This window comes from Kocuria varians, from assembly GCF_006539885.1.
In the GTDB taxonomy this organism is placed as follows: Bacteria; Actinomycetota; Actinomycetes; order Actinomycetales; family Micrococcaceae; genus Kocuria; species Kocuria varians.
This window is the reverse complement of sequence record NZ_BJNW01000002.1, coordinates 55813-169124: the sequence shown is the minus strand read 5'-3', so window position 1 is coordinate 169124 and position 113312 is coordinate 55813. Positions and strand designations below refer to the sequence as shown.

Sequence of the window (113312 nt, the reverse complement as noted above, 5' to 3'; positions counted from 1 at the left end):
CTGCAGCCCCGCCGGGTCGTGGGGGTAGGACGGGAACACGTTCGCCTCGGGGATGGTGCCGTTCGAGGAGTAGCCCGTGGTGGTCGGGGAGACCACCGTCACGCCCCTCCCGCTGCTGAGGTAGAGGTTGCCGTACCGGTCCACGGGGGTCTTGCCCGCGATGTCCCAGGTCTGGTCTCCGATCACCGGGGCGGGCCCGAAGGAGACCAGGGTCGTCGCGTCCGGGTTGGTCTCGTAGTTCGCAGGCTTCCCGTTCCAGTACGCCGCGAAGCTCGGCTGCTTGCCCTGCGGAGCGGTGTCCGCGTGCACGACCCGCTCGTAGGACACGATCTCCATGGCCCCGTAGACGGGGTGCTGCACCTGGAACCGCCCGGTCACGGTGCACACCCCGGCGCAGGGATCATCGACTGCGGGCAGGGACGGGGCCGCGGCGCCCGAGTTCGGGGGTGAGGCCGGAGTACTCCCCGCCGGAGCGGAGGTGGTTGCCGCCGCAGTGGGTGCGGTCGACTGCTCCGCAGGAGCCGCGGACGCCGTCCGGCTGTCCGTCGTGGTGCTCGGCGTCGCGCTCGCCTCGCTGCTCGCGCCGGCGCTCTGGCTCGCGGCGGGCGACGACGCCGCGTCGGCGGTCTGCGGGGACTGCGCTGCCTGCCCGCAGCCCACCAGCAGCGGGAGTGCCAGGGCGGCGGTGGTCAGGGTTTTGGTCTTCGTGGAGTGCATCTCGGTCACCTCGTCGGTTGGGGAGATCTCTGTGATCGCCAATACATCCACCCTCCGCCGGCACGTTTACGATCGCAACCAGCTGAAGTCGAATCGTGACCGCTTTTCCGGCCGCCCCCGCGGCATCCGATCTCGGCCGGCTGCCGGGCTCACGCCTTCTGCGCCACGAACTTCGAACCGTCCCACGTCCAGTTCACGGTCTTGCCCGTGAACCTGTGGTCCTTGCCGACGACGACGCCGTGCCCTCCGCCGTCGTGCTCGTCGCCTGGGTGGTGGCCTGGGAGGGGGAGGCGTCCGTGGCGGCGGCGGGCTCTGCGCCCTGGCCGCAGCCGACGAGCAGGGGCAGCGCGATGGCTGCGGCGGCGAATGTCGTGATCCTGGTGGTCTGCATCGTCATCACCTCTCCAGGACGCGAGTCCTGCGGCTGGTGGTGCCCGGCGGTGCGCCGGGCCCCCGAGCTTCCACCCTGCGCCAGTGTGTTTGCCATCGCAATACCATGTGATCGAATCGTGACCGGTTCTCGGAGGAGTTCACCCGGGCACGCGGAAGGCGCGACCCCGCACGTGCGGGATCGCGCCTCCTGCGCCGGGCGCCGTCGTCCTGCGAGGCACCCGGACCGTCCCCGGCACGCGCTCCTACGGCGTGCCGGGGACGGGTGTCACTTGTCCTGGACGAACTGGTTGCCGTCCCAGCTCCAGGTCACGGTCTTGCCGGTCTCCGTGCCGTCCTTGTCCACGACCTTCTGGATGACGGTGGGGGTGCCCGCACCGTCGATCTTCAGGCCCGCACGGGAGAACGGGTACTGGGAGTCCTTGACGCCGGGCATGGTGCCGTGGGAGTCGAAGCCCTGGTCCGTGGGGGTCAGCACGGTGACGCCGGAGTCGTAGGAGAGGTAGACGTTGCCGAACCGGTCCACGGGCTGGTCCTTGGCGACCTCCCAGGTCTGTCCCGCCAGCGCCTTGCCGCTGGAGAAGTTGACCTCCTTGGTGCCCTCGGGCGAGGACACGAAGCCCACGGGGCGGCCGTTCTGGTAGACGGCGTAGCTCGGCAGGCCCTCGGAGGGTGCGGCTCCGCCCGAGGTGATCGTCAGGTACGAGACGATCTCGAGCTTGCCGAACTTCGGGTGGTCCACCGAGATGCGCGAGGTCTCCGCATCCGTGCCGGCGTTCGGGTCCTTCACCTCGGGGAGGGTCTGGGGTGCGCTGCTCTCAGCGGGCTTGGGTGTGGCGTTCGCCGTGGAGGTCGCCGCGGGGTCCGCGGTGGTGCCGGCGGCGGTGTCGACCGACGTGGTCTGCGTTCCCTGTGCCGGGGCGGCGCTGGAGGTCGAGCTCTGGGACGCCGACGACGCGGTCTCGGAGGCCTGGGAGGGCTGAGCGTTCTGTCCGCACCCCACGAGCAGCGGGACGGCAACGGCCGTAGCGGCAAGGGTCAGGGTTTTCTTGGACTGCATCTCGATCACCTCTCGTCGGGAGACTTCTTCGATCTCGAACACGGACCACACTTCCGGCCCTAATTTGCGAATGCAATACCTGTGACCGAATCGTGACCCACGGCGGCCCGCCGCCCGGGGTGCCGGGTGACGGGCCGCCGTCGTCAACCCCGCTCCGATCTGCGGAGACGGGGTCTCAGGGCTCAGGAGTAGTCGTAGAAACCCTTTCCGGACTTCTTGCCCAGCTCGCCCCGGGCCACCATGTCACGCATGAGCTGCGGGGGAGCGAAGCGCGGTCCCAGCTCGGACTCCAGGTACTCCGCGATCCCGAGCCGCACGTCCAGGCCCACGATGTCCGTGAGGGCCAGCGGGCCCACCGGGTGCTTGTAGCCGAGCACCATGGCGTTGTCGATGTCCTCCGCAGAGGCCACACCCTCCTCGGCCATGCGGATGGCCTCCAGCCCCAGGGCCACGCCCAGGCGCGAGGACGCGAAGCCGGGGGCGTCGTTGACCGTGACCGGGGTCTTGCCGATCCCGGCGACCCACTGCAGCGTGAGCTCCCGCAACTCGTCACCGGTGCGCTCGCCGATCACGATCTCCACGAGCTTCGAGGCCGGCACCGGGTTGAAGAAGTGCATGCCGCAGAAGCGCTCGGGGCGTTGCAGCTCGGCGGCGAGACCGTCGATGGACAGCGAGGACGTGTTCGAGGCGAGCCACGCGCCCTCGGAGAGGTTGGCCTCGACCTCTTGCAGCGAGGAGACCTTGAGGTCCCACAGCTCGGGGACGGCCTCGACCACCAGCTCGCAGTCCGCGAAGTCCGCGTAGTCCACGCTGACCGCGAAGTTCTCGGTCCACACGTCCAGGTTGCCGTCGATCTTCCCGCGCTCCAGGGACTTCGCGAGGTCCGACTCCACGCGCTCCTTGGCGGCCTCCGCAGCCTGCGCGTCCACCTCCACCACGGTCACGTGCGCGCCGGAGATCAGGAACGCGTGGGCGATCCCCGCGCCCATGCGCCCGCCTCCCAGCACGCCCACGGTCGCGGGAACGGTGCTCTTGGTGCTCTCGGTCATTTCTTCGACTCCTTCTTGCGGTCCAGGAACGCTTGCATGCGGTCGAACTTCGCCTGCGACTCGAACAGGACGGCCTGTGCCAGCTCGTCGACGTGGGGGTGTGCCTCGCGGGGCATCGCGAAGACCCGCTTGGAGATCCGCACGGCCAGCGGATCCTGCGCGGCGATCCGGTCCGCGAGGGCGTCCGCCGCGGCGAGCAGCTGCTCCGGCTCGTGGATCTCGGTGATCAGCCGCGCGTCCAGGGCCTCCTGCGCGGAGAGGATGCGCCCCGCCATGAGGATGTCCTTGGCCAGGGCCTCGCCCGCGAGCTCCTTGAGCCGCCACAGCGCACCCGCCGCGGCGATGATGCCCAGCCCGGTCTCCGGCTGCCCCACCTTCACGCGGGGCGTGCCGATCCGGAAGTCCGCGGCCCACGCGAGCTCCGCGCCGCCGCCCAGGGCGTAGCCGTCGAGCGCCGCGATCACGGGCATGGGCAGCTTGGCGATCCGGTCGAAGAGCTGCGAGTTCACGCCGCGCAGGGCGTCCTCGCGGCGCCGCTCGCGCAGCTGGGCGATGTCCGCGCCGGAGGCGAAGATCCCCTTGCCCTTCACCTCGGTGCCGCTGAGCACCAGGATCTTCGGCTCGCGCTCCAGGTGACCGCACACGGTGTGCAGATCGTCCACCATGACCTCGTCGATGGCGTTGCGCACCTCCGGGCGGTCCAGGGCCACGTGCATCCTGTCCGGGGTCTCGGCCACGCGCAGGGCCTGGAAGTCCTCGGCCCACGGAGGGGTGTTCTCGTTCGTCACGGCCGGATCACACCCGCTCCACGAGCAGGGCGGCGCCCTGGCCCACGCCGATGCACATGGTGGCCAGGCCCTTGCCGGTGCGCTCGCGCTCCATGCGACCCATCAGGGTGATCACGATCCGCGACCCGGAGGATCCGAGGGGGTGGCCCAGGGCGATCGCGCCGCCGTCCCGGTTGACGATCTCCGGGTCCAGGCCCAGGCGGCGGATGGAGCCGAGGGACTGGGTGGCGAAGGCCTCGTTGATCTCCACGGAGCCGAGGTCCTCGACGGCCCAGCCCGCGCGCTCGAGCACCTTCTGGGACGCCGGGACCGGGCCCAGGCCCATGATCTCGGGCGCGAGACCGGCGGAGCCGCCGGCCACCACGCGGGCGCGGGCGTTGAGGCCGTACTTGGTCACGGCCCGTTCGCTCGCCACGATCACGGCGGAGGCGCCGTCGTTGAGCGAGGAGGAGTTGCCGGCGGTGACCACGGAGCCGCCCGCGACCACCGGGCGCAGCGTGGCGAGGACCTCCACGGTGGAGCCCTCGCGCGGGCCCTCATCCGTGTCCACCACGGTCACGGCGCCCTTGCGGCCCTTCACCTCGACCGGCACGATCTCCCGCTCGAAGTGCCCGGCGCGGATGGCCGCCAGGGCCTTCTCGTGGGACTGGGCGGCGAAGGCGTCGGCGTCCTCGCGGGTGATGCCGTCCACGCGGGCGACCTCCTCCGCGGTCTCCGGCATGGAGTACGTCATCTTGCCGTCGCGGGACAGAGGCCCGTCCAGGAACGCGGGGTTGGTGAAGCGCCAGCCGATGGAGGTGTCGAAGGCCTCGCCGGGCTTGGCGAACGCCGTGGTGGGCTTGGCCATGACCCACGGCGCCCGGGACATGGACTCCACACCGCCGGCGACCACGACGTCCGCGGCACCGGAGTTGACCATCTGCGAGGCCAGGGTGATGGCGGACATCCCGGACGCGCACAGGCGGTTCACGGTGATGCCGGGGACGGTGTCCGGGTAGCCGTTGAGCAGCCACGCCATGCGGGCCACGTTGCGGTTCTCCTCCCCGGCGCCGTTGGCGTTGCCCAGGATCACCTCGTCCACCAGCGCCGGGTCGATCCCGGCGTCCTCGACCACCGAGCGGAGGCACAGGGCCGCGAGGTCGTCCGGGCGGACGGAGGACAGGGCGCCGCCGTAGCGGCCGACGGGTGTACGGGCGCCTCCGACGAGGAAGGCTTGGGGCATGGAGGACATGGCTACTCCTGGCTGGGGCGGATTACTGACCGATCGTTCACTGCTCAGGTTCCCCGATCGTGTGACCTGCGTCAATCGGTGACGCGGCGCCGGGGGCGGGTGAGGAGAAGGCCCGGCATCCATCGGGATGCCGGGCCGGTTCCCGGGTGGTCGTGCCGCCCCGTGGCCGTAGTTCCGGCTGCGGGGCGATGTGCCCGCGGCGCCTGCCCCTCACGGGGCCGGGTGCCGCGGGCGCGGCGTCAGTGCCGGGGGTCGCTTGCGACGGCGGGGCCCTCCTCGGGCTCACCGGCGACGGCGGGCACGTGCTCCCCGGGGTGCGTGCGGAGGTACTCCTCGTGCACCTCCGCGACGTGCAGGTCCTTGCCCTGGTCCGACTTCCTCACGAAGCACACCGCGATGAAGGACACCAGGGAGATCAGCGCGATGTACACGCCGATGCTCCAGGCGTGGCCGGTGCGGGCCAGCAGCAGCTCCGCGATCATGGGGGCGAACGCGCCGCCGATGATCGAGCCCAGGGCGTAGCCGATGGACACGCCGGAGTAGCGCACGCGGGCCGGGAACATCTCCGCGTACATGGCGGACTGCGGGCCGTAGGAGGGGCCCAGGCCGATGGTCAGCACGAAGATGGCCAGCGCGAACAGCGGCAGGGACGCCGTGTTGAGCAGCCACCACATGGGCACGGCCCACAGGATGATGATGGCGTAGCCGATCTGGAACGTGAGCCTGCGCCCGATCTTGTCCGACATCCACCCGCCGAGCATGGTGAAGATGAGCCAGCCGACGCCGCCCACGAGGGAGGCGACGAGCGTCTCGGGGCGGGACATGTGCAGCACCTTGGTCCCGTAGGACGCGAAGAATGCGATGACCAGGTAGCCCGCGGCGTTGTTGCCGGCGAAGATCAGCGCGGCCAGCACGACCTCGCGCCAGTTGCTGCGGAAGAGTTGCCCGAGCGGCGCGGAGGACTCCTTGGCGCGCTGCTGCATGGCCAGGAACACCGGGGACTCGTCCACGGAGCGGCGGATCAGCCAGCCCACGAAGATCAGCACGATGGAGAAGAGGAACGGGATGCGCCAGCCCCAGGACTCGAACTGCTGCGGAGTCAGGGCGGTGCTCAGGCCGAACATGAACAGGGTGGCCATGAGCATGCCGATGGGCACACCGATCTGCGGGTACGCACCGTAGAGGCCGCGCTTGTTCACGGGCGCGTGCTCCACGGACATCAGCGCCGCGCCGCCCCACTCGCCGCCGGCGGAGAAGCCCTGCAGGATGCGCAGCAGCACCAGCAGGATGGGTGCGGTGATGCCGATCTGCTCGTACGTGGGCAGCACGCCGATCAGCGTGGTGGCCGCGCCCATGCCGAACAGGGTCAGCACGAGCGTGACCTTGCGGCCGAAGCGGTCACCGATGTGCCCCGCCACGATCGCGCCCAGCGGGCGGAACAGGAAGCTGATGCCCAGGGACGCCCACGAGACGACCTGGGCGAGCTGCGCGTTCTCCGCACCCAGCGGGTTGAAGAAGTGCGCGGCCAGGATAAAGGCTGCGGCCTGCGCATAGATGAAGAAGTCGTACCACTCGATGGTGGTGCCCACGAGCGTGCCCGCGAGGACCTTGCGTTCCTCGCGGGTCATGGTGTGCGCCGGCGTGGCGGGCGCGGTGGTGGATGCCATGGTGGATCTCCAGAATCTTCGGGCCGAGGGGTCCGTGGTGCCAGAGGCGGGGGCCTGAATGCAATAACCGACCGATTGGTCTTGAAAGCAGAGTGTACGCACGGGTGTGAGCCGCGTCACCGTGTCGTGTATTAAATCGTATATGTTACGACGCCGCCGGGTTGCGTGTGGTGTGCGCCGACGTCGACGCCGTGCGGCGGCCGGGTTGCCTGCCGCGCCGCACGCGGCGGACACGCCACGGTCCCGGCCCCTCCGCGGAGGTGCCGGGACCGTGGGCGGGGCGGTGCGGCGTCGTCGTCGTCGCCGGCGCCCGCCGTTGAGGAGCCGCTCAGAAGAGGCGCTGCGAGGCGATCCGCGCGCCCTCCACCAGCGAGCCGAGCTTGGCGAGCGCGATCTGCGGGTGCAGGCGCCCGCCCAGGCCGCAGTCCGTGGAGGCGATGACGTTCTCGCGGCCCACCACGGAGGCGTACTGCTCGATGCGCTGCGCCACGAGCTCCGGGTGCTCCACGCCGTTGGTCGAGTGGGAGACCATGCCCGGGTAGACCACCTTGCCCTCGGGCAGCGGGTGGTCCTCCCAGACCTTCCACTCGTGGCCGTGGCGGGGGCTCGACGCCTCGAAGCTGTAGCCCTGCGCGTTGATGGTGAGCATGAGGTCCACGAGGTACTTCAGCTCGAGGTCCGTGGTGTGCGGGCCGTGCCACGAGCCCCAGCACAGGTGGAAGCGGACCTGCTCCTGCGGCAGCCCGCGCAGGGCGTAGTTCAGGGCCTCCACGCGCAGGCGGGTGAAGTCCAGGTAGTCCTCGACCGTGGGCTCGGGGTTGATCTGGTCCCAGGACTCGGCGATCGAGGGGTCGTCGATCTGCACGGTCAGCCCGGCGTCCACGATGGCCCGGTACTCCTCGCGCATCGCGTCCGCGCACGCGTAGACCAGCTCTTCGTCGGTCGTGTAGTACTCGTTCTTCACACGGGCGCACGAGCCGGGGGACAGCGCCGCCACGAAGCCCTGCGTGGCGCCGTTCGCGGCCATGGCGTCCTTGACGCGGCGGATGTCACCGGCCACCGCCTCCTGGCCCGTGTAGGTCAGCGGGCCGGTGATCTTGGGCTGGGAGACCGCGTTGCGGTGCGCGAGCACACCGGCCGTGGGGTCCTCGTAAGCGTCCCGGAAGCGCTCGCGGTCCCGGCGGTCCTGGAAGGTCGTGAGCACGATGTGCCCGGGACTCGAGCGGTGCTTCGCCGTGTCCTGCCAGCGGTCCTCGTCCGTGGGCGTCAGCCCGCCCAGGCGGTGGAACGAGTAGTTCCACCAGGCCCCGTAGTCCACGGCGCCGGACGTGGTGTGGCCGTACTCGCCGTCGTTGACGATGTCGATGCCGATCTCACGCTGGGTGCGCACGATCTCCGTGACGCCCTCGTCCAGGGCCTGGCCGAGCTGCGCGAGGTCGATCTCGCCCTGCTGGAACCGCGTGTTCGCCGCGAGCAGCTCGGGCGTGCGGGGCAGGGAACCCACGTGGGTCGTCTGGATCCGGTCGGTGTTGTGGGGCATGGGGTGCCGCGTCCTTTCCATCGGTTCTGGCATTAGCACCGGGTGTGATCCGGTTGCTGCGGCTTGGACGAGCCAGATCTCTGGGCCGCTCTGGATGGGTGCCCCTCCATCCAACAGCACGCGGCGGGGGTGGGACGAATCACAGCGTGCCTATCCTGGGAGCAAGACCCCCTGTGTCAGGTGTCAGGGGGAGCGACCCCTGGCGAAGGAGCCCGCAGATGTCCACAGCACCCCTTGACGGCACGAAGGCACTCGTGACGGGCGGTGCCAGCGGGATCGGCGCCGCCGCCGTGCGCGCGCTGGCCCGCGACGGCGCCCACGTGGTGGTCGCTGACATCGACCCCGACGCCGCGGCGACCGTCGCGGAGGAGGTGGGCGGCGAGGCGTGGGCCGTGGACCTCACGGACACCGCCGCGCTCGCGGAGCTCACCCTGGACGTGGACGTGCTCGTGAACAACGCGGGGATCCAGAAGGTGGCCCCCGTCCAGGACTTCGACCCGGGGGACTTCCACCGGATCCTCACGCTCATGCTCGAGTCCCCGTTCCTGCTGATCCGCGCCGCGCTGCCGCACATGTACGAGCGTGGCTGGGGCCGGGTGGTCAACGTGTCCTCGATCCACGGGCTGCGCGCGTCCGCTTTCAAGTCCGCCTACGTCGCGGCGAAGCACGGGCTGGAGGGGCTGTCCAAGACCGTGGCGCTGGAGGGCGCACCGCACGGTGTCACGAGCAGCTGCGTGAATCCCAGCTACGTGCGCACCCCGCTGGTGGACCGCCAGATCAAGGACCAGGCCGCCCTCCACGGGATCCCGGAGAACGAGGTGGTCGAGAAGATCATGCTCACCGAGGCCGCCGTGAAGCGCCTCGTGGAGCCCGAGGAGGTGGGGGAGCTGATCGCGTTCCTCGCCGGGCCGTCCGCGGGGATGATGACGGGCTCGTCCTACACGATGGACGGCGGCTGGACCGCGTCCTGACGGGCTCACCGGCCGACCGACGGGCCGGGCGACGTCGCCTGGCCCGTCCGCAGCGCCGTGCTCAGCCGGTGCGCCTGGTCCAGCAGTGCGGCCCCGAGCTGCCGCTGCCGCGCCGGGCGGAAGCGTGACTCGATGCCCGTGAGCGAGAGCGCGTAGCGGGGCTGGCCCGAGGCGTCGAACACCGCGGCCGCCATGCCCCAGGAGCCCTCCACGATCCGGCCCGGGTTCAGCGACCAGCCGTGCTCGCGGACGTGCCCCACGAGGCGGCGGACGTGGGCGTCGTCGTGCTGGGTGCCGAGCTCGGCGCGGCGCTGGCGGGTCGCGGCCAGTGCGGCCTCGATCTGGTCCTCGGGGAGGTGTCCGAGGATCGCCAGCCCCGCGGAGGCGACGCCCAGGGGCAGCCGCAGCCCCTCGTGCAGCACGTGGGAGCGCACCGGGAACGAGCCCTCTGCGCGTTCCAGGCAGATCACCTCGTCCCCGCGGCGGGCGGAGAAGAAGGCGGACTCCCCGGTGGCTTCCGCGAGCATGTGCAGGTGCGGGGTGGCGAGGTCCTGCGCGGGGTAGCGCTGCGCGGCGACCGCACCCAGGATGGTCAGCTCGAAGCCGAGCACCCATTCGCCGGCGGGGGTGCGGTCGAGCATTCCCTCGTGGACGAGCGCGGAGAGCAGCCGGTGCGCGGTGGGGCGGGTGAGTCCGGTGCGGCGGGCGATCCCCGCGGTGCTGCCGCCGTGCTCCGTGGTGGCCACGGCCTGCAGAACCGCGGCGACGCGGCCCACCACCTGGGCACCCGGCGTCGTCGTCGGCTCGCTTTCCGGCGCTCGCCGCGGGTGGGCCCGTTCCTCGGAACCTGTCACAGCGCCCTCCCGTGGTGTCCACCATGTGGTCAATCTGTCGTCAGTTTTCCAGAATGTGGCGTGTTCCGCGAGATGTCGGGCTGACCTTTGACCAGGATGTGAACCGTTCCTACCCTGAGAGGCAGATCACACAGGTGCACAAGGCGAAGGGGTGGCATGTCCAAGGTCAGGGAGGGCGTGGCGGAGCTGCTGGCGCAGACGCTACGGGACGGTATGACGCTCGCGGTGGGAGGCTTCGGGCTCTCGGGGATCCCCCGGGACCTCATCGAGGCGGTGCGGGACAGTGGCGTGAAGGACCTCACCGTGGTGTCCAACAACATGGGCGTGGACGGCAAGGGGCTGGGGCTGCTGCTTGAGAACCGGCATGTCTCCAGGGTGCTCGCCTCCTACGTGGGGGAGAACAAGGAGTTCGCGCGGCAGTACCTCGAGGGTGAGCTCGAGGTGGAGTTCACCCCGCAGGGCACTCTCGCCGAACGGCTGCGCGCGGGCGGTGCGGGGATTCCCGCGTTCTACACCGCCACCGGCGTGGGCACCCCCGTGGCGGAGGGCAAACCGACTGCGGAGTTCGACGGCCGCACCTACCTGCAGGAGCGCGGGATCGTGGCGGACGTCGCCCTGGTGCACGCGTGGTGCGGGGACACGGACGGCAACCTGGTCTACCGCCGCACCTCGCGCAACTTCAACCCTGTGTGCGCGGCCTCAGGGAGGATCACCTTCGCGGAGGTCGAGGAGATCGTGGCACCCGGTGATCTGGACCCGGACCACATCGTGACCCCGGGGGTGTACGTGCAGCACGTGGTGCAGTACTCCGGGGCGCCCAAGGAGATCGAGCAGCGCACCGTCCGGCCACGGCCCGAGGGCGCGGCCGAGAACGAAGGAGCGACGGCATGAGCTGGACGCGGGACGAAATGGCGGCCATCGCGGCGTCGGAACTGGCGGACGGGGACTACGTGAACCTGGGGATCGGCATCCCCACGCTCGTGGCCAACACCCTTCCGCCGGGGGTGAGCGTGGTGCTGCAGTCCGAGAACGGTGTGCTGGGCATGGGCCCGTTCCCGTACGAGGGGGACGAGGACCCGGACCTCATCAACGCCGGCAAGCAGACCATCACCCTGCAGCCGGGGGCCGCGATCTTCGACTCCGCCACGTCCTTCGGGATGATCCGCGGCGGACACGTGAAGATGGCGATCCTGGGTGCCATGCAGGTCTCCGAGAGGGGAGACCTGGCCAACTGGATGATTCCGGGCAAGATGGTCAAGGGCATGGGCGGCGCCATGGACCTCGTGGCCGGCACGCCCCGGGTGGTGGTGCTCACCGAGCACGTGGCCAAGGACGGCTCCGCCAAGCTCAAGCACGAGTGCGAGCTGCCCCTCACCGGGGTGGGCGTGGTGGACCGGATCATCACGGACCTGTGCGTGTTCGACGTCGAGGACGCCGGGCTCGTGCTGCGCACCCTGGCCCCGGGCGTGAGCGAAGCAGAAGTGGCCCAGAAGACCGAAGCGACCTACCGGGTGGACCTGGTGGACGTGACCCCCGAATCCGTACCCGTTCAGGAGGAACAGTGACCGAGAACGCCAGTGACATCGTGATCGTCAACGGGGCGCGCACCCCGCAGGGCAAGCTGCTGGGGGCGCTCGCGTCCCTGAGCGCCGTCGACCTGGGGGCGCACGCCATCCGCCACGCGCTGGAGCGTGCCGGCGTGGCCCCCGAGGACGTGGACCACGTCTACATGGGCAACGTGGTGCAGGCCGGCAACGGTCAGAACCCCGCCAAGCAGGCGGCCGTGGCGGCCGGACTGCCCATGAACGTGCCCGCCATGACGCTCAACAAGGTGTGCCTCTCCGGGCTCGTGGCCGTGACCGAGGCGGCGCGGATGATCCGCGCGGGGGAGGCGGACGTCGTCGTCGCCGGCGGCATGGAGTCCATGACCAACGCACCCCACCTGGCCCTGAGTGCACGCAAGGGCAAGGCCTACGGAAACATGACCCTCGCGGACTCGCTGGCCCACGACGGTCTGGTGGACTCCGCGCTGGGTGTGGCCATGGGCGAGCTGACCGAGACCGGCAACACGGAGCGCTCCATCGGGCGCGCGGAGCAGGACGAGGTGGCCGCGCGCAGCCACCAGCTCGCCGGGAAGGCGCAGAGCGACGGCCTGTTCGCGGACGAGATCGCACCGATCGAGATCCCGCAGCGCAAGGGCGACCCCGTGACCGTCTCCGAGGACCAGGGCGTGCGCCCGGACTCCACCGCGGAGAGCCTCGGCGGGCTGCGCCCCGCGTTCGCGAAGGACGGCACCATCACCGCGGGCAACTCCTCGCCCATCTCCGACGGCGCCGCCGCCGTGGTGCTGACCACGCGCGGGTATGCGCAGGAGCACGGGCTGGACTGGCTCGCCGTGGTGGGCAAGCCGGGGCAGGTCGCCGGCCCGGACACGTCCCTGCACTCGCAGCCCTCGCGCGCGATCGAGCACGCGCTCTCCCGGTCGGGGTGGACGGCCGACGAGCTGGACTTCATCGAGATCAACGAGGCCTTCGCGGCGGTGTCCGTGCAGTCCGTGAAGGACCTCGGGGTGGACATGGACGTGGTCAACAGCCACGGCGGCGCGATCGCCCTGGGGCACCCCATCGGGGCCTCCGGTGCTCGGCTCGCGCTGCACGCCGCGATGGAGCTGGCCCGCCGGGGCTCCGGCAAGGCCGCCGTGTCTCTGTGCGGTGGCGGCGGTCAGGGCGAGGCGCTGCTGCTGAGCCGCTGAGGCCGCGCTTCTTTCGCTGACGGCCGGCTGGTGGCCCGTCCCGTGCTGCGGGGCGGGCCACCAGCTCCATCGGCACCTCCCCGCGCTCGGCTCCGCTGCACCAACGGAGCAAGAACCGTTTTTCGACACCGTGTCGAGATCGACCCCCTCTGCATTAACGGAGCAAAGGCCGATTTTCGGCCTCCATCCTGCCTTTGCTCCACCCCACAGCGCGCCAGCCGGGGGCGACGACGCCGCGCTCGCGCCGCTGCCGGGTCCGTCGCCTTTCACCCGTCATCCCTCGTCAACGAAGAAGAGGATCCGTCATGAGTGCTCCCCGTCGGGTTACCAGTCCCGCAGCGTCGTCCGAGCCCGTCCTGGCCCGGGCGATGAGGCCCGTGAACTACGTGGTGGAGCGGTTCATCCCCTCTGCGCTGATCTTCGCCATCGTCCTCACACTGGTGGTCGGTGTCATGGCGCTGGTGCTCACGGACTCCGGGCCCGTGACCGTTGTCGAGGGGTGGGGCAAGGGGCTCTCGGGGCTCCTGGAGTTCATGACCCAGATGGCGCTCGTGCTGCTGCTGGGCCACGCCCTGGCCAGCACCCGCCCGGTGCGGGCGCTGCTCGCCCGGCTGGCCGCCATCCCGCGGTCACCGCTCGCGGCCTATGTGTTCGTCTTCGTGGTTGCCGCGGTGGCCTCGCTGATCACGTGGGGTTTCGGTCTCGTGGTCGGTGGGCTGCTGGCCCGTGAGGTGGCGGCCGAGTTCGCGCGCCGCGGCACCCCGGTGAGCTTCCCGATGCTGGTCGCCTCCGGCTTCTCCGGCTTCGTGGTGTGGCACATGGGCTACTCCGGCTCCGGGCCGCTGACCGCCGCCACGCCCGGTTCCTTCATCGAGAAGCAGGTGGGGCACATCATCCCGGTCTCCGAGACCACGTTCTCCTGGTGGAACATGACCGCGACGGTGGCCACCGTGGTTCTCGTGGCGCTCGCGCTGTGGCTGATCGCACCCCGGGCGGTTTCGCCGACCCACCGCGTCACGGCGGAGGCTTTCGCGCAGTCCGAGCAGCGGGTTGCCGCACCGGTCGTGGAGGCGCCGGCGGACCGGTTGGACGCCTCGCGTATCCCCACCCTGCTGGTGGGGCTCGCGCTCGTGGCGTACCTGGTGATCCACTTCGCCAAGGGCGGGACGGTGACCCTGAACATCGTGAACTGGATGTTCCTCGGGCTGATCTTCCTGCTCTCCCGCAACGCCTTCGAGGTCATGGCCCTCGTGAAGAACGCGGCTTCCAACGTGGGGGACATCCTGCTGCAGTTCCCCCTGTACGCCGGGATCATGGGGATCATGACCGCCACGGGGCTCATCAAGGTGCTCTCGGACTCGATCGTGGCGGTGGCCTCGCCCCAGACTCTGGGCTTCCTGTCCTTCCTCTCGGCCGGACTGGTCAACTTCTTCGTGCCCTCCGGCGGTGGACAGGTGGCCATCCAGGCGCCCATCCTCCTCGACGCCGCGGCACGCCTCGGCGTGGACCCCGCCGTGATCATCATGGCGGTTTCCTACGGGGACCAGTGGACCAACATGATCCAGCCGTTCTGGGCCCTGCCGCTGCTGGCCATCGCGGGTCTGCGAATCCGGGACATCCTGGGCTACACCACCGTGGTGCTCCTGGTGTCCGGGGTGGTCTTCGGTGCGACCATGCTGATCGTGGGCGCGGGGGCCTGACGACGCCGCGGCGAACGGGCCCGCGCGACACGATGGTTGCGCGGGCCCGTTCGTCATGTCCGGTGGGGTCTGTGGGAGTCAGTCCTTCTCGGGGTCCCACCCGGGGATCGTGCCATCCGGGGCGGCGTACTTGGCGATGAGGCTGCAGTCCTTGTCCGCGAGCCCGTCGGCCACGAGCTGCTGGAACCGCTGGGCCACGAGCTCCGCCGCGGGTAGGTTCACGCCCGTCTGCTCTCCGGCGGCGAGCGCCAGGCCGATGTCCTTGGTGGCCAACGCGGCCGAGAACGTGGCGTCGAAGTTGTTGTTCGCCGCGGCGGACTCCGTCATGCCCGGCACCGGGTACCAGGTCTGCAGGGCCCAGGAGTTGCTCGAGGAGACCGAGGCGATCTCCCAGAACACCTTCGGGTCCAGTCCCAGCCGGTCCGCGAGCACGGATCCCTCTGAGCAGGCCTCCAGGCAGATGAACAGCATCATGTTGTTCACGATCTTCGCGGCCTGACCGGTTCCGGCGGCGCCGGTGTGCACCACACGACCGGCCATGGGAGCGGCGACCTCCGCGGCACGCCGGGCCGGTTCCTCCTCCCCTCCGATCATGAACGTGAGGGTTCCGGCCGCCGCGCCGCTGATGCCACCGGAGACCGGGGCGTCCACGAAGGCAAAATCTGCATCGTGCGCGGCGCGGTGCAGATCCTCGGCGGTGGCCACGTCGATGGTCGAACTGTCGATCAGCAGCGCGTCCTTCGGGGCCAGGGCCAGGACTCCGTCCTTCCCGGGGTAGACCGCGCGGGAGTGCTCGCCCTTGGGGAGCATGGTGATCACCACTTCGGCTCCCTCCAGAGCCTCGTGCACGGTGTCGAAGGTCTGCACGCCGCCCTCCCGGGCGGTGGCCATTGCGGCCTCACTGAGGTCGAAGCCGCGGACCTCGTGGCCTGCGGAGACGAGGTTGGCGGACATCGGTGCGCCCATGTGGCCCAGGCCGATCCAGGTGATGGTGGTCATGACGGTTGTCCTTTCGTGGGGCTGGTCAGGAAGTGGCGCGCGCGCCGCGCTCCGCGTCCAGGCGGCGTCGGTCCTCGGCGTCGACCGCGTGCAGCGAGATGCCCTTGGTCTCACGCAGGGTGGCCACCGCGAACAGGGTGATGAGGCACGCAACGGTGATGTAGATCGAGATGGGGACCCACGAGTCGAACCGGCGCAGCAGCGTCGTCGCAATGATGGGAGCAAGTGAGCCCGCCACGATGGAGGTGACCTGGTACCCCAGCGAGACGCCGGAGTAGCGCATCCGGGTGGGGAACATCTCCGCCATGATCGCGGGCTGGCCGGCGTACATGAACGCGTGGATCACGAGCCCCAGGACCACGGCCGCCAGGATGACCCACTCGTTGCGGGTGTTGAACATGGGGAACGCGATGAACGCCCAGCCGATGGCGAGCACCGCACCCGTGGCGTACACCGGGCGGCGTCCGATCCTGTCCGTGAACCGGCCCATGACGGGCACGATGACCACGTGCACGGCGTGCGCCACGAGCAGCAGCAGGAGGATGTTGGAGGTGTTCATCTTCAGCTGGGTGGACAGGTACGTGATCGAGAACGTGACCACGATGTAGTAGAGGATGTTCTCCGCGAACCGGATGCCCATGGCACCGAAGACGCCGCGGGGGTAGCGGCGGAAGACCTCGGCCACGCCGTACGCGGCGCCCTTCTCCTCGATCAGCTCCTCCTGGGTCTCCGTGAAGATGGCGGCGTCGGTCACGCGGGTGCGGATGTAGTAGCCCACCGCCACGATCACCACGGACAGCCAGAAGCCCACGCGCCAGCCCCACGCGAGGAACTGGTCATCGCTCAGGGTGCGCGAGAGGATCAGCAGCACGATCGTGGCGAGCAGGTTGCCGAGAGGAACCGCGGCCTGGGGCCAGCTGGCCCAGAAGCCGCGCTCCTTGTTGGGGGAGTGCTCCGCCACCAGGAGGACCGCGCCGCCCCACTCGCCGCCCACGGCGAAGCCCTGCGCGAAGCGCAGCACCACAAGCAGGGCCGGCGCCCAGTAGCCCACCTGGTGGAAGGTGGGGAGGCAGCCCATGAGGAACGTGGTGGCACCCACCAGGACGATGGCCAGCTGCAGCAGGTGCTTGCGGCCTAACTTGTCCCCGAAGTGGCCGAACACGACGCCGCCGAGCGGGCGGGCGATGAACCCCACCGCATAGATCAGGAACGCCTTGATGATCCCGTCCAGGGGATTTCCGGTGTCCACGAAGAACAGCGGTCCGAACACCAGGGTGGACGCCGTGGCGAAGAGGAAGAACTCGTACCACTCCACCACCGTCCCGGCCATCGACGCCGCGACCACCCGCTTGAGCCCGCTGCGGGTCTCTGCGTTGTCGTTCGGGTCGAGGTCGCTCGGCGGGGTGGCCGCGTGGGCTGTGCTCATCGGGGGATCTCCTCGTCCTTCGCCTGCTGTGACGGGGGTCACGTCTCAGTGGGACCAACCTACGGGCGGAAGGCGCCTGCCTCAATGACCAGAACCATGCCCCGGCCGTGCAAAAATGCACAGGAATGCCACGTGGCGAAGGGCTCGATGACGTGGAAGGGGTCCGCCGTGCGGGACGTGGAGAATCTGCTGCTGCTCCTGGCGGTGGTGCGTCACGGGTCCTACTCGGGTGCGGCCGCCGCTCAGGGGCTGAGCCACACCACGGTTTCCCGGCGCATGGCGAGTCTCGAGGCGAACTCGGGGGCCCGTCTGCTGGTGCGGTCGGACCGGGGCTGGGAACCCACCGAGCTGGGGCGGGAGTATCTGGCCGCCGCGGAGGACATCGAAGTGGCGCCGGGCTCGCTCTCCCCGAGTGCCACGGGCGTGGGCGGCGCCGTGCGGGGTGTGGTGAGGGTTCTCGCCCCGGAAGCCTTCGGGGGCGTTGCCCTCGGGGAGGCGATGCGCAGGCTCTCCCGGACCCATCCCGGCGTCCGGCTGGAGATGATCAATGCCGCGCGGCGTGCCCGGACGAACCTGGTGGGCATCGACTTCGAGGTGGTCGTGGGCCGCCCGGAGGTCTCCCGCAACGAGGCCTTCCACCTGGCCGACTACTCGCTCGGGATGTACGCCTCCCGCTCCTACCTCCGCTCGCACCCGGCCATGCGCGAGCCGGACGACCTGCAGGACCACCCGCTGCTGTACTTCGTGGAGTCCATGCAGGACGTCCCCGAGCTCACGGATCCGCTGCGGCACGTCCCCCGGATGAACCAGCTCGTGGGGGCCACCTCGTCCATGGTGCACGTGGAGCTCACGAGGGCCGACGCAGGTGTGGGCCTGCTGCCGTGCTACGTGGCCGAGCGAGGGGGCGACCTGGTGCGGCTGTTCCCCGAACGCTTCACCTTCCCGGTCTCCTACTGGGTGGTCTCCCGCTCCGACCTGCTGCGCCGCCCGGCTGTGCGCGCCGTCATGGAGGCCATTCGTGCCTCGGTGGGGGATATGGAGGGGGAGCTCGCCGGGTGACCCTGCCGCTTCCGCGTGCCTGCAACAGCGGAGCAGGGGCTGCTTCTTGGCGCGCTGAGCTGCATTTGCTCCACCCCGCAGCATCTTGGCCAAGGGGCGACGACGCCGCGGCGCCCGGCCTGCGCGCGTCTCCCGGGCCTCGGGCTGCTTCAGCGCACCATGCGGATCGACCGCAGATCCCCCACATCCGGGTCGACGAAAACTGTCCCGTCAGCGCGGAAGCCGTTGCGCTCGTAGAAGCAGATGGCGCGCGGGTTGGCCTCCGCCACCCACACCTGGGCGGGACCAGGGGGAAGCGCGGCGTCGAGCAGTGCCTGCCCTGCGCCCGTGCCGTGGTACTCACGGAGAAGGTAGAGCACCCGCAGCTCCCGCTCGCGGGTGGGGTCCGGTTCCACGGGGTGGCCTTCTTCCGCGAAGCCCACGATCGCCCCGGCCACCTCGGCCACCTGGATTCGGTCGCGTCCTTCCGGGTCCGCGAGAAGTTGGGCCCACAGCTTCTGCCGTCCTCGCAGCGCGGCGTCGTCGAAGAACCGCTCCGGGACGAGCCCGGTATACGTCTCCCGCCACGACCGGGTGTGCACCGCCGCGATCTCGGCGGCGTCGGCCGGGAGTGGGCGCCGCAGGGTGAAGGGGGCGTCGGAAGTCATGCGGTCATTCTGGCGGTCATGCGCGCCGTCCGACAGCCTGGCACGGAAGACCTCCCCCGCGAGAGAGCACCGTTGCCCCGCCCGCCCCGCCGCAATAACGGAGCAGATGCTGATTTTCGGCCTCGATGTTGCATTTACTCCACCCCACAGCATGTCTACGCGGAGCGACGCCGCCTCGACGCCCCGCGCCGCCACCCATGCCCGGCGACGCCGCTGAGGGGGCCTCGCCGCAACACGACGCCGCGAGCCCGATGCGGGGCTTTCCGCGGCCGCTGCACTAACGGAGCAGATGCTGATTTTCGGCCGCCATGCTGCATTTGCTCCACTTCACAGCACCCTGCCCGCGCGCTCCGGCCGCCTGCGTCGCCTCCCAGGCAGCGCCCCCGGCGCCGCCTCGTGGGGTGGTCGACGACGCCGCTACGCCAGGATCGCGCGCACGCCCGCCTCGAACTCGGCCGCCATCGTGGCGGTGGGGAGGTCCATGGACTCGCGGGTCTGCTGGGCGGTGACCGCGCCGAGGGCGAAGCGGACCAGGGTGAGCGCCGTCGTCGCCGCGTCCTGCGGGTCGCGGCCGGAGCGGACCAGCGCCGAGGTGAGCAGGGGAGCCGGCTGCATCCCCTCCGGGTCCAGCGCGTGGGCCACGCTCACGACGTCCGCGCCGTCGCGGACCGCGAGCACCATCTCGCGGAAGGCCCCGATGATCTGCGCGGGGCTCCCGCCGGAGCCCGTGAGCGGCGCGACCATCCGCTGCGCGAGCACGGAGAGCAGCTCCTGCTTGTTGGCCACGTGCCAGTAGAGCGCCCCGGGCTGCACGCCCAGCTCCCGGGCGAGGCGCCGCATGGAGAGGTCGCCGAGGCCGTAGCTGCGCAGGATGTGCCACGCGGCGTCCACCACCTGGTCGCGGTCCAGTGCCACGGTGCTCCTCCCTGCTCGCGTGCCCGGTGAGGGTCACGCGGAAACTCTACCGAGCGCTGCGCCGGGTGGGGGCTGGCGTGCCTGTCGGCCCCGACGAGCAGCGGTGGGCTCGGTGGGGCAGGAATGTCGGGCGGTCGGGCTGTCAGGGGTGAGGTGGTGGGTGGATTGCCGCCCACCTGGCGGAGCGGCGTCGGCGATGTCACGCGCAGAGCGCACAGGGAATTGACTTTCCTGAACACCGTTCAATAATTGAACAATGTTCAAGAACCCCGCCGAGCTGGCCGAGCGCGTTCTCGCCGGCGACCCCGTGACCCCCGAGGAAGCCCTCGAGCTGCTGCACACCGACGACCCCGGCATGCTGGATCTCGTGGCGGCCGCGGGCCGTCTGCGCCGCGAGCACTTCGGGATGACCGTGAAGGTGAACTACCTGGTCAACCTGAAGTCCGGTCTGTGCGCGGAGGACTGCGGCTACTGCTCCCAGCGCCTGAACGGCGGCACGGACATCCTCAAGTACTCGTGGCTGAGCCCGGAGCAGGCCGTGGAGCAGGCGGAGTTCGGGATCCGCGGCGGTGCGAGCCGCGTGTGCCTCGTGGCGAGTGGCCGCGGCCCGTCCAACAGGGAGGTCGGCAACGTCTCCCGCACGGTCGAGGCCCTGAAAGAGCAGCACCCGGACGTGGAGGTCTGCGCGTGCCTGGGCCTGCTCAAGGACGGCCAGGCGGAGACGCTCAGCGGCGCCGGGGTGGATGCCTACAACCACAATCTCAACACCGCCGAGTCCCACTACGAGTCCATCTGCTCCACCCACACCTACCAGGATCGCGTGGACACCGTGGAGCGCGCGAAGGACGCCGGGCTCTCCCCGTGCTCCGGGCTGGTCGTGGGCATGCGGGAGACGGACGAGCAGCTCGTTGAGGCGCTCTTCGCGCTGCGGGACCTGGGCTCGGACTCCGTGCCGGTGAACTTCCTCATGCCCTTCGACGGCACGCCCCTGGCAGGCACGTGGCAGCTGAGCCCGCAGAAGTGCCTGAAGATCCTTTCCGTGGTGCGCTTCGTGTGCCCGGACAAGGAGATCCGCATGGCCGGTGGCCGCGAGATGCACTTGCGTTCGCTGCAGCCGCTCGCGCTGCACGTGGTCAACTCCCTCTTCCTGGGCGACTACCTCACGTCCGAGGGGCAGGCCGCGAAGGCGGACCTGGACATGATCGCCGACGCCGGGTTCACCGTCCTCGGCGCCCGTCCGGATGCCGGGCGGGCCCCTGATGCCGCGCCCGCAGGTTCCGCCCGCGGGGCCGGTTCGGGGCAGGATGCGGCACAGCGGACGACGACGCCGTGCGGGTCCGCGTGCGGCTCGGCCGCCGGTTCCGGGGCGGTGGCGGGGGTTGTGGGCGCTTCCGACGACGGGTCCGACGACGGAACCGTCACGACGGCCGACGGCTCCACCAACGGTGGTTCCCGGGACGCAGGTGGTTTGCCCCCGGAACGTGCCGCAGCGTCGTCCTCGGTGCCCACGGCTCCGAAGGTCTCCCCGGCGCTCGCCGCCCTGCTGAGCTCCGGCGACGGCCCCGAGCGCGACGAGGACGAGACCCGGGTGCGGCTCGAGCTGAGCCCGACCGTGCGGCGTCGTGGTGCCGGGACCTCGGTGGCGCCGAATGCCTGAGGCCGCGCACGAGAGCCTTGCCGGGCGCGACCGCGGCCTGCTCTGGCACCCGTACGAGGCGCTGGACGGGCCCGTGCCGCACACCGTGGTCGGGGCGCAGGGCGTGACGCTCACGCTGGTCACCCCGGAGGGCGAGCGGGTCGAGGCGCTCGACGGCATGGCCTCCTGGTGGTGCGCGGTCCACGGCTACCGTCACCCCGCGCTGGACCTCGCCGCGACCGAGCAGGTCGACAAGTTCTCGCACGTGATGTTCGGCGGTCTCACGCACCGCCCGGCGGTGGAGCTCGCGGAACTGCTCGTGGCGGTGACCCCGCCCGAGCTGCAGCACGTGTTCCTCGCGGACTCCGGCTCGGTGAGCGTGGAGGTCGCCCTGAAGCTCGCGGTGCAGTACCAGGCGGCCCGGGGGAAGCCGCGGCGGCGTCGCATCCTGACCGTGCGCGGCGGCTATCACGGGGACACCACCGGCGCCATGAGCGTGTGCGACCCGGAGGGCGGCATGCACGCCGAGTTCTCGGGCCTCGTGGCGGAGCAGCTGTTCGTGGCACCGCCGCCGGCGGCGCGGCTGGAACGCCCGGCCGACGGTGTGTGGGCAGGTTCGCGGGAAGCCGGAGCCGCCGCGCGCGGTTGCCGGGCGGACGGATCGCAGGCCGTGCCGTCCGTCGCGGAGGGCTTCCCAAGTACCAGGGAAGCGGGTATCGCGACGGTGCCCGCCGGAACGAACGGGACGACGTCGCCCGGCGAGGTGCGTGGGGACGGTGACGCGACGTCGTCGTCGGCCGACGAGGTATGGGTCTCCTCGGACGCGGGCGTCCGGCGGTGGATCGCGGACGTGCGCGCGACCGCCCGGGAGCACCGGGACGAGCTGGCGGGAATCATCGTGGAACCGGTGCTGCAGGGCGCCGGTGGCATGCGCACCTACGACCCCCGGTGCCTGCGCGCGCTGCGGGAAATCGCCGACGAGCTGGACCTGGTGTTCGTCGTGGACGAGATCGCCACCGGGTTCGGGCGCACCGGCCGGTGGTTCGCGAGCGAGTGGGCCGGCGTGGTCCCGGACGTGATGTGCGTGGGCAAGGCGCTGACCGGCGGGTACATGACTCTCGCGGCGGTGCTCGTCTCCGAGACCGTGGGCGCGGTGATCACGGCCTCCGAGCAGCGGGCGCTGATGCACGGCCCCACGTTCATGGGCAACCCGCTCGCGTGCGCGGTGGCCCTGGAGTCCGTGCGGATGCTCCGCGAGAGCTGGCGCGAGGACGTGGGTCGCGTGGAGCGGGTGCTGCGAGAGATCCTTCCCGCCGCCGCGGAGCTGGACGGGGTCAAGGACGTGCGGGTGGTCGGGGCCGTGGGGGTCGTGGAGTTCCACGACGCGCCCGACGCCGCCCTGCTCGCGCGCTCGGCCCTGGAGGAAGGTGTGTGGCTGCGCCCGTTCGGCCGGGTGCTCTACGCGATGCCCCCGTACGTGTGCACGGAGGAGGAGGCCCGCCGGATCGCCAGGGCGCTCGTCCGTGCGGCCCGGGATGCGGAGGCCGAGCGGACCGGCGTGGCTGCCCGGGCTGGTGCCGTTGCCGAGGGCAAGGAACTGAGCGGGGGAGGGCAGAGATGAGCGAGACCGGTACGGCCCCGGGTGCATGCTCCGAGCAGGCCGGGCCCCTCGATGCCTGGCTCCGCGACCGACGGGAGCGGCGCGAGGAGGCGGGGCTGCGGCGTCGGCTGCGGACGCTTCCCGGGCGCTGCGTGGACCTGGCCTCCAACGACTACCTGGGGCTCTCCCGGGACCCTGGGGTGGTCGCCGCGGCGGCCGGAGCGCTCGCCGAGCACGGGACCGGTGCCCGGGCATCGCGCCTGGTCACGGGCACCCTGGGGCTCCATGAACACCTCGAACGGGAGCTGTGCGAGCTCACCGGGCAGCCCGCGGCGCTCGCGTTCTCGAGCGGGTACGCCGCCAACACGGGGGTGCTCACGGCGCTCGGGGACGCGGACACGCTGATCGTCTCGGACGCCCACGTGCACGCCTCCCTCGTGGACGGGGCGCGGCTGTCCCGATCGCCGGTGAAGATCGCGCGGCACTCGGACGTTGCCCACGTTGCCCAGCTTCTGGAGGAGCGCTCGGAGGCGCGGGCCGTCGTCATCGTGGAATCCGTGTACTCCGTGTGGGGCGACCACGCGCCGCTCGCCGAGCTGGCCGAGGTGTGCCGCGCGCAGGACGCACTGCTGCTCGTGGACGAGGCGCACGGCATCGGCGTCGCCGGTCGCGGGCGGGGCCTGGTGCACGGGCTCGGGCTGGCGGGATCACCGCACGTGGCGATGACCGTGACGCTGTCCAAGGCGCTCGGGGCGCAGGGCGGCGCGGTGCTCGGGAGCCCGGCGTTGCGCGAGCACCTGGTCAACACGGCGCGGCCCTTCATCTTCGACACCGCCCTCGCACCCACGAGTGCGGCGGCCGCGGCAGAGGCGGCGCGGATCGTGCGGACCAGCCCGGAACTGACGGAGGCGCTGCACCAGCGGGCTCGTCTCGTGGCCTCGACCCTGGGCATCCCGCGGGCCGACGCCGCCGTGCAGTCCGTGCCCGTGGCGACTCCCGAACTCGCGGTGCGGGCCGCCGAGCTGCTGCGCTCACGCGGCGTGGCGGTGGGGTGCTTCCGACCGCCCTCGGTGCCGGACGGCATCAGCAGGCTCCGGATCACGGCGCCCGCAAACATGGAATTACATGAATTGTCCGCGGTGCTCGAGGTCGTGCGGGAGGTCCTCGGGGACGTGGCGCAGGCCGGATGACGGGTCCGCGAGGGGGCTCCGGTGTGCAGCCCGGTTCCGGCGGCAGGACGCCCCGCGCCCGGGAGCGCGCGAGCTGGCCCACACCTGACGACCACCCCCTTCACGGCGGGACAGGTCGTGCGTCGGGGAGCGCACGACCTGGCCCGCACCCGACGACCGCCCTTGACCGCAGGGCGTCCTGTTCCGGGAGAGCGCAGTGAACTCCGCCTGCCCCACTCGCACCCGTCCGGCCACCCCTGGCTGCAGGGGTGGCCCACCCACACGGCCGCGCTGCCGGGCACCTCACACCCTGCCGCGCGGCCCTCGGGCACCCACCCACGAGCACCAAGGAGATCCCATGAACAATCCTCTGAGCGCAAGCGCCGCCTTGCTGGGCCGTACCGTCCTGGTCACCGGCGCGGACACGGACGTGGGCAAGACGTACGCGACCGCGGCCCTTGCAGTGGCGGGCTGGTACGCCGGGCGACGCCGCATCGCCGTGTACAAGCCCCAGCAGACGGGTATGCGCGGCGAGGACCCCGGGGACGTGCACGACGTCGCGCGGCTGGCGCTCGCGGCGGGCGTCCCCTCCGCGGCGCTCACCGTGGCGGAGGGGCAGCGGCTCACCGAACCGATGGCCCCGCCGCCGGCTGCGGCCATCGACGGGGTGGAGCTGCTGCCCTTGACCGCGCACGTGCGGAAAATTGTGGAATTACAAGAAACCCACGACCTCGTGCTCGTGGAGGGCAGCGGCGGGGTGCTCGTGGAGCTGGACGGGCAGCGGCACACCATCGCGGACCTGGCGGTGGCGGTGCAGGAACTGGCGCCGCAGGAGACGGCAGACCAGGGCGCAACGCAGCAAAGGGAAGCTGCTGCGAGGAGGGCTGATGTGGGAAAGGGACGAGCGGGGGTCACAGCCACCCCGGGCCCGGCGCCGGTGGCCACCCCGGCCACCCCTGGCCCGGCGTCCGTGAGTACGGTGCTGGTGGCGCGCCCCGACCTGGGGACGCTGAACCACACGCTGCTGAGCCTGGAGGCGCTGCTGCACCGAGGGGTGCACGTGGCGGGAGTGGTGCTGGGCAGCTGGCCCGGTGATCCCGACCGGCTGCAGGAGTCCAACCGTGACTACCTGGCGGACCTCCCGGAGATCCGGGGCGAGCGCATCCCGTTGCTGGGCGCCGTCCCGCGGGGGTGGGGCGCGAGCGGGGAGTGAACCGGGGAGGTGGGAGCGCGAACGGGGCCTGGCGCGGAGAGGTGGGTTGAGGCGCGGAGGCGGGGAGCGGCGTCGTCGTCGCCCGAACGGGCTCCCCAGTTTTAAGTGCAGCTAACGCCAGAAAGGGCGCCCCGCGGAGCAAAACCTGCACTTAATCCGGGGACGGGCCGGGCGGGGGTGGAATCGGGGCGTCAGCACCCGCCGTCCGAACTGCGCGCCGCCCAGCCCTCCTACCGTGCAGATCGCCGCTGCAAAAACTGAGTTGTTGCCGTTTTCCGGCCCCAGATCTGCATGTGCTCCACTGGAAAGCACGAGCCGGCGGCTGGGCCGAGGGATGCCGGCGTGCACAGCTCCCGGCTCAACGGTCTTGCCGCACATTCCTGCCCCCCGGCGGCCACCCCAAAGCAGTGACCTCCTCCCAGATATTCCGTGGCCGGTTCGAGGGATGAACGCCTCTGCCGTCGCGTATGCTCAACGCATTCAGCGGCGTGCGGGGGCGTGATCCCAAGCAGAATCACCTCAGGCATTCTTGAAAGGTGATCCAGGATGATCAGATTCGCCGTCAGGATTGCTGCTCTGCTGACGTTGGCCGTGCTGATGTGCGTGACGGACGCCTACATCAGGCAGCAGGAGAATGTTCTGCTCCAGGGTGCCCAGGGCGCTGTTCTGCTGGATCTCAGTGATGCGACGATCACGAAGCAGCGGGCGGTCGAGGACTTGGACGCCCTGTCCGATCAGAACGGTCTTCACCTGGCGAAGGTCGTGGCGGACAAGCAGGACTTTCTCCACGGCAAGAACCTCTACGCGTTCGGGAAGAACACCGGTACCACCCCGGTTCAGCTCGGGTGGTACGAGAGGTCCACGCACGGTGTGCTGGAGAGCTCCTCGCGTCTGGGGGATGCGGATCTGAACGGGATGTACGTGTTCCGCGGGGACGGGCCGGCGGCGATCAGCCGGTGGGCGCAGCACAACAACGTGAGCGTGACCGTGCTGGACACCCGGGCTCAGAGCATTGCGGAGTTCACGCTCCTGAGCTCCGGGTACGGGGTGGCGCTGATCTGCGCCCTCATTCTCCCGCTGGTGTCCTCGATGGGCTGGTCGGTGCTCTCGGCCCACAGCAAGGCACTGCGCGTGGTGGCGGGTCAGTCCCGGACGGCCATCATCGCCGCGGACATCCGGTCGTACCTCACGGTGGCCGCACCGGTGCTGGTGGGCGGGTACGTGGTGGGTGTGATCGCGGCGGCGCTGCTGCGGGCAGACCACGCGGTCACGAGATTCCTGTGGACCTCGGTGCCTTTTCTGCTGGCCTTTCTCGTGCTGCTGGTCGTGACGTTCGCGGCGATGACGCTGATCGCGGCTCCCACCGCCGAGGTCATTGCCCAGCGCCGGTCGGGGATCCTGGCCTACCGCTCTCTCAGCGAGGCTTTGAAGCTGGTGGCGATTGCTCTCACGGCGGTGTCGTTGCCGATCTTCGCCTCCGCGGCCATGACGAGTCTGGGTAGTTCCACGAACGCCTCGTACTGGAAGGTCTTCGGCGACGACGTCTCCCTGCGGATCCTCACGACCTCGGAGGACAGCTACCAGGCGGCCGAACTCCGACTGGCGCAGCTGGTGGAGAGGGCCGAGTCCTCCCATGAGGCGCTGCTGAATTACCGGCTCACCCCGGAGTCCGTGCCCGCCTCGGACTTCGATGGGCTGGTGCTCACGAACACCGCCTCCCTGGACCAGATTCGCGCGGCGCTGGGTACGGACCTTGAACCCGTTGTCGGGGATTCGGGCGCCGACGCCGCCGTGGCGGGGTTGTCGGAGAACCTCTCGATGTGGTGCGCGCAGGCCTGCTCCCCCGATGACTGCGAGTTGTTCACCACCGCACCGGACACGGCGTTCCCCGCCCTGGATAGTGCGGGGGGAGCTGAGTTGACGCTGCTGCACCATCCCCTGGTGCTCAACACGGACCGCATGACCGGTTTCTACCGGCCGGATTTCATAGGCCCGCTGCTGACGAGTGGGAACATCGTGTTCTCCTCGGGGGCCGGTGTGTCCCGGTCGGTGGAGGAGCTGGGGCTGGGAAACGTGGTGCTGAGCATCGACCGGGTCGCTGACACAGGTCTTCAGCAGGGCCAGAGCGACTATGAACGCGCCGGGGCCCAGATCGTGGGGATCGTCCTGCTGCTCATGGCCCTGGTGCTTTCCAGCGCCATCGCCGCCCAGGTCTACATCGCCACGATCGCCCGCAGGGTGTTCGTGTGCCGGTGCGCGGGGATGGCCTGGCCGCGCGTGCTTGAACGGCGACTGCTCTTCGAGGCGGCGGCGGTGTGCGTGTGCGCCGCACTGGCTTTCATCTGGTGCACGGTGCAGGGGATCGAGTACTCCTGGACGGTGTTCGTGGCCCCGGTGCTCTACCTGCTGATCTCCTACCCGGCCCACGTGGTGGCCGGGCAGACCATGTTCGATCGAAGCGTGCTGCGGAAGGTGTGACCCATGATCGAAGCGGAGAACCTGGAGGTCGACAAGGGCGGGACCCCGGTGCTGTCGGTTGCCTCATTCACGGCGAAGGCCGGGGCGGTGACCGGGCTGATCGGACCCAGCGGGTGCGGGAAGTCGACCATGCTGAACTGTCTCGGGCTGCTGGAGCCCGCGGCCCGGGGAACGCTGCGCATCGGCGGGGTGGACCTCACCCGACCCTCCACCGCGCAGCCGAGAAAGTTCTGAAAGGACCGCGCTGCGTTCGTGTTCCAGGACTACGGGATCATCGAGGACTGGAGCGCGCAGGAGAACATCCTGCTGCGCAGAACGAGCCGGTTCACGCGCACCCGTGAAACGGACTCGGTGCGCGAGGCCCTGGACTTCGTGGGGCTCACCGGACGGGAGCAGGAGACCGCCTCCTACCTCAGCGGCGGGGAGAAGCAACGGCTGAGCATCGCCCGCACGCTCCACAAGAAGGCGAGCTACATCTTCGCCGATGAACCCACCGCCAGCCTGGACGCGGAGAACCGGCGGCGGGTGATCGAGCTGCTCGCTACCTGCGCGGCCGGTGGGGCCACCGTCATCGTGGCCACGCACGACGACGACATGATCCGCGCGTGCAACACCACCTACGACCTGGGGAAGGACGAATTGCCGACGGTCGCCCCCGAAAGTGACTGAACCGCGGAGTGGCGCGAGCGGCGTCGTCGTCATCCCGCCCAGACCCCGCTGCAAAAACGGAGTTATTGCCGTTTTCCGGCCCCAGATCTGCATTTGCTCCACTAGAAAGCACGAGCAGACCGTGGCGATGGCGGTTGCCGCCCCGGACCGCCGCCCCTCACCCCGGCAAGCCCTCAGCGGCCCGCCACCAGCGCGTCGTAGAGGTGCTCGAAGCGGTCGTGGACGCCCCGGTAGTAGTCCTGCGCCGCCTCGCGCGGGGCGTAGGTGCCGGCGGGCTCCGGGTGGGAGCGCTCCACGTCCGGGGCGAGGGACTCCAGCATGAGCAGCGCGTTGCCGCGGCACGTGGAGCGCTTGATGGTCTGGTGGATGACCGGCTTGCCCAGGTAGTCGCCCAGGATCTGCAGCCACGACGGCAGCTCCTGGGTCACCCGACCCGCCGCCACGATCCGCTCCACTCCGTGCGCGGCGACCTCCAGCTCGTCGGACACACGGCGGTAGGACCCGGCGATGCCCTCGAGCATCCCGCGCGCCATGGCGGGTGCGTCCGTGGACGCGGACACGTCCGCGAAGACCGCTCGTGCGCTGCCGGCCCAGCCCGTGGAGCGCTCGCCGGTGAGGAAGGGGAGCACGCCGGGGGTGTCGGCGGAGACCGGGGCGGCCGCGACGTCGTTGAGCACGGCGTCGTCCAGGGCCAGGGTGTCCTGCAGCCAGGAGACGGCCCGCCCCACGTCGTTGAGCGCGCCCCCGAGCAGGCAGCGGGAGGAGTCGATCCGGTAGCACCACAGCCCCGCCGGGATGTGCTGGGGCTGGTGGTGCAGCAGCACGCGCATCGCCCCGGAGGTGGCGGCGGAGACCACGATGGTGTCCTCGCCCGTGCCGCCCACGCCCAGGTTGGCGCACAGCCCGTCCGCGACCGGCGCGAACCACTGCGCCTCGCTCAGCCCCTGCCAGCGCTCCACCCGGGCGGGATCCACGTCCGGGATGGGCTCGTGCGGGTCGAGCACGGGGGACAGGACGTCTTCACTCACTCCGGCCGCCGTGAGCATCCGCTTGTCCCAGTGCCCCGAGCGGCGGTTGAGCAGCCCGGTCCACGCGGCGGTTGCGGTGCCCGCGGCGGTGGTCCCCAGCAGCCGCAGCCACACGTACTCGCCGATGCTCAGCCAACGCGCGGCCGCCCCGAACTGTTCGGGCCGGGTCTCGCGCAGCCAGCGGAAGCGCGGCGCGAGGTAGCTCGTGTGCAGCCGTGCGCCCATCTTCTGCTGGACCTCCAGCTCGTCCAGCTCCTCGCGCAGCTGCGCGAGCTGGGGCGCGCACCGCGAGTCCGCGTACGTGAAGCACTCGGTCACGGCGTCGCCCTGGGCGTCCACGCCCACGAGCGAGGACGCGAACGAGTCGATCCCGACGCCGCGCACCCGCCCCGCGAGCTCGGGCCGGTCGCACACGCGGTCCAGGATCTCGGCGATCTCGTCCGTCACCCGGTCCGGGTCGATCACGGAGGTGCCGTCCGCCGCGGTGGCGAACGCGTGGGGGATCTTGTGCCGGTAGCCGCGCACGGGCGTCCCGGCGGCGTCGTGCAGGGAGCCGCGGGTGGCGGTGGAACCGATGTCCAGCGTCATGACCAGCGGGTCCAGGGCGTCCTCGAGCGGCGCCGAGAAGTCGGTGGTGTCGTCCGGGTGCGGTGTGCTCTTGTGCTTGCTCATGTCTCTCCTGCTCGTGCTCCGGACGGTTCCTGCGGGCGGCTCTGCGGTTCGGCCGGCACTGGGCGGCACGCGGGTTTGCGACGCCGCCCGGGCGGTGCCGGGGCCGACGCCGCCGGGTCCGGGCGGCGCCGCGGGCGACGTCGTCGTCCTCCGATCCCGGCGGGCCCACCGGTCCCGGGACGGCCAGTCTAGGAGAGGCGCGCGGCGGCGTCGTCGTCCGGGGCAACAGCGGGCCGTCCGCCATGTGAGACGCCTGTCCGGCGGGTGAGAAGAGGTCTGGGCCCGCGCGTATTGTGGGGTGAATGCGTTCAGCCGGGGCGCGGCACCCATGACCCGCCCGTCCCGGCCCAGATCCAAGGGAAGGCAAGACCGTGCCGCAGCTGCGTTCAGCGACGTCCACCACCGGCCGCAACATGGCGGGAGCACGCGCCCTGTGGCGTGCCACCGGCATGGGCAGCGAGGACTTCGGCAAGCCCATCGTCGCCATCGCGAACTCCTTCACCCAGTTCGTCCCCGGCCACGTGCACCTGAAGAACATGGGGGACCTCGTGGCCTCTGCGGTGCGCGAGGCGGGCGGTGTGGCCAAGGAGTTCAACACGATTGCCGTGGACGACGGCATCGCCATGGGCCACGACGGCATGCTCTACTCGTTGCCCTCGCGCGACATCATCGCGGACTCCGTGGAGTACATGGTCAACGCGCACTGCGCGGACGCGCTGGTGTGCATCTCCAACTGCGACAAGATCACCCCGGGCATGCTGATGGCCGCGCTGCGCCTGAACATCCCGGTGGTGTTCGTCTCCGGCGGGCCCATGGAGTCCGGTGAGGGCGTGGAGGGCGTGGTCGAGCACCGCGTGGACCTGGTGGACGCCATGGCGCTGGCCGTGGACGAGTCCATCACGGATGCCCAGCTCGCCCAGATCGAGGAGAACGCGTGCCCCACGTGCGGCTCGTGCTCCGGGATGTTCACCGCGAACTCCATGAACTGCCTGACCGAGGCGCTGGGGCTGTCCCTGCCCGGCAACGGCACCACGCTGGCCACGCACCTCAACCGCAAGCGGCTGTTCCTGGAGGCCGGGCGCCGCGCGGTGGAGTCCGCGAAGAAGTACTACGAGCAGGACGACGAGTCCGTGCTGCCCCGCAACATCGCCACGAAGGCCGCGTTCGAGAACGCCATGGCCCTGGACATCGCCATGGGCGGTTCCACGAACACGGTGCTGCACATCCTGGCCGCCGCGCAGGAGGCGGAGGTGGACTTCAACCTCTCGGACATCGACGCCCTCTCCCGCGAGGTCCCGTGCCTCGCGAAGGTGGCGCCGAACTCCACGAAGTTCCACATCGAGCACGTCCACCGCGCGGGCGGCATCCCCGCGATCCTGGGGGAGCTGCGCCGCGGGGGCCTGCTCAACGAGGACGTCCACACCGTGCACTCCCAGACCATGGGCGAGTGGCTGGACGAGTGGGACATCCGCTCCGGCAAGGCCTCGGAGGAGGCCAAGGAGTTCTTCCTGGCCGCTCCCGGCGGCGTGCGCACCACCCAGGCGTTCTCGCAGGCCAACGAGTACGAGGACCACGACCTCGACTCCGCGCAGGGCTGCATCCGTTCGGTGGAGAACGCCTACACGAAGGAGGGCGGGCTGTGCGTGCTCTTCGGCAACATCGCCGAGGACGGCGCGGTCATCAAGACCGCGGGCATCGACCCGGACCTCTTCCACTTCGTGGGCCGCGCATTCGTCGTGGAGTCCCAGGATGAGGCCGTGCACGAGATCCTCTCCAAGAACGTGAAGGAGGGGGACATCGTCGTGATCGCCTACGAAGGCCCCAAGGGCGGGCCGGGCATGCAGGAGATGCTCTACCCCACGAGCTACCTCAAGGGCCTGGGGCTCGGCAAAAAGTGCGCGCTGATCACGGACGGCCGCTTCTCGGGCGGCACTTCCGGCATCTCGATCGGTCACATCTCCCCGGAGGCCGCAGCCGGTGGCGCCGTGGGGCTGATCGAGCACGGTGACGAGATCGAGATCGACGTGGAGAACCGCGTGCTGCGGGTCAACGTGGACGACGCCGAGCTCGCCCGCCGCCGCCAGGAGAAGGGCGAGGCCCCCTGGAAGCCCACCAAGCCGCGCGAGCGCAAGGTCTCCAAGGCCCTGCGCGCGTACGCCTCCATGGTGACCTCCGCGGACAAGGGCGCGGTGCGCGTCGTCGAGGACTGAGACGGCGACGTCGCCGCCTCACCGTGACAGGGGCGCCCGCCCGGGCAGCGTGCCCGGCCGGGCGCCCCGTTGCGTGCCGTGACGTCGTGAGCGGCGTGGCACCGGCGGCCCGGGGGCGGACGCCGTAGGCTCGCCAGCAACGAAGCAGCACGTCCGCCCGGGGGGATCCGCCGGGGGACCAGAAGGGATCAGCGTGAAGGCCACACACGGGCCGGGCCCGGAGCAGCCCATGCAGCGGCAGTTCCAGGAGGAGGCCTCCGGGTTCCGCAAGGGACTGGGACAGCGGCAGCTGCAGATGATCGCGATCGGCAGCGCGATCGGCACGGGTCTCTTCCTGGGCGCGGGCGGGAGGCTGCACGACGCCGGCCCGTCCCTGTTCGTGCTCTACGCGATCTGCGGGTTCTTCGGCTACCTGATCCTGCGCGCGCTGGGGGAGCTCGTGGTGCACCGGCCGTCCTCCGGCTCCTTCGTCTCCTACTGCCGGGAGTTCTTCGGGGAGAAGGCCGCGTTCGTCACCGGATGGCTGTACTGGCTGAACTGGGCCATGACGGCGGTCGCGGACGCCACGGCCATCGCCATCTACATCGCGTGGTTCGGGCAGTACAGCGAGTTCATCGCCGCCATCCCGCAGTGGGTGATGGCCCTGGTGGTCGTGGTCCTGGTGCTCGCGCTGAACCTGGTGTCCGTGAAGATCTTCGGGGAGCTCGAGTTCTGGTTCGCGGCGGTCAAGGTGCTGGCGCTGGTGGTCTTCCTGGCGATCGGCGTGCTGTTCGTGGTCTTCGGGACCCCCACGGGCTCGGAGGTGGGCCTCTCGCTGATCACCGAGCACGGCGGGCTGCTGCCCAACGGGGTGCTCCCGGCGCTGATCGTGGTGCAGGGCGTGGTCTTCGCCTACGCGGGCATCGAGCTGGTAGGCACGACCTCCGGGGAGACCCGTGACGCCGAGCGCGTCATCCCGCGCGCCATCAACCTGGTGATCCTGCGGATCGCGGTGTTCTATGTGGGCTCCGTGCTGCTGCTGTGCCTGCTGCTGCCCTACACCGCCTACAGCGCCACGGAGAGCCCGTTCGTCACGTTCTTCGAGTCCATCAACGTGGCCGCCGCGGCTCCGCTGATGCAGCTCGTGGTCATCACGGCGGCGCTGTCCTCGCTCAACGCCGGGCTCTACTCGACCGGGCGGATCGTGCACTCCATGGCCATGGCCGGTTCCGCGCCCCGCTTCGCCGGGAAGCTCACCGCCTCCGGGGTGCCGTTCGGCGGGATCCTGCTCACCGCCGTCGTCGCGCTGCTGGGCGTGGGGCTGAACCTGGTGGTGCCGGAGGAGGCGTTCGAGATCGTGCTGAACCTGGCCGCGCTCGGCACCATGGCCGGCTGGGCGGCGGTCACGCTGTCCCACATGAAGTTCGTGTCCCTGTCCAAACGGGGGCTGTACCACCGGCCGCCGTACCGTGCGCCGCTGGCCCCGTTCACGGACTGGCTCACCCTCGCGTTCCTCGCCGGCGTGCTCGTGCTCATGGCCGTGGACTACCCGGTGGGCACGTGGACCCTGATCTCGTCGCTGGCCCTGGTCCCGCTGCTGGTGATCGGGTGGTTCATGGTGCGCGGGCGGGTCCACGAGATCGCCCGACGGCGCCAGGGCTTCACGGGGGCGTTCCCCGTGGTGGCGACCCCCGGGCCGCTGACGGCGCGCCGCGACGACGACGCCTGAGCCCCCTTCCCGGGTCCGGCGGGCGTCACGCGGTGCCCGCCGGTGATGAACTACTGTGTCCTCAACCGGTGCCGCAGCGTGCCACCCCTTTCCCGTCCGACCCCTCCGTCCCAGTGGCGGCGGGTCAGGAACCTTCCCAGCCGCACAACACGGAGTTTCCATGGAATCACTGACAGAGCTCGTCGGAACGGTGGGTGGCTACGTCTGGTACGTGGTCTTCGCCATCCTCATCGGCGTGGGCTTGTACCTGACCATCCGCACGAAGGCCATCCAGTTCCGCGGCATCCCGGAGATGTTCCGGGTGCTCACGGACCCCGCCGGTGAGGAGGACGGCCGCAAGGGCATCTCCTCGTTCCGCGCGTTCACGGTCTCCGCCGCGGCGCGCGTGGGCACGGGCAACATCGCCGGTGTGGCCATCGCGATCACCCTGGGTGGGCCCGGCGCCGTGTTCTGGATGTGGGTCATCGCCGCGATCGGCGCCGCCAGCGCGTTCGTGGAGTCCCTGCTGGGCCAGCTGTACAAGGTCAAGACGGCGGACGGCTACGTGGGCGGTCCCGCGTACTACATGGAGCGCGGGCTCAACAAGCGCTGGATGGGTCTGCTGTTCGCGGTCATCATCACCGTGACCTACGGCTTCGTGTTCAACTCGGTGCAGTCCAACTCGATCGTGGACGCCGTGAGCGGCTCCTTCGGCGTGGACATCACCAACGGGCAGGGCACGTGGCTGCGCGTGGTCCTGGGTCTGGCGCTCGTGGTGCTCACCGCGGCCGTGATCTTCGGCGGCATCCGCTCCATCTCCTCCGTGACCCAGGTGCTCGTGCCGGTCATGGCGGTGCTGTACATGATCCTCGGCCTGCTCGTGGTGGTCCTGAACATCACCGAGGTCCCCGCGATGTTCGGGATGATCATCCAGGGCGCCTTCGGCATGCGGGAGTTCGTCACCGGCGGTCTGCTCGGCGTGATCATCCAGGGCATGAAGCGCGGTCTGTTCTCCAACGAGGCCGGCATGGGCTCCGCCCCGAACGCCGGTGCCACCGCGTCCATCTCGCACCCCGCCAAGCAGGGCTTCGTGCAGTCGCTCGGCGTCTTCTTCGACACCATGCTCGTGTGCTCGATCACCGCGTTCATCGTGCTGCTGTCCAACCCGTCCTTCGGGGACCAGCGCCAGGGCGCGGGCCTCACGCAGTCCGCGCTGGGGCTGCAGCTGGGCGACTGGGCCGTGCACTTCCTGACCGTGGCGATCTTCCTGTTCGCGTGGTCCTCGGTGATCGGCAACTACTACTACGGCGAGTCCAACATCCGCTTCATAACCAAGTCCCGCACGGCCATGGGCGTCTACCGCTTCGCCGTGCTCGTGTGCGTGTTCATGGGCGCCGTGCTGGCGCTGGACCTCGTGTGGTCGCTCGCAGACCTGTTCATGGCGTTCATGGCCACCCTGAACCTGATCGCCCTGGTCATGCTCGCCGGCGTGGCCGCCAAGGTGCTGCAGAACTACATGGAGCAGCGCAAGGCCGGTGTGGAGCCCGTGTTCAAGACCGGGGACGTCCCCGGCCTGCACGGCCTCGACGCCTGGGACGGCACGGACACCGTGACCCTGCCGATCTTCTGGGAGCAGCGCGGCCGCGACAAGAACGGCGCGCGCCGCTGACACCGCGGCCACGCGGCGTCGTCGGCCGGTCCTCCGACGACGCCGCCCACCCGGCTCCATGACGAAACCCCCGGCGCGAGCCGGGGGTTTCGTCATGTCAGGAAAGCGTGGGACTCAGGAGGTCTTGCCGTCCTCGAGGCCCTGCTTGACCTGCGTTTCGATGGCGCCGGTGAGGGCCTCGTTCGCCACGGGGGAGTCCTCGGTGGCGTCGCGCAGCTGGTTCTCGTTGTACTCGGAGAACTCCTTGCTGTCGTCCCCGCGCTTGGTCAGCAGGGCGCGGATGCGGGTGCGGCGCCCGGTCTCCTCGCTGATCTTGGAGCGGTTGCGGAACCACCACACGAACATGACGACCACCAGGACCATGCCCACGTAGCCGATCACCGGGTACACCACGCTCATCAGGGTGCCGAAGCCCACCAGGCTGATCACGTAGCCCAGCGCGCAGATGCCCAGGAACACGGGGACGTAGCGGTTGCGGTGGTTGACCGTCACGCGGCGGCCCAGGGCGTAGAACATGCTGATGGTCGTGTTGTAGATCATCACGAACGTCACGAACACCATGGCGATGGACGCCAGTGGGTGCATGGAGTCGAAGAGCTTGAGCATGGGGACGTCCGCGTCCCCCACGGCGTCGAAGTTCACGAGCAGCGCGAACGCGTTCATGCACAGCAGGATCGTGTAGACGATGCCGCCCAGCAGCCCGCCGCGGGCGGCGTCCCGGGGATCCAGGGTGTTGCCGCCGATCATCAGGGACATGGACACGCCCAGCATCAGCGCCATGCACGTGTAGTTGATGGCGGAGAGCCACCACGGGCTCACGGGGGAGTCCGCCTGCGCGGCGAGGTCGCTCATGGCCCCTAGGTCCACGGGCAGCTGCATGAGGGTGTAGACGAACGCCACGATCACGGCCACGAAGATCACCGGGGTGACCGCGGAGATGATGTTCGTGACCTTGTTGACGTCCAGCAGGCCGGTGAGCATCACCAGCACCACCATGATCAGCGAGCCCAGCCACGCGGGCAGGCCGAACTGCTGCTCCAGGGTGGAGCCCGCGCCGGCGAGCATCACGATGCCCATGGCCAGCAGGGTCAGGGACACGGTGATGTCCAGGAAACGGGAGACCACCGGGGCGGAGACCGAGCGGAACACCCCCAGGTGCTCGTCCGCCAGGAAGTAGCTGCCGATGTTGATGATCACCGCACCGGCCGTGATCATGAGGATGCCCGCCACGAGTGCACCGGCGAGCCCCCAGATGCCGAAGGACACGAAGTACTGGATGACTTCCTGGCCGGTGGCGAAGCCTGCGCCCACCATGAGGCCGATGAAGGCCAGGGCGACCTGAAGGGTTTTCTTGACTGACACGAACGCGACTCCTCGTGAGCGGTGGGGTCTGTCGGATGTGTTCCTCGCGGAAACTCTTACCGGCCAAGCATAGAAAATCGGCGCGCCGGGCCGGGAGACGGTGTGAGGCCGACGACGCCGCGGGGCGCCGTCGTCGCTCCCGGTCCGGTCCCCGCGGGGCCGGGTGCCGAGGCCCGGCCGGGCGCGCGGTGGCATACTCGGTGCGAGTCGTCGTGGGGTGCTCGGCACCCCACGTTCTGGACAGCGCGCGAGGAGGACCCGGAGATGGCACGGCAGTGGGAGACGGACCTGGCGGAGTGGTCCGCCGGGTGGGACGAGATCCTCGAGGACGCCGCGCAGCACAGCGTGCAGGCCTGGGACGGCACCGTTCCCGCCGGGGACGGCGTGGTGCTCGTGTGCGCGCCGGAGCAGCTGGACGAGGTCCGTGAGGCCCTTGCCGCCGCCGGCCGGACCGTGACGGCCACGGACGCCCTGCTCTCGGGCGGGGTGGAGGAGCTGGACCGCGGGCTAAGCTTCCCCGGGGACGCCGGGATGTTCGACGCACCCATGGGCGGGTACTCGCGCTTCGAGGTGGACGAGTGGGGCCGCCCGGTCGCGCACTCCACCCTGTCCGTGCAGGGGGACGTGGCGTTCATGGGGCCGCTCGTCGCGGACCAGGACCAGGAACGGGACCCCGCGGAGGTGCTGGACCCCCTGGTGTCGTCCATGGCGAACGAGGCGTTCCTGGCGGACGCCCAGCGCCTCTACACCGTGGTCCCGGAGGCCGAGGTCCCCGGGCGCGCGTCCCAGGGCTGGGAGCGCGTGGCTGCGGTGCTGCGGCTGGGTTGAACCCCGGAACCCGGCCCGCGCGCGCGGCGAGCCGGGCGGCGTGGGCCGCGGTGAGGACGCGCCCCGCTCGGCCGTGCCTCACGGCCCCGCCCAGGGGAATGGCCCCGGAACACGACGCCGCGGGGCGCGGCAGAACCGGGCCCCGCGGCGTCGTCGTCCGCGGACGGTGCAGCTACGCCAGGACCTGGCGCCTCGAGGAGACCACCCCGGTGTTGAAGCCGGCCAGGTGCAGGCCGCCGTGGAAGCGCGCGTGCTCGATCTTCACGCAGCGGTCCATGACCACGTCGAGCCCGGCGTTCTCGGCGATCGCGGCGGCGTCCTCGTTCCAGGAGCCGAGCTGCAGCCACAGGGTCTTCGCGCCCACGTCCACGGCCTCCTGGGCCACGCCGGGCAGGTCCGCGTCCTTGCGGAACACGTCCACGAGGTCCGGGACCTCCGGCAGCGCCGCCAGGGACGGGTAGACCTTCTCGCCCAGCACCTCGTCCAGCACCGGGTTCACGAAGTACACGCGGTACGGGCTCGAGGAGCGCAGGTAGGTGGCCACGAAGTAGCTCGCGCGCGAGGGCTTGTTGGACATGCCCACGATCGCCACGGAGCGGGTGCCGCGCAGGATGCCGAGCCGTTCGGGGGCGCTGGGGCCCACCCAGGTGCGTGCGGTGCTCATGCCCGTCCTCCTTCGTCCGTGCCCACGGCGCAGGCCGCGGCGCTGTTCTCCTGGTCCAGGCTCTGCCCGGCGGCGTCCTCGCGGACCGCCTGCGGGGTGGCGACGACGCCGCCGTCCCGGTCCCCGCCGCTGGCCGCGGTCAGTGCCTGGTCCAGGTCCCAGATGATGTCCGCCGGGTCCTCGAGACCCACCGAGATGCGGATCAGGTCCTCCTTCACGCCACCGGCGGCGAGCTGCTCCGAACTCAGCTGCTGGTGGGTGGTGGAGGCCGGGTGCAGCACGAGGGTGCGGGCGTCGCCGATGTTGGCCAGGTGGGAGGCCAGCTGCAGGGCGCTGATGAACCGTGCGCCCACCTCACGCCCGCTCAGCTCGTCCGTGCCGGCCACGCCGAACGCGAAGACCGAGCCCACCCCGTGGGGCAGGTACTTCTGCGCGCGGTCGTGGTGGGGGTGGTCCTGGAGCCCGGCGTAGGTCACGTAGGAGATGCGCGGGTCGGTGCTCAGCCACCGCACCACCTCGCGCGCGTTGCCCACGTGGGCGTCCATGCGCTGGGGCAGCGTCTCCACGCCCTGCAGTAGGTTCCACGCGGCCTGCGGGGTCAGCGCGGGGCCGATGTCCCGCAGCTGCTCGGAGCGCAGCTTGGTGAGGAAGCCGTACTCGCCGAAGTTCCCCCACCACGAGACGTTGTTGTAGGAGGGGACCGGCTCGGTCATGGCCGGGAACTTGCCGTTGCCCCAGTCGAAGCGCCCGGACTCCACGACCACGCCGCCCAGGGTGTTGCCGTGCCCGCCCAGGAACTTGGTGACCGAGTGGATGACGATGTCCGCGCCGTGCTCGAACGGGCGGCACAGGTACGGGGTGTTCAGGGTGGCGTCCACGATCAGCGGCACACCTGCCTCGTGCGCGACCTCCGCTAGGCCCTCCAGGTCCGCGATCTCGCCCGAGGGGTTCGCCACGAGCTCCGTGTACACGGCCTTGGTGCTCTCCGTCATGGCGGCCCGGTAGTCCGCGGGGTCCGTGCCGGGCACGAAGGTGGTCTCGACGCCGAAGCGCCGCAGGGTCACGTCCAGCTGGGTGACCGTGCCGCCGTAGAGCTGCGAGGAGGCCACCACGTGGTCGCCCTGCCCGCACAGCGCGGCGAACGTGATGAACTCCGCCGCCATGCCGGACGCGGTGGCCACGGCGCCGATCCCGCCCTCGAGGGACGCGATGCGCTCCTCCAATGCCGCCACGGTGGGGTTGCCGATCCGCGAGTAGATGTTGCCGTACTTCTGCAGCGCGAAGAGGTTGGCGGCGTCGTCCGCGTCCTTGAAGACGAACGAGCTGGTCTGGTAGATCGGCACGGAACGGGCGCCGTGCTCGGCGTCCGGGGTGCCTCCGGCGTGCAGGGCCCGGGTGCGGAAACCGAACTGGTGCTCGGCCATGGAACCTCCTGATCGGCCTGCGCAGTGACTCCCGCGGTGAAACTGTTGCAGCGAGTGCGAACGCTCCATCGGTCCTGGCGGTAGCACCGTGCAGCCGGCCGGGCGCTGCGGGTTGCTGCGGCGTCGTCGATCCAGGTCTCTCGGCCGCTCGGGATGGTGTCCCCATTGTGGGGTGCTCCCAGGGGCGGCCACAAACCAGTGTGACGCCGCGCGGCTGCGTCTGCGGGCCGCTCCTGCGGGCCTGTCCCTGCACGGTGGCTCCTGCGCGACTACTACTGCTCGGGGCCCTCGGGTGCTGGGTAGCGGTCCGGGAAGCGGCGGTGCAGGTTCTCCCGGGTCACCGAGTTGAGGTTCTGCAGCGGCAGCCCCGCGGGGCACACCTCCGTGCAGTCGCCCAGCAGCGAGCACGGCCCGAACTCCTGTTCGGAGGCGTCCAGGACCTTGGCGGCGCGCTCGTCCCGCTCCTCCGCGGTCTTGGCCAGCGGCGGCAGGTGCTTGAGCATGGTGCCCACGAACAGCTGCCCGGAGCCGTTGGGGCACGCGGCGATGCACGCACCGCAGCTGATGCACCCGGCGGTGTTCAGCGCCTTCATGGCCACCGGGAACTTGGCCTCCTTGGCGACCCGGCGCAGGGACTTCTTGTCCACGGCCAGGTCCTTCTTCACCGGCAGCGCGCCCGCGCGCATGGGCTCGATGAAGATCTCGTCACCGTCCCGGTACGCGTTCAGGGACTGCATACACGAGGCCCTGTTGCGGTCCGGCCCGTGCGGCACGCCGTCCACGGTCACGCCGCACTTGCCGCAGATGCCCTCGCGGCAGCCGTCGTCGAAGCTCACGGGGTCGTCGCCCTGGCGCTGCAGGGTCTCGTTCACGGCGTCCAGCAGCTCGAGGATGCTCATGTCCTCGCGCGCCTCCACCGGATGGACGGTCTCGAAGCCGCCCGGGGCCTCGGCGTCCGGCTGGCGCCAGACGTGGACGGAGAGCAGCATCAGCGCACCACCTTGATCTGTACGGCCACGGGAATACTCACGTTGCCGAGGGCGACGACGGCGCCCACGGCCTTCGCGGCCGCGTCCACCCGGTGCACGCGCTGCGCGGTCCCGGTGAGTCCGGTGTCCAGGGCCGCGGTGCGCAGGCCGTGGACCATGTGCCCGGCCAGCGCGGCCATCGACGCCGCGTAGAACGCCGCGGTCACGGGCCGGGAGAGGCTCGCGACGAGGTTCCCGTAGGCGTCCCCGTGCTCGAACGAACGGGTCGCGGCCGGGCGGGTGCCCGTGGTGAGGTCCAGCACGTGGTAGGTCACGAACAGGCCGAGCACCGCGCCGGTGGAGCGCATGGAGCGGGCGACGACCTGGGGGAGTGTGCGGCGTCGGCCCCGGGGACGACGCCGCGGCCCACGGGCGTCGAGGGTGCCGGGCAGGAAGGCGCCGTCGAACGGGGCCTTCCAGTACTCCGCGGAGCGCCCCTGCGCTGCTCCGCCGGGCCCGCGGAGCGAGGGCGCCCTCTCCGCGAGGGCGGCGAGCCCGCGCGTGACCTGGCGCAGCGTCCCGGAAATCGTGCGGCCCTCGGCGCGCATGCTGCGCACCGTCAGCTCGGTCCCCGCGACCACGTGCACCCCGGCGCTCGCGAGCAGTCCCACGCGCGCCACCCACAGCACGGTGTTGCGCGGCAGGACCGGCGCACCGGCGGTGCGCAGCATGCGGGCGTAGCCGTTGAACCGCTCCCGGCCCAGGTAGACCTGTATGTTCCCGGCCATGTGCCCCACGGTGAAGAGGCTCAGCGCGGCCCCGGAGGCGGCCATCGCGAGCTTCAGGTCCGGGTTCGACGCCGCCCCCACGGTGCGCTGCCACACGGTACGGGAGTCGGCGGCGTCGTCCTCCGCGGGTTCCGCGGCGGACGGCGTGGGGCGCTCTCGTGAGGAGGGGGTGGCGGGATTCATCGGTTCCATCCTAGAAGCTCCTGCGCAGTGGCTCAGTTCCGGGGGTCACACGCTGTCATTGCCTCGCGGCTACCTGCGTGCGGCCAGGACGGCCGCGATCGCGTCGAGCGCCTCCTCGTTCTGCAGCGACGAGCGGTCGCCCAGCGGCGCGCCCTCGTAGAGCTGGCCCAGCAGGCGCCGGGTGATCTTCCCGGAGCGGGTCTTGGGCAGGTCCGGCACCGCGATGACTTCCCGGGGCTTGGCGATCGGACCGATCTCCCGGGCCACGTGCGCCCGCAGCTCGTCGCGGACCTCCTCCGGGGACAGGTCCAGCGCGGCGCGAGTCAGCACCACGTACGCGAGCACCGCGTGACCGGTGACCGCGTCCGTCACCGGGGTGGCGCCGGCTTCCACCACGTGAGGGTGGGTCACCAGTGCGGACTCGATCTCGATGGTCGACAGCCGGTGCCCGGACACGTTGATGACGTCGTCCACGCGCCCCAGGATGTAGAGGTCCCCCTCCTCGTCCGCGCGGGCGCCGTCCCCGGCGAGGAACCAGCCGCGCTCGCCGTACGCCGCCCAGTAGGAGCTGAGGAAGCGCTGCGGGTCCTTCCACACCGTTCGCGCCATGGACGGGCCGATCTTGTCCACCACCGCGAAGCCCTGCAGCCCCGGGGCGACCTCCGTGCCATCCTCGTCCACCACGCGCAGCGAGACCCCCGGGACCGCGCGCGTGACGCAACCGGGCTTCGGGGAGGTGCGCGGGGCGGCGTCGTCGAACGTGCCGGGAGGCGCGAACTGCGGGTCGTGCGGTCGCGGCGAGGCCACGCACGAACCCGTCTCGGACTGCCACCACGTGTCCACGAAGGGCACCTCGTCCCGGCCCACCTGCGCGCGCAGCCAGCGCCACGCCTCGGGGTTGATGGACTCGCCCACGGAGCCGAGCAGGCGGATGGACGAGAGGTTGTAGACCGGCGGCAGGCCCCTGGGGAACGCGCCCATGAGCGCGCGGATCAGGGTGGGCGCAGTGTAGTAGTTGGTCACGCCGTAGCGCTCGATGACCTCGAAGTGCCGGCCGTAGTCCGGCGTGTTGGGGGTGCCCTCGTAGATCACCTCGGACACGCCGTTGACCAGGGGCCCGTAGATCTCGTACGTGTGCGCGGTGACCCACGCGAGGTCCGCGGTGCACCAGTGGACGGTCGAGTCCACCTTGGCGGAGTCGTTCACGGCGGAGAGCTCGTCCGGGCGCAGCACGCCGTCCGCGTCCGGGACGTCCGGGAGGAGGTCGAACATGAGCGCGTGGGTATATGCGGTCTGGACCAGATATCCGCCCATGGTGTGGACCAGGCCCTTGGGCTTCCCTGTGGTCCCGGACGTGTAGATGATGAACAGCGGGGTCTCGGCGTCGAACGCGAGCGGCTCGTGGACGTCCGAGGCGCGGGCGGTCAGCTCGTGCCACCACACGTCCCGCACGGGCGTCCACGGCACGAGCTCCTGGTCCTTGGAGCGCAGGCCGCGGGTGCCGCGCGGCAGGTCCGTGCGGCCGGGGCGGGAGGTGCGGCGCACCACGACCACGTGCTCGATCGCGTTCTCGCCGCTGCACGCTTCGTCCGCGGCGGCCTTCACGGGGACGACGACACCGCGCCGGTTCTGCCCGTCCGTGGTCACCAGGACCTTGGCTCCCGTGTCCTCCACGCGGAACTTCAGCGCCTCCGCGGAGAAGCCGCCGAACACCAGCGAGTGCACGGCGCCGATCCGCGCGCACGCCAGGGTGATGATCACGGTCTCGGGGATCACCGGCAGGTAGATGACCACGCGGTCCCCCTGCCCCACGCCCAGATCGAGCAGCGCGTTGGCGGCTCGGCTGACCTCGCGCTGCAGGTCCGCGTACGTGTAGACCGCGCGGTCCCCGGGCTCGCCCTCGAAGTACAGGGCAACGTGGTTGCCCCGGCCCGCCGCCACGTGACGGTCCACGCAGTTGTAGGAGACGTTGAGCTTCCCGCCCTCGAACCACGCGATCTCCGGGACCGTGTAGGTGGGATTGCCGTCCTCGTCCTCCCCGGTGCGCCGCGGCTTCTCGAAGCGGTGGGTCGTGTGCCACGGCTCGGCCCAGTCCAGCCGGCCGGCCTGCTCCGCCCAGAACTCGATCCGCGCCTCGTCCGAGATGAGCGCGGGGTTCGGGGTGGGGGCGTGGGGGTCCGTGTATGCGAACGCGGTCATCGTGGTGTCTCCTGGTTCATGGTCCGTCGGAGGTCAGGGGGGCGGCGGCCGTGGGGCTCGCGCCTCGGGTGGGTGGCGTGCTCAGGGGTGCGGGCGTCGTCGTCGGGTGCCGACGCCGCCCGGACAAGAAACCGGGCTCAGGTGGCGGGGGCCGAGCCCCACCGGTGCTGCGTCCAGCGCTCGAAGACCCCGATCAGCGCATCTGTCAGCTTGCCCAGCACGGCGAGCAGCACGATCGCGAGCAGGAGCCGGTCCGTGCGACCGTTGTTCTGCGAGTCGGTGAGCAGAAATCCGAGCCCCATGGAGGAGCCGAGCAGCTCGGCGGCCACGAGGAACAGCCACGCCTGGGCCAGCGCGAGACGCAGCCCGGAGATCACGGCGGGCAGCACGGCGGGCAGCTGCACGGTGGTGAACAGGCGGACGCCCCGGATGCCGAACGAGCGGGCCGCCTCGACGATCTGCCCGTCCACGTGCTGCAGCGCCGCGGAGACCGTGGTGTACACGGGGAAGAACGCGCCGATGGCCACCAGGGTCACCTTGGAGTTCTCCCCAATCCCGATCCACAGCAGCAGCAGCGGAACCCAGGCCAGGGACGGTACCGCGCGCAGGGCTCCGACGGTGGGCCCGGCGAGGATCCGCGCCCACGGGGAGAGTCCCACCAGGGCGCCGACGGCGAGGCCCAGGGCGCTGCCGAGCATGAATCCTACGACCACGCGCTGGGTGGAGATCCCCACGTGCACCCACAGGTCACCGCTGCGCAGCAGCTCCCACCCGGCGCCGAGGACGGCCGAGGGCTGCGGGAGCTGCACAGGGGAGTAGAAGCCGTTCGTGGACAGGAGGTGCCACACGAGCAGCAGCAGGACGGGCAGCACCAGTCCGAGCAGGGCGACCGTGAGCCGGGTGCGCGGCACGGAACCTGCCCGTCGACGTCGTGGGGGCAGCGGACCGGAGCCTTTGTGCTCGGCGGCGGGCACCGTGCTCGCGTTCGCGCCGCCGAGGGGTTCGCCGGTCACCTCGTCCAGGGTCGTGTTTCCGGAGGTGGAGTGCGTGCTCATGGGGCGTTCCCTTCGATGGCCCGGGCCGCGGCGTCGGCGTCCGCGCTCTGTGCGTAGTGCTGCTCGACAATCCCCGCGAGGGCGTCGTCCACATCCTGCTGCGAGGGCACGTCCCCCGAGTCGACGAGGATCGGGCCCACCTCCCGCAGCACGGCGAGCTGCTTCTCGCCGGGGACGGGGTCGATGTCCAGGTGGGTGCGGTGCCACACACGGGTGGCGGTGTCGAGGTCGATCTTCGCCGCTTCCGCGAGGACCTCGATCCCCTCGTCACGGTGCCGCGCCGCCCAGGAGCGGGCGTAGGCGTAGGTGTTCACCACGTCCTGGGCGCCGGTGGGGTTCAGCCGCAGGAAGACCTCGCGGACGTTGAGGAAGCCGTAGGTGTTGTACTCGAGTTTGCGGTGGAACAGCACGTCGCCGTTCTGCTCGGACGCCGCCATGATCGGGTCCAGCCCGGACCAGGCGTCCACCCGGCCGGAGTCCAGGGCCGTGCGCCCGTCCGCGTGCTGGAGGTTCGTCACGGTGACGTCCTCCGCGCTCATCCCCGCAGCCTTCAGGGACTGCAGCAGGAAGAAGTAGGGGTCCGTCCCCTTGGTGACGGCCACGCTCTTGCCTGCGAGGTCAGCGACGGCGCGCACGGGCGAGGCCGCCGTGCGCACCAGGGCAGACCACTCGGGCTGGGAGAAGAGGCTGATGGTCTTGATCGGGGAGCCGTTGGCCCGTGCCAGCAGCGCGGCCGAGCCGGCGGTGGAGCCGACATCGACCACGCCCGCGCGCAGGGACTCGTTCGCCTTGTTCGACCCGGCCGAGTAGACCCAGGTGACGCTCTGGCCGTGCTCGGCGGCAACCTTCTCGAGCCACCCCTTGGACTTGATGATCAGTGACAGCGGGTTGTACGTGGCGTAGTCCAGGTAGATCTCGTCCGCGGAGCCGCCGGCCACGCCGCGTCCGGGGCCCTCCCCGGCCATGACGCAGCCGCTCAACGGCAGCGCCAGGGAGGAGAGGGCGGCGGCACGCAGCACGCCCCGGCGTGAGACGACGGGCACCCCTCAGCGCTCCACACCGAGCAGGCGCAGCAGGTGGGTGCGCATGGCGGTGAGGCGGGTGTCGTCCCGGGAGCGCGGGCGGGCCAGATCCGGGGCGAGCACCTCCGCCACCGTGGCCGGGCTCGTGGGGGTCTCTCGGGTCAGGACGACCACGCGGTCGGAGAGGACGAGCGCCTCCTCGACGTCGTGCGTGACCATCAGGACCGTTGTAGGATCCGCCCGGTGCACCTGCAGCAGGAGGTCCTGCATGCGGATCCGGGTGAGGGCGTCCAGCGCGCCGAAAGGTTCGTCCAGCAGCAGCACCCGGGGGTTGCGGGCCAGCGCACGGGCCAGCGACGCGCGCTGCGCCATGCCGCCCGAGACCTCTCCGGGGCGGTGGCCCGCGTGGTGGGTCAGCTCCACGAGATCCAGCAGCTCGGCCACCCGGCGTCGGCCAGTGCCGCTCGGGGTTCTCGCGGGCAGGCCGAGTTCCACGTTCTTCGTGATCGTGCGCCAGGGCAGCAGCCGCGGCTCCTGAAAGCCGACGGCGCAGCGCGGGTCGATCCCGGAGACGACGTCGTCGTCGATCCGTACCGCGCCGGACGTGGGGGCGCTGAGGCCGCCCACCGCGCGCAGCAGCGTCGACTTCCCGCAGCCCGAGGGGCCCAGGACGGTGACGATCTCTCCTGGCTCGACCCGGAAGGAGACGTCCGTCAGGACGGGCTGCTCGTACCGACCGTCGCGGGAGGGGAAGGACTTGCCCAGGTTCTCGAACGAGACCGCCGCGGCGTCGAGGGCGGTGTCCGGGCGTGTGAGGACATGACGCAACTCATCAACTCCATCGTTCCTGGCATTAGCACCTTGCCCGCGTGGGGCCGGTTGCTGCGACGTCGACGAGCCAGGTCTCTCAGCCGCTCCGGATGGGAACGCCCTCATTCAACGGTTGCCCGGAGCGGTGATGCAAGTCGGTGTGAGACAGCCCACGGGGATCGGTGGTGCGCGGGGTCACGCGGCGTCACGTGGAGCTTCGCCTGCTGGGGGAGCGTGGTTAGACTCTGGATCGAGACGATCACGAGTTCCGACGTTCAGCCCTGGCTTGTCGGACGGCAACCCTCTCCCGTAGCGGGGTGCCCCAGGTGAGGATCGGGCCGCATGGCACACCGCATGCGGCAAGTACGGCGCCGCACACGCGCGCGCTGGACCCGCAGATGGCCGCCGCGGGCGGTGCACGGGGTGCGGGGTTGCGTCAACTTCAAGGAACCGGCACATGAGCAAGCGGATCTCCGTCAACGCATTTGACATGACCTGTGTGGACCACCAGAGCTTTGGCCTGTGGCGGCACCCGCGGTCCCGGGCCACCGAGTACAACACGCTCGAGTACTGGACGAATCTGGCCCGGCTGCTGGAGAAGGGGAAGTTCGACGCACTCTTCCTGGCGGACGTCGTCGGGATCTACGACATCTACCGCAACTCCGCGGCACCGGCCGTGCGGGACGGCGCGCAGGTCCCGGTCAACGACCCGTTCATGCAGGTCTCGGCCATGGCCGCCGTGACGGAGCACCTGGGCTTCGGCGTCACGAGCGCGGTGACCTACGAGCAGCCCTACACTCTCGCCCGGAAGTTCGCCACGCTGGACCACCTCACGCGCGGGCGCGTGGGCTTCAACGTGGTCACCTCCTACCTGCCCTCCGCCGCTGAGAACCAGGGGCTGCCGCGCCAGATCGAGCACGACCAGCGCTACGAGATCGCGGAGGAGTTCCTGGACGTGTGCTACAAGCTCTGGGAGGGCTCGTGGGAGGACGACGCCGTGGTGAAGGACCGCGAATCCGGGGTCTACGCGGACCCCACCAAGGTGCACCCCATCCGTCACGCCGGCGAACACTTCACGGTTCCCGGGGCCGGGCTGACCGAGCCGTCCCCGCAGCGCACGCCGCTGATCTTCCAGGCGGGTGCGTCCTCGCGCGGGCAGGCGTTCGCCGGGCGGCACGCGGAGGCGGTGTTCATCGGCGGCACCCGCCCGGACCTCACCCGGTACATGACGGACAAGATCCGCGAGCAGGCGCAGGCCCAGGGCCGGGACCCGGAGGACGTGAAGATCTACGCGATGCTCTCCGTGGTGGTCGCGGACACGGATGAGGAGGCCGGGGAGAAGTACCGTGACTACCTGCAGTACGTGGACCTGGAGGCGTCCCAGGCGATCATCGGCGGCTGGTCCGGCGTGGACCTCTCCCAGTTCCCGGAGGACGAGGCCCTGAACTACATCAAGACCGACTCCATCCAGTCCTTCCTCACCCCGTTCACCCTCCAGGCGAAGGACAAGCGGTGGACGCGCGAGGAGATCGCCAAGCACTGCGCCCTGGGCGGGATGGGCGCCGTAATCGTGGGCTCTCCGTCCACCGTGGCGGACGAGCTGGAGCGCTGGGTGGACGAGGGCGGCCTGGACGGCATCAACCTGGCCTACCACGTGAGCCCCGGCTCGTTCGAGGACTTCGTGGAGTACGTGGTTCCCGAGCTGCAGGCCCGCGGCCGCTACCGCACCGAGTACGAGGGCTCCACCCTGCGCGAGTCCCTCTACGGCGCCGGCCAGGACCGGGTCAAGGAGACCCACCCGGCGGCCGCCTACCGCGGGGCGTTCGCCGGGGCGAGCTCCGTGGCCACGGCCAGCTCGCGCTGACCGCACCGCGCGGGAGTGGCGACGACGACGCCGCAGCGCGACTCCTCGCGGGCCCGCACCCGGGCGCCGCGGCGTCGTCGCCCCCGTCCTGTCCCGGGATGTTGAGTCGGGGCGGGGCGTGTGTGAGCGTTGAGGCATGCAACCCGGATACGACAGCGTGGCCGCGGACTACGAGCGTGCTTTCCCCGAGCCCTTCCAGACCCCGTTGGAGCGTCATGCGGTGGGGGCGTTCGTCGACTCCGTGAAGGAGCCCGGGGTGACCGGGCAGGTCGTGGACGTGGGGTGCGGCACCGGGCACGTGACCGCCGTGCTGCGCGGGGCGGGGCTGCCCGTCGCGGGCGTGGACCCCTCGGAGGCCATGGTGGGAATCGCGCGGGCGAGCCACCCGGACGTGCCCTTCCAGGTCACCGGCCCGGACGCCGGTCAGTGGACCGCGCTCGCCGAGGGTCACGTCCTCGCCGGTGTGCTCGCGCGCTTCAGCCTGATCCACGTACCGCCCGAACGGGTCCCCGGGGTGCTCGAGTCCTGGGCGGAGCGGATGCCCGAGGGCGGCGTGGTCATGGTCTCGTTCCAGGCGATGGACGGCGGCCGGGCGGTCGTGTCCTTCGACCACGCGGTGGCCCCCGCCTGGCGCTGGCACCCGGAGGTGATGTCCGACCACCTCATGCGCGCAGGGTTCGCGGAGGTCTGGCGCAGCATCAGCCGTCCGGACGCGGACCACCGCTTTCCGGAGTGCCACCTCCTGGCCGTGCGCAGCCACGCGGAGATCCCTCAGGACCCGGCGAGCTGCGGGTGCCGGGTGGAGTGAGGGGCGGGGAGGCTCACCCGCTCAGTCGCCCGTCATCCCATCGGTCGCCTCGCGCAGCAGGTCCGCGTGGCCGCAGTGGCGGGCGTACTCCTCCACCATGTGGGTGATGATCCACCGGGCGTTCATGTCCCCGCGGACCGGGCGCTCCACCGGGGCGTCCAGGGGACTGGTGTGCTCCGCAGCGAAGAGGTCCCACTGCCGACGGGAGGTGTCCACGGCGGTGCTCCACAGGGCCCGGAGGTCTGCGGCGTCGTCCTCGGTCGCCGTGTTCCAGTCCCAGTCGGGGTCCTTCTGCCACTCCACGGAGTCCCACGGGGAGCACCGCTCACGGCCGGTGAGCACGTGGCAGAACCAGTGGTCCTCCACGTAGGCCAGGTGCTTGAGCATTCCGCCCAGGGTCATGGTGGTGGACAGCGGAGTGCTGTGCAGCTGCTCGGTGCTCAGCCCGTTTGTCTTCCACCGGATCGTCGCGCGCAGGTGGTCCAGGAATCCGAAGAGGGTGGCGATCTCGTCTGCGACCTGGGGCGGTTCCGGCCGGTCGTGCTCGTCCACGGTGGGTGATGTCATGCGGCTCACACTATGCCCTGTCATCCGCTGGCAACTGCCACACCGAGGCCTACAGTGGTGTCGTGGCTCACATCTCGGGTCGCGCTGTGCAACTGCTACGAAGGAGTGGCCATGAAGATTTTTGCCCATGTGGAGCCCGGAGCCCCGGCGGTGGAGATGGAGGTGGAGCACCCCGAGCTGGCCGGCGCAGAGGTCCTGGTCCGGGTGACCAACTCGGGGGTGTGCCACTCGGACGTGCACTGCCAGGACGGGTACTTCGACCTCGGGGACGCCGGCCACTACGAGCTGACCGCCGCCGGTGCGCAGTACCCCGTGGTGCTGGGCCACGAGATCGTGGGTGAGGTGGTCGCGGCCGGCCCGGACGCCACCGTCCAGCCCGGGGACACCAAGTTCATCGTCTTCCCGTGGATCGGCTGCGGCGAGTGCCAGGCCTGCCGGGAGGACCGCGAGAACTACTGCAGCGGGGCGAAGCGCAACCTCTCCGTGCAGCGCCGCGGCGGCTACGCGGAGGAGGTGCACGTGCCGGACGAGCGCTACCTGGTGCCGCTCGGTGACATCGACCCGTCCTTCGGCGCGACCCTCGCGTGCTCCGGCCTGACCTCCTACTCCGCGGTGCAGAAGATCACGCCGCTGCCCGCGGACCAGCCCGTGGCCGTGATCGGCGCCGGCGGCGTGGGTCTGATGACCGTCGCGGTGCTCAAGGCCCTGGGCCACGAGAACATCGTGGCCGTGGACATGAGTGAGGCCGCGCTCGAGAACGCCGCCGGCGTGGGTGCCTCCGCCACGGTGCAGGTGGGCGGCGAGAACCTCGTGCAGGACATCGTCGAGGCGGGCGGCGGGAAGTTCGCGGCCGCCATCGACCTGGTCAACAACGGGGACACCTCCACCGCGGCTCTGTTCGCCATGGCCAACGGCGGCACGCTCGTGAGTGTGGGCCTGTTCGGCGGCCAGTACCGCTTCCCCACAGCCCTCACGGCGTTCAACCTGCTGAACATCCGCGGCAACTTCGTGGGCAGCCTGCCCGAGCTCAAGGAACTCGTGCAGCTCGCGCAGGACGTGGACCTGCCCCGGCCGCCCATCCGGGAGGTCCCTCTCACGGCGGACGAGGTCAACACCGCCCTGGACGGTCTGCGAAACCGCAACCTCAACGGCCGCGCGGTGCTCGTCTCCTCCTGAGTTCCCGGGGACCACGGCACGACGACGCCGCGTCAGGGGCGGGGGAGGCGGTAGACGTCCTCGACGCCCTCGGAGGGGGACGGGGTGAACCCTGCGCCCAGCAGGACCCGGCGCGCGGGCTCGGGGCCCGCGGCGTCGTCGTCGGCCGGTACCGGGGGCACAGAGGCGTGCACGGCGAGCACCCGCGGGTCCTCGAAGGCCCGGGCGACGACGGCGCGCAGCCCCTCCGCGGCGAGCCCCCGGCCCCGGCGGCTCGCCGCCACGGAGCCCTCGATCTCCAGCTCGCCGTTCATGGGCGGGGCCGAGAAGCCGCCCGTGCCCACGACCTCCCCGGAGGCGAGCTCCACGGCCGCGTAGCGCGAGTACGGCGACTCGGTGAAGAAGTGGCCCCCGGCCTCGATCGCGCCGCGCGCCCAGTCCCGGTCCGCGGGGGAGGGGAACCCCTCGGCGAAGTGGGGCAGTGCCCGGCCGGCCGCCACGGCCTCGAGCTCGTCACGGGTCAGCGGCCGCAGCTCCAGGCGCCCGGTGCGCAGCGGCCGGGGCATCTCCTGTTCCGGCAGTCCGTCCATCATGCCCACACCATAAAGGTTGCGTCCCACACGGTGTGGGACCCGGGGCCCGAGCCGAGGACCCGGTTCCAGGACTCGGCCCCTGGAAACCGAGGCCCGGCCCCCGTCCTCGGGGCCGGGCCTCGACTCGCCGGTGCCGCCTCAGCCGAAGTGGCGGGGCAGCGTGGACTCGTGGGCCTCCCGCAGCTCGTCCAGCGACACGGCGAACTCGCCCTGGAAGTCCAGGGTGCCGCTCACGGCGTCCACCACGCCGATCCGGGCGAACGGGTAGTGGCGCACGGTGCACATGTCGCTGAAGCGCACCTCCTCGGTGCGCGGCACGGCCACGACCACGCGGCCCTGGGACTCGGAGAACAGCTGCGTGAACAGATCCACCCCGTCGCGCTCGGCCACCTCTCCCAGCCCGATCCGTGCGCCCACGCCGAAGCGCAGCGCCATCTCCGCGAGCGTGGCGGCGAGCCCACCCTCGGCGACGTCGTGGGCGGCGTCGATCATGCCGTCCCGGGACATGTTGATGAGCATGTCGCCGAGCACGCGCTCCTTCTGCAGGTCCACCCGCGGGGGCGTGCCGCCCAGGTGGCCGCGCACCCGCGCCCACTCGGAGCCGTCCAGCTCGTCCGCGGTGGAGCCCAGCAGGTAGATGGCCTGCCCGTCCTCGCGCCACCCGGAGGGGGTGCGGCGGGTGACGTCGTCCAGCACGCCCATCATCGCGACCACCGGGGTGGGGTTGATGGCCACGCCCCCGGTCTGGTTGTAGAGCGAGACGTTGCCGCCGGTCACGGGCACGCCCATCTCCTGGCAGCCGTCCGAGAGACCGCGCACGGCCTCCGCGAACTGCCACATCACGTCCGGGTCCTCCGGGGAGCCGAAGTTCAGGCAGTCCGAGACGGCCACGGGGCGTGCCCCGGCGGTCGCCACGTTGCGGTACGCCTGCGCGAGGGCCAGCCGGGCGCCGTTGTACGGGTCCAGACGGGTGTAGCGGCCGTTCGCGTCCGTGGACAGCGCCACGCCCAGGTTGGTGGTCTCGTCCACGCGCACCACGCCGGCGTCGTCCGGCATGGCCATGGCGGTGTTGCCCTGCACGTAGCGGTCGTACTGGCTCGTGACCCAGTTCTTGGAGCACAGGTTCGGGGAGGCCATGAGCTCCAGCAGGGCCGGGCCGAGCTCGGCGCCGGAGGGGCGCGCGGCGTCCTTGGGTGAACCCGTGAAGTGCGCCTGCTGCAGCGCGTCCTGCGTCTGCGGACGCGCGAAGGGGCGCTCGTAGACCGGGCCGTCGTGGGCCACGGTGCGCGGATCCACGTCCACGATCACCTCGCCCTGGTAGTCGATGACCAGCCGGCCGGTGTCCGTGACCTCGCCGATCCACGAGTACTCCACGTCCCACTTGGACATGACCGCTTCGAAGGCCTCGACCTTCTCCGGGGTCACCACGGCCATCATGCGCTCCTGGGACTCGGACATCAGGATCTCGCCCGGCGTGAGGGAGGGGTCCCGCAGCAGCACCTTGGTGAGGTCCACGCGCATGCCGCCGTCCCCGTTGGAGGCCAGCTCGGACGTGGCGCACGAGATGCCCGCCGCGCCCAGGTCCTGGATGCCCTCCACGAGCGAGCCCTTGAACAGCTCCAGGCAGCACTCGATGAGCACCTTCTCCGCGAACGGGTCCCCCACCTGCACGGCCGGGCGCTTGGAGGGCTTGGAGTCGTCGAAGGACTCGGACGCGAGCACCGAGGCGCCGCCGATGCCGTCACCGCCGGTGCGCGCCCCGAAGAGCACGACCTTGTTGCCCGTGCCGGAGGCGTTGGCCAGGCGGATGTCCTCGTGGCGCATCACGCCCACGGCCAGGGCGTTGACCAGCGGGTTGCCCTGGTAGCAGGGGTCGAACTCGACCTCGCCGCCGATGTTCGGCAGCCCCAGCGAGTTGCCGTAGCCGCCCACGCCGGCCACGATGCCGTGCACCACGCGCTGGGTGTCCGGGTGGTCGATCGCGCCGAAGCGCAGCGGGTCCATCACGGCCACGGGACGCGCTCCCATGGAGATGATGTCGCGCACGATCCCGCCCACGCCCGTGGCGGCGCCCTGGTAGGGCTCCACGTAGGACGGGTGGTTGTGGGACTCGATCTTGAAGGTCACGGCCCAGCCGTCACCGATGTCCGTGACGCCGGCGTTCTCTCCGATGCCCACCATCAGGTTCTTGCGCATCTCGTCCGTGACCTTCTCGCCGAACTGGCTCAGGTGCACCTTGGAGGACTTGTAGGAGCAGTGCTCGGACCACATCACCGAGTACATGGCCAGCTCCGCGGCGGTGGGGCGGCGGCCCAGGATGTCCTTGATGCGCTCGAACTCGGTCTCCGAGAGGCCCAGTTCCGCCCACGGGAGGTCGGTGTCCGGGGTCGAGGCGGCGTGCTCGACGGTGTCCAGGTTGAAGTGCGTTTCGCTCATGACGTGTGCGGGTCCCTTGTGTGAACGATGGTGCGTGCGGCGCCGTGCGGGCCCTCACGCGGGGCGGGGTGGTTGCTGGGGCGGGGCACGCGGGCCGCGGTGCCGCTCGGGGATTCCCGACGACGACGCCGCGTGGCCTCGTGCCGCGCGCGGGCTCATGCGGTCAGGCGCTCCAGGACGGAGACGAACACGTCCAGGCCGTCCGTGCCCTCGCGCATGCCCACGGTGCCGGCGCCGGAGAGGTCCGCGCCGAAGCCCGGTTCCACGGCGTGCTCCGGGTGCGGCATGAGCCCCACCACGTTGCCCTGGGCGTTGGTGATCCCGGCGATGTCGTTGCGCGAGCCGTTCGGGTTGCCGCCCACGTAGCGGAACACCACGCGGTGCTCGGCCTCGAGCTCGTCCAGGGTGCGCTGGTCAGCAACGTACTGGCCGTCCTGGTTCTTCAGCGGCACCACGATCTCCTGGCCGGCGGTGAAGCGCGAGGTCCAGGCGGTCTCGGCGTTCTCCACGCGCAGCGTCTGGTCGCGGCAGATGAACTTCAGCTGCTCGTTCTTGATCATGGACCCGGGCAGCAGGTGCGCCTCCGTGAGGACCTGGAAGCCGTTGCAGATGCCGAGCACGGGCAGCCCGTCCGTGGCGTTGGCGGCGTCGACGATCTTGGCCATCAGCGGAGCGAAGCGGGCGATCGCGCCGGCGCGCAGGTAGTCCCCGTAGGAGAAGCCACCCGGCAGGATCACGGCGTCCACGTCCTGCAGGTTCTCGTCCGCGTACCACAGTGGCACGGAGGTGCCGCCGGCGAGGTCCACGGCGCGAGCGGCGTCGCGGTCGTCCAGCGTGCCCGGGAAGGTCACCACGCCCACGCGGACGCCGACGAGCCGCGGGTCCGGGGCGGAGCCCTCGAGGTCCGCGATCAGCGGGGTCTGCTCGGCGGTGAGGTGCTGCGCCACGCTCAGTTCTCCTCGGCCAGCTCGGAGACGTTGACCACGTCCTCGATCACCGGGTTGGACAGCAGCTTCTCCGCGGCCTCGCGGGCCTGGGCCAGGACCTCGTCCGTGACCTCACCGGCCACGGTGAGCTCGAAGCGGCGGCCCTGGCGGACCTCCGTGAAGCCGGTCAGGCCGATGCGGGGAAGTTCGTTCGCGATCGCCTTGCCCTGCGGGTCGAGGATCTCGGGCTTGGGCATGACGTCAACAATGATGCGGGGCATCGGCGCTCCTGTACGCGGTGCGAAGGGTGGGCGCGGAGAGTGCCGGTTCGGGTGCCGTCTCACGGGTTCCGCACCGAGGTGTGGGACCCGCTCCGCGAGCTTGCCCGGCCAGTCTACCGGGCGCCGCGGTGCGAAACGCCCCGCGGGCCCGGAGATCCGGGCGCGCGGGGCGTCGGTGCGCAGTGGGTCGTGAGGACCCGGGGTGCGACTACTTCTTCAGCTGCGACTCGATCTTGTCGAGCACGTTGTTGGAGGAGTAGTAGTCCAGGCGGAACGAGTCCTGGCCCAGGGCGTACACGGCCTTGTTCTTCACGGCCTCGGTGTTGGCCACCAGGCTGTCCTTCAGGTACGTGTCCACGCCCTTGTCGTCGGAGGCGAAGAGGAAGACCGTCTTGCCGGTCGCGGCCTTGGACAGGTTCTCGCCGGTGATGGGCTTGATGTCGCTGCGCTTGCCCATCTGGGAGTTCGTGTCCACGGCGTCCCCGGGGACGTCTGCCAGCTTGAAGCCGAGCTGCTCGAGGAGCTTGCCCTGGGCGGAGTCGGAGGTCCAGATGTTGGCGCCGGAGTCGTCCTTGAAGGAGCCGGCGTTGTAGACCATGCCGGTCACGGGCTGCTCGGGCTGCTTGATGTTGTCCTTGACCTCGTTGACACGCTCGTCGAACGTCTTGACGACGTCGTCGGCCTTCTGCTTGTTGCCGGTGATGTCACCCAGCGTCTGGGCGACCTCCTGCCAGTCCTTGTCGCTGTAGTCCATGACGTAGACGGGGACGTCCGTGTCCTTGAGCTGGTCGTAGACGTCCATGGCGGAGTCCGCACCGCTCTTGGAGACGATGATCAGATCCGGCTTCTCGGCGAGGATCTTCTCCGCGCTGGGGTCACCGGTGTAGAGGGACTTGACGTTCTTCTCCTTGGCCTGGTCGCTCCACTGGGTGAAGAAGCCCTTGTCGTCGGAGATCGAGGTGTTGGCCGAGGTGCCGCCGGAGGCGATCACCGGGGCGTCGATGGCGAGCAGCGAACCCGTGAGCGTCACGGAGGTGGACACGATCTTCTCGGGCTTGGCCTCCAGCTTCACCTCCTTGTCGTTGTCGTCCTTGACGGTCTTGGGCCAGGTCTCGTCCGAGCTGGACGCGGAGGCCGAGGCGCTGGAGTCCGAGGACGAGTCCTTGGAACCGCCGCCGCACGCGGTGAGGGCGAAGACGGCCACGAGGCCGACGACGAGGGCCGCGAAGAGGCGGCGCAGGGTGGATGTCTGTGAGGTCACGAGCTTCCTCCGTGAGATGGGGACTGGGTCCTGCAAATCGAATCGGCGGGCCTAATCGACAAGCCTGATGCTCAGCTTAGGCTAACCTAATCTTCTGCTGACAGGGGACACGCGGAACGTGACACTGCATTTCACGGCGGGGCGGTCTCGGGCGGCCTCGGGCGGCGCAGCGGCGTGCCGCCCCGGGCCCCGCGCCCGGTCCGGCACAGCGGTGCGGTCCGGCACAGCGGTGCGGTCCGGCACAGCGGTGCGGTCCGGCACCGCGCCGGAACTGCGGTGGCTCTGCGGGGCGCGTCAGCGCGGGACGATCAGTGGGCCGTCGGTGACGGGGTCCGGCACGACCATGGCGTCCAGGCCGAAGACGTCGTCCAGCAGCTCTGAGGAGACGACCTCCGCAGGGGAGCCCTGAGCCGCCACGGCGCCGTCGCCCAGCACCACCAGGTGGTCCGCGAAGCGGATGGCCAGGTTGAGGTCGTGCAGCACCATGACCACGGTCTTGCCGCGCTCGGTCTGCAGCCGGCGCACCAGCCCCAGCACCTCGATGCTGTAGGCCAGGTCCAGGTACGTGGTGGGCTCGTCCAGCAGCAGCGTGGGCGTGTCCTGAGCGAGCGCCATGGCGATCCACACGCGCTGGCGCTGCCCGCCGGACAGGGCCGCGATGGGCCGGGTGCCCAGGTGCGAGAGCCCCGTGGCCTGCAGCGCGCGGCGGACCTCCTGCTCGTCCTGGGCGGACCACCGGCTCATCCACGACTGGTAGGGGTGGCGGCCGCGCGCCACGAGTCCCGCAACGGTCAGCCCTTCCGGGGCCACCGGCGCCTGCGGCAGCATGGTCAGGCGCCGGGCGCGGTCGGTCCTGCGGATGCCGCCGAGGTTCTTGCCCTCGAGCTCCACCGTGCCCTCGTAGGGCAGCAGGCCGCACAGGGACTTCAGCAGGGTGGACTTGCCGCAGCCGTTGGGGCCGATCAGAGCCGTCACCGCACCGGACGGGACGTCCAGGTCCAGGTCGGAGAGCACGGGTTCCTGGCCGTAGCCCACGGTCAGCGAGCGGGCGGTGAGACGGGCGGGGCTCATGCGCTGGCCTTTCGGTTGGTCTGCACGACCAGGTAGATCAGAACGGGAGCGCCGCAGAACGCGGTGACGATGCCCACGGGCAGCTCCCAGGGCAGGATGGTGCGGGCGAGCAGGTCCGCCGCGGAGACGAGCAGGGCACCACTGAGCGCGGAGCACAGCAGCGGCGGGGTCGCGGAGCCGGCCAGGCGCTGGGCGATCTGCGGTGCCACGAAGGCCACGAACGGCACGGGCCCGGCGGCGGAGACCGCCACGGCCACGAGCACCACGCCCGTGAGCAGCTGCACGGCCTGTGCGGCGCGGATCCCGTGGCCCAGGACCTGGGCGACCTCCGGGCCGAGCGCCAGGGCGTCCAGGCGGAAGGAGAGCCACCCGGCGAACGCGACCGCCACGAGCAGGCACGCCATCACGGGCCACGCCTGCTCCCAGCCGCGGCCGTTGAGGGAGCCGGTGAGCCACAGCTTGGCGGTGGCCGCCTGGTCCACGCTCGTGGTGGCCATCAACCACGTGGAGATCGCGCCCAGGAACATGGAGACGCCCACACCGATCAGCACCAGGCGGATCATGGAGTCGCGGTCCTTGCCCGCGATGAACCACACCGCCACGGCGGTGAGGGTCGAGCCGATCACGGAGACCAGGGGGACGCCCAGGGTGTCCTGGCCGAAGCCGGCGACCGCGGCCACGATCCCGGTCCCGCCGGAGGCGGTGATCACGAAGACGGCGGCGGTCGAGGCGCCGTTGGTGATGCCGAGGACGTCCGGGCTCGCGAGCGGGTTGCGGGCCACGGACTGTGTCAGGGCGCCGGCGAAGGCCAGAGCCCCGCCCACGAGCAGGCCGATCACGGCCCGGCTCATGCGCCATGTGAAGACCACTGTCTCCTCGATGCGGCTGCCGCCGCCGAAGAGCGTGCGCAGCACGTCCGGGACGCTCAGCTGGTAGTCACCCATGCCGATGCCCAGCGTGAACGCCAGTCCGCACAGCAGCACGAGCGAGAGCGCCACGAAGAACCGGCGCAGGCTGAACACCACGGAGAAGGGGCCGAGGCGGAGGGCGGACAGACCGAGGTCCGTGGCGGTCGTGTGCACCCGGGTGCGGGGTGCGGTCTCTGTGCGCGTCACAGGGAGGTCACCTTCCCCCGCCGGATGAGCAGCACGAAGAACGGCACGCCCACGAGCGCCATCACGATGCCCATCTGCAGCTCGCCCGGGCGGCCGATGATCCGGCCGAGGACGTCCGCGCCGAGGGCCAGTGCGGCACCGAGCAGCGCGGAGAAGGGGATCAGCAGGCGGTAGTCGGGGCCCAGCAGGCCGCGCACCATGTGCGGGGCGGCGAGGCCGATGAAGGCGACGGGTCCGGCTGCGGCCGTGGCGGCGCCGCCCAGAAGGGCCACGGCCAGCAGGCCCAGCACGCGCTGACGGGTCACGCCCAGGCCGAGCGACTCGGCCACGGACTCACCGAGGGCCAGCAGGTTCAGCCCCGGGCCCTGGGCCAGGGCCAGCACGGTCCCCACCAGGACGAACGGGGCGGTGGCGGCGGCGACCTCTAGGTTCACGCCGGAGACCGAGCCGGTGGCCCACTGACGCATGCGGTCCAGGGTGTTCTGGTCGGAGAGCACGAGCGCGTTGACCACGGCCATGAGGATCGCGGACAGCGCCGCACCCGCCAGGATGATGCTCAGGGGGTTGGCCGCGGTGGAGCCGGTCGAGGACAGGGTGAACACGGCGGCGGTCACGAGCGCGCAGCCGATCAGCGCGGGCCACACGTAGCCCAGGGGGGTGCTGGCCCAGCCCCACACGATGGCGAGCACCACTGCGGCGGCGGCACCGGCGTTGATGCCCAGGATGCCGGGGTCGGTCAGCGGGTTGCGGGTGTGGCCCTGGATCACGGTCCCGGCCATGCCGAGCGCGGCCCCCACGAGCAGCGCCACCAGGGTGCGCGGCAGGCGCAGCAGCCCCATCACGGTCACGAGGTCGTCGCCGCTCTGTGCAGGGGTCAGCCGGTCGTGCGCGAAGGCGTACACGAAGGCGCCCGGGATCCGCTGCCACCCCTCGGCCAGGGTGTTCAGGCGCCCGCCCACGAGCAGGCTCAGCAGAGAGAGGCCCGCGATCACGGCCAGGAGCAGGAGCGGCAGCCAGACGACGACGCCGCGGCGCCGGCGGGCGGGCAGCGGCGCCTCGTGCGCGGAGGAGGAACCCTCGGCGGAGACGTCCCGGGGCGGGCTCGTGGCCGGTGGGACCGGTGCTGGGGCAGCGGGGACGTCGGCCGTGGCCGATGGGCGCGAAGTCACCCAGCAAGGATAGGCACACCTTACTGTCCGGCAAAAGCGCGGGGGCATGCATCGGGGTGCGGGCCGTGCGGCGTCGCGAGCACCGGTACGTGGTCGTCGACTGACGCGGTGGGTTGGTGGCTCGGTGGCTCAGAGCTCGACCTCGATGCCGCCGTCCACCACCCGGCACGCGTGGGTCGCGAGGTCCTTGGCGGGGTCCTGCGGGGCGGTGCGGCCGGCCGCCACGGCCAGGCGCGAGCCCTCGAAGGTGCCCTCGAGATCGAAGAGCCAGAAGTGGTTGGGGCACTCGAGGGTGTCCTGACCCGTCACGGCCTCGCGGCAGATCGTCGCACCCTGGTGCGGGCACTCGTTCTCCAGCGCGCGCAGCGTGCCGTGCTCGTCCCGCGTGAGGATCAGCGCGTGGCCGGCCACGCGCACCGGGACCGCCGCGGGCGGGTCCGCGAGCACGCGGGCCAGGGCGGCGTCGTCGGGAACCCGGTGCCAGCTCACGCGCCGAGCTTCAGCAGCCTGTCCGTGGCGGCGAGCAGCCGGGGCCGCAGCTCACCCGCGCGTGCCGCGAAGCCGCGCTGCCGGCGCACGTACTCGGCCTTGCCCTCCGGGGTCTCGATCCGCACGGGCTCGTAGCCGTGGTCCGCGAGGTCGTAGGGGGAGGCCTCCATGTCCGTGATCCGCACGTCCCACGCGAGCTCGAAGCAGTCAGCGAGCAGGTCCGAGTCCACCGCGGGCAGCAGCTTGTACGCCCACTTGTAGAGGTCCATGGTCGCGTGCAGGCACCCCGGCTGCTCCATGCGCCGCTGGGTCTCGCGGGTGGGCCGCAGCTGGTTGCGGTCCACGGCCTGGGGCTGGAAGAAGCGGAACGCGTCGTAGTGCGAGCAGTGGATCCGGTGGCTCTCCACCACCTCGTCCGTGCCCTGCGCCCCCAGCCGCAGACCGGCGCTCTCGTGCCGCACGCCGTTCTCTTCGGCGCGGTAGGCCATGGCCCACTCGTGCAGCCCGAAGCAGTCGAAGGTCGCCGGGTTCGCGGTCGTGTTGGCGAGCAGCTCGCGCGTGAACCGCACCGCCGTCCCGCGCTTCGCCAGGAACGCCCGCGCCGCGACGACGACGCCGTCCGCTCCCGCAGGTGCCCCCGCCGCCGCCAGCTCCGCCTGGGTGGCGGGGCGGTAGAACTTCCACTCCGCACGCTCGGGTGCGTCCAGGAGGATCACGCCGGGGCCCGGGTGCCAGCGCGTGAACTGGCCGGGGGAGAGCGTGTAGTAGGTGAAGAGGAAGTCCTCCACCGGGTGCGTCTCCCCGCGGAAGCGGCGCTCCAGGAAGGGTTGCGTGTAGGGGGCCACCCGCTGGGCGTGGGCCTGCGCGCGGCGGGTCCATTCCTCACGTGGCATATGAGTGAGGTGCTCCGTGGGCGTGCTGGGCGTCGTGTCAGTCATGCGGGTGGTCCTGACCGAGGTCCTGGGCGTTGCCGATCAACCGGTGCATCTGCTCGTTGAGGGCGTGCACCTGGCTCTCGGTGATGCGCAGACGTTCCATCATGCGCAGGGGGACCTCCCGGGCGCGCTCCCGCAGGGCCAGACCCCCCCGCGTGAGGGAGACCGCCAGCGCGCGCTCGTTCTGCGGGTCGCGGCCCCGCGTGACGTAGCCGCGCGCCTCGAGCCGCTTGAGCAGCGGGGAGAGCGTGGCGGGATCCTGGCGCAGCTGCTCCCCGAGGTCCTTGACCGTGCGCGGGGCCGATCCCCACAGCGCGAGCATCACCAGGTACTGCGGGTGCGTGAGGCCCAGGGGTTCGAGCACGGGCCGGTAGCTCTGCACCACCATCCGCGAGGCCACGGACAGCGAGAAGCACAGCTGGTTGGCCAGGGCGAGCGGATCCGTGGCCATGTCCTCCGCCGCGCCGGGAGCGGCGTCAGCGGAATCGGATGCGTCGGCGGGCATGGAGAGAACCCCGAGTCAGCGTCCGGTGCCGCCATAGACGGTCGCGGTCTCGTCCGAGTCCAGACCGAACGCCGTGTGGACGGCGCGCACGGCGTCGTCGAGCTTCTCCACGGCGGTGACGATGGAGATGCGCACCTCGGACGTGGAGATCATGTCCACGTTGACGTTCGCGTCCGCGAGCGCCTGGAAGAACGTGAATGCCACGCCCGTGTTGGTCTTCATTCCCGCGCCCACCAGGGACAGCTTGCCCACCTGGTCGTTGTAGTCCAGGCGGGTGTAGCCGATCTTCTCCTCCGCGGCGCGCAGCAGGTTCATGGCCAGGGCGCCCTGGGACTCGTCCAGCGTGAAGGAGACATCCGTCAGGGGGTGCTCACCCGTGGAGACGTTCTGCACGATCATGTCCACGTACACCTCCGAGTCCGCGAGCAGACGGAAGATCCGGGAGGCGATGCCGGGGTGGTCCGGGGCACCCACGATCGTGATCTTGGCCTGGCTGCGATCATGGGCGAGACCGGCGATCAGCGGCTGTTCCAAGGGGATCTCCTTCTGCGGCGTGAGGTTCTCGTGGGGGCTGGGGATGACCCAGGTGCCCTCGTTGTGGGTGAACGACGAACGGACGTGCAGCGGCACCTCGAAGCGGCGGGCGTACTCGACGCAGCGCAGGTGCAGGATCTTCGCCCCGTTGGCGGCCAGCTCCAGCATCTCCTCGGAGGAGACCCGGTCCAGCTTCTGGGCGGAGGGAACGATCCGCGGGTCTGCGGTGTAGACACCGTCCACGTCCGAGTAGATCTCGCACACGTCCGCGTCCAGGGCGGCGGCCAGCGCCACGGCGGTGGTGTCCGAACCCCCCCGTCCCAGGGTGGTGATGTCGCTCGTGGAGCGGTGCACGCCCTGGAAACCGGCGATGATCGCCACGTTGTCGTTGTCCAGCGCCTCGCGCACCCGCCGGGGGCTGACCTCCACGAGTTTCGCGGCTCCGTGGGAGCCGTCCGTGATCATCCCGGCCTGGGAGCCGGTGAACGACTGTGCTGGGACGCCGAGGTCCGAGATGGCCATGGCGAGCAGGGCCATGGAGATCCGTTCACCCGAGGTCAGCAGCATGTCCAGCTCCCGGGCCGGGGGCTTGCGGGCGACCTCACCGGCAAGGTCCAGGAGGTCGTCCGTGGTGTCCCCCATGGCGGAGACCACGACGACCACGCTGTGACCGGCGTTCCTGGTCTCGGCGACCCGCCGGGCGACCCGGCGGACCCCGTCGGCGTCGGCGACGGACGAGCCGCCGTACTTCTGGACAATGAGGCTCATGCATTCCTCTCGCGGGCGGACACCAGCCCGGCGGGCGGGCGGTGACGGGAATCTGTGCCCATGCTATCGGCTCAGCACCCGTGGCACCGATCCCGGGCCGAGCAGGGTGGGACAGGGCTGCGCCGCGTGACCGGGGCCGACGCGCAGGCGCGCCGCCGTGTGTCAGCGGGCCTCGGAGACCACCGTGCGGCCCTCGAAGGCGCGGCCGAGCGTGACCTCGTCCGCGTACTCGAGGTCACCGCCCACGGGCAGCCCGGAGGCGAGGCGGGTGACCCGGATGCCGAGGGTCTTCAGCATGCGAGAGAGATAGGTGGCCGTGGCCTCGCCCTCCAGGTTGGGGTCCGTGGCGAGGACGATCTCCTGCACGGTCTCGTCCGAGAGGCGGGTCATCAGCTCGCGGATGCGCAGCTGGTCGGGGCCCACGCCCTGCAGTGGCGAGATGGCGCCCCCGAGCACGTGGTAGAGGCCCCGGTAGCTGCGGGTGCGCTCGATGGCCATGACGTCCTTGGACTCCTCCACCACGCAGAGCACGCTGCGGTCCCGGCGGGCATCCCGGCAGATCGAGCACTCCTCCTGCTCGGTGACGTTGCCGCAGACCACGCAGAAGGACACGGAGGTCTTCACCGTGGTGATGGCGTCCACGAGCTGCTGGACCTCGTCCTTGTCCGCGTCCAGGAGGTGGAACGCGATGCGCTGGGCGGACTTGGGGCCCACGCCGGGCAGCCTGCCCAGCTCGTCGATCAGGTCTTGGACCGGTCCTTCGTACACCGTGCTCCTTCGTCAATGGTCTGCGGCGGCACCAGGGTTTCCGCCGAGCGGGCGCCGGGTCCACGGTGTGGCCGTGCCGCCGGGGCACCGTGTCACTGGTGCGCGTCGTGGGCGCGTTCGTCGATCAGCATGCCGCCCAGGATCCGTTCGATCGCGGCCCGGCCGTACAAGGACGAGTCCTCGAGGGACTCGTCGTCCGCGCCGGGCACGAAGTTCTCGTCCTCCGCAGCGTTCCCCCGGCCCGAGTTGTTCCCGGGGGCCTCAGAGGACTGGCCGTTCGCGGCGCTGGCAGCCGCAATGGCTGCGGCGTGCCGCTCGCGCCATCCGGGGCGACTCCCGCCGGTGCCGGGGCGCACGTCCGGAGATGTGCCCGGTGCACCGCCGGGCGTCTCGGTGGTCTGAGTACTTGGCGACGCGGAGGAAGCGGTCGTTACACCGGATCGGCCCTGACCGCCTCGGGAACGGTCGTCGGTTTGCTGCGGGGCGGGTGCCTCGCGGCGGAAGGTCGGGCGCTGCCGCGTCAGTGGCGCGTCGTACATGTCTGCCGGTGGCTCGTCCTCCTCCGGCGGTGGCGGTGGCTCGTCGGGGCTCCAGTACTCGGGACCGCGGTCCGGGGCGGCCGGGGCGGACTGGAGGGCCGACCCACCGGGACCCCGCCCTCCACGCGACGACGACGCCGCGTCGCCAGACGGTGCGTCGTCGTTCGGTGCCGTGCCGGACCGGGCGGGCCCATCCTGACCACGGGCCGGGCCGTCTGCTGCAGGTCTCGCGCTGGGCGGTTGCTCCGAGGGTCCGCTCCGCGCGGCCGATGCAGAGGGCGCCGAAGGTGCATTCGTGGCTGCCCGAGTCGTCGAATCCGTTCCCGAGGAGGATCGGGCATCTGCCGAGACAGTGTCCACGGACTCCGTGGAATCCACGGAACGCCCGAGGTCTTCGGGGCGGCCGACCTCGACAGGGACGGTGGCGTTCTCCGGGGACCTGCCGTCCACGGTCTCCCCCGGTGCCACGGGCCCCGTGGAACCGTCGGCACCGGAGGGAGTCCCGGCGCCGATCCCTTCCGGGATCCCCGAGGGGACTCGCCCGGGCTCTCCTGATTCCGCGCGCTGCTCCGGGTCAGCAACCCCGGACTCCTCCTGCTCGTGGGCGGGGGAAGACCTGGGCTCGTCTGCGGGGGAGCCGGGCTGCGGGATGGAGGCCACGGACCACGAGGTGACAGGCTCGTCGTCTGCCGGAGGCTCATCGGCCGGGGTAGTCCGGGTGGTCTGGGGCGCTGAGGACTCCTGAGGCCCGCCGTGACGACGGTTCACCCCGAAGCCTTCGGGCTCCCGGAAGTAGTCCGGTTGCCCGGCGGGATCCTGCTGGCGGGAAGCTTCGCCACGATTCCCCGGGCCGCGCCCCTGCCGCGGGGGACCACCGGAGGGCCGGCCCGGGCCGCGGCCGCCGTTGCCGGGGGTCGGCCCGCCCTGTCCACCGCCACCGGAGCGGCCCTGCGTGTCTCCCGGGCGCACGGCCTCGACCCCGCAGGCCAGTCCCACCACGGTCTGGATGGCGTTGCGCACGTCCGCCTCGAAGCGGGGGAAGTTGAGGATGTCGCCGTCGCCCTCGAACGCGATCCGCAGGGTGTCGTTCTCGTAGGAGATGGGGGTGCCGCGCACCGTGATGGCCCACGCCACGCGCCGGATCTCCGCGAGGGCGGAGACGATCTCCGGCCACGAGGAGCGCAGCAGCTCGAGCTCCCCGCTCGTGACGTCGCTCGGGGCGCTCTGCTCGTGCGGCACCTCGGGTGTCTGGTGGGGAGCCGCCTGCCCGGCAGGGGACGCGGGGACCGCATCCTCCGCGCCGTCGACGACGCCGTCCGCCGGCGGGTGCTCGGCCTGCGGGCCGCGCTCGCCCTCGGGCACGGGGTCCCCCGCGGCGGGGTGGGCGCTGCCCTCCGGCTCCTCGGACTCGTCCTGCGGATCCGTGGGTTCCTGGGCGTCGGGCGTCTCCTCCGCGGGCCGTCCCGCGGGGGTTCCCTGGGGGCCGGGGCGATCCTGGGCGGAGCCGTTGCGTGCCGAACCGTCCAGCGCCGAACCGTCCGGGGCCACGGGCAACGAGGCCCCCGTGTTCTCGTCCGCGGCGGCGTCGGCAGTGATGGCCTCCTCGGCGGCGGGCGCACGACGCGGCTCGTCGGCAACGGGCTCGGGACGTGAGGTCTCGGCGGCTGCCGGGCGGGAGGTCTCGGACGGGGAGGTCGGGCGGAGGACGGGGGAGCCCACCCCGGTGGGCTCGACGTCGGCAGCGGGCGCGGACGGCGTGGCCTCACCGGATCCGGAACGGATGCCGGCCCCGCGCGGAATGCTCAGGCGCCGCTCCAGGCGGTCCACGCGCGAGGTGATGCCCCGCGTGGTGTGGTCCGCGGAGGGCAGCAGGATCCGCGCGCACAGCAGCTCCAGGTGCAGCTGCGGGGAGGTGGCCCCGGTCATCTCGTTGAGGGCCTCGTTGATGATGTCCGCGGACCGGGAGAGTTCCGCGGCACCGAGCTGGGTGCTCTGGTTGCGCAGCCGGTTGATCTGGTCCGTGGGCATGCCGTGCAGGATGTTGTCCGCGGCGTCCGGGACCGCGTTGACCACCACGAGGTCGCGGAAGCGCTCCAGCAGGTCCTCCACGAACCGGCGCGGATCCTGGCCGGTCTGGATCACTCGGTCCACGGAGGCGAAGACGGTGGCGGCGTCCCCGGCGGCGAACGCGTCCACGACGTCGTCGAGCAGCGCCGCGTGCGTGTAGCCGAGCAGGGCGACCGCGAGGTCGTAGCTGATGCCGTTCTCGTCCGAGCCCGCCATGAGCTGGTCCAGCACGGAGAGCGAATCGCGCACCGAACCACCGCCGGCGCGCACCACGAGGGAGAGCACACCGGGAGCTGTGGCCACACCCTCCTCACGGCACAGCTGCTCCAGGTACTTCATGAGCGGCTCCGGGGGCACGAGCCGGAACGGGTAGTGGTGCGTGCGGGAGCGGATGGTGGTGAGCACCTTGGACGGCTCGGTGGTCGCGAAGATGAACTTCACGTGCTCCGGCGGCTCCTCCACGATCTTCAGCAGAGCGTTGAAGCCCTCCCGGGTGACCATGTGGGCCTCGTCGATGATGAAGATCTTGTAGCGGTCCCGCACCGGGGCGAAGGTGGCGCGTTCCCGCAGGTCACGCGCGTGGTCCACGCCGCCGTGGGAGGCGGCGTCCATCTCGATGACGTCCAGCGAGCCGGCACCGTCCCGGGCGAGGTCCCGGCAGGACTCGCAGCGGCCGCACGGTGTGGCGGTGGGGCCCTCCGCGCAGTTCAGGCAGCGCGCGAGGATGCGGGCGGACGTGGTCTTGCCGCAGCCGCGGGGGCCGGAGAAGAGGTAGGCGTGGTTCACCCTGTTCTTGCGCAGCGCGGTCATCAGGGGTTCGGTCACGTGTTCCTGACCGATGACGTCCTGGAAGGTCTCCGGGCGGTAGCGGCGGTACAGGGCGGTAGTCACACAGGAAACCTTAGCGGGGGTCTCGGACACACACAGCGCTCTCGCACGGGTGGGGAGCCCGGAAGGTGAAGACCCCCCGTGCACCCGCCAGAGCCCATATACCCTTGCTGCCTTCCGGCCCTGGGGGAGTTTTACGAGATGGCGCCACACGAGGGGCTGACAGACACTTTAGCCCAACAGTGGCCGGAGATCGAACCGCCCGACGAGTGAGCCGTGGGCGCACGCGCTGGAGCCGCCACCGCTCCGATTCGCGCGCCGGGCGCGTGTTCCGCTATGCTGATTGCCGCACGTTGTCCATGTCAGTGGATTATGTGCGGCCTGGAGGATTCGCCTAGCGGCCTATGGCGCACGCCTGGAACGCGTGTTGGGTTAACGCCCTCGGGGGTTCAAATCCCCCATCCTCCGCGTTCAGGGACAACCCCCGAATCGTTCTTACACGGTTCGGGGGTTTTCTCGTTTCCGGGGGGAGTGCCCCATCGGGCGCCTTGTGCTGTCCCCCGGTCGGGGGACACGGGTACGCTTCGGGCATGGTCGGCACCCCCTTCCCCCTCGCCCGCGCGGTGGTCATCAGCCTTCCCGGCAGCGCCCGGAGGTCGGGTTTCCTCTCCCAGCCGCTGGGTGAGATGTTCGAGGTCTCGGAGGCGTTCCACGGCGCCAGCCAGGACTGGACCCCGTACTTCGACGCCGAGCGTTTTGCCGAGTTGTACGAGCGAGAGCCCGTGCCGGCGGAGATCGGGTGTGCCATCAGCCATGCGCGGGTCATCCGTGAGTTCGCGGCAGAGGACGGTGCCGACTCGGACCTCCTCCTCGTCGCAGAGGACGACGCCCGGTTCACCGCCGACTTTCCGGCCGTGCTGCGCCTCCTCGTGAGGAGCGCTCTGCCGCACGACGTGGTGGTGCTCGCGGATGGAAGAAGTGGGAGCGAGAACCCCCTCGTGCGGCGCAAATTCAAGAGCCTCCTGCAGCTCTCCTTGCTGTCGCGGGTCGTCCTGGCGCACAGGCGGCTCTACAGGATAGGGCGGTTTGCTGGTGAGGGTGACTGCGCGGGGCTCTATCTGGTGACCCGTCGAGGGGCTCGAAAGTTCGAACGGTATGCGGCATCCCTCCCGGGGGGAAAGCTGAACCGTGTGGCGGACGCCTGGTCGGCGTTCTTCGAGGCCGGAGGCATGGACATTGCCCTGACACGCCCCAGCCTTGTCACATGGGAAGATCCGCGTCCCTGCGCCCCGGGCGGGTCGAGGCACGACGTCACCGGCGGCGTGGGGGCAGAACGTTCGCGACCGAGTTGCCGTGCACGTCGCGGTGCGCTCCAGGCTGCGGGGGGCAAGGCTTGCGGTGCGGGCCACGGTGGAGGACGTGCGGTACCGCCGCGCGGGTGCGTCTCACGGGTGAGCTCAGCACGAGGAGAGCGCCGCAGATCCCTCGCGGGTCTGCGGCACTCTCGTTCCCCGAGCTTCCGCGGGTCGCGGCGGCGCAGGGTGGTGCGCAGCGCGTGCTGCTACTTGTGCCGCGGCGTGAAGGACGTGCTGCACTTCCAGGTGGTGCCGCTGGCGGTGGCGACGACGTCCACCCACACGGTCCGCCCCGGCGTGGCCCCCGCAATGGGGTAGCGCACAGCGGCCGTGCCCCGCGTGGTCGCCGTGGTGCTCTTGGCGTTGGTGGTCGTCCTGTACTTGGCGCGCGTGGTGACCTTGGCGCCCCTGCCCACGGCGGACACGTTGACCACGGTGGTCGTGTACTGCCGCGGCTGCTTGACGGAGACGCTGGCCTTGCAGGCGCGCACGGGAGCGGCCTCGGCGGGAGCGGCTCCCGCGACGGTGAGTCCCGCGGCCACCACCAGTCCCGCGAGCGCGGCGGAGGTGGAGCGGCGAAGGGTGGAGACGGTGACCATGTGGGGTCCTTTGTTCCGGACGACCACGGTGCCCGCCCAGGGGGCGGGAGAACCGGCAGCCCGCCGGTCCGCGCCGTCGTCGTCACGTCCGATGGGGATGGCAGAACAGTATCCGCACAAGTGACCGCCCAGTGCGTGTGCGCGTGAAAACGGCCCCCGCGCCGGCTTGTGACGCGGGGCCGTTCGTGGAGCCGGTGGGGCGAGGATCAGATCTTCGCGACGGCGGTGTCCAGCTTGGGCGGCAGCTGGTCCAGGACCAGCCCGATCGACAGCGGGTTGCCCGCGCTGAAGGCCTGCACGAGGTCCTCCTCGGGGTCCAGCAGCACGGCACGGCCGTCCTTGAACACGGACAGCGAGTTGAGGATCTTGTCGTCCTTGAGCTCCTGCAGGCTGTAGCCGATGGGGAACATCACGGCCACGGGGGCGTCGAACACGGAGACCTGCTCCTCGGAGACGTTCGCGTAGAAGCCCTTGTCCGGCTTCATGGCGGCGGCCTTGGAGTACATGGTGAAGCCGAGGTCTGCCATGAGGTCCCAGCGCATGTCGCCGGTGTAGCTCAGGCCGTACGCCTCGCCGAACTTGGACCCGGTCACGGCCTGCACGCCCTTGAACTTCGGGTGCTTGTCCGCGACCTCCTTGATCTTGGCGTTGGTGTCGTCCACGAGCTGGTTGCCCTGCTCCTCGAGGCCCAGGGCCTTGCCGATCATCCGGGTCTGGTTGTCCCAGCCGGGGGCGAAGTTCTGCGCGTCCTTGGGTCCGGAGATGGTGGGCGCGATCTCGCTCAGGCGCTTGTACTCCTTCTCGTCGTAGCCGGAGTTCACGTTGAGGATCAGGTCCGGGGACAGGGACTGCACGAGCTCGTAGTCGATGCCGGAGTCGGAGCGCTCCATGACCTCGGGGGTCACGTCACCGAACTTCTCCACGGCCCACGGGCCCACGCCCTTCTTGTCCTTGCCGAAGCCCAGCCAGTCGTACACCGCGATCGGCTTCACGCCCAGGGCCAGGCAGTTCTCGCCGTCCGACCACCCGAGGGCCACAACCTTGAGCTCCTGACCCTCCTTGGGTCCCTTCACCTCGGTGCTGCCGAACTTGTGCTCCACGGTCACCGGGAACGTGCCGGCGGCGCTCGCGGAGGACGACGCCGCGCCGGAGCCCCCGTTCGAGGAGCCGCACGCGGACAGGGCGATGGCGGCCGCGAGGGCGCCGGTGGTGCCCAGGAGGGCACGGCGGGAAAGAGGCATCAGAGTTCTCCTTGCTGTACTGATTCTGAGGTGGCAGGCACCACGAGGGGCTTGCCGGTCTGGGGGTCCGGGATGATCTGCGCGTCGATGGCGAAGACGTCCTTGATGGTCTGCGCTGTTCCCACGTGGTCGGGGCTGCCTTCCGCGATGATCGCGCCGTCCTTCATGGCGATCACGTGGGTCGCGTAGCGCAGGGCCAGGTTGAGGTCGTGCAGCACGGCCACGAGGGTGCGCCCCTCCTGCTGCAGCCGGGCGCACAGGTTGAGGACGTCGAGCTGGTGCGCGATGTCCAGGTAGGTGGTTGGCTCGTCGAGCAGCAGCAGCGGGGTCTCCTGGGCGAGCGCCATGGCGATCCACGCCCGCTGGCGCTGGCCGCCGGAGAGCTCGTCCACGCAGCGCTCGGCGAACTCCGCCATGTGCGTGGACTCCAGGGCTCCGGCGACGGCGCGCTCGTCCTCGGTGCTCCAGCGCTTGAGCAGTCCCTGGTACGGGTGGCGCCCGCGCGAGACGAGGTCCGCCACGGTGATGCCCTCGGGGGCGAGGGGCGACTGCGGGAGCAGGCCGATGGTGCGGGCGAGCTCCTTGGTGGGGATCTCGGAGATCGCCCGGCCGTCCAAGGCCACGCCGCCCTTCGTAGGGGACAGCAGGCGCGCGAGGGTGCGCAGCAGCGTGGACTTGCCGCAGCCGTTGGGCCCGATGATCACGGTGAAGGAGCGGTCCGGGATCGCCACGTCCAGCGAGGCGATCACGGTGCGGTGCTCGTAGCCGACCTCCAGGCCGGAGCCCGTGAGGTGGGCGGCGCGGCCCACGGGATCCGTGTCCTGTCCCGGGTGCGGTGCGGTGGTCTGTGAACCGGTGGTCATCGTGTGCCCCCTGTGCGGCCCAGGTTGATGAGGAGGAAGAGGAAGTAGGCGCCGCCCAGGCACAGCGTCACCACACCCACGGGAAGCTCCACGGGCATGAAGGACGAGCGTGCCAGCAGGTCCGAGACCGTGAGCAGCAGCGCCCCCACGGCGGCGGCGGGCAACGGGCTCGCGGTGGCGCGGCCGGTGAGCCGCACGGCGACCTGCGGGGAGACGAGGGCGACGAACGCGATGGGCCCGGCACCGGCGGTGACCACGGCCACGAGGACGATGCCCGCGAGGAACTGGACCAGCCGCACCCGCTCGAGCCGCACGCCGAGGCCCGCGGCGGCGTCGTCGCCCATCTCCATGATCTCGGTGTCCCGCGAGGTGGCGAGGACCACGGGCAGGATCAGCGCGGTCACCACGAGCAGCGGCACGGTGCTGGACCAGCCGACGTCGTTGACGCTGCCCGCGCCCCACACCGCGGCGCTGATGGCGTCCTCGAGCCGCATGGTGGTGAGCAGGTAGGTGTTCACCGACCCCAGGAACAGGCTCACGCCGATGCCCACGATGATGATCCGCAGTCCGCTCACGCCCTTCTGCCACGCGAGCAGGTAGACGACCAGACCGGTGAGCAGGCCACCGCCCACGGCCGCGAGCGGGGTCTCCCACGCGCCCGCGAAGCCCATCACGGAGCCGAGCAGCACACCGGAGTACGCGCCGGTGGAGAATCCGATGATGTCCGGGCTGCCCAGCGGGTTGCGGGTCTGCGCCTGGAAGACGGCGCCGGCGATCGCGAGCGCCGCCCCTCCCACGAGGTCGAAGAGGATGCGCGGCAGCCGCCAGCCCAGGATCACGCGGCGCGTGCCCTCGGAGGCCTGGTCCGTGAAAGCGGCGACGACGTCCGGCAGGCCCAGGCGCGCGGAGCCGGCGACCAGGCCGAGCACGCCCGCGCCGAGCGCGGCGAGGACCACGAGGACCGTGACGACCACGGAGCGCACGTGGACCTTGGCGCTCCAGGAGCCGATGCGCACCGGCCGGTGGCCCGCGAGGCGCACGGCGGGGCGGGCGCTCGGTGGCGTGGAGCCGTGCGGTGCGGTGGAGGCACTCACAGTCCCTTCACCGTCCTTCCGCGGATGAGCCAGATCAGCACGGGTGCGCCGATCAGGGCGGTGACGGTGCCGGTGGGCAGCTCGGAGGCCACGACCACGCGTGCGAGGATGTCCGCGGCGAGCAGCAGCACGGGTGCGGCGAGGCAGGCCAGGGGCAGGAGCTTGCGGTGGTCCGGTCCCACGAGCATGCGCAGGGCGTGGGGGACGATCAGCCCCACGAAGCTCAGGGGGCCCGCTGCTGCGGTGGCCGCACCCGTGAGCAGCGTGATGGCCGCGAGTCCGACCATGCGGGTCGCGGCGGGGCGCGAGCCCAGGGCCACGGCGGTGTCGTCCCCCAGGCCCAGGGCGTTGAGGGCGCGGGGCATCAGCACCGCGATCACCGCCCCCACCAGCAGGAACGGCAGCACCGCCTGCAGGTCGGCCGTGCTGCGGCCCTGCAGGGAGCCGGAGGACCAGAACCGCACGCGGTCGAAGACGTCCGGCATGGACAGCGTGATCACCGAGGAGGCGCCCTGGACGACGGCGCCGAAGGCCACGCCGGCCAGGACCAGCTTCACGGCGTTGCCGGCCATGAATCCGGTGGTGCCGATGACGTACACGAGCACCGACGAGACCAGGGCACCCGCCATGGCCGCCCACACGTGCGCCTGCCCCACGCTCACGCCGATGAACGCGGAGGTGATGACGACGGCGAAGTACGCGCCGGAGGAGACGCCCAGCAGCCCCGGGTCCGCGAGCGGGTTGCGGGTCAGGGCCTGCATCACCGTGCCTGCCATGCCGAGAGCGGAACCGACCGCGATGGCGATGAGCATGCGGGGCAGGCGGCGCTCGAGGACGAGCATCCCCGTGGTGTCGGTGGGGCGGGTGCCGTGGGTCAGGAACTCGCGCATCACGCGGGTGACGTCCGCGGCGGGGATGTCACCGGAGCCCACGTAGAGGCTCACGACGGCCAGCAGCGCCAGGAGCGCGAGCCCCGCAGTCACCACCACACCCGTGCGCACGGCACCGCGGGGTGCGGTCCCCGGGGTGCGTGCGGTGCCGCGGCTGCCGGCCCTCGGAGCCGACGCCGCCGGGGCCGTCATCGGGTTCCCCCGGCGGTGCCTGGGCCCGCGATGCAGACGTGCGGCATCGGCAGCTCGGTTAGGGTCACCTAAGGAATATAGCGCACAACCGAGTGGTGAAAATACCCACCGTCGCAGGTGGGGGTGGAATCAGCCGCAGGGCAGGTGGGGAGCGGGGTCAGGAGACCGCGCTGAGCACCGGGGGCTGGGTGGGCAGGCGCACGGGGCGGAACTCGGCGTCGAACTGGGCACCCAGGCCGCGCTGGATGAAGCGCACCGTGGCCTGCGTGCGCTCTTGCTGCGCGCGCGGGCTCTCCATGGTCTTGCTGCGGTCCGCGGTGGAGGTCAGGGAGCCGTGCACCAGCTGGGACAGCTCCTCGGTGTCCCCGTGGGGCAGGTAGCCCTCGTCCATGGCACGCTGCAGGATCTCCGAGAGCACGGCCTGCAGCTGCCCCACGTGCTTGCCGAGCTTGGCGAAGTCCTCCGGGGAGAGCACGGTGCGCATGGCCTGGCCCGGGGGCAGGTGGCGACGGCTGAGGTCTTCGATCTGGAAGCGGATGTACACGCCCAGCTGGTCCACGGGGTTCTCCACCGAGGCGAGCTCGCGGTTGAGGTCCGAGACGAAGCGCTCGGTCTTGTCCAGGGCGTAGGCCACGAGCAGCTCGCCCATGTCCGCGAAGTAGTTGTAGACCGCCGTGCGGCCGACGCCCGCGGTCTTGGCCACGCGGGTCATGGTGAGGTCGGTCAGCCCGTTGCTGTAGAGCAGCTCTCCGAAGGCGTCGAGGATGGAGCGCTGCGTGCGCTCCCGCTGGGCGGCGTTGCTGGAGGCTGAGATGCGGGGCATGACGACACCTTATCCGATAATGTCAGCAAACTGGAGGGGTTGCCGACGGGGCGTGGGTTCGACCTCCATTCCACCCCATCCCCACCGGTAATGCCCCGCAAAACAGGGCATTCCCGGGAGGCTTTCAGTAACCTCGGTGCCGCCGTCCTGTCAGGCCTCGGCGGCCAGACCGCCCTGCCACAGGGAGTCGAACGGCAGGTGGGAGCTCAGCCGGTGCCGGATGCCCGCGGTGACGAAGCTCTTGGCGGTCCGGGCGGCGTCCAGCGGGGCGGCGCCCTTGGCCAGCTCCGCCGTGATGGCCGCGGCCAGCGAGCAGCCCGCCCCGGAGACCGGCACCTCGCTCACCTTGGGCTCGCTCAGCACCTCCAGGGTGGAGCCGTCGTAGAACACGTCCACGGCCTCGGGGCCGGCCAGGCGCACGCCGCCCTTGGCGAGCACCGTGGCGCCGGAGGAGTCGTGGATGCGGCGCGCGGCCTCCTTGAGATCGTCCACGGAGTCGATGGAGTCCATCCCCGACAGCGAGAGCGACTCGAAGTGGTTGGGCGTCACGAACGTGGCCAGCGGCAGCACCTCCGCCTTCAGCGCCTGGTCCGTGTCGAGCGCCGCGCCCGGCTCCTGGCCCTTGCAGATCAGCACCGGGTCCAGCACCAGGTGCCGGGGCTTGAGCTCCTTCATGGCGGTGGCGACCGTGCGGATGGTGTCCGGGTGGCCGAGCATGCCGATCTTCACGGCGTCCAGGTCGAACGCCGCGGTGATCGTCTGCAGCTGGTTCGCCAGGGTCTGCTGGTCCACCGGGGTCACGCGGTGGTCCCAGCCGTTCTCCGGGTCGAACGCCACGATGCACGTGAGCGCGAGCGAACCGAAGACGCCCAGGGACGTGAAGGTCTTGATGTCCGCGAGGGCGCCGGCGCCGCCGGTGGCCTCCGAGCCCGCGACGGTCATGGCGACGGGCGGCTGGTTTCGTGGTGTCTCGTTCATGCTCACATTGTGCTCCGTCCGCAAACGCCCCGCGAGTTCGCGCGGCGCCGCCCCCACTACACTGGGCACGACGTCGGGTGGCAGGCGACGTCCCTCCTCGCACGCGACGACCCCAAGGACACCCGTGTCTGCCCACGCCACACCTCCGCACGACGACGCCGCCCCGCAGGTGGCCTTCGCCCGCCGCCCCCGCACGTACTTCGACCTCATCCTGGCCGCCTACTGCGTGATCCTCGTGCTCTCCAACATCGGCGCCACCAAGGGAGTGCAGTTCGGGCCGGTCATCACGGACGGCGGGTTCTTCCTCTTCCCCCTGGCCTACGTGCTGGGGGACGTGGTCTCCGAGGTCTACGGCTTCCGTGCGGCCCGCCGGGCGATCCTGACCTCGTTCTTCTTCGGGGCGTTCTCCTCGCTCGTGTTCTGGCTCGTGATCATCCTCCCGGCGGCACCGTTCTACGAGAACCAGGGGGCGTTCGAGGCGGTGCTCGGCCCGGTCCCGCTCATCGTGGCGGGGTCCCTGCTCGGCTACCTGGTGGGGCAGCTGCTCAACGCCTACGTGATGGTCAAGGTCAAGGAGCGGACCAGCGAGAAGCACCTGTGGGCGCGGCTGATCTCCTCGACCATGGTGGGGGAGCTCGTGGACACCGTCATCTTCTGCGCGGTGGCGGCCCCGATCATCGGCATCGACTCGTGGGCCGGCTTCCTCAACTACGTGCTGGTGGGCTACGTGTACAAGTGCCTCGTGGAGGTCGTGATCATGCCCGTCACCTACGCGGCGATCGCGTGGTTCAAGCGGCGGGAGCCGAGCTACGCCGCATGACGGCTCAGCTGCGGCCCGCCCCGTTCTGCAGGTGGGCCAGCTGGGCGGCGATCGAGCGTTCCGCGGCGTGCCGGGCCCCGGCGGGGACGTCCCCGTAGACCACGTCCGTGACGGCCCCGATGCTCGCGCCCGCGCCCAGATCGGCGACGACGGCGCGCACCTCCTCGAGGCGCGCGAGCCGGTGGCGGATCAGCTCCAGACAGGTCTCGCGCAGGTCCGGCAGCGGGTCCCCGTGGGCGGGCAGCCCCACGGCGCCGGCGCGGTGGGAAAGCCGGTCGAGGGAGGCCAGGTAGTCCGCGAGGGTGCCGTCCGGGTGGTCGATCATGGTGGTGCCGCGGCCCAGCACGGTGTCCCCGGTGAGCACGGTCTCCGGGATGTCGTGGGGCAGGCGCAGGCACACGGAGTCGGAGGTGTGCCCCGGGGTGGCCAGCACGCGGAGGCAGATCCCGGCGGCCAGGACGGAGTCGCCGTCCCGCAGCGGTTCGCCGCTGTCCCGGCAGAACTCCGGGCGGGCGGCGCGCACGGGAGCACCCGTGATCTCGTGGAGCCGGTCGATGCCGTCCGTGTGGTCCGCGTGGTGGTGCGTCACGAGGATCAGCACCACGGTGCCGGTCGCGGCGACCGCCTGCAGGTGGTCCTCGTCCGCCGGTCCCGGGTCCACGACGACGACGTCCGGTCCGGGCCACTCCCCGCGGCCCTGCGCGGACGGGTGGTACCCGTAGTTGGGGTGCTCCGGGCCCTCACCCGGCCCCGAGAGGATCCAGGTGTTGGTCCCGTCCAGGGTCATGGGGCCGGGGTTCGGGGCGAGCACCACGCCGGCGGAGGCGGTGACGCGGTGAAGCCTGCCGGGCACGGCCTCGTAGGGGCGCGCCAGACTCACAGGCGGCCTTCCTGCGCCGCCGCCGCAATCGTGTCGAAGGCGGTGATCGTGCTCAGCAGCATCCAGGCGTCCTGGGGGACGGGCCAGCTCGAGAGCTTCGCCGCGACCACCCGGGCGGGGCGGTTCACGTAGATCATCTGGCCGTGGATGCCCAGGGCGAGCACCACGTCCGAGCCCTCGCGGGGGATCCAGAACTGGTTGCGGTACATGCCCCCGGGCATGCGGGTGTCCGTGGGGGAGTCCGCAAAGACCTGCCGGGAGTCCGGCGCGCCCACGAGGGTGTCGTGGATCCACTCGGCGGGGGTCACGCGGGCGCCCGTCATGGAGACGCCGTCGCCCAGCACCACGCGGCCCACGCGGACGATGTCCCGCAGGGACGCGGAGATGCCGCCGTCGAACATGCCGGTGCCGGTGGAGTCCACGCCGATGTTGGCGTCCTCCTCGGCCCCGGTCCTGCTCCACAGCAGGCGCGACATCAGCTGCGGCATCCGGGCTCCGCCTGCGGCCTCGCAGATCCAGCCGAGCACGTCCGTCTCCGCGGAGCGGTACTCGAACAGTCCCCCGTGCTCCCTGACCTGCTGCAGGCCCAGGAGGAACTCGTACATGCTGCGCGGGCCCGGGTGCGTCCAGGCCTTCCAGCCGATCGCCTCCTCGAGCTGGCGGACCTCGGCGTCCGGGTCCGTGTACTCCTCGGAGAACCGCACACCCGAGCGCATGTCCAGCAGCTGGCGCACCGTGGCGCCGGCGTAGCCGGAGTACGCGAGCTGCGGCACGTACGCGGTCACGGGGGCGTCCGGGTGCAGGAGGCCTGCGCCCCACAGCGAACCCGCGACCAGGCTCACCAGGGACTTGCTCACGGACATCAGCAGGTGACGGGTGCCCGGAGCCATGCCGCCCGGGTAGTGCTCGGCGAGCAGGCGGCCGTCGTGCTCCACGACCCAGCCGTCCGTGTACGTCCAGTCCATCACCTCGCGCACCGTGAGAAAGCGGCCGTCCACGGTGACGAGAGGCAGCTCCTCCACAGGGGCGGGAGCGCTCTCGAACGGGGCGGTCGGGGCCGCCGCGCGCGAGATGGTGGCCGTGGGCAGGATCTCGGCCATGTGCTGGAAGGACCACGCGAGCTGCTCGGGCGTTTGCCAGTTGTTGAGAGTAACTCCTGCACCCGGAGAGCTACTGGTTTCGCTCAGCAAATCAGGCCTTCAAACCTGCGGATCCCTTGGCCCCTGCTGGGCGTACCAGGGGAGTCACGGCGTACATTTTTCGGAAGGACTCAATCAGGTGCTTGGCCTTGATGCTCAGGCCGAGACCGTCACGCGTGGTGCGCTGCAGCCGGCCCACCGAGACGATGATGCCCAGATCCGCGCCCTTCCAACGGAACTCGCCGGGACCGTAGATCCGCATGAAAAAGACTTCCGACGAGTTCTGGAGCTGGTGCCAGTCTAGCGCCGCGCGGCGGAAGACCAGCTCGCCGTGGGCGTTCACGAAGTACTGCCCGGTACGCGGTGCCTTGTCGATCCGGGCGACGCCCGGGGAGGTCTCCTTGACGACCGCCTGGCTCCACACGTCCACCGCTGCGAGCTCGGCCCAGCGCTCGTTGATCTCGTCCACGTCCAGCTGGACCTCGACGTCCATGTACTGCAGCAGGTGGAACAGGAACAGCGGGATGTCCGCGTAGGCGCCCGCCGTGACCTGCGTAATGGCGGTGGCGCCGGAGATGCGCGGGTTCAGCTCGCCCAGGTAGACGTCCTTGGTGTCCGTGTCCACGAGCACGTCCACCTCGAAGAAGCCCTTGTAGCCCTCCTCGCCGAGGCGGTCGCCCAGGCGGCGGACCATGCTGCCGGCCACGGCGCGGGTCTCCTCGTCCAGGACGTCCGGGAAGGTCTCGTTGCCGCACCAGCCGCCGCGGTAGGGGGTCAGCTCGGCGTAGCCGGTCAGCTCCGTCATGAACGGCCCCACGATGGTGCCGGCGCTCGTCTGGACCGCCTCCACCGCCACGGGAACGTTGTTGATGCGCTTCATGACCTTGACCTCGTGGCCCACGATCTCGTCCGCGTGCTTCTTCCAGTCCTCCTGCGAGGAGATGAAGAAGGTGGTCTTGCCGGAGTCGCCGTAGGCGGTCTGCACCACGAGGTCCGTGCCCAGCCCGTTCTCCTTGGACTGCGTGCGCAGGTCCTCCCAGGACTCCACCGTGGTCAGGATGTTCGGCACGGACGGCACGCCCACCTCGTTGCCGAGGCGCGTGGTCACGAGCTTGGAGTCCAGCTTCTCGCGCAGCTCCGCCTTGGGCAGGATCAGGTCGTAGCCGAGCTCGTCGCAGATCTCCTCGGTCTCCTCGTTGAAGAAGACGAGGGCGATCTTGGGCCGGGTGCCGTTGGGGGTCCGGGACTCGATGCACGCGCGGACCTCGTGGTGGCGCAGCAGCCAGTTGTTGATGTCCTCGCCGGACTCGAACTCACGGGCCGGCTTGTCCTTGGGGGTGAAGATGCGCGGGTGGGCACCGTCCCAGCCGTCGTAGTAGGAGATGTAGGAGAGGTTGCGCACCCAGCGGTCCAGGCCCAGGAGGTTGAACGGGGTGGCGCCCACGAAGAACACGGGGACGTCGTTGACGCGGAAGAAGTGGCGCACCTCGGACATGTTGCGCAGCACGCGCCGGGTGGGGCCGACGACGTCGAACGGCACGTACTTGGCGTCGGCGGCCACGCCGTAGCCTCCCGCGGAGGTCTCGGGGGAGTCGTCCACGGAGGCAGGGCGGCCTGGCTGCGACTCGTTCTCGTCGTCAAGGGGCAGCGGTTCGACGGGCGGTGTGGCCAGGTTCGGCTCCGCGGGGTCCTCGACGGCCGGCGTGGCGGCCATGGTCTCCGAGACCTGCGCCCGCTGCTGCTCCTCCGCCGCGGTCTGTGCCGACGTCCCCTGGTCGTGCGCGCTGTCTGTGGTGTCGGCCACGGTGACCACTCCTCTGCCTCGTCGTGACTTCCGTTTATACAGCCCGCCGTTTGTGAGGGGCAACACATGTGACTCGCGTGTGGCCAAATGTGCGCAACGTGTCGCGGTGTGGAGCGCGCGCGCCGCCAGCAGGGTGATTGCGATCACGATGCGGGGCCGCCGTGGCCTGTTCCCGGACGGCTCTGAGCGGAGTATGAAAAAGCACCGCGGACCCGCGCCGCGGAGCTGGCCGCGGCATTTCCGAAACGGATCATTCTGTAGCCATAACAGCCCACATCTGACGAGGAGGGGCCGTTGCGAGGTGGGGTGCTCGATGCCTTCCGGTTGCGCTCACACCCGTCATTGTGCGCCGCCCGGTGCCGCGCGACATCTCGCGCGCCGATGACCTTGATCGCCGCCCCTCCTCCGGTCTGGCGTGGGGTGGCCCGCCAGGTGGCGGGCCCTGCCGGCTCCTGCGCGTGGTGCACCACCCGTGGGCCGGAGGCATTTCATGCGGTGCGGCAATAAGAATAACGCTGTCGCTATTCTGGAACTCTGGCCCATTGGCTATTTACAGTTAAATGGACAGCTTGATGATCATAAATGTGAGGTGAACTACATTTGAATTATCGACTCGGGTTATGGAAAATAAAACGGCTTTTGTTGTCCCGAACCGAAGAAGGAGTGCGTCATGGAACCCGTGTGCGCCCACCCCACGGGGAGCGTCCCCGCTGTCGTGGTGGCATCGGCGTCGGTCCACCCGACCGGCAGCACCGGTGAATCCGTCACCCGGCCCACGGGGCCGCCCGCGAGGGTGCGCCGCCCGGGAAGGAAGCCCCTGGCGAGGGTTGGATATCCCGTGGCCATAGTCCTTGCCGTCCTCGGCCTCGTGGTGCAGTTCAGCGAGGGGCTCGGTTTCGTGGGTCACCCGACCGAGGCCGCGCTCGGACTGATTAATGTGTCCTTCGTGGTCACCGTGTGGCAGGCCGAGCACGAGCGGCGCCATTCCGGCGAGAATTCCCACGGGGGCCCTCGCCGATAGACCGGGCAGGCGCCGTCGCCCCCGGGGAGGGCAGGCGGTGCAGAACCCGAGAGGAGACGGTGCCCGGCGCGCTCCTTCCTGTGCGAGGTCCTGTACGGCGCAGGCAGACGGCGCCGGGCGTCGTCGTGACTCATGTACGTACGGATTCTCGCCCCTCCCTGGGACGGGTTCTGCAGGAGACGCACGTACGGTGGCTGCATGGTGAACGCTGAACTCGTCGTCACGCGCCGGGCCTCGGAGCAGGACGTTGACACTCTTGTCCTGCTGCGCACTGAGATGTTTCGTGCGATGGGTACTCCATCTCTCGACGGTTCATGGGCCGAAGGCGCCCGGTTGTGGTTCCTGGAACGGATCCACACGTCGGAGTACGGCATCTTCGTCGCCGAGCTGGACGGGCGCGTCGTTGCGTGTTCCGTGGCTGCTGTTCGGGACGCGGCACCGTCCCCCAGCAACCCGTGCGGGCGGGATGTGCTCATCAGCAACGTGTGCACGTTCCCCGCTCAACGTGGGCGTGGATACGGCCAGCGTGTTTTTGAAGCCGCACTGGCATGGGCACGGGGTACCGGTATCCGCCGGGCGGAACTCATGTCGACGGCAGCGGGGCGGGGCATGTACGAGCGGGCCGGCTTCGTCGAGACGACCTTCCCCGCGATGCGTGCAGACATCTGAGAGCGGACATCGGAGAACGTGCGCCGGAGATACTCTGCAGCAGGTGTCGTAGGGTGCGCGCATGCTCATCGAGATGACCCGGTTCCGCGTCCGATCAGGCGCCGAGGAGCGCGCGGCCGAGTGGATGGATTTTCTGCGCTCGAACCCGAATGCTTTTCGGGAGACGCTGGAACCGGAGCAGATGTACGTGGAGACGATCTTCAGCGAGGTCGTCGAGGGCGTCATGTATCTCTACTGGTACTCGGTGCAGGGGGAAGGGCGCCGTTCCATACGCGACTCGCAGCACTGGCTCGACGTGCGGCACCTGGAGTTCTGGCGCGAGTGCATCGACCGTGATTTTCCGCCGCAGGGTCTGACTCCCCAGGTGCATGTTGTGCCGGAGCGGGTGGAGAGCGCCATGCGGCCCTTGCTCTGATCTGTAGCCAAGGCAGGCCATGTTGCACTGGATGATTCATTCTTCGTGCTGGGAGCCAGGCTGACGGGGAATCAGGACGCGCCGGTGGGTCACACCCGCGGACTATGCGTCCAGCGGCGAGGAATCCCATCTCCAGGACCCACCGCGTGTATCCGGCGTGCGTCCTGTGGCTCGCAGAAGGTCGTGCCAGACATCTCCCGACCGACGTGCATCGGCAAAGATACGGTTCATGGCGCGGTGAACGACCACATCCGGCGCTCTGTAGGGCCGGTGATGTGCCGCCAGGATGTCGTGGGTGTGAACTGTCAGCTCCACGATACCCATGGCGGCCAAGCCGGACCGGTCGGGGTTGCCAAAGGGATGCCACCCGATGCGATCAGCGGGCACCGAGGCCACGACGGCCACCAGCAGACCACCGACGGCGTCGAGGCAGTCCAGGATTGCTTGCGTGCCGCCGCTCTCCTCGGGCCAGAACAACCCCTGGGGCCGGCCAGGTGTCACCGCGAACTCTTGGAGGGGCGTATATCCCTCGTGCCCGTGCACTCCGGACAACTGCATGGCATAGCTCCCCAAATCGTCCAGGATGTGCATCATCGTCTCCCTGCACGTCCAATCGAGTCCGTTCGCTGACCTCGACCAGCCGTCATCCGTGATGCCCCGCAGATGGCGGCGGGCATCGTCGAGAGCCAGTTGGACGTCCTGGGCGGAGGGGCTGTCGTGCGTCATGGGCAGATCATGTCAGCAGAACGTAGCTGCGGTATCCATTTCTTCTCCTGCATGCTCACGGGCGCTCACTCGACCGATGCGTCAAGGAGTGCCCCGCCGAATGGGCGTGCGGGCCTACGGCCCTCTCAAAGAGGTCCTGTACTCACCGGGGGTGATGCCGAACGCCGCTTTGAACTCGCGGTTCATGTGGGCTTGATCGGTCAGACCGAAGCGGCCTGCCACATCTGCCAGCGACGTCTGCGGGTTGTCCCGGATGTGCTCCGCGATCTCCTGTAGGCGCCGCCGCCGGAGCATGTCATAGGGCGAGACCCCGACGTAGCGGCGAGCCAGACGGTAGAGGCCGCTCTGGGAGGTGCCGACAGCCTCGGCAAGACTGGTGAGCGATGTGATGTGGTGATCGGTCGTCGCGAGGTGCCACATGAGGTTCGCCGCGCGAGCGGAGTCCTCAAGGTCTCCAGCCCGGCCCACGAGCCACTGCGTTACGACCTCCGTGGCACCGTCCAGACAACCGTTCCCGACCAACTCCGTGACACGTGCCTGCAGTTCGGGCAGGACGACCGGGTTCAATCGATCACGCAGTGATGCTGGATCGGTAGTGAACACCGGGGTCGTTGCTGGCTTAAGCAGTGCGCCGATGACCCATCCTCTGCCCGTGAGGATGCGCGTGGTGGCCGTGCTGGTCGGGCCGGCAACTGCGGCCCCTTCACCGTCGACAGTGAAGTTCAGAGCAGGGAACGCCAGGACTCGCTGATCCGAGCGCTCGCCGTCCGGCAAGTCCCATTCACACAGCCACCACCACGCTACGAGGTCAGAGGCCTCAGAGCTGGCGGGCAGTCGTCGGAAAGCAACAGGGAGGCGCCTCGGAAAAGGGACTCCACGCCCGTTCGGAACGGTTGCCTCAGCCATGGCAAGAATCTACAAGCCTGCGCCGATTCCCGAAGCCTACGGTGAGGCCATGGCTGACATTGACACCATGACCACTGAATCCGCATTCATGCTTCACGGCCGACTGCGCTCCATACCAGGGGAGGGGGATGCCCTGGCTGCCATTCTGAGTGAGCAGGACCGCAGCGAGCCGATGCCTGGGTGCCGTCTCTATCTGGTCGCCCGTGACCCAGAGGACGCAGACGCCGTGTGGGTCACGGAAGTCTGGGACAGCGAAGATGCGCACCAGGCGTCGTTGCAGATTCCTGCGGTGCAGGCGCGGATCGGACGGGCGATGCCGATCATCGACCGGGATGGGATGAGCCAGCAGCGGCTTGCCGCTGTCGCGGGCATTCCGCGGGCGTGCTGAGAAGCGGTTCCGGGGCAAGGGGCGCGGAGCCGGCCCTGTGGTGTCGTCGTGATCGCATGCCCGGGCGAGCGGAACCGTCGCAGGTGGTCGGGAAGTCGTGCGGGAAAGTTGCCTGCACCTACCCCGCCATGACGCCGGAACGGTATTCGTGCGGCGTCATTCCGGTCTCCTCGTGGAAACGGCGGTTGAAATTCGACTGGTTTCCGAATCCCGACCGGAAGCACACCTGGCCGATGGGCGTTTCGGTGTGCCGCAGCAGCCGGCACGCCTCGAAAACCCTCAGCCGCGTCACCGTTCGCGAATACCCGACGCCCGTGGCTCGCGTGAACAGTCGGGAGAGGTGCGACGGGCTCACGGCGAGGTGCTCCGCCACGTCGCTCAGCGTGAAGCGTTCCGTGAGACGGGCGTGCAGGTAGACCAGGGCCGCGTTGTAGAGATCCGACTCCGCGGTGTCCAGGGGAGCGTCCATGACGTGCTGGGAGATCGTCCTGCGGTTCTTGCGCGGGGCGCGGGCCAGGACGTCCAGAAGCTCCAGGAACAGGGCGAACCGTCTGATCTCCCGGCTGCCCCGGATGCGCAAGAGCGCCTCCTCGGCCTGGTCGCGCGTCGCTCCGGTGAACTCGATGCCTCGGCGCGCCTCGTCCAGGAGTATCGGCAGCGAACCGAGGTCGGGGACCTGTCGTGCCAGGTCCGTGACGAGGTCCGGGTGGAACTGCAGCAGCACGTCGCGGCCGGGAACGGTCTCACCCGGCCGCAGTGAGGACACCCAGTTGTGGGGCAGGCCTGAGCCGATCAGGTACAGGGCGCCGGGGCTGAACGCCTGCACTGCGTCGCCGATCTGCGCCGTGCCCGTGGAGGCCGTGATGAGGTGGATCTCGACCTCGGGGTGGTGGTGCCACCTGGCGAGCGGGTGGGGGACGTCATGACGGAACCACCGCAGCGCGCTCACGGAGTCCATGACGACCAGTTCGTGGACGGGGTCACCCAGGGGGCTCGGCAGTCGTTCGCTCACGTTCACCATTCTTGCCCGCCATGCGGTGCAGTGCCGTGCGGCGGCACTCCGTGGAGTGCCGCCGCACGGGGTGAGCCAGGGCCTGGGGTCAGCCCGCAAAGGTGATCTGCAGCTTCGTGTCGGTGGGACGGCCCTCGGCGCCACGGTCGAACACCGCCACGGACTCCGCCACGGGGAAGGTCCCGGTCACGAGCCGGGAGAGGTCCACACCCGGGCCGGCGGCGAGGTCGATGGCCTTCTGGTAGACGTTCGCGTAGCGGAAGATGGACTCGATCCGCAGCTCCTTGGCCTGAATCTTGACCACGTTCAGCGGCACCTCCTGGGTGGGCATCCCCACCAGGACCAGAACCCCGCCGGGCGCGGGCAGGTCCCACAGGGACTTGTAGGCTCCCGCGGAGCCCGATGCCTCGAAAACGGCCTGCGGCCCCCAGCCGTCCGTGTCGCGACGGATGCGTTCCCCGAGATCCTCCCGGGAGGCGTCCACGGTCACGATGCCGTCGATGTCCTGCACCAGGGCCAGCTTCTCGGCCGCGACGTCCGAGATGTACACGCGGGACGCGCCACCGTTGAGCGCCGCGATGGCCGTGAGGATCCCGATGGTGCCGCACCCCACCACGGCCGCGATGTCACCGGGCTTCAGCCGGGCCTTCGTTGCGGCCTGCATGCCCACGGCAAACGGCTCGATCAGCGCGCCCTCGGCGAAGGAGAGCTCCTCCGGCAGCTTGTACGTGTACTCCGCCGGGTGGACGACCTCTTCCGCGAGGCAGCCGTCCACCGGAGGGGTGGCCCAGAAGCGGACGTCCGGATCCACGTTGTACATCCCCTCCCGGGAGGCACGCGAGCGCGGGTTGGGGATGCCCGGCTCCATGCACACCCGGTCTCCGGGCTGCAGGTGCGTGACGCCCTCGCCGACCTCCAGCACCGTCCCGGATCCCTCGTGGCCCAAAACCATGGGCTCGCGCAGGACGAAGTCCCCGATGGCGCCGCGCGTGTAGTAGTGGACGTCCGAGCCGCAGATCCCCACGGTGTGCATCCCCACCTTGACCTCGCCGGGCCCGGGGGCGCCGGGGCGCTCGACGTCGTCGACGGTGATCTTTCCCTGCTCCTGCAGAACAACGGCCTTCATGGTGTTCGTCATGATCGTTTCCTCTCGTCGGACGCCGACCTCGCAGGGTCGGACGTCCCGTGTGGTGGCTGGAACGGGGTGCTCAGGCGGTGATCTCGACGCGCTGGCTTCCCGGTGCGCCGTGCTCCGCCCGGTAGACGGCCTTCTCGGCGCGGGTGAGCTCCCGGCCGTCGTCGTCGGTGATCCCCGGCTGGGGCGGATGGATGAAGAACGTGGTGAGGGTTCCCAGGATCATGAGCGCGGCGTAGACCCAGAGGACGCCGAGGGAGCCGAGCAGCGGGTGGAAGACGGTCACGATGCCCGGGCCGATGAACGTGGTGAGTCCGGAGGCGAGGTTGTGGGCGGAGATGGCGGCGCCGCGGTGTTCCGGGGCCAGTGCGGGGAAGATGGCGCCCATGGGGACGAAGGCCGTCACCGAGACGGAGAACAGCACCCCGGCGAGGTACATCATGACCAGGTTGTGCCCGAAGAGCAGGGGGAAGTAGCCGAAGGCCAGGGTGGCGACGGCCATGCCCACGAAGCCGAACCACCGCATCTGGCGCATCCACCCGAAGCGGTCTCCCAACCGGCCCCAGATGATGTTGGTGAGGATCTGCACGGCCGCCGTGACGGCCCACAGACGCATCCACTCCTCCTGCGTGAACCAGGCCTGCGAGTCCGAGTACACGCCGGTGAGGTACAGCGGCATCATGAGCGGGAAGCCGTAGAGCGTGAGGTTGCACAGCACGCGGATCACCACGGACAGGAAGATCTGGGGTTTCTCGGCGATGATCGTGACGCCGCGCAGCAGCTCACGGGTCTTCTCCTCGCGGGTGAGGGGCTGGTTCACCAGGGCGCCCTTGGGCGCTCCGGGCACCAGGAACAGGCAGATCAGGGTTCCCGCGCCCACGAAGGCGATGCTGAGCCACAGGGTGGCCATCTCACCGATCGCCGGGACCGTGAGGGACGGGATGAACGCGCCGAGGGTGCCCAGGCCGATCGAGAACGCGGCCCAGAACCACCCCATGGCGCTGGCCAGTTTGCCGGGCTCCGTCGACTCCGCGATCAGCACCACGAAGGAGTACATGAACAGCGGGTAGGCGATCCCCCGCAGTCCATAGGTGAGGACACCCAGTGTCGGGTCGGTGACGCCCACGAGCAGGAACAGCGCGTGGAGGCCTATCACAGCACCCCGCCCAGCACCATGAGCCGCTTGGGGCCGAAGAGGTCGGCCAGGACTCCCGTGGTCCATGCGGCCAGCGCCGCCATGAACCCGTAGACGGTGAAGCACAGCCCCGCCTGTTCAGGGGTGAATCCCTGCTGGGTCACCAGGTAGCGGGAGAGGAAGACGAGGTCGATGCCGTCGCCGGTCATGAAGATCGCCAGCGCCAGGTAGCCGAAAACCAGCTTCCTGGGCATGCCGAAGATCAGGGGCGTGCTCTGGGGTGTCAACAGGACCGCACTCCGTCGGGTGGTCTCGTGTGAACGTGTCGTCGCTCACAGACCCACCTCACCAGAGCGGTGAGGGACGGCCCAGCACTTCTCATGCCCAGAATCAGTACTTTTTTGCGCGATCGACGAGAGTGGCTCCAGCCACCCGACACCGTGCCGAGTCGCTGCCCGGCAGCGGAGCCTGCCCCGCGGCGTCGTCGTCCTCAGGAGCTCGGCTGCGCCACGCCGTAGTAGGCGCCCAGGAACTCGTCCCGGTACTCGAAGTAGTCGCCGGCCTCGATGGCCGCGCGTGCCCCGGCCACGAGGTCCAGGACGAAGCGCTCGTTGTGGATGGACGCGAGGGTCGCGGCGTTGCGCTCCTTGGACTTGAACAGGTGCCGCAGGTACGCCCGCGTGTAGTGGGTGCACGTGTAGCAGCGGCACGTCTCGGAGATGGGCGTGAAGTCCTTCTTGAAGCGGATGTTCGTGAGGTTGAAGCGGCCCGTGGGGGAGTAGACCGCGGAGGAACGGGCCACGCGGGTGGGGGAGACGCAGTCGAAGGTGTCCACGCCGTTGTCGATCGCGGTGAAGATGTCGTCCGGCTCGGAGATCCCCAGCAGGTGCTTGGGGGTCCGCTCCGGCAGCTCCTCGGTGCACCACCGCACGATCGTGCCCAGCTGGGCCTTCTCCAGGGCACCGCCGATCCCGAAGCCGTCGAAGCCCATCCCGGACAGGTCCCGGCACGCCTTCCGGCGCAGGTCCTCGTACTGGGCGCCCTGGACCACGCCGAACAGCGCCTGGTACGGCTTGGCGGCGCGCTCCTCCGTGAGTCGCCGGTGCTCGGCCACGCAGCGCAGCGCCCACTGCCGGGTGCGTTCCAGTGCGGTCTCCTGGTACTCGCGGGAGTTGTGCAGGGTGGTGAGCTCGTCGAACGCGAACATGATGTCCGCGCCGATGTTGTGCTGCACCTGCATCGAGACCTCGGGGGTGAAGCGGTGCAGGTCACCGTTGAGGTAGGAGCGGAACCACACGCCGTCGTCGTCCACGCGTGCCATGCGCTTCACCCCGGGGGCCTGGTGGTTGTCCCCCAGGGGCCCCGAGACCGTGGACATGTCGATGACCTTGCCGAGTCCTGAGCCCAGGGACATCACCTGGAACCCGCCCGAGTCCGTGAACGTGGGGCCGGGCCAGTTCATGAAGGTGCCCAGCCCGCCGGCCTCGTCCAGGACGTCGTCGCCGGGCTCGAGGAACAGGTGGTAGGCGTTGGCGAGCATGGCCTGCGCGCCCTCCGCCGCCATGGACTCGGGCAGCACCGCCTTCATCGCCGCTTGTGTGGCCACCGGGATGAACGCGGGCGTCTGGATCTGTCCGTGCGGGGTGGTGATGGTGCCCGTGCGGGCCTGGAACTGCCCGCCGTTGTCCGCGACCCGCTCCGCCGTCACGGACGGGCTGTCGCGCAGCCGGGTGTGGAGCTCGAAGCGGAACGGGGAGGCGGGGTCTGAGATCGGCACCCCACCATTGTGCCGGGTCCGGGCGGGCCCGGGGGTCGCCCGCGGGTCGCGGGCCCCGTGCGCACGTCCCGGACGACGACGCCGCCCGCGCAGCTCGGTGCCGCGCGTCCCCGTGGTCCCCGCCCCGGGGGTGGCCGGTGGCGCTCAGTCCTCACGCGGCGAGTGCCCGAGCCGCTGGGAGACCTCCTCCGCCGCGGCCGTGCAGGCGGCCACGAGGTGCGAGACCTGGTCCTCCGTGACGCGGTAGCGGGGAGCGGCGATCATCACGGCGGCCACCGTCTCGTTCCGGTGGTCGCGCACGGGAGCCGCCACGCCGACCTCGTCCACGTGGGTCCGGCCGTAGTTCACCGCCACGCCCTCGTCCCGGACCGTGGCCAGCTGCTGCAGGTAGCTCTCGATCGCGTCCTCCGTGGTGGCGAGGTGCGTGACCGTCCCGGCGAGCAGCAGTGCCCGTACGCGTTCGGCGGGCTGAGCGGCGAGGAAGACCTGCACGGAGGAGCTCAGCGCAGTGTCGTACCTGGTGCCGAGGGGGATGGTGTGCTTGATCTCCTGCGGGCTGGGGATCTGCTCCACGCAGACCGTCTCCGCGCCGTTCCACACCACCAGGGCGCTCGTCTCCCCGGTCTGGGCGGTGAGCTCCTGCAGCACGGGGTAGGCCACGCGGCGTTCGTCGAGGTCCGCGAGCAGCGGTCCTGCGAGCGTGATCAGACCGAGCCCCAGGCCGTAGCGGCGGGTCTGGGGATCCCGCTCCACCAGGTTCTCCTGCTCCAGCGTGGCCAGGATGCGCGACACGGTGCTCTTGTGCAGCCCGATCCGCCCGGCGATCTCCGTGACGCCCAGGAGGGGGTCGTCGTGGGTGAAGCACCGCAGCACGCTCACGGCGTTCGCGATGACCGGGGTGGTGCGGGACTCTGTGGTGGACTCGGTTCTGGATGCTGCTGCCATATCACTGCACATTCTTCCGCAGACGTGCCCGGGGTCCCGGACGGAACGGGCGCGCGGGTGGGCGTGGCGCCGTCGTCGGACGGCCCCGCGCCCACCCGCGCCGCGGCGGACTACGCCGTGATGATGTTGTGCTCGGGACCGTACGGGAACCTGGTGATGTCCTCCGTGCCGTTCTCGCCGATCACCACGATGTCGTGCTCCCGGTAGCCGCCCGCCCCGGGCTGCCCCTCCGGGACGGTGATCATCGGCTCCATGGACACCACCATGCCCGGCTCCAGCACGGTGTCGATGTCCTCGCGCAGCTCCAGCCCGGCCTCGCGCCCGTAGTAGTGGGACAGCACGCCGAACGAGTGGCCGTAGCCGAACGTGCGGTTGGCGAGCAGTCCGTGGGCGATGTAGATCTCGTTGAGCTCCGCGGCGATGTCCTTGCACACCGCACCCGGCTTGATGAGCTCCAGGCCGCGCTCGTGGACCTGCACGTTGATCTCCCACAGCTCCCGGGACCGGGCATCCGGCTCCCCGAGGAACAGCGTGCGCTCCAGCGCCGTGTAGTAGCCCGACGTCATGGGGAAGCAGTTCAGGGACAGGATGTCGCCGCGCCGCAGCTTCCGGGTGGTCGCCCAGTTGTGGGCACCGTCCGTGTTGAGCCCGGACTGGAACCACACCCAGGTGTCCCGGACCTCGCGCAGGGGGAACGTCCGCGCGATCTCGTGGACCATGGCCTCGGTCCCGGCGAGCGCGACCTCGTACTCCGTGACGCCCTCGCGGATGGCCTCGCGGATCGCCTCACCACCGAGGTCCGCGATGCGCGCGCCGTGGGTGATCACGGCGATCTCCTCCGCGGACTTGAACATGCGCTGGCGCATGGCGTCCAGGGAGATGTCCACGAGCTCCGCGTCCGGGAAGGCGTCCTGGATGCGCTGCCGGTTGAGCAGCGGCAGGGCGTCGTCCTCCACGCCGATCCGCCGGGCCGTCACACCGCGCTGGCGCAGCACCTCCTGGAGTGCGAAGTAGTAGTTGTCGCGGCGCCAGTCCGTGTAGACCACGTTCTCGCCGTAGCTCGTGCGCCACGGCATCCCGGCGTCGATGTTCGCCGTCACCGTCACGGAGTCCTCCGCGGTGACGACGAGCGCGTAGCTGCGCCCGAACGTGGTGAACAGGAAGTCCGAGTAGTACTTGATGCCGTGGTAGCTGGTCAGGATCACGGCGTCGAGCTGCTTGTCCGCCATGATCGCGCGCAACCCGGCGAGGCGGCGCTCGAACTCCTCGTCCGAGAAGGTCAGCTGCTCCTTCTCGCCGTTGTGCAGCACCTTGAGGCGCGCCAGTTCGGAGACGTCCGTGGCTTCGGTGGCGGGTGTGGTGTTCATGGTCCTCCTTGGTGGCGATCTGTGGGGTCCGGATCCCCGGGGCGGTGATCCGTGGAGTGGTGGGTCGTGGGGCCCGTGGTCCGCGCGCCGGGGAGCGACGCCGCGGCGTCGTCGTCCTGCCGCGGGCGTCGGGGCTCAGCTGGCCAGCGGTTTGTCGCCCGTCTCGTGGGAGAAGGCGACGGCGACGAGCGAGACCGCCGCGGCCGCCACCAGGTACCAGGCCGGTGCGAGGTCCGAGTGGAAGAGCGAGATCAGCAGCGTGGCCATGAAAGGTGCCGTGCCGCCGAAGACCGCGTTGGACAGGTTGAAGCTCACCGCGAAGCCGCTGTAGCGGATGCGGGTGGGGAACTGCTCGGCCAGGAAGCTCGGCAGGGTGCCGTCGTTGAGCGTGAGCATGGCGCCCAGCAGCACCTGCACGAGCAGCACCACCAGGAAGGAGCCCTCGTCCAGGACCACGAACAGCGGCACCGTGAAGAGGATGAAGCACACGCTCGCGGAGATGAGCAGCTTCTTGCGCCCGAACCGGTCCGAGGCGAGACCCGTGAGGAAGATGAAGCCGATGTAGGACAGCAGCGCGAGGGACGTGGCCAGGAAGGACTCCGTCTTGCCGAAGCCGATCTCCTCGGAGAGGTACGTGGGCATGTAGCTGAGCAGCATGTAGAAGCCCACCGCGTTGAGCAGTACGGCGCCGCACGCCCGCAGCAGGGTGGCCCAGTGGTGGCGGAACATGTCCCGCACGGGGGCCTGCATGACGTCGTCCTCCTGGGCGAGCTCCTGGAACACCGGGGTGTCCTCGAGCTTCGTGCGCACGTAGCGGCCGATCAGCCCCATGGGTGCGGCCAGCAGGAACGGGATGCGCCAGCCCCACGTGTCCATCTGCTCGGAGGTGAGCAGGGCGGAGAGCCCGGCCACGAACAGGGACCCGAAGAGCAGTCCCGCCGCGGTGCTCGCGGGGACCACGGCGGCGTAGATCCCACGGCGGTTCGCCGGGGCGTACTCCACCAGGAATGCGGATGCGCCGGCGTACTCGCCCGCCGCGGAGAAGCCCTGCACGATCCGCACGATCAGCAGCAGGATCGGCGCGAAGATGCCGATGGTCGTGTGGCCGGGGATCAGCGCCATGCAGAAGGTGGCACCGGTCATGATCAGGATGGACAGCGACAGTGCGGTGCGCCGGCCCATCTTGTCGCCCAGGTGGCCCCAGAAGAAGCCTCCCAGGGGACGCACGAAGAACGAGATGGCGAACAGCGCGAACGTGGCCAGCAGGGCGGTCTGGGGGTCGGAGTCCGGGAAGAACACAGTGGCGATGGTTGCCGCGAGGTAGCCGTAGATCGCGTAGTCGAACCACTCGACGAAGTTGCCGATGAAGCTCGCGGAGATCACGCGCCGCCGGGTGGCGGCCGACACGGGCGACGCCGCCGGGGCACCGGACGAGGGCGCGGAGTGGGCCGTGGCTTCGTGGGTCATGCGGTCCCCCAGGGTTATTGTTGCAGTATGTGCAACGCCGTTGCCTCAAACTAGCCGGAGGGGGTGGCCCGGTCAAGGGTTGTGGCGGTTGTTCCCCGGCTGTGCTGTGGTTCTGCGCTGCTCTGGTGTCCAGTGCACCCGAGCTCGGTTACGGTCATGTTGCAACGCTGTTGCGGCAATAGGAACTATGGTGCGAGCCCCACGATTCTCGGGCGGGGAGCCGGGCGGGCGGGCACGAGTCCCAGGGTGCCGCGCGTGGGGGAGAATGGACCGTCCCCCCCGTACCCCAAGAACAGGTGCATGTTCCGCCGTGAGTCAGCTCTCGTCCTTCTTCACCATCCCGCCGTCCCAGCGGGACCACGTGCCCGCGGCGCGCATCGCTCTCTCGGTGGCGGTGCCCCTGCTCGTGCTGCTGGCGGTGGGGCGCACGGACCTCGCGATCTACGCGGTCTTCGGGTCCTTCGCCGCTCTCTACGGTCGCAACGAACCGGTGCGGGCGCGGATCCGGCACCAGGCCCAGGCGGGGCTGCTCGTGGTGCTGTGCGTGGTGGTCGGTGCACTGATGTCCAACGCCGGTCTGCCGGAGCCCGCGGTGCTCGCGGTCACCGCCGTGATCGCGGGGCTGGGGGCGCTGGTGGCCGCGTACCTGACGCTGAAACCGGCCGGCTCACTGTTCTTCATCTTCGCCGCCGGCGCGGTGGGCACGCTGCCGGCCGCCGCACCCGCGTGGCAGGCCGGGTGCATCGCGGCGGTCTCGGCGGCGCTGTCCGTGGGGTGGGGCATCGTGTTCCGGTACGTGGGCGAGGGCGTGCGCGGGCCGGTGGCGAGCGTGCCCGCCCACCACGGGCTCACCGCCGCGCAGCTGTGGGCGCACGCCGGGCGCTTCTTCCTGGCCGCGGGGGCGGCGGCGGTGCTGGGCAGCCTGAGCGGACTGTCCCACAGCTACTGGGCGATGGTCGCGGCGGCCGCGCCGATCGCCGCCCCTGACCTCACCGCGCGCATGCAACGGGCGGTGCACCGCGTGATCGGCACCCTGGGCGGCGTGGGTGTCACGGCGTTCCTGCTCTCGCTGCAGCTGCAGAGCTGGCACATCGTGGTGTTCGTGATCATCCTGCAGTTCCTCGCGGAGCTGTTCGTGGGCCGCAACTACGCCGTGGCGCTGCTGTTCGTGACCCCGCTCGCGCTGCTCATGACGGAGCTCGCGAGCCCCGGCCAGGCGTCGTCGCTGCTGCAGGCGCGCGCCGTGGAGACCGTGATCGGCGCGGCGTGCGGCCTGGCGGTGGTCTACGTGTTCCGCTCGCGCGAGGAGCGCATCGCGGATACCCGGGCCGTGCCGCTGATCCGTCAGGCGACGGGCATGCTGCCTCGGGTGCCCGAGCGGGAAACCGCGCAGGACACGCCGCAGCACGCCCCTCAGGACCCCGCTCGGACGGAGGACTGAGCGGGCTCAGCGCCCCCAGCCGGCGTGCGCGATCGCCTGCCGGATGAGGTCCTCGCGGCCGCCCTCGAACTCCTCCTGGACGTCCAGGGATAGGGCTTCGTCCGGGGTCATCCAGGACAGCTGCAGGGCGTCCTGGCGGGGCTCGCACTCGCCGCGCACCGGGATGATGTAGCTCAGCGCCACGGCGTGCTGGCGGTCGTCCGTGAGACCGGTCTCGGACGGCGACGGGAAGAACTCGGAGACCGCGAACGGCACAGTGGTGGATGGCATCTGCGGCATGGCCAGGGGACCGAGGTCCTTCTCCAGGTGGCGCAGCAGGGCCGCGCGCACGGTCTCGCGGTACATCACGCGCCCGGAGACGAACGTGCGCACCATGCGGCCCTCGTCGTTGGCCGTGAGCAGCAGGCCGATCTCCGAGAGGCAGCCGAGCGGGTCCAGGCGCACGGGAATGGCCTGCACGTACACGATGGGCAGCGTGGCCCGCGCGCGGTTGAGGTCGTCCTCGCTGAGCCAACCAGGGTTCGGATCCGGGGTGCGTACTGAACTCATGAGTCGTTTCTACCCCCGGTGCACCCCTGCGGACCAGGGGTGATCCGCGTGCCGCGCCGGGTTCAGCGGTCAGCCGAAAGGGCTGCGGCCTCGAGGACCGTCCACGCCTGCACCTGCGTGCTCAGCTCCACGGGGGCCCCGGCGCGCTGCGCGTCGTTGGCGTGCTGCGAGGGTTCGGGGGAGAACACGGCCACGGTCTCGCCGCCCTCCGTGCGCACCCCCGGGCGGGAGAAGTCCTCGTCCGGGTCGAACTCGCGGCGCCCGTCCCACAGCGCGTCCGCGGTGGCGGCCACGAGCGCACGGGCGGTCTCGCGGGCCGCGGGGTCCAACTCCGACGACGACGCCGCCTCCCCCAGGTAGCGCGCCAGGATCCCGGTGAACAGTCCGGCGTCCCCGCCGCCCTGTCCCTTCAGCACGGGACGGCCGTGCGGGCCCTCGGCGGTGAACTCGCGCGCGGCGCCGTGCACGATGGCTGCAGCCCGGGAGAGCCAGAGCTGCTTCTCCTCCGGGTCCGTCACCGCGTCCGCCAGTTCGAGCGTCGCCCCCAGCACGGGTCCGCTGTTGTACGTGTACACGTGCGGGTCCACCGCGGTGGTCTCCACGCCCGAGCCCGCCGCGACCATCCGGATGCCGTCCAGGAAGACGCCGCGCTCGGCGTCGAAGAGGGTGTCGAAGAGCCACGTCAGCAGCTCACGGGCCTGCTCCGTGCGGTGCATCCGCAGGAAGCACAGCGCCACCGGGGCCGTGGAGGCCGTGTTCTTGTAGTCGCGGGTCATGTTCCACCACGTGCCGCCGCCCAGGTTGGCGTCGCACCCGGCCTCGAGGCGCCGGGCCAGCGCCACGCCGTCGTCCTGCACCGCGCGCGACGTGTTGCCGGTGACGGCGACGTCCTCGTGGCGCAGCCGCCCCAGCGCGAGCGCGAGCCACGCCATGTCGTCGAAGAACACGTTGTTCGTGACTCTGCCTCCGCTGTGCACGGCCATCCCGCGCAGCAGCAGGTGCGCGCGCGAACGGGCCCAGGCGGCGTCGTCCGCGTGGCCGGCCAGACGCTCGCGGGCGGCGGCGTCCACGAACGCCTCCATGAGGTGTGCCTGCCACCAGTAGTGCCACGGGCCCCGGCGGGGGCGCGGGAACGCGACTGCGCCCAGGTACGTGCTCGGCACGCGGAACGCCCGGGACCCGAAGAGGTGGTCCACGGAGTGGGCGGCCTTGGCGGCCCGGTGGGCGGGGGACTCGGACATCGCGGTGCTCCTGCAACGGCGGACGGGGTGCCCCAGAAGCCTAGCGGGCGGGGGTGCGGCGACGACGCGGGTCTTTCCTGACCCCGTACGTCGTAGATGTCGGTGCACTCCTGGTTCGGATCGACGCCCCGCAGCACGGCATGGGCCTCCGCGCGGAACGTTCCGCGCTGAGGCCCGGTTCGTCCGGGGCTCAGCCGTCGGTGCCCAGCGCCCTGCGCAGCGCCTCGATGGCCAGCCCGTGTGCGACGTTCGCGGCGTGCGTGTCGCGGAGGCTGTCGAGGAGCAGGAAGTCGTGGACCATCCCGGCCACGCGCACGCTCGTGACGTCCACGCCCGCCGCGCGCAGCTTGTTGGCGTACTTCTCCCCCTCATCGCGCAGGACGTCCGCCTCGTCGGTGATCACCAGGGTGGTGGGCAGACCCTTCAGCTCCTCATCAGGGGTCTGCAGCGGGGACGCGTACTTCTCGCGGCGCTCGGTCTCATCCGTGGTGTAGGCGTCCCAGAACCACTTCATGCCCTCACGCGTGAGGTAGTAGCCCTCCGCGAACTGCTCGTAGGAACCCGTGGTGAAGTCCGCGTCCGTGACGGGGTAGAGCAGTACCTGCCCGGCGATGTCCAGACCGCCGCGGTCCTTGTTCATCTGCGTGAACACGGCGCTCATGCACCCGCCCACGGACTCGCCGGTGACCGCGATGCGGCCCGTGTCCATGCCGTGCTCGGCACCGTGCTCGGCAACCCACTGGCCCACCGCGTAGTTCTGCTCCACCTGCGTGGGGTACTTCTTCTCGGGTGCGCGGTCGTACACCGGGAACACGCCCACGGCGTTCGCGCCCACCACGAGTTCACGGAACAGGCGGTCGTGGGTGTCCTCGTCCCCGAAGACCCAGCCCGCACCGTGGATGTAGAAGACCACGGGAAGGGTGCCCGTCACGCCGGCGGGGCGGATGATGCGCGTGCGCACGGTTCCCCACTCTCCGGTGTCCACCTCGACCCACTCCTCGTCCACGTCCGGGCGCTCCACGCCCTCGCCGCTCTGCAGGTCCCGCAGGATCCGGCGGCCCTCCTCCGGCGGCACCTCGTAGATGCGCGGGTGCGGGTCTGTGGCCTCGCACAGCTCCGTGGCCTCGGGCTCGAGGACGGGGGTGATCGGTTCGATGGTGGTCATCTCGTTCCTTTCTCTGGCGTCTTGTGGTGAGCCCGGGGCGGGGCGACGACGACGCCGCACCCCGGCAGGGTGCCGCACGGCGTCGTCGGCCTCCCGGGCCAACTACGACTGCGTGAGGATCTCCTCGATCCCCCGACGGTACGAGGTGACCCGGAAGTCCGGGAAGCGTTCCGCGAACCGCGAGGTGTCGAAGAGGTTGTCCCCGCGGTAGCGCGGCAGCAGCTCGTTGGCCTCCCGCAGTGCGGGGACGAACCGCGCCCCCGCGACGAACGCCGCGCGCGGCAGCACGGTGTACCGGATCTTCCGGTCGGTGACCTGGGAGGCGATCTCGATCATCTGCCGGTAGGTGAGCCGGTTCTGGTCGATGGGCAGGTGCCAGGTCTGTCCGAACGCGTCCGGGGTGTTGCCCAGCAGTGCGAGCGCGCGGCCCGCGTCCGGGGTCCAGATCAGGGAGCGGCGCGTGCTGGCGCTGACCGGCACGAACGGCCGCTTGCCTGCACGGATGCGGTCGAAGACGAGCACGTTGCTCCAGCTCTTGGTCTTGCCCGGGCCGTAGAACTCGGGGGCGCGCCCGATCAGTGCCTCGACCGTTCCCGCTGCCATCTCCTCCAGCAGCATGGTGGCGACCTGCGGCCGTTGGGCGCGAACGCCGTGGCCTCGGTCTGCGGCTCGGGGGTTCCCGCGTACATGTAGGTGTTGTCGAAGTACACGAGCTTCGCGCCGTGCTCCTTCACCGCCGCGATGGTGTTGCGCATCATCACGGGGAACTTCTCCTCCCATAGCGCCGAGTCCATGGGCAGGCCCACGGTCAGGTAGGCGACGTCGCTGCCGGCCACAGCGCGGGACGTCGCCGCCGCGTCGGTGAGGTCCGCGGCCACCAGCTCGTCGCTGTCGTTGACGCGGGAGGGGTGGCGGCTCACGAGGCGGATCTCGTGCGTGTGGTGGCGGTGCAGCTCGCGGGCGAGCTCGTCCGCGATGGGTCCGCCGGCTCCGAGGATGGTCTGCATGGGTGATCCTTCCGGTGCGGCGTCGTGGGGGGGCCGTGTCGATGGGGGCGGTGCCGTGATCGGGCAGCGGCCCGCCGTGGTGGCGGTGCTGGCCGTCGGCGGCCCGGTGTGCCGGGCCCGTGGTCTCAGCGGCCCAGCGAGAGGACGGTGGGCATGTGCAGGGCGGCCTGCGCGGAGGTCGAGGCGTCGAACGCGAGGTTCCGGACGGGACGCAGAGAGCGGAGGTCGTCCGACACCCGCCCCTGCCCGAGCGTCAGGCTCACGTTCTTGGGGAACTTCGAGGTGCCCGTGGCGAGCACGTTGGTCTGGTTGAAGGTGGCGTGCCAGGCGCCGTCGACCTGCGTGTAGGAAGTGAGGGAGGAGACGCGCGTGCCACTGGGATGGTGCTGCTGCGCGGGGGTCGGGGCCGAGAACTCGAGGTCGGTGCCGCCGGCCCCGTTGCCGATCCTCGCGGACGTCCGCTGCCCGCCCACCGTGACGTCGAGCGGCGCCACCCACTTGGGGAACCCGTAGCCGTCCTGGCCGCGGACCTGCGCGATCTCCGTGCTCACGGGAAGGGACAGCACGTAGGCGTGCAGGTGGTCGTTCTTCAGCCCGGCCAGGGTGTCCACGGCCCCGAAGGGCCCGTGCCGCGGCGGTCTCACGGCGATGCCCACGGCGGCCTCGGTGTAGAAGTCGATGTCCGCGACGTCGTACCGGAAGAGCATGAGCGAGGCCAGGCCGAAGCCCGGAGCGATCTCCAGCGGGTCGAGCTCCTCGGGAAGGCGCGGCCGGAGGGACCGGGTAGGCGCGAGCATCGTGAGCCGGGCGCTGGACATCGCGTAGTAGAAGTTCGGCGTCCACGTGGGGCCGATCGGGGACGAGACCTCGGTCTTCGGCTGGTCCCGGAAGAACTCCACGCCCGCCACGCGGGGATCCTGGGCGACCGCGTTCAGGTCGGTTCGCATCCGGTAGGTGTCGTACAGCCCGCCGCCGGGGACCGGCACGGTCCGTTCTCCGAGGGCGACGTCCACGGTGTCTTCCTGGTGCGCCGTCATGGCGACCACGTCCTGTTCTTGCTGGGTCTTCCACCGGCGATCCCCGGTATGTGAACACTGTAAGCATCGGATGTTGACAGTGTCAACAACAGGATCGCGGCAGTCGGCAGTCGGCTGGCCGGCGCCCGCGACGGCGTGTTCGCGAGGCCAGATGCAGGGGCCGCGCGGCGTCGTGGGCCCGTCGCGGGCGGGGCGCTCGCGCGGAACGGGCCTACGGGCCGTCCGCGGCCGCGAGGGAGAGCACGGCGGAGAACGCGCCGGTCACGCGGGCGTCCAGCTCCTCCGCAGTCGTGACCGGGAGCTGACCGCTCAGGTAGAGGGAGGCCAGGCCGTGCGCCATGGACCAGCCGGCGGTCGTGAGCCCGTAGGTGTCCACGCGCGGGTAGTGCTCGGCCACGGTCTCCTCCAGCAGAGCGAAGACCTCCGCGGAGACGGAGAGACGGTCGTCCCCGCAGGCCGAGATGGAGAACATGAGGTCGTAGAGCGCGGGGTTCTCCGCGGCAAAGTGCACGTAGGACAGGGCGAGGTCCGTGAGGACCTGCGAGTACGGCGTCGAGCGCGCGAGCACGGTCTCCATGCGCCGCTTCATGGTCTCGAAGCCGGCGCTGGCCATCGCGGCCTCGAGGTGGGCCTTGTCCGGAAAGTGCCGGTACGGCGCGGTCTGGGAGACCCCCACCTCGCGGGCCACGGCGCGCAGCGAGAAGCGCTCCCCCCTCTCGAGCATGGCGATCCCCGCCGCCACCAGGGCTGCACGGAGATTGCCGTGGTGGTGCGGCTGCTTGTCCTCGGCGGTTGACACGCGAACCCCTTTCCCTAAAGTTGACGGTGAACACTTTACGGGACGGACCCGTGGTGGTGGCAACGCGGCGCGCGGAGGCGCACCCGGCGTCGTCGTCCCAGGGTCGTCAGGGGAAAGGAACGCGCATGACCGAGGTGCTTTTCGTCGTCACCGCCGCCACCGGCTGGACGCTCAAGGACGGCACGGTGCACCCCACCGGCTACTGGGCGGAGGAGCTGGCGGAACCGCACCGGCTGTTCACCGAGGCGGGCTGGAGCATCACCGTGGCCACGCCCGGGGGAGTGGCACCCACGCTCGACGAGCTCAGCCTGGGCGTCGCGGGCGGGTTGCCGAAGCGGCGCAAGGAGGTCCGCGCATACCTGGACTCCATCCAGGAGCAGCTGGATCACCCGGTCCCCCTGGACGAGGTGGACGAGGCCGACTACGACCTCGTGTTCTACCCCGGCGGCCACGGCCCCATGGAGGACCTCGCCTTCGATCCCGTCTCCGGCGAGCTGCTCCGGCGCCGCGTGGAGGCCCGCCGCCCGCTCGCGCTGCTGTGCCACGCGCCCGTCGCCGTCCTGGCCGCGACGAACGAGGACGGCACCAACGCCTTCGCCGGGCGCCGCATGACGGGCCTGTCCACGGTGGAGGAGAAGCTCAACCCGTTCGGGTGGAAGGCCAAGTGGTACCTCCAGGAGGCACTCGAAGAGGCTGGGATCGAGTACCGCAAGGGACTTCTCCCGCTGCGGCCGTTCGTGGAGGTGGACGGGATGCTCTACACAGGGCAGAACCCGCAGTCCGCGACGGCGCTCGCCGAGCGGATCCTCGCGGACTTCTCCTGAGGGGCGGGCAGGGGCGAGCGTGTGGTCCGGCCTGTTCGTGCGGTGGGGTGAGGGTAGGCGACGACGCCGCGGTGGGCCCACCGCGGCGTCGTCCCCCTCTCAGCCCAGCGCCTCCCGCAGCGGCGCCTCGGCGATCTGCTCCGCGAGCCACGGGCTGAACGCGAAGGGGGCGTTCTCGACGGCGCTCACGAGCTGCGCCGGGGCCAGCCACGCGTACTCGGCGACCTCCGAGGCCGCCGGCCGCGGTTCGGCCTCCGCCCGGGCCACGTAGACCGGGCAGAACTCGTTCTCCACGATCCCGGAGGCGTCCGTGGCACGGTAGCGGAACTCCGGGAGCACCTCGGTGATGCCGTGGATGCTCAGCCCGAGCTCCTGGCGGGCGCGCCGCGCGATGGCGGCCTCGAAGGACTCGCCCGGGCCGGGGTGGCCGCAGAAGCTGTTGGTCCACACGCCGGGCCATGTGCGCTTCTCGAGGGCGCGGCGGGTGACGAGGACCTCGCCGTCCCGGTTGAGCACGTGGCACGAGAACGCCAGGTGCAGCGGCGTGTCCTCCGTGTGGACCTGCGACTTCAGCGCCGTGCCCGTGGGGCGGTGCTGCTCGTCCAGGAGCACCACGTGCTCGGGGCTGTTCTGCTCGTTCACGAGGCCGCCTCACGGTCGTGTGTTAGGTTCCAGCCCATGGTATCGGCAGGGGGACGGCGCTCGGGGAGACGCCGGGTGGTTCCGCCACTGCCCACGGTCCGCGGCGTGGGTGCCACGCGGGTGCGGATGCCGGGGCCCGGTGCCCCGGACCCCGTTCTGGAGACCTCCGGGATGCCTGCCACCGCGGCGGAGTACGTGGCCGCGCGCTTCCCGGACGACGCCGCCTGGTTCGCCGAGCAGGTGGCGGCCGGTCGGGTGCTGGGGGACGACGGCGTCGTCGTGACCCCGCAGACCCCCTACGCCCCGGGACTCTCCGTGTGGTTCCACCGCCCCGTGCCGGACGAGGGCGCCCCGGCCGTGCCGCTCGATGTCCTCTACGAGGACGACTGGCTGGTCGCCGTGGACAAGCCCCATGGCCTGTGCAGCACGCCCAAGGGCGCGAACGTGCGGCGCTCGGTGGTCGTGGCCGCGCGGTGCCAGTTCCACAACGACGAGATCGCCGCGCTGCACCGCCTGGACCGCTCCACCGGAGGGGTGCTGCTGCTGTGCAAGAACGCGCAGGACCGCGGGGACTTCCACCGCATGTTCCAGGAGCGCACGGTGACCAAGACGTACTGGGCCGTGGCCGGCCTCGGGGACCGCGTGGGGGAGCGGACGGTGCGGGTCGAGTCGCGGATCCGCAAGATCCAGGGCGTGCTGCAGGCCTTCGAGGAACCGGGTGAGGTCAACGCCGTCACGGACGTGCGGCTCGTGGAGCGCTTCGCGGACGACGACGGCGCCTGGGGCCTCTACGAGGTCGCGCCCCTGACCGGTCGCACCCACCAGATCAGGCTCCACATGACGTCCCTGGGACTGCCCCTGCGCGGGGACAAGCTGTACCCGGAACCGCGCGAGGACTTCGACGTGGAAGACCCGGACAACCCTCTGCAGTTGATCGCCCGCTCCCTGTCCTTCACCCACCCGCACACGGGGGAGCGCTTGCGGATCGAGTCCCGGCTGACGCCGAGCAGCCACGCGGCCTGGGTGCGCCACACCCCGGGAGCCGTCCGGTAGGCAGCGCGCACCACCCCGGAGGCAGCGCGGATCCCGCGAACAGCCGGCGCCTCGGAGCGTGAAACGGTGCTACGAAAAAACTGCCGTAATTTTTTCGTTATTTTTCTGTGAAACGTCACACACATGGGGTTTCCGCAGGGTAGCCTTACCGGCGGGTCTTCCCCCCTTCACTGGGCCCAGCACCGGATCCGCTGTACCCCTTCAGCGCCGGTCGGCGCGCTTCGGCCGCCGGAACCTCCTCACCGTGCACGCCTTTCGCCATGCCTCGCGACCGATCGTCGCGGTGTGGTCCCGGGCGGTCACCCTGTCGAAATGGGCCCCCATGCCGTTCCCCCGCACCTCACTCGCCCGAGCCCGCAACCCGCTCGGCGCCGTTGTCACCAGTCTTCTCACGGCCGTGGTCACGGCCGTGGCGCTGCTGATCGCGAGCCTGCCCACCGCAGCACCGGCGCACGCGGCGGCGTCGGACATCGTGTCCATGAACGCGGCCACCCGCGCGAGCGACGCCCAGAACCTGCTGTCCCAGATCAACGCGCACCGCGCCTCCAAGGGGCTCAAGGCCGTCAAGTACTCGGCGACCCTGTCCGGGATCTCGCAGGGGCAGTCGGATCGCCTGGTGCAGCAGGAGGTCATCAACCACTCGAACACGTTCCTCACGGACCGCCGAGCGGGTGCCTACACCGCGGTGGGGGAGATCCACGCGCTGTCGTGGCAGCACTCGGTGACCGACCTGGTGACCTGGTGGAAGGGCTCCACCGCGCACAACAAGGTGCTCACCGATCCCAAGATGCAGGTCATCGGCATCGGGCTCACGTACGTGGACGGCGGGCTCGCCGGCAACGGCCAGGGCTGGCGGCTCGTGGGCACCGTGGACTCCTACGGCTACGCCAACGGCGGTGGTCCGGCGGATGCGCGCACCACGGTGACCGCCGCTGCGGCGCAGGCCACGAAGGTCGCTCCGGCGACACCCGCCAAGGCCTCGTACACGGTCCGCGGCGGCATCAAGACGCGCTACACGGCCCTCGGCGGCGCCGCAGTGTTCGGCGTGCCCACCACCAACGAGCGCGGTGGGCTGGTCAACGGGGGCGTCTACCAGAACTTCCGCACCTCCCCCGGCGCGGTGTTCAAGTTCCTCTGGTCCCCGGCCAGCGGCGCGCACGCCGTCAAGGAGACCGGCGCCATCGGCCGCGCCTGGAAGTCGGCCGGCTACGAGCGCGGCTGGGGCTACCCCACCACCGAGGAGTACGGCGCGGGCAGCGAGGTCCGGCAGCGCTTCTCCAACGGCTACACCGCGCACTGGTCCCGCGTGAACGGCAGGACCTGGGTCACGCGCTGACCCTTTACGTCCTTCTCACGACGACGCCGCCCCGCGGCCCCGGTGCCCACGCACCCGGGTCTCGGGGCGGCTCTGTCAGCCCGCCGCCTGGCAGCGGGGGCACCACGCGATCGTGCGCAGGTGCTGCACCGCGGTACGGGAGAGCTCGGGGCCCACGGTGAGCAGGGCGTCGTCGATCTCCCCACGCTTCAGAGTCGTGCCGCAGCGGCGGCAGGGCTGACCGTCCCGGCCGTAGGCCCACATCAGGGGGCGACCGCGGGGTGCCTCACCCGTGGTGGAGCGGATCGAGCGGTCCTTGTTGAGGTGCAGCAGCTTGTGCGCGAGGACCACGATCTCGCGCAGCTTCCCGTCGGGCAGTGAGGCCACGCGGGCCCACGGGTTCGTGCGGGTCATGAACAGGGTCTCCACGCGGTACACGTTGCCGATGCCCGCGAGGTTGCGCTGGTCCATGATGGCCGTGCCGATCGCGCGGTCCGGCTGCGCGCTCAGACGGCCCAGGGCCTTCTCCAGGTCCCAGTCCGGGCCGAGGATGTCCGGGCCCAGGTGGCCCACGAGCTCCTGGCCCTCCAGACGGGTCGGCACCAGGCGCACGTCCTTGACGTCGAAGCCCACCGCCTCCACGTCCTTCGTGCGCAGGATCGCGCGGATCGTGTGCGAGCCCTGCCCGATGGCCGCGTCCCCGCTGATCCGGGTCCGGGCCTCCGCGGCGGAGCGCACGCTGCCGCCGCGGCGGGCGCGCGGCCGGTAGGGGCCCGCGCCGGGACGGCTGCTCCGTCGTCCGCCGGGGCGCCCGGCGTCGTCGTTCTGGGCCCTGTCGAAGACCCGCCAGGTGCCGTCCATCATCAGGTGGGAGTGCAGGGTCAGGGGCTCGGCGCCGGAGCGCATCTGTGCGGCGTCGGGGGCGGCGGAGAGACGGATGAGGATGTGCTTGCCGCGCGGCACCACCGCCACCACGGTCCGCCCCGAGACGTCCGAGGTGGCGAGCGAGGGCACCCGGAAGTCCGAGCTCTCGACCACGGCACCCTCCAGCGCCTCGCGCAGCATCTTGCACTGGCGGTAGACGGAATCACCTTCGGGCACGGGGGCCTCCTGGGTTGTGGTCGGTGCTCCGAGGGTGGGTGTCGAGCAGGGCGGGTGAACAGTCCACAGTAGGAGGCGCTATCGCCTGCGGCCGGGGTGGCGGAACCACCCGATCACGAGCAGCACCACCCCGATCTCGATCAGAGCGAGACCGGGGCTCACGATGCGTGCCCGAGGATCGAGGACGAAGAAGAGGACCGCCACCACCGCACCGATCCCGATGAAGAACTTCCCCGCCTGGTACGTGGGCGACGTGTTCTTGAAAGGGGCCATGGGGGTCATCCTGTCAGATCCGACCTTCCGGCCGGGCACTCCGGTGCCCGGTGCGTCCGGCCGCGGCCTCGGGGGTGACGCGGCCGGTGTCAGTGCCAGCGTCCCAGCATCTCGGCGCTGTGCTGGAGGGTGCTCCGACCGCTCGCCACGGCGATCACGAGGTCGTAGGCGTCGTCGTCCGGGGCCTCGATCCACACCCCGTTGAGGTCGAGGAACACCACCGTGGCGAGCCAGCCGAGGCGCTTGTTCCCGTCAACCAGTGGGCGGTGACGAACGACTGACTCCAGCAGCGCGGCGGCCTTCTCATCCAGCGAGGGGTACGCCTCGCGGCCCCACAGCGCGGTGGTGGGTCGATGGGCGGCGGCGTCCAGCAGGCCCAGATCGCGTACCGGGCCGACACGGAGGTCCTCGACCAGCCCCAGGAGATCCTCCGTGGTGAGGTACTCGATCACCGGCCGAGCCGGTCCAGCACGTCGGCGTACCGCGCGCGGGCGCGGGCGGACGAGTCGTTCACACGGCGCTCGTGGCCGCGACGGGCGGCCACCTCCCGGATGGCTCGGATCGTGGCCTCCTGACGGCTGATGCCGTCCGCCTGGGCGAGGTCTGCGAGGACGCGCTCGTCCTCTTCTGTCAGTCGCAGTGTCATGGCCATGCGGCCCATGGTATCAAGGTGGTATCAATCGGGCGCGGTGGCCGCCCCCTCTGACGCGGGATACGCCTCGCGGCCCCATAGCGCGGTTGCGGTCGGCCGCGTCCAGCACGCCCAGATCGCGCCCGCGGCCGTCAGGACCTGCTTCCACCCACCGGCGCCCGCATCCGCACGCCCTTCGGAGTCTGGTAGAAGCCGCCGTCCAGCAGCCCCTCCCGCACCGCGGTGACGAGTTCCTCCGAGGAGAGCACCGACTCCCCGTTGACCTTCTCCACCACGAGCGAGTCCACCGCCCGGCGCTGCACGAGACCGGCCACGGCCTCGGCGGCGAGGTGCAACGGTCCGGGGTCGGAGACGAACGCGAGAGCCGTCTTGCCGCCGCGCTCCAGGTACAGGGCGAGTGCCCCGTCCACCAGGACCACGACCGCCCCCGCCTTGCGCCCCGGCCGGTGCTTCGTACTGGACTCCAGCACCACCGCCTCCGGCCACTCCAGCGCGGCGCCGTACGGGTTGGCGGGGTCCGTGGCCGCGAGCGCGAGGACCTGCGGCTCGGCCTGGCGGGCGTCGTCGTCGTCCGTGAAGCTGCGCAGCACGTCAACCGTTGCCGGTTGCGCGAACTGCGCCGCCCCGAGACCCTCGATGAAGTAGCCGCGCCGCGCCCGCCCGGCGTCCTCGAGCGCACGCAGCACCTTGTAGACCGTGGCGAAACCGCCGGGGACGTCCTCCACGACCACCGGACCCCGCGTGAGCACGCCGTAGCGGTCCAGCAGCAGCTCCGCCTGCGCCTGGGCGCGCACGGTGGGGTTGAGCGGTTCGGGGCGCAGCACGGACCAGCGCCCCGCGGTCGCTCGCTCCTCGCCACCCCCGGCGGCGCGCACCACGCGTGAACCGGCGGCGTCGTCCCCGGTGGAGAAGCCGGGGTCGGAACCAGCGGCACCGGAAGAGAACCCCGCGGCACCCCGGCCGACGGCGCGCAGCCGAGCCGCTCCCCGGCGCCCCGCCGCGCGGGACCGCCCCGGGCGCTTGGGCGTCTTGTGCGCCGAGTGCCCGCCGGAGATCAGCGCGCGCACGGGCGCGTACGTGTCGTTGGTGATCAGTCCGGCCCACAGCAGGTTCCACAGCGCCGTGCGCAGCGCGGGCATGTCCGCGGCGAGGCCGGACTCCGCGAGCGGCTGCACGAGCTGCCACGCGAAGTACGCCCCGCCCCGGCGCAGCACGGCCAGCAGCTCCCGTTCGAGCGCCGAGTCCAGCGCCTCCGCCGCGGCCTCCAGCTGCCCGACCGGCGGCAGGGACAGCTCCGCCGCCTCGGCCAGGTGGAACGCCACCCAGCCGTCCTCGCCGCCGAGTGATCCCGCGCCGGAGAAGAGCACCTCGCCGGTGGCCATGAGCTCGTCGAGCATGGCCGGGCGGTAGTCCACCACGCGCTGCGCGAGCACGAGCGGCTCCCACGCGGACGCCGGCACGGGCACCCCGGCGAGCTGGTCCACCACGGTCAGCACGCCGTCGAGCCCGCGCAGCTGGTGCCCCTTCACCGCGTGCTGCCACGCCGGTAGGAAGGATGCGTAGGCCTGCGGGTCCACGGGCTCCACGTCGGAGCGCAGGGCGGCGAGCGAACGGCGCCGCAGTGTCCGCAGCACCTCGATCTCGCACCACTCGGACTCCGCCGCCGCCGGGTCTTCGCTCGGGCGGAACGCCCCCTCGCTCACGCGGCGCTGCTTGGCGAGCCCCCGCAGCGCGGACTCGACCACGGCGGGTCCCAGCCCCAGGGCCTGCGCCGCCTCGGCCACGCTGAACGGCCCGTGCGTGCGCGCGTACCGGGAGACGAGGTCGCCCACCGGATCCGCGACGGGCTCCAGGAACGCGAGCGGCACCCCCATGGGCAGCGGCTGCCCGAGGGCGTCCCGCATCCGGGCGGCGTCCTCGACCGCGCAGTACACCTCGCGCCCGCCCATGCGCAGCACGATCGCGCGGTTGCTCGCCACGAGCTCGTCCAGCAGCGCGCGGGCCGCGGCCGGGGAGATGACGCGGTAGGCCGGGTCCGTGTCCGCCTCCCCCGCAGGACCGGACGACGACGCCGCCTCGCCGGGGTGCCCCTCGGTCCCCTCCGCGGCGGCGGCCGTGGCGCTCGCGGCGCTCGCGGCGTCCGCGGCGTGCGCCGGGGCGAGCGCGGAGACCGCGCCGGTGACGGTTCCCGGCGCCGCGCCGTCAGCACCCTGGGCGGGTGAAGCCTCCGGAACGGGCCCCTCCGCGCGCAGGCGCAGCGCGGCGTCGTCGGCGGTCATGGGTCCGAGCAGGCGCAGCAGGTCCGCCGCGCCCTCCACCCCGCGCAGCCTGCGGTCCGGGGCGAGGCGCTGCAGCTGCAGCGCCGTGGTCTCGACGACCTGGGGATCCAGCAGCTCGCGCAGCTCGGCGCGGCCCAGCAGCTCGTTGAGCAGCGCGGGATCCAGGGACAGCGCGGCGGCCTTGCGCTCGGCCAGGGGGGAGTCGCCCTCGTAGAGGAACTGGGCCACGTACCCGAAGAGCAGGGTGCGCGCGAAGGGGGAGGGGGAGTCCGTGGTGGTCTCGACCATCCGCAGCTTCCGGCCGGCCAGGTCACGCTGCAGCTGGAGCAGAGCGGGCACGTCGTAGACGTCCTGCAGACACTCGCGCACGGTCTCGAGGATCACGGGGAACTGCGGGTACTTCCGGGCCACGTCCAGCAGCTGGGCCGAGCGCTGGCGCTGCTGCCACAGGGGTGTGCGCTTGCCGGGGTCCGCTCGCGGGAGCAGCAGGGCGCGCGCCGCGTTCTCCCGGAACCGCGAGGCGAACAGCGCGGAACCGCCCACCTCCTCGGTCACGGTGCGCTCGAGCTCGTCCGGGTCGAAGAGGAACAGCTCAGCTCCCGGGGGCTCCTCGTCCGTGGCGGGCACGCGCAGCACGATGCCGTCGTCCGCCGCCTGGGCGGAGGCGTCCAGGCCCCAGCGCTCGTCCAGCCGGGCCCGCACGGCCAGCGCCCACGGGCCGTGGACCGGGGTGCCGAACGGGCTGTGCAGCACCACGCGCCAGTCCCCGAGCTCGTCCCGGAACCGTTCGACCATCAGGGTGCGGTCGTCCGGCACGTGCTCCGTGGCCTCGCGCTGCTCCCCGAGGTAGGCCAGCAGGTTGTCCTGCGCCCACTCGTCCAGCCCGGCGACGGCCAGGCGCTCGCGGGCCTCGCCGTCCGGGGCGCCGGCGAGCTCGCGCGTGAAGCGGCCCACGGCGCGCCCGAGCTCCACGGGCCGGCCCAGCCCGTCCCCGTGCCAGAACGGCAGCTTGCCGGGAACGCCGGGGGCCGGTGCCACGACCACGCGGTCGTGCGTGATGTCCTCGATCCGCCAGCTGGAGGCACCCAGCGCGATCACGTCCCCCACGCGGGACTCGTAGACCATCTCCTCGTCCAGTTCCCCCACGCGCTTGGGAGAGCTGCTCTCCTGCCCGCCCACGAGGAACACGGGGAACAGGCCGCGGTCCGGGATGGTGCCGCCGCTCGTCACGGCGAGCCGCAGGGCGCCCGGGCGGGCCTGCAGGGTCCCGGTCTCGCGGTCCCACACGAGCCGCGGGCGCAGCTGGGCGAACTCGTCCGAGGGGTAGCGCCCGGCGAGCAGGTCCAGCACGGCGTCGTACGCTGAGCGCGGCAGGGACCGGAAGGGGGCGCTGCGACGCACGGTGTCGTACCAGGCCTCCACATCGACGTCCTCCGCGGCCACGGCGGAGACCGTCTGCTGGGCCAGGATGTCCAGGGGGTTCGCGGGCACGGACAGCGGCTCCAGGCGCCCGGCGAGCATCTGCTCCGCGATCACCGCGGCGTCCCGCACGTCCCCGCGGTGCTTGGGGTAGATCCGGCCCACGGAGACCTCGCCCACCTGGTGCCCGGCGCGGCCCACGCGCTGCAGCCCGGACGACGCCGAGAACGGCGCCTCGATCTGCACCACCAGGTCCACGTGGCCCATGTCGATGCCGAGCTCCAGCGAGGAGGTCGCCACCACGCACCGCAGCCGCCCGGTCTTGAGGTCCTCCTCGATCAGGCTGCGCTGGTCCTTGGACACCGAGCCGTGGTGGGCGCGCGCGAGCACGGGGGAGGTGCCCTCGTAGCGGTTGGTCTGCCGCGCGATCCCGGCGGGCTTGGCGATGCCCGCGCGGTCCTGGTCCCGGTCCTCACCGTCCGCGGCACCGCGCGTGAGGAACTCGCCCAGGGCGTCGCCCACCGCGATGGGCTCCCGGTCCCCGCCGGGCCCGGGCTGGGCGTTCTCCGTGCGGAACTCGTGGATCTCGTTGAGCCGGGCCGTCAGCTTCTCCGCGAGACCGCGCGAGTTGGCGAAGACGATCGTGGAGCGGTGCGCCTCCACGAGGTCCACGATCCGCTCCTCCACGTGCGGCCAGATGGACGCGGTGGCCTGGTAGTCGGAGGCGTCCAGGTTCCCGTCCAGCGTCCCGGAGCCGTCCGACGACGGCGACGCCGCCGCCCCGCCCAGCACGGTCATGTCCGGGATGGGCACGGAGACGGTCAGGTCCCACGTCTTCTCGGAGGGTGGGCGCACGACGTCCACGGGCTGCGAGCCGCCCAGGAACCCGGCCACGGTGTCCACCGGCTCCACGGTCGCGGAGAGCCCGATCCGCTGGGCGGGCTCCGGCAGCAGGTCGTCGAGGCGCTCGAGGCTCACGGCCAGGTGCGCGCCGCGCTTGGTCCCGGCCACCGCGTGGACCTCGTCGATGATCACGGTCTTCACGTGCCGCAGCGTCTCCCGCGCCTTGGACGTGAGCATGAGGTACAGGGATTCCGGGGTGGTGATGAGGATGTCCGGTGGGTGGGCCAGCAGCGCACGGCGGATCGCCTGCGGGGTGTCGCCGGAGCGGACCCCCACGGAGATCTCCGGAGGGTTGCCTCCCGCCGCTTTCACCGCCTGGGTGATGCCGATCAGCGGGGCGCGCAGGTTGCGCTCGACGTCCACGCCGAGCGCCTTGAGGGGGGAGATGTAGAGGACGGTGGTGCGGTCCTCGTCCGGGAGGGCGTCGTCGTCCCCCTCAGCGGGAACGGCACCCTTGGCGGAGAGCAGCCGGTCGATCGACCACAGGAACGCCGCGAGGGTCTTGCCGGACCCCGTGGGGGCCACCACGAGCGCGTGGCGGCCCGCCGAGACGGCCTCCCACGCGCCGCGCTGGGCGGCCGTGGGAGCGCCGAACGCGGCGTCGAACCACTGCGCGGTCGCGGGGGAGAAGAGCCCCAGGACGGGATCAGGCGCCAAACGCCGTGACCTGCAGCTGGGAGACCTTGGGGTTGCCGCACGCCTGCACGGGGTAGGAGACCACCAGCGAGTCGTAGCTGCCCGGCGGGTACACGCGCAGCCCCGTGACGGCCTGCGGGTTGCAGACCTGCCCGATCACGCCGGGCTGGGTGATGCTCAGTCCCGCACTCGCGGAGGCGCCCGGCTGCAGCGTCACCGCACCGGGGCCCGCGCCCTCGCGGGAGGCCGGGGCGCCCACGGGCGCGCCGTTGGCGTCCGTGAAGGAGACGCCCGCGTAGCCGTCGAGCGTGCAGGGGGTGGAACCGGTGTTGGTCAGGGTCAGGGAGACGATGGTGTGCCCGGCCGCGCCCTGCTCGGGGGCCGCAGAGCCGCTGAGCTGGGACGGGTTGCACACGCCTGCGGCCTGGGCGTCCGCCTTCTCCTTGTCGAACGGGCTCGCCGAGGGCATGCCCGCCTCCGGTGCGGAGGCCTTGCGGGTCTCCTTCGGCTCGGCCTTGGAGGCCTCGGCGGCCTGCGCGGTCTTCTCGGACGAGGACGGAGTGGGGGAGGCCGAGGTCGCGGACGAGCTCGGGGAGGCGGACGACGACGCCGACGGCGAACCGGACGCCGTCCCGCTCGCTTCGTCGTTCGCCGTGTCGTCCGAGGAGCCGCAGGCCGAGAGCAGCAGCAGGGCGCTCAGCGCGGCGGCGGTGAGCAGCGGACGGGTGGCGGTTCGGGTGCCCCTGGGGGTGGGCGAGGTGGTGTTCATGGCAACAGTGTCCTACTTTTCGGCCCGCAATGCGGCGCGCATCACCTGTGCCAGGTGAACTCCTTCCGCGTCCGTGCCCTGCGCGATCTGCGTGCGGCACGAGAAACCGTCCGCGAGCACGATCGTCCCGGGCTGCGCCGAGCGGATCATGGGGAACAGGTTGCGCTCGCCGAGGCGTTGCGAGACCTCGTAGTGCCCCGGCTCGAAGCCCCAGTTCCCGGCCAGCCCGCAGCACCCGCCACCCACCACGGCGGTGTCCACGCCGAGCTCGCCGAGCACCTTCAGCGCGGGATCGTAGTTGCCCTGCGCCTTCTCGTGGCAGTGCACCTGGCACACCGCCGTCCCGGGCCCGGACTGCGTCTCGAGCGTGTCGAACGGCCAGTCGCCGCCGGCCTCCAAGTGCTTCGCGGCGAACTCGCCCAGGGTCACCGTGAGTCCGCGCACCGCGTGGGCCCGGGGGTCCTCCGGCAGCAGCTCGGTGATCTCGTGCTGCAGCATGACCGTGCACGAGGGCTCCAGCCCGATGATCGGGTACCCCGCCTCGATTAGCGGCGCCATCACGTCCAGGGTCTGCCGCAGGGTTCGGCGGGTCATGTCCAGCTGGCCCGTGGAGTGCCAGGTCAGCCCGCAGCACACGCTGCCCATGGGCATCAGCACACGGTAGCCCATGGCCTCCAGCACCTCCACGGCGGCCTTGCCGGGCCCGTCCGCGGAGAAGTTGGTGAACGTGTCCGGCCACAGCACCACGGAGGGCCGCTGCTTCGCCGACGACGACGATGCCGCCCGCT

At 70.8% G+C, this 113312-nt stretch carries 101 protein-coding genes, 1 tRNA gene, 1 other RNA gene, 1 pseudogene and 3 riboswitches (2 of these 107 only partly in view); of the genes and pseudogenes, 30 read left to right on the top strand and 74 right to left on the bottom strand.

From position 1 onward, the window contains the following. The 8 genes from KVA01_RS01985 to KVA01_RS01950 all read right to left on the bottom strand — a co-directional run. A protein-coding gene (locus KVA01_RS01985; RefSeq protein ID WP_068467819.1) for a hypothetical protein crosses the window boundary here: on the bottom strand, positions 1-717 show its 5' portion. Its footprint begins 117 nt before the window's first position; the window shows 717 of its 834 coding nt (coding positions 1-717); the start codon lies at positions 715-717; the stop codon falls past the left edge of the window. A 193-nt stretch (positions 718-910) separates the two neighbouring features. After that, positions 911-1204 (bottom strand): hypothetical protein, encoded by a 294-nt coding sequence (locus KVA01_RS01980; protein ID WP_141268697.1) that lies wholly within the window; start codon positions 1202-1204, stop codon positions 911-913. 171 nt (positions 1205-1375) lie between these two features. Continuing rightward, entirely contained in the window at positions 1376-2209 is an 834-nt protein-coding gene (locus KVA01_RS01975; protein ID WP_233438724.1) for a hypothetical protein, read from the bottom strand. A gap of 140 nt (positions 2210-2349) precedes the next feature. Continuing rightward, positions 2350-3216, bottom strand: coding sequence for a 3-hydroxyacyl-CoA dehydrogenase family protein (locus tag KVA01_RS01970; RefSeq protein WP_141268695.1), 867 nt, complete (start codon positions 3214-3216; stop codon positions 2350-2352). Further along, on the bottom strand, positions 3213-3932 hold the full coding sequence (locus KVA01_RS01965; protein WP_141268739.1) for an enoyl-CoA hydratase/isomerase family protein: 720 nt from the start codon (positions 3930-3932) through the stop codon (positions 3213-3215). The genes KVA01_RS01970 and KVA01_RS01965 overlap by 4 nt, the downstream gene beginning before the upstream one ends. Before the next feature lie 79 nt (positions 3933-4011). Then, positions 4012-5235 carry a thiolase family protein gene (locus tag KVA01_RS01960; RefSeq protein WP_068467775.1) on the bottom strand — a complete coding sequence of 408 codons (1224 nt, stop codon included), beginning with the start codon at positions 5233-5235 and terminating at the stop codon, positions 4012-4014. Between the two features lie 239 nt (positions 5236-5474). Further along, a complete protein-coding gene (locus KVA01_RS01955) occupies positions 5475-6902 on the bottom strand; it encodes an MFS transporter (RefSeq protein ID WP_068467778.1) in 1428 nt (475 codons plus the stop codon). Between the two features lie 328 nt (positions 6903-7230). After that, positions 7231-8442, bottom strand: coding sequence for a cobalamin-independent methionine synthase II family protein (locus KVA01_RS01950; protein WP_068467780.1), 1212 nt, complete (start codon positions 8440-8442; stop codon positions 7231-7233). 14 nt (positions 8443-8456) lie between these two features. Further along, a riboswitch (SAM riboswitch) is annotated at positions 8457-8543 on the bottom strand. A gap of 117 nt (positions 8544-8660) precedes the next feature. On the opposite strand from KVA01_RS01950, the gene KVA01_RS01945 reads away from it, so the two are divergent. Beyond that, entirely contained in the window at positions 8661-9413 is a 753-nt protein-coding gene (locus KVA01_RS01945; RefSeq protein WP_068467782.1) for a 3-hydroxybutyrate dehydrogenase, read from the top strand. Between the two features lie 5 nt (positions 9414-9418). On the opposite strand, the gene KVA01_RS01940 is transcribed toward KVA01_RS01945, so the two are convergent. Next, complete coding sequence (locus KVA01_RS01940; RefSeq protein WP_141268693.1) at positions 9419-10267, bottom strand: IclR family transcriptional regulator; 849 nt, start codon at positions 10265-10267, stop codon at positions 9419-9421. A 156-nt stretch (positions 10268-10423) separates the two neighbouring features. Here KVA01_RS01940 and KVA01_RS01935 point away from each other — a divergent pair, with 156 nt between their 5' ends. From KVA01_RS01935 to KVA01_RS01920, 4 genes are all read left to right on the top strand, one after another. Then, a complete protein-coding gene (locus KVA01_RS01935) occupies positions 10424-11158 on the top strand; it encodes a CoA transferase subunit A (RefSeq protein WP_141268691.1) in 735 nt (244 codons plus the stop codon). Continuing rightward, a complete protein-coding gene (locus KVA01_RS01930; protein WP_141268689.1) occupies positions 11155-11832 on the top strand; it encodes a CoA transferase subunit B in 678 nt (225 codons plus the stop codon). Before KVA01_RS01935 ends, KVA01_RS01930 begins: the two co-directional genes overlap by 4 nt. Next, positions 11829-13019, top strand: coding sequence for an acetyl-CoA C-acetyltransferase (locus KVA01_RS01925; RefSeq protein ID WP_068467791.1), 1191 nt, complete (start codon positions 11829-11831; stop codon positions 13017-13019). Before KVA01_RS01930 ends, KVA01_RS01925 begins: the two co-directional genes overlap by 4 nt. 305 nt (positions 13020-13324) lie before the next feature. Then, positions 13325-14719: a short-chain fatty acid transporter gene (locus KVA01_RS01920; RefSeq protein WP_141268687.1), complete on the top strand. Its 1395-nt coding sequence runs from the start codon at positions 13325-13327 to the stop codon at positions 14717-14719. Between the two features lie 78 nt (positions 14720-14797). Here KVA01_RS01920 and mmsB read toward each other — a convergent pair whose 3' ends face one another. Then, entirely contained in the window at positions 14798-15832 is a 1035-nt protein-coding gene (gene mmsB, locus KVA01_RS01915; RefSeq protein WP_371858562.1) for a 3-hydroxyisobutyrate dehydrogenase, read from the bottom strand. Next, positions 15744-17144 carry an MFS transporter gene (locus KVA01_RS01910; protein ID WP_141268683.1) on the bottom strand — a complete coding sequence of 467 codons (1401 nt, stop codon included), beginning with the start codon at positions 17142-17144 and terminating at the stop codon, positions 15744-15746. Before KVA01_RS01910 ends, mmsB begins: the two co-directional genes overlap by 89 nt. 147 nt (positions 17145-17291) lie before the next feature. On the opposite strand from KVA01_RS01910, the gene KVA01_RS01905 reads away from it, so the two are divergent. Beyond that, positions 17292-18203: a LysR family transcriptional regulator gene (locus tag KVA01_RS01905; protein WP_141268681.1), complete on the top strand. Its 912-nt coding sequence runs from the start codon at positions 17292-17294 to the stop codon at positions 18201-18203. A 149-nt stretch (positions 18204-18352) separates the two neighbouring features. Here the strand turns inward: KVA01_RS01905 and KVA01_RS01900 are convergent, their stop codons facing one another. Further along, positions 18353-18850 (bottom strand): GNAT family N-acetyltransferase, encoded by a 498-nt coding sequence (locus tag KVA01_RS01900; protein WP_141268679.1) that lies wholly within the window; start codon positions 18848-18850, stop codon positions 18353-18355. 417 nt (positions 18851-19267) lie between these two features. Next, positions 19268-19765 carry a TetR family transcriptional regulator gene (locus KVA01_RS01895; RefSeq protein WP_141268677.1) on the bottom strand — a complete coding sequence of 166 codons (498 nt, stop codon included), beginning with the start codon at positions 19763-19765 and terminating at the stop codon, positions 19268-19270. Between the two features lie 256 nt (positions 19766-20021). Between KVA01_RS01895 and bioB the strand changes: the two genes are divergently transcribed. The 6 genes and pseudogenes from bioB (at position 20022) to KVA01_RS01865 (ending at position 28530) form a co-directional block, all read left to right on the top strand. Beyond that, positions 20022-21422, top strand: a complete 1401-nt coding sequence (bioB, locus tag KVA01_RS01890) for a biotin synthase BioB (RefSeq protein WP_141268675.1) — start codon at positions 20022-20024, stop codon at positions 21420-21422. Further along, positions 21415-23022: an aminotransferase class III-fold pyridoxal phosphate-dependent enzyme gene (locus KVA01_RS01885; protein WP_141268673.1), complete on the top strand. Its 1608-nt coding sequence runs from the start codon at positions 21415-21417 to the stop codon at positions 23020-23022. The genes bioB and KVA01_RS01885 overlap by 8 nt, the downstream gene beginning before the upstream one ends. After that, positions 23019-24191 (top strand): 8-amino-7-oxononanoate synthase, encoded by a 1173-nt coding sequence (locus KVA01_RS01880; RefSeq protein WP_068467804.1) that lies wholly within the window; start codon positions 23019-23021, stop codon positions 24189-24191. Before KVA01_RS01885 ends, KVA01_RS01880 begins: the two co-directional genes overlap by 4 nt. A gap of 337 nt (positions 24192-24528) precedes the next feature. After that, positions 24529-25383 (top strand): ATP-dependent dethiobiotin synthetase BioD, encoded by an 855-nt coding sequence (bioD, locus tag KVA01_RS01875; protein ID WP_141268671.1) that lies wholly within the window; start codon positions 24529-24531, stop codon positions 25381-25383. A 546-nt stretch (positions 25384-25929) separates the two neighbouring features. Further along, the gene (locus KVA01_RS01870; protein ID WP_141268668.1) at positions 25930-27861 is read left to right on the top strand and encodes a bacteriocin-associated integral membrane family protein; all 1932 of its coding nucleotides are present in this window, start codon (positions 25930-25932) and stop codon (positions 27859-27861) included. Positions 27862-27864: 3 nt separating this feature from the next. Then, positions 27865-28530: pseudogene (locus KVA01_RS01865) on the top strand (ABC transporter ATP-binding protein). Positions 28531-28703: 173 nt separating this feature from the next. On the opposite strand, the gene KVA01_RS01860 reads toward KVA01_RS01865, so the two are convergent. Further along, positions 28704-30230 carry a gluconokinase gene (locus tag KVA01_RS01860; protein WP_141268666.1) on the bottom strand — a complete coding sequence of 509 codons (1527 nt, stop codon included), beginning with the start codon at positions 30228-30230 and terminating at the stop codon, positions 28704-28706. Between the two features lie 371 nt (positions 30231-30601). Here KVA01_RS01860 and ilvD point away from each other — a divergent pair, with 371 nt between their 5' ends. The 3 genes from ilvD (at position 30602) to KVA01_RS01845 (ending at position 35796) form a co-directional block, all read left to right on the top strand. Beyond that, positions 30602-32440 (top strand): dihydroxy-acid dehydratase, encoded by a 1839-nt coding sequence (gene ilvD, locus KVA01_RS01855; protein ID WP_141268664.1) that lies wholly within the window; start codon positions 30602-30604, stop codon positions 32438-32440. 229 nt (positions 32441-32669) lie between these two features. Next, entirely contained in the window at positions 32670-34148 is a 1479-nt protein-coding gene (locus KVA01_RS01850; RefSeq protein ID WP_068470445.1) for an amino acid permease, read from the top strand. A 160-nt stretch (positions 34149-34308) separates the two neighbouring features. Then, positions 34309-35796: an alanine/glycine:cation symporter family protein gene (locus KVA01_RS01845; RefSeq protein WP_068470443.1), complete on the top strand. Its 1488-nt coding sequence runs from the start codon at positions 34309-34311 to the stop codon at positions 35794-35796. A 114-nt stretch (positions 35797-35910) separates the two neighbouring features. On the opposite strand, the gene KVA01_RS01840 is transcribed toward KVA01_RS01845, so the two are convergent. Continuing rightward, a complete protein-coding gene (locus KVA01_RS01840; protein WP_141268662.1) occupies positions 35911-37158 on the bottom strand; it encodes a YkvI family membrane protein in 1248 nt (415 codons plus the stop codon). 264 nt (positions 37159-37422) lie between these two features. Here KVA01_RS01840 and KVA01_RS01835 point away from each other — a divergent pair, with 264 nt between their 5' ends. Then, positions 37423-37986 carry a hypothetical protein gene (locus tag KVA01_RS01835; RefSeq protein WP_068470439.1) on the top strand — a complete coding sequence of 188 codons (564 nt, stop codon included), beginning with the start codon at positions 37423-37425 and terminating at the stop codon, positions 37984-37986. A 172-nt stretch (positions 37987-38158) separates the two neighbouring features. On the opposite strand, the gene KVA01_RS01830 is transcribed toward KVA01_RS01835, so the two are convergent. The 8 genes from KVA01_RS01830 to KVA01_RS01795 all read right to left on the bottom strand — a co-directional run bounded on the left by KVA01_RS01830 (position 38159) and on the right by KVA01_RS01795 (position 47117). After that, positions 38159-38650, bottom strand: coding sequence for a CoA-binding protein (locus KVA01_RS01830; RefSeq protein WP_141268660.1), 492 nt, complete (start codon positions 38648-38650; stop codon positions 38159-38161). Then, entirely contained in the window at positions 38647-40074 is a 1428-nt protein-coding gene (locus KVA01_RS01825; protein WP_068470434.1) for an O-acetylhomoserine aminocarboxypropyltransferase/cysteine synthase family protein, read from the bottom strand. Before KVA01_RS01825 ends, KVA01_RS01830 begins: the two co-directional genes overlap by 4 nt. 272 nt (positions 40075-40346) lie before the next feature. Beyond that, positions 40347-41063: a 2Fe-2S iron-sulfur cluster-binding protein gene (locus KVA01_RS01820; protein ID WP_068470432.1), complete on the bottom strand. Its 717-nt coding sequence runs from the start codon at positions 41061-41063 to the stop codon at positions 40347-40349. Next, positions 41063-42013: a succinate dehydrogenase/fumarate reductase transmembrane subunit gene (locus tag KVA01_RS01815; protein WP_141268658.1), complete on the bottom strand. Its 951-nt coding sequence runs from the start codon at positions 42011-42013 to the stop codon at positions 41063-41065. The genes KVA01_RS01820 and KVA01_RS01815 overlap by 1 nt, the downstream gene beginning before the upstream one ends. Before the next feature lie 69 nt (positions 42014-42082). Further along, on the bottom strand, positions 42083-44212 hold the full coding sequence (locus KVA01_RS01810; RefSeq protein WP_141268656.1) for an AMP-binding protein: 2130 nt from the start codon (positions 44210-44212) through the stop codon (positions 42083-42085). Between the two features lie 137 nt (positions 44213-44349). Further along, a complete protein-coding gene (locus KVA01_RS01805; protein ID WP_141268654.1) occupies positions 44350-45267 on the bottom strand; it encodes an ABC transporter permease in 918 nt (305 codons plus the stop codon). Next, positions 45264-46310, bottom strand: a complete 1047-nt coding sequence (locus tag KVA01_RS01800; protein WP_068470407.1) for an aliphatic sulfonate ABC transporter substrate-binding protein — start codon at positions 46308-46310, stop codon at positions 45264-45266. Before KVA01_RS01800 ends, KVA01_RS01805 begins: the two co-directional genes overlap by 4 nt. Before the next feature lie 3 nt (positions 46311-46313). Next, a complete protein-coding gene (locus tag KVA01_RS01795; RefSeq protein ID WP_068470404.1) occupies positions 46314-47117 on the bottom strand; it encodes an ABC transporter ATP-binding protein in 804 nt (267 codons plus the stop codon). Between the two features lie 7 nt (positions 47118-47124). After that, positions 47125-47216, bottom strand: a riboswitch (SAM riboswitch). 140 nt (positions 47217-47356) lie between these two features. Continuing rightward, positions 47357-47471, top strand: a riboswitch (SAM riboswitch). Between the two features lie 85 nt (positions 47472-47556). Here KVA01_RS01795 and KVA01_RS01790 point away from each other — a divergent pair. Further along, positions 47557-48963 carry an LLM class flavin-dependent oxidoreductase gene (locus KVA01_RS01790; protein WP_141268652.1) on the top strand — a complete coding sequence of 469 codons (1407 nt, stop codon included), beginning with the start codon at positions 47557-47559 and terminating at the stop codon, positions 48961-48963. A gap of 136 nt (positions 48964-49099) precedes the next feature. Continuing rightward, positions 49100-49771: a class I SAM-dependent methyltransferase gene (locus KVA01_RS01785; RefSeq protein ID WP_068470401.1), complete on the top strand. Its 672-nt coding sequence runs from the start codon at positions 49100-49102 to the stop codon at positions 49769-49771. Positions 49772-49792: 21 nt separating this feature from the next. Here the strand turns inward: KVA01_RS01785 and KVA01_RS01780 are convergent, their stop codons facing one another. After that, a complete protein-coding gene (locus tag KVA01_RS01780; RefSeq protein WP_068470399.1) occupies positions 49793-50338 on the bottom strand; it encodes a DinB family protein in 546 nt (181 codons plus the stop codon). A 111-nt stretch (positions 50339-50449) separates the two neighbouring features. On the opposite strand from KVA01_RS01780, the gene KVA01_RS01775 reads away from it, so the two are divergent. Beyond that, positions 50450-51514: an alcohol dehydrogenase gene (locus KVA01_RS01775; RefSeq protein WP_068470397.1), complete on the top strand. Its 1065-nt coding sequence runs from the start codon at positions 50450-50452 to the stop codon at positions 51512-51514. Positions 51515-51546: 32 nt separating this feature from the next. On the opposite strand, the gene KVA01_RS01770 is transcribed toward KVA01_RS01775, so the two are convergent. The 15 genes from KVA01_RS01770 to ffs form a co-directional block, all read right to left on the bottom strand. Beyond that, positions 51547-52086, bottom strand: a complete 540-nt coding sequence (locus KVA01_RS01770) for a GNAT family N-acetyltransferase (RefSeq protein ID WP_068470394.1) — start codon at positions 52084-52086, stop codon at positions 51547-51549. Positions 52087-52224: 138 nt separating this feature from the next. Beyond that, positions 52225-54522 carry a phosphoribosylformylglycinamidine synthase subunit PurL gene (purL, locus tag KVA01_RS01765; RefSeq protein WP_068470392.1) on the bottom strand — a complete coding sequence of 766 codons (2298 nt, stop codon included), beginning with the start codon at positions 54520-54522 and terminating at the stop codon, positions 52225-52227. 155 nt (positions 54523-54677) lie between these two features. Further along, the gene (gene purQ, locus KVA01_RS01760) at positions 54678-55469 is read right to left on the bottom strand and encodes a phosphoribosylformylglycinamidine synthase subunit PurQ (protein WP_068470391.1); all 792 of its coding nucleotides are present in this window, start codon (positions 55467-55469) and stop codon (positions 54678-54680) included. Positions 55470-55471: 2 nt separating this feature from the next. Then, positions 55472-55729, bottom strand: coding sequence for a phosphoribosylformylglycinamidine synthase subunit PurS (purS, locus tag KVA01_RS01755; protein WP_068470389.1), 258 nt, complete (start codon positions 55727-55729; stop codon positions 55472-55474). Between the two features lie 208 nt (positions 55730-55937). Further along, positions 55938-56990, bottom strand: a complete 1053-nt coding sequence (gene fepB / locus KVA01_RS01750; RefSeq protein ID WP_068470387.1) for a Fe2+-enterobactin ABC transporter substrate-binding protein — start codon at positions 56988-56990, stop codon at positions 55938-55940. 294 nt (positions 56991-57284) lie between these two features. Then, on the bottom strand, positions 57285-58061 hold the full coding sequence (locus tag KVA01_RS01745) for an ABC transporter ATP-binding protein (protein WP_068470385.1): 777 nt from the start codon (positions 58059-58061) through the stop codon (positions 57285-57287). Further along, the gene (locus KVA01_RS01740) at positions 58058-59176 is read right to left on the bottom strand and encodes a FecCD family ABC transporter permease (protein WP_218023592.1); all 1119 of its coding nucleotides are present in this window, start codon (positions 59174-59176) and stop codon (positions 58058-58060) included. The genes KVA01_RS01745 and KVA01_RS01740 overlap by 4 nt, the downstream gene beginning before the upstream one ends. Then, complete coding sequence (locus tag KVA01_RS01735) at positions 59173-60345, bottom strand: FecCD family ABC transporter permease (RefSeq protein ID WP_197461470.1); 1173 nt, start codon at positions 60343-60345, stop codon at positions 59173-59175. The genes KVA01_RS01740 and KVA01_RS01735 overlap by 4 nt, the downstream gene beginning before the upstream one ends. Before the next feature lie 129 nt (positions 60346-60474). After that, complete coding sequence (locus KVA01_RS01730) at positions 60475-60834, bottom strand: Rieske 2Fe-2S domain-containing protein (RefSeq protein WP_068470383.1); 360 nt, start codon at positions 60832-60834, stop codon at positions 60475-60477. Further along, the gene (locus KVA01_RS01725; RefSeq protein ID WP_233438723.1) at positions 60831-61772 is read right to left on the bottom strand and encodes a 3-methyladenine DNA glycosylase; all 942 of its coding nucleotides are present in this window, start codon (positions 61770-61772) and stop codon (positions 60831-60833) included. The genes KVA01_RS01730 and KVA01_RS01725 overlap by 4 nt, the downstream gene beginning before the upstream one ends. Next, positions 61765-62274, bottom strand: coding sequence for a MarR family winged helix-turn-helix transcriptional regulator (locus tag KVA01_RS01720; RefSeq protein WP_141268646.1), 510 nt, complete (start codon positions 62272-62274; stop codon positions 61765-61767). Before KVA01_RS01720 ends, KVA01_RS01725 begins: the two co-directional genes overlap by 8 nt. Positions 62275-62289: 15 nt before the next feature. Continuing rightward, the gene (locus tag KVA01_RS01715) at positions 62290-63576 is read right to left on the bottom strand and encodes an aspartate kinase (protein ID WP_068470380.1); all 1287 of its coding nucleotides are present in this window, start codon (positions 63574-63576) and stop codon (positions 62290-62292) included. Between the two features lie 162 nt (positions 63577-63738). Then, complete coding sequence (gene recR, locus KVA01_RS01710; RefSeq protein ID WP_068470378.1) at positions 63739-64344, bottom strand: recombination mediator RecR; 606 nt, start codon at positions 64342-64344, stop codon at positions 63739-63741. Positions 64345-64436: 92 nt separating this feature from the next. After that, positions 64437-67841: a DNA polymerase III subunit gamma and tau gene (locus tag KVA01_RS01705; RefSeq protein WP_141268644.1), complete on the bottom strand. Its 3405-nt coding sequence runs from the start codon at positions 67839-67841 to the stop codon at positions 64437-64439. Between the two features lie 64 nt (positions 67842-67905). Beyond that, positions 67906-68002: signal recognition particle sRNA small type (ffs, locus tag KVA01_RS01700), an RNA gene on the bottom strand. Positions 68003-68161: 159 nt separating this feature from the next. Between ffs and KVA01_RS01695 the strand changes: the two genes are divergently transcribed. Both KVA01_RS01695 and KVA01_RS13190 read left to right on the top strand, forming a co-directional pair. Continuing rightward, a tRNA-Ser gene (locus KVA01_RS01695) sits at positions 68162-68246 on the top strand. 122 nt (positions 68247-68368) lie between these two features. Then, the gene (locus KVA01_RS13190; RefSeq protein WP_141268642.1) at positions 68369-69451 is read left to right on the top strand and encodes a glycosyltransferase family 25 protein; all 1083 of its coding nucleotides are present in this window, start codon (positions 68369-68371) and stop codon (positions 69449-69451) included. Here the strand turns inward: KVA01_RS13190 and KVA01_RS01685 are convergent. The 7 genes from KVA01_RS01685 to KVA01_RS01655 form a co-directional block, all read right to left on the bottom strand. Further along, positions 69340-69732: a hypothetical protein gene (locus KVA01_RS01685; RefSeq protein WP_068469073.1), complete on the bottom strand. Its 393-nt coding sequence runs from the start codon at positions 69730-69732 to the stop codon at positions 69340-69342. The two genes, KVA01_RS13190 and KVA01_RS01685, sit on opposite strands and share 112 nt — an antisense overlap. Before the next feature lie 206 nt (positions 69733-69938). Beyond that, positions 69939-70973 carry an ABC transporter substrate-binding protein gene (locus KVA01_RS01680; protein ID WP_068469075.1) on the bottom strand — a complete coding sequence of 345 codons (1035 nt, stop codon included), beginning with the start codon at positions 70971-70973 and terminating at the stop codon, positions 69939-69941. Then, positions 70973-71836, bottom strand: coding sequence for an ABC transporter ATP-binding protein (locus KVA01_RS01675; RefSeq protein WP_082810322.1), 864 nt, complete (start codon positions 71834-71836; stop codon positions 70973-70975). Before KVA01_RS01675 ends, KVA01_RS01680 begins: the two co-directional genes overlap by 1 nt. Then, a complete protein-coding gene (locus KVA01_RS01670; protein ID WP_233438722.1) occupies positions 71833-72930 on the bottom strand; it encodes a FecCD family ABC transporter permease in 1098 nt (365 codons plus the stop codon). Before KVA01_RS01670 ends, KVA01_RS01675 begins: the two co-directional genes overlap by 4 nt. Next, the gene (locus tag KVA01_RS01665; RefSeq protein WP_141268640.1) at positions 72927-74012 is read right to left on the bottom strand and encodes a FecCD family ABC transporter permease; all 1086 of its coding nucleotides are present in this window, start codon (positions 74010-74012) and stop codon (positions 72927-72929) included. The genes KVA01_RS01670 and KVA01_RS01665 overlap by 4 nt, the downstream gene beginning before the upstream one ends. Before the next feature lie 157 nt (positions 74013-74169). Beyond that, positions 74170-74835, bottom strand: coding sequence for a TetR/AcrR family transcriptional regulator (locus tag KVA01_RS01660; RefSeq protein ID WP_068469079.1), 666 nt, complete (start codon positions 74833-74835; stop codon positions 74170-74172). A gap of 150 nt (positions 74836-74985) precedes the next feature. Beyond that, positions 74986-75813 carry a hydroxymethylpyrimidine/phosphomethylpyrimidine kinase gene (locus KVA01_RS01655; protein WP_141268638.1) on the bottom strand — a complete coding sequence of 276 codons (828 nt, stop codon included), beginning with the start codon at positions 75811-75813 and terminating at the stop codon, positions 74986-74988. Between the two features lie 124 nt (positions 75814-75937). Here KVA01_RS01655 and KVA01_RS01650 point away from each other — a divergent pair, with 124 nt between their 5' ends. Continuing rightward, positions 75938-76633, top strand: coding sequence for a queuosine precursor transporter (locus KVA01_RS01650; protein WP_141268636.1), 696 nt, complete (start codon positions 75938-75940; stop codon positions 76631-76633). A gap of 4 nt (positions 76634-76637) precedes the next feature. On the opposite strand, the gene KVA01_RS01645 is transcribed toward KVA01_RS01650, so the two are convergent. From KVA01_RS01645 to KVA01_RS01635, 3 genes are read right to left on the bottom strand one after another with little or no spacing between them, the layout of a single operon-like run. Next, positions 76638-77507, bottom strand: coding sequence for an MBL fold metallo-hydrolase (locus tag KVA01_RS01645; protein WP_371858563.1), 870 nt, complete (start codon positions 77505-77507; stop codon positions 76638-76640). A 2-nt stretch (positions 77508-77509) separates the two neighbouring features. After that, positions 77510-78703, bottom strand: coding sequence for a serine hydrolase domain-containing protein (locus tag KVA01_RS01640; RefSeq protein ID WP_068469083.1), 1194 nt, complete (start codon positions 78701-78703; stop codon positions 77510-77512). A gap of 1 nt (position 78704) precedes the next feature. Then, positions 78705-80456 carry a biotin carboxylase gene (locus KVA01_RS01635; protein ID WP_231860632.1) on the bottom strand — a complete coding sequence of 584 codons (1752 nt, stop codon included), beginning with the start codon at positions 80454-80456 and terminating at the stop codon, positions 78705-78707. Between the two features lie 838 nt (positions 80457-81294). Between KVA01_RS01635 and KVA01_RS01630 the strand changes: the two genes are divergently transcribed. The 3 genes from KVA01_RS01630 (at position 81295) to KVA01_RS01620 (ending at position 82561) form a co-directional block, all read left to right on the top strand. Continuing rightward, a complete protein-coding gene (locus KVA01_RS01630) occupies positions 81295-81477 on the top strand; it encodes a hypothetical protein (protein WP_141268634.1) in 183 nt (60 codons plus the stop codon). A 198-nt stretch (positions 81478-81675) separates the two neighbouring features. After that, the gene (locus KVA01_RS01625) at positions 81676-82146 is read left to right on the top strand and encodes a GNAT family N-acetyltransferase (protein WP_068469088.1); all 471 of its coding nucleotides are present in this window, start codon (positions 81676-81678) and stop codon (positions 82144-82146) included. Between the two features lie 61 nt (positions 82147-82207). Further along, positions 82208-82561, top strand: a complete 354-nt coding sequence (locus KVA01_RS01620) for a DUF6176 family protein (RefSeq protein ID WP_068469093.1) — start codon at positions 82208-82210, stop codon at positions 82559-82561. Positions 82562-82663: 102 nt separating this feature from the next. Here KVA01_RS01620 and KVA01_RS01615 read toward each other — a convergent pair whose 3' ends face one another. Continuing rightward, complete coding sequence (locus KVA01_RS01615; RefSeq protein ID WP_068469108.1) at positions 82664-83287, bottom strand: DinB family protein; 624 nt, start codon at positions 83285-83287, stop codon at positions 82664-82666. 114 nt (positions 83288-83401) lie between these two features. Next, positions 83402-84193, bottom strand: coding sequence for a helix-turn-helix domain-containing protein (locus tag KVA01_RS01610; protein WP_068469110.1), 792 nt, complete (start codon positions 84191-84193; stop codon positions 83402-83404). A gap of 49 nt (positions 84194-84242) precedes the next feature. On the opposite strand from KVA01_RS01610, the gene KVA01_RS01605 reads away from it, so the two are divergent. Then, positions 84243-84581, top strand: coding sequence for a putative quinol monooxygenase (locus KVA01_RS01605; protein WP_197461457.1), 339 nt, complete (start codon positions 84243-84245; stop codon positions 84579-84581). 118 nt (positions 84582-84699) lie between these two features. Here KVA01_RS01605 and KVA01_RS01600 read toward each other — a convergent pair whose 3' ends face one another. The 8 genes from KVA01_RS01600 to KVA01_RS01570 form a co-directional block, all read right to left on the bottom strand. Then, on the bottom strand, positions 84700-85593 hold the full coding sequence (locus KVA01_RS01600) for an AraC family transcriptional regulator (protein WP_170221108.1): 894 nt from the start codon (positions 85591-85593) through the stop codon (positions 84700-84702). An 88-nt stretch (positions 85594-85681) separates the two neighbouring features. Then, entirely contained in the window at positions 85682-86731 is a 1050-nt protein-coding gene (locus KVA01_RS01595) for an NAD(P)-dependent alcohol dehydrogenase (protein ID WP_231860633.1), read from the bottom strand. A 70-nt stretch (positions 86732-86801) separates the two neighbouring features. After that, positions 86802-87884 (bottom strand): MFS transporter, encoded by a 1083-nt coding sequence (locus KVA01_RS01590; protein ID WP_197461458.1) that lies wholly within the window; start codon positions 87882-87884, stop codon positions 86802-86804. After that, a complete protein-coding gene (locus KVA01_RS12720) occupies positions 87881-88150 on the bottom strand; it encodes a hypothetical protein (RefSeq protein WP_197461459.1) in 270 nt (89 codons plus the stop codon). The genes KVA01_RS01590 and KVA01_RS12720 overlap by 4 nt, the downstream gene beginning before the upstream one ends. Positions 88151-88353: 203 nt before the next feature. After that, a complete protein-coding gene (gene tgt / locus KVA01_RS01585; protein WP_068469115.1) occupies positions 88354-89640 on the bottom strand; it encodes a tRNA guanosine(34) transglycosylase Tgt in 1287 nt (428 codons plus the stop codon). A gap of 144 nt (positions 89641-89784) precedes the next feature. Next, positions 89785-90585: an IclR family transcriptional regulator gene (locus KVA01_RS01580; protein ID WP_068469117.1), complete on the bottom strand. Its 801-nt coding sequence runs from the start codon at positions 90583-90585 to the stop codon at positions 89785-89787. A 110-nt stretch (positions 90586-90695) separates the two neighbouring features. Continuing rightward, positions 90696-91952 (bottom strand): M24 family metallopeptidase, encoded by a 1257-nt coding sequence (locus KVA01_RS01575; RefSeq protein ID WP_141268632.1) that lies wholly within the window; start codon positions 91950-91952, stop codon positions 90696-90698. A gap of 135 nt (positions 91953-92087) precedes the next feature. Next, entirely contained in the window at positions 92088-93419 is a 1332-nt protein-coding gene (locus KVA01_RS01570) for an MFS transporter (RefSeq protein ID WP_068469120.1), read from the bottom strand. A gap of 310 nt (positions 93420-93729) precedes the next feature. Between KVA01_RS01570 and KVA01_RS01565 the strand changes: the two genes are divergently transcribed. Next, a complete protein-coding gene (locus KVA01_RS01565) occupies positions 93730-94860 on the top strand; it encodes an FUSC family protein (RefSeq protein WP_068469122.1) in 1131 nt (376 codons plus the stop codon). A 6-nt stretch (positions 94861-94866) separates the two neighbouring features. Here the strand turns inward: KVA01_RS01565 and KVA01_RS01560 are convergent, their stop codons facing one another. From KVA01_RS01560 to KVA01_RS01535, 7 genes are all read right to left on the bottom strand, one after another. Further along, positions 94867-95409 (bottom strand): NUDIX hydrolase family protein, encoded by a 543-nt coding sequence (locus tag KVA01_RS01560; protein ID WP_068469124.1) that lies wholly within the window; start codon positions 95407-95409, stop codon positions 94867-94869. A gap of 62 nt (positions 95410-95471) precedes the next feature. Next, positions 95472-96650: a glycoside hydrolase family 76 protein gene (locus KVA01_RS01555; protein WP_068469126.1), complete on the bottom strand. Its 1179-nt coding sequence runs from the start codon at positions 96648-96650 to the stop codon at positions 95472-95474. Between the two features lie 190 nt (positions 96651-96840). Beyond that, entirely contained in the window at positions 96841-97815 is a 975-nt protein-coding gene (locus tag KVA01_RS01550; protein WP_068469128.1) for an alpha/beta hydrolase, read from the bottom strand. 102 nt (positions 97816-97917) lie between these two features. After that, positions 97918-98433, bottom strand: coding sequence for a Rossmann-fold NAD(P)-binding domain-containing protein (locus KVA01_RS12800; protein WP_231860634.1), 516 nt, complete (start codon positions 98431-98433; stop codon positions 97918-97920). After that, entirely contained in the window at positions 98391-98822 is a 432-nt protein-coding gene (locus KVA01_RS12795) for an NAD(P)H-binding protein (protein ID WP_231860635.1), read from the bottom strand. Before KVA01_RS12795 ends, KVA01_RS12800 begins: the two co-directional genes overlap by 43 nt. A gap of 125 nt (positions 98823-98947) precedes the next feature. Further along, positions 98948-99859, bottom strand: a complete 912-nt coding sequence (locus KVA01_RS01540) for an acetoacetate decarboxylase family protein (protein WP_068469130.1) — start codon at positions 99857-99859, stop codon at positions 98948-98950. 211 nt (positions 99860-100070) lie between these two features. Next, positions 100071-100658, bottom strand: coding sequence for a TetR/AcrR family transcriptional regulator (locus KVA01_RS01535; RefSeq protein WP_141268630.1), 588 nt, complete (start codon positions 100656-100658; stop codon positions 100071-100073). 125 nt (positions 100659-100783) lie between these two features. On the opposite strand from KVA01_RS01535, the gene KVA01_RS01530 reads away from it, so the two are divergent. Then, positions 100784-101482 (top strand): type 1 glutamine amidotransferase domain-containing protein, encoded by a 699-nt coding sequence (locus KVA01_RS01530; protein ID WP_068469134.1) that lies wholly within the window; start codon positions 100784-100786, stop codon positions 101480-101482. 99 nt (positions 101483-101581) lie between these two features. On the opposite strand, the gene idi is transcribed toward KVA01_RS01530, so the two are convergent. Continuing rightward, entirely contained in the window at positions 101582-102124 is a 543-nt protein-coding gene (gene idi / locus KVA01_RS01525; protein ID WP_141268628.1) for an isopentenyl-diphosphate Delta-isomerase, read from the bottom strand. A 75-nt stretch (positions 102125-102199) separates the two neighbouring features. Between idi and KVA01_RS01520 the strand changes: the two genes are divergently transcribed. Together KVA01_RS01520 and KVA01_RS01515 are read left to right on the top strand one after the other, a co-directional pair. Then, positions 102200-103177: a pseudouridine synthase gene (locus KVA01_RS01520; RefSeq protein WP_068469138.1), complete on the top strand. Its 978-nt coding sequence runs from the start codon at positions 102200-102202 to the stop codon at positions 103175-103177. 322 nt (positions 103178-103499) lie between these two features. After that, positions 103500-104513 (top strand): CAP domain-containing protein, encoded by a 1014-nt coding sequence (locus tag KVA01_RS01515; RefSeq protein ID WP_068469140.1) that lies wholly within the window; start codon positions 103500-103502, stop codon positions 104511-104513. A gap of 75 nt (positions 104514-104588) precedes the next feature. Here the strand turns inward: KVA01_RS01515 and KVA01_RS01510 are convergent, their stop codons facing one another. The 7 genes from KVA01_RS01510 to KVA01_RS01480 form a co-directional block, all read right to left on the bottom strand. Next, positions 104589-105593, bottom strand: a complete 1005-nt coding sequence (locus tag KVA01_RS01510; protein WP_141268626.1) for a DNA-formamidopyrimidine glycosylase family protein — start codon at positions 105591-105593, stop codon at positions 104589-104591. A 78-nt stretch (positions 105594-105671) separates the two neighbouring features. Further along, positions 105672-105866 carry a hypothetical protein gene (locus tag KVA01_RS01505; protein ID WP_068469144.1) on the bottom strand — a complete coding sequence of 65 codons (195 nt, stop codon included), beginning with the start codon at positions 105864-105866 and terminating at the stop codon, positions 105672-105674. 89 nt (positions 105867-105955) lie between these two features. Beyond that, positions 105956-106318 (bottom strand): type II toxin-antitoxin system death-on-curing family toxin, encoded by a 363-nt coding sequence (locus tag KVA01_RS01500; RefSeq protein ID WP_068469146.1) that lies wholly within the window; start codon positions 106316-106318, stop codon positions 105956-105958. Continuing rightward, positions 106315-106518 (bottom strand): CopG family transcriptional regulator, encoded by a 204-nt coding sequence (locus tag KVA01_RS01495; protein ID WP_068469307.1) that lies wholly within the window; start codon positions 106516-106518, stop codon positions 106315-106317. The genes KVA01_RS01500 and KVA01_RS01495 overlap by 4 nt, the downstream gene beginning before the upstream one ends. Positions 106519-106649: 131 nt before the next feature. Continuing rightward, entirely contained in the window at positions 106650-111776 is a 5127-nt protein-coding gene (locus tag KVA01_RS01490) for an Lhr family helicase (RefSeq protein WP_141268624.1), read from the bottom strand. Continuing rightward, positions 111766-112524, bottom strand: coding sequence for a DUF4232 domain-containing protein (locus KVA01_RS01485; RefSeq protein WP_068469149.1), 759 nt, complete (start codon positions 112522-112524; stop codon positions 111766-111768). The genes KVA01_RS01490 and KVA01_RS01485 overlap by 11 nt, the downstream gene beginning before the upstream one ends. 12 nt (positions 112525-112536) lie before the next feature. Next, positions 112537-113312: the final stretch of an FAD-binding and (Fe-S)-binding domain-containing protein gene (locus KVA01_RS01480; RefSeq protein WP_068469151.1), read on the bottom strand. Its footprint extends 2236 nt past the window's final position; only the last 776 of its 3012 coding nucleotides appear in the window; the start codon falls outside the window, past its right edge; the stop codon is at positions 112537-112539.

What these genes read in the sequence shown, in the direction of transcription:
- KVA01_RS01810 (WP_141268656.1), bottom strand. Translation starts at nt 44,212, where the DNA reads ATGACCGCGTTCGCATACACGGACCCCCACGCCCCCACCCCGAACCCC.
- KVA01_RS01505 (WP_068469144.1), bottom strand. Translation starts at nt 105,866, where the DNA reads ATGGCCCCTTTCAAGAACACGTCGCCCACGTACCAGGCGGGGAAGTTC.
- KVA01_RS01625 (WP_068469088.1), top strand. Translation starts at nt 81,676, where the DNA reads ATGGTGAACGCTGAACTCGTCGTCACGCGCCGGGCCTCGGAGCAGGAC.
- KVA01_RS01555 (WP_068469126.1), bottom strand. Translation starts at nt 96,650, where the DNA reads ATGTCCGAGTCCCCCGCCCACCGGGCCGCCAAGGCCGCCCACTCCGTG.
- KVA01_RS01515 (WP_068469140.1), top strand. Translation starts at nt 103,500, where the DNA reads ATGCCGTTCCCCCGCACCTCACTCGCCCGAGCCCGCAACCCGCTCGGC.
- KVA01_RS01530 (WP_068469134.1), top strand. Translation starts at nt 100,784, where the DNA reads ATGACCGAGGTGCTTTTCGTCGTCACCGCCGCCACCGGCTGGACGCTC.
- KVA01_RS01665 (WP_141268640.1), bottom strand. Translation starts at nt 74,012, where the DNA reads ATGACGGCCCCGGCGGCGTCGGCTCCGAGGGCCGGCAGCCGCGGCACC.
- KVA01_RS01860 (WP_141268666.1), bottom strand. Translation starts at nt 30,230, where the DNA reads ATGAGCAAGCACAAGAGCACACCGCACCCGGACGACACCACCGACTTC.
- KVA01_RS01780 (WP_068470399.1), bottom strand. Translation starts at nt 50,338, where the DNA reads ATGACATCACCCACCGTGGACGAGCACGACCGGCCGGAACCGCCCCAG.
- KVA01_RS01540 (WP_068469130.1), bottom strand. Translation starts at nt 99,859, where the DNA reads ATGACGGCGCACCAGGAAGACACCGTGGACGTCGCCCTCGGAGAACGG.
- KVA01_RS01485 (WP_068469149.1), bottom strand. Translation starts at nt 112,524, where the DNA reads ATGAACACCACCTCGCCCACCCCCAGGGGCACCCGAACCGCCACCCGT.
- KVA01_RS01830 (WP_141268660.1), bottom strand. Translation starts at nt 38,650, where the DNA reads ATGAGCACCGCACGCACCTGGGTGGGCCCCAGCGCCCCCGAACGGCTC.
- KVA01_RS01815 (WP_141268658.1), bottom strand. Translation starts at nt 42,013, where the DNA reads ATGAATCCCGCCACCCCCTCCTCACGAGAGCGCCCCACGCCGTCCGCC.
- KVA01_RS13190 (WP_141268642.1), top strand. Translation starts at nt 68,369, where the DNA reads ATGGTCGGCACCCCCTTCCCCCTCGCCCGCGCGGTGGTCATCAGCCTT.
- KVA01_RS01595 (WP_231860633.1), bottom strand. Translation starts at nt 86,731, where the DNA reads ATGACGAACACCATGAAGGCCGTTGTTCTGCAGGAGCAGGGAAAGATC.
- KVA01_RS01805 (WP_141268654.1), bottom strand. Translation starts at nt 45,267, where the DNA reads ATGAGCACGCACTCCACCTCCGGAAACACGACCCTGGACGAGGTGACC.
- KVA01_RS01570 (WP_068469120.1), bottom strand. Translation starts at nt 93,419, where the DNA reads ATGACCCACGAAGCCACGGCCCACTCCGCGCCCTCGTCCGGTGCCCCG.
- KVA01_RS01770 (WP_068470394.1), bottom strand. Translation starts at nt 52,086, where the DNA reads ATGATGGACGGACTGCCGGAACAGGAGATGCCCCGGCCGCTGCGCACC.
- KVA01_RS01870 (WP_141268668.1), top strand. Translation starts at nt 25,930, where the DNA reads ATGATCAGATTCGCCGTCAGGATTGCTGCTCTGCTGACGTTGGCCGTG.
- KVA01_RS01575 (WP_141268632.1), bottom strand. Translation starts at nt 91,952, where the DNA reads ATGAACACCACACCCGCCACCGAAGCCACGGACGTCTCCGAACTGGCG.
- KVA01_RS01935 (WP_141268691.1), top strand. Translation starts at nt 10,424, where the DNA reads ATGTCCAAGGTCAGGGAGGGCGTGGCGGAGCTGCTGGCGCAGACGCTA.
- KVA01_RS01615 (WP_068469108.1), bottom strand. Translation starts at nt 83,287, where the DNA reads ATGACGCACGACAGCCCCTCCGCCCAGGACGTCCAACTGGCTCTCGAC.
- KVA01_RS01950 (WP_068467780.1), bottom strand. Translation starts at nt 8,442, where the DNA reads ATGCCCCACAACACCGACCGGATCCAGACGACCCACGTGGGTTCCCTG.
- KVA01_RS01675 (WP_082810322.1), bottom strand. Translation starts at nt 71,836, where the DNA reads ATGACCACCGGTTCACAGACCACCGCACCGCACCCGGGACAGGACACG.
- KVA01_RS01725 (WP_233438723.1), bottom strand. Translation starts at nt 61,772, where the DNA reads ATGACTGACACGACGCCCAGCACGCCCACGGAGCACCTCACTCATATG.
- KVA01_RS01910 (WP_141268683.1), bottom strand. Translation starts at nt 17,144, where the DNA reads ATGAGCACAGCCCACGCGGCCACCCCGCCGAGCGACCTCGACCCGAAC.
- purS (WP_068470389.1), bottom strand. Translation starts at nt 55,729, where the DNA reads ATGCCCCGCATCATTGTTGACGTCATGCCCAAGCCCGAGATCCTCGAC.
- KVA01_RS01825 (WP_068470434.1), bottom strand. Translation starts at nt 40,074, where the DNA reads ATGGCCGAGCACCAGTTCGGTTTCCGCACCCGGGCCCTGCACGCCGGA.
- KVA01_RS01955 (WP_068467778.1), bottom strand. Translation starts at nt 6,902, where the DNA reads ATGGCATCCACCACCGCGCCCGCCACGCCGGCGCACACCATGACCCGC.
- KVA01_RS01885 (WP_141268673.1), top strand. Translation starts at nt 21,415, where the DNA reads ATGCCTGAGGCCGCGCACGAGAGCCTTGCCGGGCGCGACCGCGGCCTG.
- KVA01_RS01980 (WP_141268697.1), bottom strand. Translation starts at nt 1,204, where the DNA reads ATGGCAAACACACTGGCGCAGGGTGGAAGCTCGGGGGCCCGGCGCACC.
- KVA01_RS01720 (WP_141268646.1), bottom strand. Translation starts at nt 62,274, where the DNA reads ATGCCCGCCGACGCATCCGATTCCGCTGACGCCGCTCCCGGCGCGGCG.
- KVA01_RS01745 (WP_068470385.1), bottom strand. Translation starts at nt 58,061, where the DNA reads ATGAGCCCCGCCCGTCTCACCGCCCGCTCGCTGACCGTGGGCTACGGC.
- KVA01_RS01610 (WP_068469110.1), bottom strand. Translation starts at nt 84,193, where the DNA reads ATGGCTGAGGCAACCGTTCCGAACGGGCGTGGAGTCCCTTTTCCGAGG.
- KVA01_RS01835 (WP_068470439.1), top strand. Translation starts at nt 37,423, where the DNA reads ATGGCACGGCAGTGGGAGACGGACCTGGCGGAGTGGTCCGCCGGGTGG.
- KVA01_RS01580 (WP_068469117.1), bottom strand. Translation starts at nt 90,585, where the DNA reads ATGGCAGCAGCATCCAGAACCGAGTCCACCACAGAGTCCCGCACCACC.
- KVA01_RS01715 (WP_068470380.1), bottom strand. Translation starts at nt 63,576, where the DNA reads ATGAGCCTCATTGTCCAGAAGTACGGCGGCTCGTCCGTCGCCGACGCC.
- KVA01_RS01820 (WP_068470432.1), bottom strand. Translation starts at nt 41,063, where the DNA reads ATGCTGCTCTCCGTCCACGTCTGGCGCCAGCCGGACGCCGAGGCCCCG.
- KVA01_RS01905 (WP_141268681.1), top strand. Translation starts at nt 17,292, where the DNA reads ATGACGTGGAAGGGGTCCGCCGTGCGGGACGTGGAGAATCTGCTGCTG.
- bioB (WP_141268675.1), top strand. Translation starts at nt 20,022, where the DNA reads ATGTTCAAGAACCCCGCCGAGCTGGCCGAGCGCGTTCTCGCCGGCGAC.
- bioD (WP_141268671.1), top strand. Translation starts at nt 24,529, where the DNA reads ATGAACAATCCTCTGAGCGCAAGCGCCGCCTTGCTGGGCCGTACCGTC.
- KVA01_RS01560 (WP_068469124.1), bottom strand. Translation starts at nt 95,409, where the DNA reads ATGAGTTCAGTACGCACCCCGGATCCGAACCCTGGTTGGCTCAGCGAG.
- KVA01_RS01680 (WP_068469075.1), bottom strand. Translation starts at nt 70,973, where the DNA reads ATGCCTCTTTCCCGCCGTGCCCTCCTGGGCACCACCGGCGCCCTCGCG.
- KVA01_RS12795 (WP_231860635.1), bottom strand. Translation starts at nt 98,822, where the DNA reads ATGCAGACCATCCTCGGAGCCGGCGGACCCATCGCGGACGAGCTCGCC.
- KVA01_RS01790 (WP_141268652.1), top strand. Translation starts at nt 47,557, where the DNA reads ATGAGCAAGCGGATCTCCGTCAACGCATTTGACATGACCTGTGTGGAC.
- KVA01_RS01930 (WP_141268689.1), top strand. Translation starts at nt 11,155, where the DNA reads ATGAGCTGGACGCGGGACGAAATGGCGGCCATCGCGGCGTCGGAACTG.
- KVA01_RS01845 (WP_068470443.1), top strand. Translation starts at nt 34,309, where the DNA reads ATGGAATCACTGACAGAGCTCGTCGGAACGGTGGGTGGCTACGTCTGG.
- KVA01_RS01965 (WP_141268739.1), bottom strand. Translation starts at nt 3,932, where the DNA reads ATGCACGTGGCCCTGGACCGCCCGGAGGTGCGCAACGCCATCGACGAG.
- KVA01_RS01900 (WP_141268679.1), bottom strand. Translation starts at nt 18,850, where the DNA reads ATGACTTCCGACGCCCCCTTCACCCTGCGGCGCCCACTCCCGGCCGAC.
- KVA01_RS01685 (WP_068469073.1), bottom strand. Translation starts at nt 69,732, where the DNA reads ATGGTCACCGTCTCCACCCTTCGCCGCTCCACCTCCGCCGCGCTCGCG.
- KVA01_RS01495 (WP_068469307.1), bottom strand. Translation starts at nt 106,518, where the DNA reads ATGGCCATGACACTGCGACTGACAGAAGAGGACGAGCGCGTCCTCGCA.
- KVA01_RS01945 (WP_068467782.1), top strand. Translation starts at nt 8,661, where the DNA reads ATGTCCACAGCACCCCTTGACGGCACGAAGGCACTCGTGACGGGCGGT.
- purL (WP_068470392.1), bottom strand. Translation starts at nt 54,522, where the DNA reads ATGAGCGAAACGCACTTCAACCTGGACACCGTCGAGCACGCCGCCTCG.
- KVA01_RS01775 (WP_068470397.1), top strand. Translation starts at nt 50,450, where the DNA reads ATGAAGATTTTTGCCCATGTGGAGCCCGGAGCCCCGGCGGTGGAGATG.
- KVA01_RS01620 (WP_068469093.1), top strand. Translation starts at nt 82,208, where the DNA reads ATGCTCATCGAGATGACCCGGTTCCGCGTCCGATCAGGCGCCGAGGAG.
- KVA01_RS01785 (WP_068470401.1), top strand. Translation starts at nt 49,100, where the DNA reads ATGCAACCCGGATACGACAGCGTGGCCGCGGACTACGAGCGTGCTTTC.
- KVA01_RS01920 (WP_141268687.1), top strand. Translation starts at nt 13,325, where the DNA reads ATGAGTGCTCCCCGTCGGGTTACCAGTCCCGCAGCGTCGTCCGAGCCC.
- KVA01_RS01850 (WP_068470445.1), top strand. Translation starts at nt 32,670, where the DNA reads ATGCAGCGGCAGTTCCAGGAGGAGGCCTCCGGGTTCCGCAAGGGACTG.
- KVA01_RS01970 (WP_141268695.1), bottom strand. Translation starts at nt 3,216, where the DNA reads ATGACCGAGAGCACCAAGAGCACCGTTCCCGCGACCGTGGGCGTGCTG.
- KVA01_RS01655 (WP_141268638.1), bottom strand. Translation starts at nt 75,813, where the DNA reads ATGAACGAGACACCACGAAACCAGCCGCCCGTCGCCATGACCGTCGCG.
- KVA01_RS01660 (WP_068469079.1), bottom strand. Translation starts at nt 74,835, where the DNA reads ATGCCCCGCATCTCAGCCTCCAGCAACGCCGCCCAGCGGGAGCGCACG.
- KVA01_RS01605 (WP_197461457.1), top strand. Translation starts at nt 84,243, where the DNA reads ATGGCTGACATTGACACCATGACCACTGAATCCGCATTCATGCTTCAC.
- KVA01_RS01550 (WP_068469128.1), bottom strand. Translation starts at nt 97,815, where the DNA reads ATGACCACCATCGAACCGATCACCCCCGTCCTCGAGCCCGAGGCCACG.
- KVA01_RS01960 (WP_068467775.1), bottom strand. Translation starts at nt 5,235, where the DNA reads ATGTCCTCCATGCCCCAAGCCTTCCTCGTCGGAGGCGCCCGTACACCC.
- KVA01_RS01880 (WP_068467804.1), top strand. Translation starts at nt 23,019, where the DNA reads ATGAGCGAGACCGGTACGGCCCCGGGTGCATGCTCCGAGCAGGCCGGG.
- KVA01_RS12800 (WP_231860634.1), bottom strand. Translation starts at nt 98,433, where the DNA reads ATGCTGCTGGAGGAGATGGCAGCGGGAACGGTCGAGGCACTGATCGGG.